Source organism: Sphingomonas sp. S2-65, assembly GCF_021513175.1.
GTDB lineage: Bacteria > Pseudomonadota > Alphaproteobacteria > Sphingomonadales > Sphingomonadaceae > Sphingomonas.
This window is the reverse complement of record NZ_CP090953.1, coordinates 1,656,728-1,750,000: the sequence shown is the minus strand read 5'-3', so window position 1 is coordinate 1,750,000 and position 93,273 is coordinate 1,656,728. Positions and strand designations below refer to the sequence as shown.

The window sequence follows — 93,273 nt, the reverse complement described above, 5'->3', positions numbered from 1 at the left end:
AAGCTTAAGCCGTTAGGTGTAGGCGCAGCGAAAGCGAGTCTGAATAGGGCGACTGAGTTTGATGGATTAGACCCGAAACCCGGCGATCTAGGCATGACCAGGATGAAGGTGCGGTAACACGCACTGGAGGTCCGAACCGATTAACGTTGAAAAGTTACCGGATGAGTTGTGTTTAGGGGTGAAAGGCCAATCAAGCCGGGAAATAGCTGGTTCTCCGCGAAAACTATTGAGGTAGTGCCTCGGATGGACACCCTAGGGGGTAGAGCACTGGATGGATGCGGGGGTCGCGAGATCTACCAACTCTAACCAAACTCCGAATACCTAGGAGTGATATCCGGGAGACAGACGGCGGGTGCTAAGGTCCGTCGTCAAAAGGGAAACAGCCCTGACCTACAGCTAAGGTCCCCAAGTCGTGTCTAAGTGGGAAAGCATGTGGGAATCCCAAAACAACCAGGAGGTTGGCTTAGAAGCAGCCATCCTTTAAAGAAAGCGTAACAGCTCACTGGTCTAAATAAGGGTTCCTGCGGCGAAGATGTAACGGGGCTCAAGACACGCACCGAAGCTTAGGGTGTGCTCGTTTACGAGTACGCGGTAGCGGAGCGTTCCGTACGCCTGTGAAGCAGACTGGTAATGGTCTGTGGAGGTATCGGAAGTGCGAATGCAGACATGAGTAGCGATAAAGAGGGTGAGATGCCCTCTCGCCGAAAGACCAAGGGTTCCTGCGCAAGGCTAATCCGCGCAGGGTGAGCCGGCCCCTAAGACGAGCCCGAAGGGGGTAGTCGATGGGAACCACGTTAATATTCGTGGGCCTGGTGGTGTGTGACGGATGACGTGTGTTGTATGCTCTTATTGGATTGAGCATGCTTCGAAGTTGTCCCGGGAAATAGCCCCACCGTATAGACCGTACCCGAAACCGACACAGGTGGTCAGGTAGAGTATACCAAGGCGCTTGAGAGAAGTGTCCTGAAGGAACTCGGCAAATTGCCTCCGTACCTTCGGAAGAAGGAGGCCCTCACAGAGCGCAAGCTTTATGAGGGGGCACAGGCCAGGGGGTAGCGACTGTTTAGCAAAAACACAGGGCTCTGCTAAGTCGGCTTCAAGACGACGTATAGGGCCTGACGCCTGCCCGGTGCCTGAAGGTTAAGTGGAGGGGTGCAAGCTCCGAAATGAAGCCCAGGTAAACGGCGGCCGTAACTATAACGGTCCTAAGGTAGCGAAATTCCTTGTCGGGTAAGTTCCGACCTGCACGAATGGCGTAACGACTTCCCCACTGTCTCCAGGACATGCTCAGCGAAATTGAATTCTCCGTGAAGATGCGGAGTACCCGCGGTTAGACGGAAAGACCCCGTGCACCTTTACTGCAGCTTCAGAGTGGCAGTGGAGAACAACTGTGTAGAATAGGTGGGAGGCTTTGAAGCCATGGCGCCAGCCGTGGTGGAGCCACAATGTGAAATACCACCCTGTTGTTCTCTACTGTCTAACCACGCACCGTTATCCGGTGCTGGGACCCTCTGTGGCGGGTAGTTTGACTGGGGCGGTCGCCTCCTAAAGAGTAACGGAGGCGCGCGAAGGTTGGCTCAGGCCGGTTGGAAACCGGCTGTTAGAGTGCAATGGCATAAGCCAGCCTGACTGCGAGACTGACAAGTCGAGCAGAGACGAAAGTCGGTCATAGTGATCCGGTGGTCCCTCGTGGAAGGGCCATCGCTCAACGGATAAAAGGTACGCCGGGGATAACAGGCTGATAACCCCCAAGAGCTCATATCGACGGGGTTGTTTGGCACCTCGATGTCGGCTCATCACATCCTGGGGCTGGAGCAGGTCCCAAGGGTTTGGCTGTTCGCCAATTAAAGTGGTACGTGAGCTGGGTTCAGAACGTCGCGAGACAGTTTGGTCCCTATCTGCCGTGGGCGTCGAAATTTGAGAGGAGTTGACCCTAGTACGAGAGGACCGGGTTGAACATACCTCTGGTGTACCAGTCGTTCTGCCAAGAGCGCAGCTGGGTAGCTATGTATGGACGGGATAACCGCTGAAAGCATCTAAGCGGGAAGCCTCCCTCGAGATAAGATTTCTTAGGACGGTCGGAGACCACGACCTTGATAGGCCGGATGTGGAAGTGCGGTAACGCATGGAGCTAACCGGTCCTAATTGTCCTATTCGCGCTTGAGAGTTCCACCATCAACAACAGCCCTGGATAACTTCCAGAGCGCTTGTTCGAAGCGTGATGATTACACACAGCCTGCACGGGCATCGATCGAAACCCCCTGTTCACGGGTCCCCACAAGGGACCCGTTCTGGGCACACCGGCTTCATTGCTTGGTGGCCATAGCGTCTGTGACCCACCCGATCCCATCCCGAACTCGGACGTGAAACCAGACAGCGCCGATGGTACTATCGCTCAAGCGATGGAAGAGTAGGTCGCCGCCAGGCATTGCAGCCGGTGTCCCCCAGAAAAACAGCACGGAAAAAACCCATCCACTTTGTTCGTTGGCCTCAGGCGCCGGCAGCCGCATCCGCGGCTTTAGGCTACCGCGCCAATAAGGCGCGACGGCCAGTCGGCCTTGCGGAAGGCTCGCCTTCCGTTCGTATCCTGAACCGATATCGCAATTGTCGCGGGGTGGAGCAGCCCGGTAGCTCGTCAGGCTCATAACCTGAAGGTCACAGGTTCAAATCCTGTCCCCGCAACCAACACACAAGCCGCCTCGGGACCCCCGCGGCGGCTTTTTTGTGCCCAGCGCATGCCAACCCACCGCAGCCAATTGACGCCGAGCTTCTCTCCAACGGGCGGTGTCTTGATCGCGCGGTAGCCTCGACACCGCTGAATGGACTACGCGTTCCACTCCGGCTGCGCACGAGGCGCGGCTTACTCCTGCATCGCTCTGGTGGAACGATATGGATTTGCTTGCCCTGGCCGACTTCACCTTGGTCGCCCGCCATGGCGGTTTCGGCAAGGCGTCGCGCGCCGCCCGCCGGCCCAAGGCCACCCTGTCGCGTCGGGTGGCGGAGCTTGAGGCAAGCCTGAACCTGCGGCTTTTCGAACGAGGCCGCCGCGACCTCAAACTGACCGAGGAGGGACGCGCGCTGTTCGAGCGTGCCGGCGCGCTCCTGACCGAGCTGGAAGAGACGGCCGCGGCGATCGCTTCGGGCAGCGAGCAGGTGCGGGGCCGGCTGCGGATCAGTGCGCCCCTGCTGTTCTCGCAAACCGCGATGGGGCGCCTGGCTGCGGAGTTTGCACGCCGGCACCCCGAGGTGCGTCTGGAAGTGACCACCGAGGACAGGCCGGTGGACATGATCGAAGAAGGATATGACATTGTCATTCGCGTGGACCCCGCGCCGGATGAGACGCTGGTCGGCCGTCCTTTCCTCCACGATCGCCTGGTTGTGGTGGCGGCTCCTGGAATGCCACAGACAACCGACGCCCTTGTGCCGGCAATAGTGCGTGGTGCCGCCGCAGCGAACAGCTGGAGCGTGGTGACGCCGCAGGGACGATCGGAGTTGGAGGTCGACCCGGTGCTTCGCTTGTCATCGCTCGTCATGATCCGCGATGCAGTGCGCGCCGGAGCAGGAGCAGCACGCCTGCCGTTGTCGCTCGTCAGCGGCGACATCGCTCGCGGGCGCCTGGCGCATTGGGGAGACGTAGCGGACTCGCAGATTGCGCTCTGGGCGCTGTATCCGTCGCGCAGGCTGCTCAACATCAGGGTTGCCGCCTTTCTGGACTTGCTGCGGCAATCCTTCCCGCGGGCAGCACCGGAGGAACTTGCCGCTTACGTCGACGGATAAAGGGCAGCGCGCGCCACAGGCCCGGGGCAATGCTCCGGCGTAGGCGACGCATTGGAGAAGGCCCAACTGGTATGCCAATGCAGCGGCCGCGCAGGGGTCACCGCGGTGCTTGGAAAATGCCTGAACCACGGGCTGTCCGGGAAGCCCATCGCCTCCAATGCTATTCCTGCGTGCCGGACGATCGGGCGACCGCGCTGATCCAGCATGCTGCCATCGAAGCCGTTTCCGGTGAACAACTGCACCCCCGGCTGGTTCGTGGTCATCGTCATCGTGCGCCCGCTTGCCGGGTCGCGCAGGCGCACCGCGCCTCCGGATTGCAGCACGATCATGTCGTCCAGCCCGCCGCTCTGGAGAAGCGGGGCGAGCGGCCGCGGACGTGTGAAATCGAACCGGGTCCTGCGCACGCCCGGCAGGACGCCTGTCGGAAGCTTGCGCGCATCGATCGCGACATATCTGCGCGCGGCGGCGCTCAGGGTGTGGCATCCGATCGTGCCTTCGCCTGCAAGATTGAAGAAGACGTGGTTGGTCAGGTTCGCGACCGAAGGGCGGTCGCTTAGCCCCTGTATATCGAGCGTGAGGGTGTTCGACGTCCGCGCGAGGAAGTAGCGCGCGGTAAGTTTGAGCCTTCCCGGGAAGCCCTGCTCTCCATCCGGGCTGATCAGCGCGAAGGTAACGCCGCTGCCTCCGGCGTTCGAGAATGGAGTGCCGCGCCAGAGTGCGCGGTCATAGCCAGGATCTCCGCCATGCACCGTGACCCCTGAAGCGTTCGTCGCCAGGGGGTAGCGCACGCCGTCGATGACGATCTCGCCCCGCAGCCGCCCAGCATAGCGGCCGACGATCTGCCCGAAGCGCCGCTTGGTGAACGTGGCCAAGTCGCCGGGGCCGACTACAACCTCCACTGGCGGGCCGGAGGGGCGGGCCAGGCGTATGCTGGCGATCGCGGCGCCGTAGGGGATCAGCTCGACTTGCATCCCCCGGGCATTGACAAGGCGAAACCGCTCCACCGCGCGGCCATCCGGCAGCTGGCCGAAGACCTCCCCGTTCCCGCGCTGTGTTCCTGCGGTTGTGGAAGCGGGAAGGGCAAGCAGCGCGAGGACTGCCGCAATCCCAGCCGCGGCACCTCGTAACGATTCAATCATGAAGTTGTATGACATATATTGACACCGCTGGCCAGCAGCTTCTAGGAAGCGGTTCCCGGATGCGAAAGCGTCTGGCCGCGATAGTCATTTTTCCCAAGGGGTAGCAGTTTGCATCCACGCAATGGCCTCCTCCTCGTCCTGGTTGCGTCACTTGTGCCGCAGCCTGCGCTCCACGCCCGGCCTTTCACCTCCCCGGGGCAGGTGCCGCAGTCCGTCTGTCGGGAAGCTGACGGCTATGCCGCCAGCTTCGGCGGGCGCAGGACCTTTTTATTGATGCCCGAAGTGCTGGCGCGCCTCAAGGCTGCGACGGCAAGCGACCCGGCGGCCAAATCGGCCTATGCCGCGTTGCTTCGCGCTGCCGACGCGGCGGCTCGCGGACCACTCTATACGGTCACCGACAAGACCGCCGTCCCGCCTTCCGGCGATCGGCACGATTATCTCAGCCTGGCGCCCTATTGGTGGCCCAATCCCTCGAAGCCCGACGGCAAGCCGTATCTTCGGCGCGACGGCGAGATCAATCCCGAACGTTCGACCGACAGATACGACGTTACCGACCTCGACCGGATGAGCAGGGACGTCGAAGTCCTCAGCCTTGCTTATTATTTCTCCGGCGAAGCACGATATGCCGATCGCGCCGCGAAACTGATGCGCACCTGGTTCATCGATCCCCGCACTCGAATGAACCCGAACATGAACTTCGCCCAGGCGGTGCCAGGGCGAGAGGATGGGCGCAAGGAAGGTGTGATCGACACCACGCGCCTCCAGCGGGTAGTCGAGGGAATCGGCCTCATCGCGCCGTCGGGCATGTTGACCAAGGCTGAGCAGGCGGGGCTGGAAAAGTGGTTCGGCGACTATGTCGACTGGATGATGACCAGCAAGAACGGCAAGGCCGAGGATGCCGCACGAAACAACCACGCGCTATGGTATGATGCGCAGCTGGTACATTTTTCCTTGTTCGCGCGGCGGCCGGACATCGCGCGCAAGGTGATCCATGCCTTCCCCGAGCGCCGCATCGCGCCGCAGTTGACTCCGGAAGGTGCGCTGCCCGAGGAGTTGGCCAGAACCCGGAGCCTGCATTACTCGATCTACGCGCTGCTTGCGGCGTATGACGTGGCCGAACTTGGCCGCTGCGTCGGAAGCGACCTGTGGAATTATGAAGCGGGCGGCAAGAGTCTGAAGCGTGCGACTGATTTCGTCGCTGCCTATCGCGGTCGCATCGGTGATTGGCCGTACCGTGAGATCCGGCCCGAGGAGGAAGAACTGGACGAACTTCTCCGCAGGGCGAGCGCCGCGTGGCCGTCGGCGGTGTATCCGGTACAGGTATCCGCGGAGATGCGTCGCTTCTTCGGCCATGGTCCCGCCCTTGGCGAGGGTAGGGAACGCGCCGCGGACTGAGTTCGCCGGCGCGAACTCGGGTTTCTCGAGCCGTCGGAGCGGCCGCGATGCGGCCGCTCCCCGTTCTCAAATCCGCAATTCGGTCCATTCCGCCGTCGAGTCACCGCCGCGGTTCGTCTGGTTGCTCGACGTATGGTACGCGCCCATCTTGGCGTAGAAGTTGCGGCCGCTCTTCAGGCTGCCATCATAGACCGTGCCTGCCTTGTCACCGTCGGGGTTGGACTTTTTGCACGTGACGCCGTTGATCGTATATTCCGGCGTCTGGCCTGCGCTCGCGGTCACGCTGACAGTGTAAGAGCTGCCGATGCTCACTTCGGGTGCCCCGCTGCATAGCTGGCCACCTTGCACGATGTAGAACTCGTACCGGCTCGTCCCCGACTTCGGCCGCACGGCAAGCTGGGTGATCGGCTCCGACGGGCCGGAGGTCTGCCCGGCTGCCACGACGTTCAAGACCTGCATTACGCTGAGCCAGCGCCCGCCGCTGATCAGCTTGAATCGCCCGCTGGCCGAAACCCCCGATGTGCTGGAACTGCCCCGAAGCTCGGCGCGCCCGGGCACGGAATCGGTTCGCTGCTTGACGATGAAGCGCTTTCCACCGCTGATGTTTTCGATGCGGCCCCCAGCATCAACGTCCGTGGTATAGGCATAGGCGGTTCCTGCCGCAAACAGGACGGCGCAGACGGCGATCATCGACATCTTTGGTAATAATGCGGCTTTTTGCTTGTTCCTTGTCATGCTTCCATCTCCTGATTTGGCCTTCATATTGCGGTTACCACGCGATTTACTAATCGCGACTCGCTTTATTGGCAAAACGTAGACTGGAATATGACCTGATAATTATCAAGATAAAGGATCTAATCAGTTAGAAACTGTGACTCAACTGGTGAAGTGCGGCGTGATTACTCAACAGGACATGCCTCTGCCATTCAGCGGAATGGCAGAGGCCCCGCTATGGTAGTTCTTGCGCGTAGGACGGGCGCTACATCCTCACGCGAACGCCGAAGAAGTATTGCGGGCCGCTGTTCGAAACCTCGGCGATGCTGTCATAGCCGCCCTTGTACATCACGTCCTGCGTGCCGGTGATGTTGAGCGCCTGCGCCTTCAGCTGCACGTTCGAGCTGACATTATATTGTGCCGACAAGTTCACATAGTCGGCGCCGCGAACCTCGCGGTTGGTGCCGCCATTGGGCTTGTAGTAGGACGAGCGGTAGCGATAGTTCGCCCGGAGCGAGAGCCCCCATTTCTCGAAATACACCGATCCGCTGGCCGTCCATTTGGACAGGCCGATCAGGTTGGCAGGATCGATATAGTTCGAGATCGCGTTGCCCGACGTGTCGGGATACTCGAAATTGGCGAACGCGCGATTGACCGAGGCCTGCACGCCGAAGCCGTCCAGGGGCTGGGGCAGCCAGGTGAAGGCATGGCTGCCGGTGAACTCCAGCCCGTAGAGATTGCGCGTCTCGGTATCGTTCGCCGGCGCGACCGGGTTGATGATCAGGTCGACCGTCTGGCGAGGGCTGGGAGCGCCGGGATTGAGCGTGACCGTCGTCACGGTGATGGGAGTTGGAATGGCGACGTCACGGCCGATCACCGTGCCGACGACCCATTTGTAATAGCCCGCCAGCGCGAACAACGTGTCCTTGGACGCGTATAGCTCCAGGCTGGCATCGGCGTTCCAGGCGCGGAGCGGCTTGAGGTTCGGGTTGCCGGTGGTCGCGTTGAAGATGATGTTACCCAGCCCGCCGGTACCCGTCGACGGATTGAGGTTGATGCCGGCGCCGAAGCTTTCGATGCCGGAGCGGGCGATCGCGCGGTAGCCGGCCAGGCGCAGCTTGAACTTGTCCGAAAGGTCGAACGCCACGTTCGCGCTCGGCAACAAATAGCGGTAATGGCCGCGGCCGGTGTTGCTGGTCAGCTGTCCGGTGGGATCCACGGCCACGGTGTAGGTGTCGCTGCCGGGATCGATGGTGATCAGATACGACTGCCGATACCCGACCGAGGTGATCCGGGTGTCCAGCCAGCGCAAGCCCACATTGCCCGAGAACGGCGTTTGGCCCAGGTCCGAGCGGAAGCTCGCCATCGCATAAGCGGTGTAGATCCGCTCGGTGACGTCGATGTCGCTCGGATCGCGCCCGTCGGTGGGCAGGGGAAGCGCATCGTCGCTGCCGGTGAACGTGCGGAACAGGCAGTCATTGTCGAACGTCGCCCAGCGGTTCAGGTTCGTTCCCGTTCCCTCCATAAAGGACCGGGTGGTGAACGGCGCCCGGCAGTTCTGGTTGGCCGCGGTGATCAGCTGCGCCGGGGTCTGGCCGTTTACGGGCACAATGGTGTTCAGGTCGCTGTTGCGCGCATTGTCGTTGGTACGATGATGGTCCGAATAGCGCGCACCGAACTTGAAGGCGGTGAGGAAGCTGTTGTCGAACAACCGCTCGACGTCGATCCGGCCTGCCCAGATCTCATCGCGGCGGTCGGTCGCGAAGCGGTTGCGGGCATACACCGCGGTGTTGGACGTCGCCAGGAAGCTGGCGGGGTTCGTGACGTCGAAATTGTTGCCGAAGGTGATGGTCGGAACGATGTTGTCGTCTTCATAGGTCAGCTGATACGGCACGCGCGTGGTGGAGCGCATGCGCGTCGCCTTCTGCGTTTCCGTACGGTGCGACCCCGAATAGCTGCCGTCTGCGGTGAAGTTCCACCCGTCGGGCCGCCAGGCCAGGGTGATGCCGCCACCCTTATAGTCCTCGACACGTTGCCGGCGCTCGAGCTGGTTCTCGATGTTGGAATTGCCGCGATAGCTGATCAGCGCGCCTTCGCTATAGCCGTTGTCGCCGGTGCCGATCAGCAGCGGCTGCACACCGCGCAGGCCCTCGGCGATCGCCAGGACATTGCGCTTCTCCAGGCTGTTGCGTTTCGAATACTGCCCGTCGACGGCGATCTCGAAGTCCGGTGTCGGGCGCCACTGCAGCGTGCCCATCACCGCGTCGCGAACCTCGGCGGTCTGCTGGGTGCGGAAGCTGCGTGAGGAGTTGGCGAAATAATAGTCGCCGATCGTCTCGCCGACCGTGACCGGGGTCGCCCCGGTGGAAGGTGCCACCGCGCGAGGCCCTGTCGCGAACGTGCAGTTGGCGCCCGCACCCGAAGCGACGAGTGCCGGGGCGGTTCCGGTCACCTGCGAGGGATTGTTGGCCACGGTGTTGCACAGCTGGAACGTGGCGTTGGCGTTGTAATAATCTTCCGGCGCGGACGTGTCCTGCCGCTGGTAGCCGATCGACACGCCGATATCGCCGATGCCGGTCGAATAGCTGTCGGTATAGGAGATGTTGGCACGGTAGCCGAGCCCGTCCTCCTGATAGACGTCATCGGCCTTGGGCTGATAATCAGCGCGGAACTCGGCCTGCAGGCGGCGCTTGCCGTAATCGAGCGGCTTGAGGGAGCGAAGCTCGATGATCCCGCCGACGCCGCCCTCCAGGAAGTCGGCTTGCTGCGACTTGTAGACCAGCACGCCGTTGACCAGTTCGGACGGGAACTGCTGGAACGCGACCGACCGGTCGGGACCCGCCGTGGACACCTCGCGTCCGTTGAACGTCGAAAAGCTGAGCGTCGGCCCAAGCCCGCGTACGGAGAGCTCGTTGGCGTTGCCCTTGAAGCGATCGGCAGAGACGCCGGTGATCCGCTCGAGCGTGTCGCCGACCGAATTGTCGGGCGTGGCGCCGATCTCGTCGGAGACGAGGCCATCGACGATCACGCTCGAATTCCGCTTCAGCTCGATCGAGGTGCGCTGCGTCGCCCGCGCCCCCGTGACGATGATCTCTCCCTGCGCGTCGGCATCGGCTTCTGCCGCGGCTTGCGCGATCGGGTCGGTGCGTGCCGTGCGTGTGTCCGGAGTACCGGTCTGCGTCGGATCGGTCGGTGCGCCCTCCGGCTCGACCGGATTGGGCTGAACGGTGGGAGAGGTGAGGCTTTCGGCCTGCGCCTGATCGGTGCTTGGCTGCTGCTGGGCGAGCGCTGCGGGAATGAAAAGGAACGAAGCACTGACGAGTAGCGCAGCCCGGTGTCGGCCAACCATGTTTGCTCTCCTGAGATCCGCCTTCTTCGAGAGGCGATGACGACTCGGGATACCGGTGTCACATGCGGAAATCAAGGGTTGTAGGACAACTCCCAGCGAAGATTGAACGGCGCGTTGGGTAGAGCCGATCGCGTGCACCCGACGACGCTGTTCATCGGCCCCGTGGTCGCGGCATAGGCCGGTGTCGTAGTACGCGGCGTACACGCGCCATAGCCCTGCGTGGCGAAGCGCGTGACCGCCCCCTTTGCGAACGTCGTTTCCCCGTCTCCCACCGAAGTCGCTCCCGTGGAGAAGCTGCCGAATTCCACATCCAGCTTCACCGCTCCGATATTACCGTTCGGAACGACGCGATCCTCGCGCACGATGTGGCCGGGCGTGAAAATGTACCTCGTCTCGACGCTCAGTCGCGGATCGGCGACAGCATCCTTCCCGCCCATCCGGTCCCAGACATCCTGACGCCAGGTGACGGTCGTCTTGCCGCCCTGGCGATTGACGCGAACGTCCTTGAAGAAGGCGAGCGGCATCAACACGCTGCCATCCTTCAGCGTGATGCGCGGCAGGAGTTGTGGCCAGGTCGCGTCTGGCGAGCCCTGGAGCATCCCCGGTGCGAACGGCACGGGAAAATAGGGGCTGTGCATGTGCTGCCCCTCGGCGCCGTTGATGATCGGCAGCGAGAGGACTTGCCCGCGGTCGCGCAGCGTGAGTACGCCACGGTCATATTGCCCGCGCGCGAACCAGGTGAAGCGGTGCGCCGGCAATGTCGACAGCCAGCGCGCATAGCCCGGATCCGGCGCACGGCCGCGGTAGCCGAGATCGCTCCAGATCGCGTCGGTGTAGATATATTGCCGCGCCAGGCTGAGATTCTCGCCGAAGATGCGGTGCTTGCCCCGATAGGCGTCGGTGCGGCGGCCCTCGTTCCACAAGTCCACCGACCCGGTGGCCGGGTCGATCCAGAAATCGGTGTAGCGCGCCGCGATCCTCGCCGAAAAGGCGTAGGCCATGCGCTCTTCCTGCGGAGTCAGTACCTTCAGCGTCGCCGCTGCCGTCAGCGTTTCGAGGAACGCGGTCTCGCCATAGGCGCCGATCGAGCGCCCATATTCCCAGCCTTCGCCGCGCAGGTTGAAGCGCGGCAGCATGAGGTCGACCGACCGGCGAAGCCATTGCCGAACCTCGGGCGGCGGCGTCATGCCCGTCTCGATCATCCGCTGCGCGATTTCGCCGACCAGAAGCACGCTGTAGCGGTCGAACCGGCCCTTGCCCTCGGTCTCGTCGGCAAAGCCATATTCGCCCGAATATTTGCGGTAATGCTCGAGCGTGCGTGCGAGCAACTGCTCCGACGCGGAAGCATCCTCCCAGCCCAGCAGATGGCGCAGCCGCGCAACTGGAAAGGCGACTCCGTAATAGTTGTTCGGCAGGTCGATCAGGGTCAGGTCCGGCCGCACGAACCGCCGCCAGTCCAGCTTCGTCCGCAATGCCGCAAGCGTAGCCGGCCGGAGCGCCCGGTCGAGCAACCCGGCTTTGCGCAGCGAATGCAGCGCCGAGATGTAGTAATAGATGCCCCAACTGTCGTTGGTGTCCTGCAGCGTGATTTCGGCCATGTCGGCGAAGTCCTGCAACCGGCGGTCGAGGCGAGCGTCCGCCTTGGGCAGCGCCAGCACGCGATAGGCCATGATCGCGGCGATCTTCCCCGGCAGGAACTTGTCGCCGCTCTCGAACACCCGCACCCCGTCGATCGTCATCCCGCGCTTCTCGCGCAGCAATTGAAGGACGAGCGTCTCCACCTGCGGCATCAGTCGCGTCGATACGGTGGCGTGCATCGGCGGCGGAGCCAGATAGATCTGGCCGCGCGGATCGGGTGCCGGCGCGTTCACCGCCAGCAGCATGGGCGCAAGGGCGAGCATCGGCGTCATCGGCGGCGCTCCTGCTCGGCACGGGCCAGATCGTGGATCGCGGTTCCGGCCAGCACATAAGCGCCCGCCCCATAGAATTGCGTATCGGCGGCGGCGACCACGTCGGGCCGGTCGCTCACTTGCTGGACCCAGCCCAGCATGCCCGACGGCTGCACCGCACGTTCGAGCGCGCGCCAGCCGCGGATAGCCGGCGCGCGGTATCGCACCGGGTCGAGGATGCCGGCGCGGATGCCCCAGGCAAAGGCATAGGTGAAGAACCCCGTCCCGCTGGATTCGGGGGGCGTATCCGCGCCATTGTCCAGCAGCGAGGGCGCCCAATAGCCGTCGGGCTTCTGCAGGGTGACGATCCGCCCCGCCATGTCGCGGAACAGCCCGACATACCAGCTCCGCCGCGGATCATCCTTGGGCAGCCCCTGGATCACACGCGCCAGCCCGGCAAGCACCCAGCCATTGCCGCGGCTCCAGAAGAGCTTGTTGCCCTTGCCGTCGCGCCGATCGAAGAAGCGGCTGTCGCGGAAGAACAGCTTCTCGCCGGGGTCGTACAGATAGTCGGTGGTCGCCTTGAACTCGTCATGGACGAAGGCCGCATATCGCGGATCGCGTAGCGCCTGGCCGAGACGCAACAGGGTAGGGGGCGCCATGAACAGCGCGTCGCACCAGCACCAGCGGTCGGTGCACGCGCTGTCGCCGCTTCCCGGACCGCGGGGAACGAACGCCAGGCTGCCGGTGCGGCGGTCCGCGAGGATCCGGTCGAAATAGGCACGGGCCGGCGCGAGTGCCGCGGGTCCGGCCCCGTTGCGCGACGCCCATTCCCACGCCTGCGCGATCAGTTGGTCGTCAGCATGATAGGGGTTGCGGCCCAACTGCCATTGCTCGCGCGCCCCCAGTGCCAGGATCGGCTTGCGGTACGTCGCGTCGCGGTCGGCTAACTCGGTCAGTGCAACCCAGAAGGTTGCCTGTTGCCAATCGCGCGGGTTGCGCACGCTGGCACGCGCCGCCGGCATGTAGTCGAACCGGTCGGCATGCGCCAACTGCCAGTCCGCCACGCGCCGAGTGGACCGAAGCACGTCGGCCGCCCTGGGCATCTCCACAGCTGCCGGCGCAGTTGCGAGCAACAAGGCGGGGAGCAGGCTCAACATGCGTGCTCCTCCCGCTGCGGGCATTCGAAGCCGGCGAGTGGCCATCCAGCCAAAGCATTGATGCCGAACCGTTGTTTCACTGTCGACCTCTCCCTGGACCCGGCATTGTCACCGGTGTCGCAAAACGCTGTTCCCTTTTCTCGTCTAACCTGTCAACAGTTGTCATACAACGGGAGGGCGCATGTCTGGTTCGGGTAAACGCTACGCGCTGCGGGTGAAGGCCCCAATCGCCCCGCTCTTGCTGCTGCTCACCCTGGCGGCGGCTCCGGGCCAGGACAGCGCCCCGTTCCGACCGGCTTCCCCGGCCGAGCGGCAGGCGCGGGCCGCAGTGGTGCTCGGCGACTATCGCTATGACGATCTGTTGTGGGAAAACGACCGCACCGCCCACCGCATCTACGGCCATCGGCTCGAGGCAGTGGAGCCTCCTTCGGGCTCGGGGATCGATGCGTGGGGCAAGTCGGTTTCGTGGCCGTTCATGGATCGCCAGCTGCGCACCGGCGACCAGCATGCCGATCATGGCGAAGGCGTGGATTTCTACAATGTCGGCGCGGCCAGGGGCACGGGCGGGCTCGGCATCTGGTACGACAACAAGCTGTGGACATCGCGCAACTATGTCCGTCACCGCATCCTGAACGCCGGCCCCGACGTCGCCGACTTTTCGGTGGGCTATGCGCCATGGCCGGTCGGCGTGAACCGCCAGGTTTCGGAGACGCGCCGGTTCACCTTGCCCGCCGGAACACACTTCACCCGCATGATCTCGACGCTGTCCTCCAACCGGTCCGAACCACTCGTCGTTGGCATCGGCATATCGCGCCGGCCCACGGATCCCACGGCCGCCGGCACTTTCACGGCGGACCGCGCGACGGGGCGCTTCGCATGGTGGGGACCGACCGATCAACGTCATGGCACGATGGCTGCGGCGCTGCTCGTCGACCCCGCGATGATCGTGGATGTGAAGAATGACAGCGACAACCACCTCGTCCTCCTGCGCGTCCCCCCAGGCAAGCCCTTCGTCTACTATGCCGGTGCAGCATGGGATCGTGGCGCGGACATCCACACGCAAGCCGAGTGGATCACTTATGTTCGTGCGGCACGCGCAGATTTCACGGCGGATCATGACTGACCTCGGGCAATCAACTAGGCTAGACCGAACGACATGACGTCTACCAAAGCCGCTTCGCTCGCCGATGATCTTGTCGCGCGCTTCAGGAACGACATCGAGTCAGGCGTCCTTGCCCCCGGCGATCGTTTCCCCACCGAAAAGGCCGTGACCGAGGATTTCGGCGTGAGCCGCACGGTGGTGCGTGAGGCGTTCGCCCGGCTAGCGGCACAAGGGCTGCTCGAGTCGCGGCGCGGATCGGGCGCTTATGTCGCCGAGAACGCGCGCTACCGGGCGTTCCAGGTGATGCCCGAGGATCTCGCCGCGATCGAAGACGTGTTGAAACTGCTGGAGATGCGGACGGGGCTGGAGACGGAGATGGCCGCGCTGGCTGCCGAGCGGCGGGACAACACCGACCTCGACGCGCTCGAACGCCTGCTGGCGGAGATGGAAGTGAGCGACGACGGCGCGCAGTCGATGGTGATCGACCGCGCCTTTCACGCCACGATCGCCAATGCCACGCGCAACGACTATTATGTCCGCTTCGCCGATTTCCTCGGTCTTCGCCTGATCCCGTCGCGGGCGCTGTATCTCGTGGGCGAAGGGGCGATGAAGCCGCAGGAATATGCCCGCGTCATCAATGCCGATCACCGGGCGATCTACCATGCCATCGCGGCGGGCGATCCCGTCGGCGCACGCGAAGCCGCGCGGCTGCACATGCGCTCCAGCTATGAACGCTACGCAGCGCTTCAATTGCGAGTGCCCCGCGCGGACGCCTGAGGCGATCAGCGCGAGCGGGGAGAGGTTCCTCGTCGTAGTTGCAACGGTCTATGGGGCGACGGCAGGCATCCTGGTCCCGCCGAGCTTCGCCAGCACGCAATCGACCGCGATATAGCGCGATCCAGCCGCTCGGCACGAAGGCGCCAGGCCCGCCAGCAAAGGCGGGCGCTCCGCCAGCCGCTTCGATGCTTCCATCGCCTCGGCGGGTAGCGTGCGGCGATAGGATCGCGGAAGCTCCCGGCCCAGCAGCACGGCGTCGTCCACCAGCAGGTAATCCGCCCGCGAACGCACCAATGCCGCCTTCAATATGCGCGCATCGCTCGTGGAGGCGATACGCAGGTCATCTGCCATACCCGCAGCGATATGGCGGTAATATCCCGTTTCCCACGGCACCGCGTGCTCGGTCGACGCCGTGATCGCGCGTCCCGCCAGTGCCGGCAAAAAGGTCAGGTCTTCGGACACTCCGCCGATGCGCACATTGGCGGGCATCGCCCTGGCCTGGTCGATCACCTTGCGGTCCGATGGCGTCTCCAGCTTGGCCAGCGGCGTCACGAAGCAGCCCGCCAGGCACAAAGCAGTGAAACCCGCCGCGACGCGCGAGCGCGTGGTCCAGGGCCGACGAACGAGCCAGCCGCCGATGATCTGCCCGAGCGCCAGCCATTCGAGCAGCGACAGCACCCGCTGGCTGTAGCGGCTGGGCAGATGGAGACGAAAGGCGACCAGCCACGCCACCACGAACCACAGCAATGCCGCCGCCACTGCCAGCGCGTAGATCCGCTCGCGTCCCCCCGACTTCAGCCCGCGCCAGCCGAGCCAGAGCAGCGGCGCCAGCAGCACCAGGTTCGCCGCCCAGGCCATCGGCACATGCCCGCACCGGACCAGCTCCGGCAGGAACCCGGTGCGCATCGAACAGAGATAATCGATCTCGCCATTCTGATTGACGATCGTGCTGCGCGCATTGGGCGTCATCAACGCCGGCATCCGGCGCGCCTCGTCGAGGCTCAGCACCGGGCCCCAGGCCTCGGTCTGCTCGCGAAAGAGCAGCGCCAGCGCGATGATGAGAAGCCCCACTGCCGAAAGCCGGGCGACGTCGCGCCAGCCATTCGCGAACGGCGGAAACTGCTTCAGGCTCAGCCGCGAAAGCCCCAGCATCGTGAACAGCGTTACCGCCGGCGCCGGATAGACCAGGGTCAATGCGGCCGCCGAGGCCGCGAGCGCGATCCAGCGCTGCCGCACCAGCGCGTCCAGGAAGAACAGGATCGCAGGCACCGCAACGCCGCGCGGCGTCGCGGAGAAGATCGAATCCTCCTTGGTCAGATAGGCGATCACGAACGCCGCGGCGACGAACGCCACGCGTGGATCGGGGCTCATCGCGCGCGCCAGGCGCCACGCGCCGGCGCCCGACAGCGCCATCAGCGCGACGGACAGCAACCGCGCTATGTCGGTAGGCACCACGCCCAGCGCGGCACCGGCGCGGTAGATCGCCTGATAGGCCGCTGGCGACATCGCCGTCCAGAAATCGGCCATCCAGTCGCCGGCAAGCGCGTGTGGGTCGATCAGGCGCGGCGTCCAGGTCAGGAACTGGCGCGCATCGTCCTGAATGACGAGGTCGCCGATCCCCGCCAGCCAGGGCCGTACGAAGATGTCGGCGACGTGCACCGCGAGCATGACCAGCATCGGCGCGACGAACCATCGGCGCCAGCCCGCGACATCGTCCTGTGCAGGTACCGGAAGCCTCATTGCGCGGGCGCGGCCCGCCCCTTCCAGTAGTCGCCGACGAAGGGCAGCCCGGCGATAGCGGGCAGAACGTAGCGCAGGGTCGCGAACAGGCCGAGCAATGCCGCCTCGCCTCCGTTCAGCCACGGCGCGAACAGCAGCACCAGCGCGGCATCGCGCGTACCGACCCCGGCAAAGGTGAACGGCAAAAGGCCCGCAAGGATCGCCAGCGTCCCGAAGGTTGCGGTCTCGGCGAACGGGATCGTCGGCGCGATCGCGCGCGCAAACAGCCAGATCTGGAACAGATGCCCTACCCAGATCAGCAGCGATCCTGCCAGGATCGCGAACGCTTTGCCCCGGTCGGCCCAGAAGCCGCGGGTAAGTTCGTTCCAGGCGCCGCTCACGGCCGCCACCTTGGCGGGAAGCTGTCGGTCACCGAGCAACCGGCGCAGCGGAAGGCGCTCCATCAGCCCCGGGATCATGACGCAGAACAATGCCGCCGCACCGCCCGCCACTACCAGCAGCGCCAGCCCGGCGCCGGGAAAGTGTAGCCCCGCGACCAGCAGCGCCACCGTTCCCATCGCCAGCAAGCTCATCATGTCGAGCATCTTCTCGAACACGACCAGGCTCAGCGCCCGCGCATCGCCCATGCCGTCGCGCTGGCGCAGCACCCAAGCCTTGGCGATGTCGCCCATCTTGGAAGGCAGCACCAGGTTGAGGGTCGAGGCCGAGAGGATCAGCCGGATAGAGGTGCCCAGGCCGATACTGCCATCGGCCAGCACTCGGAACCGCTCGGACGTGCCGAGCGTCAGCGGCACGACCATCGCGATCGCCGCCCAGAACCAGGTCGGGTCGGCGCGGTGTGCGGCATCGACGATCGCCTTGAAGTCGACGGTCGACCACAGGACCGCGATCAGCCCCAGGCTGACGACGATTCCAATCAGGCGCTTCTTCACGCGCCGGGCTCGTAGCGGCGGGTGATGGTAAGCGGCGCGGCGCCCGACAGCGCCCGCACCTGCGCGGTCACGTCGTCGAAGGGCTGCAACTGTGCCGGCTCCCACACCCGCGCCATGATCGTGGTGATAGAAACCTGAAAGCCGCCGATCCCCGCGCGGCGGACGTTGGCCCAGCCGGACCGTGGCGTGATCCGGTCGGTGACGACCAGGGCGCCACTCTCCCAGACGATGCGGCGGCTGGCATGGAACGGAGCATCCTTGCGCCCCGTCACCAGGATCGCCTGCAGCATGCGACGCACCAGGTCGGGAAACCAGCGCCCGATGCTGAGCATCATCAGCCGCAGCACGATCGACTTTGCCGGCGTCAGCCGCGCGGTCTTGGCATAGGCCATCGGACCCTCGACTTCTATCGCGTCTGCCGTACGCTCGACCACGCGCATGCCGGGCAGGTGCGACACCGCCACCTTGCCATCGACCAGCGCCAGCGTCGGCCCGGTATCGGCGCGCAACAGCCGCTCGCCGTCGAACAGCCGGAACGCCGCCCCGCGTCCCCAGCCGACGAAGAGCCGCAATGTGCCCTTGGCCTGCACTCGGATCTGCGCGCCTTCGTGATCGGTCAGCCCGTCGGCGAGTGCCAGCGGGGCAGGGCGCTCCGCCTGCCAGTCGCGCCACGCCAGCATCCGGCTCCAGGCGTGATGCCCGACGATCCGGTCGTCGGCATGGCTGGGGCCGACATCGGCTTCGAACCGCCGATAGCCACGCTCGGCAATGGCAAGCGCCTGCCGGTTGCGCGCGCCGATCCTCTCCAGGCCATGGGGGAAGAAGTTCACCGTCGCGCGGCTGGTATACTCCCCGCCCAGCGTCCCGTCGGGGTGGATCACCGTGGCGAGAAAGGCGACCGCGCGGTCGATCATGGGTTGCAGGTTCAGGTCAGGCCGGATCGCGTCCGCGTCGGCGAGCATGCCGATCGTCAGCGTCAGATATCCCGGGTCGGCGCCGCCATATTCGTCGAACCAGCCTTCTGCCGACTGCCACGACGCGATCCGCGCCACCCGCTGCGCCAGCGCCTCGTTCCAGCGCGCCGCGTCACGCTGGCTCATCCGCGCCAAGCAGGCGATGATCAGCGCCTCGTGATTGGAAAGCCGTCCGCTCTCCTGATGATGCGCCAGCCACTCGGCCCGCTTGGCGAAGAACGCCTCGATCTCGGCATCGCCTTCCAGCCCGACGATCTTCGCGGCCTCCAGGCAGGCGAACAGCGAGAACGCCGCCGCGCCCGCCGCGCGCTCATGCGGGTAATAATCGTCGCACGACCCGTCGGCATGCGCCGAGCGCGCGGCATAGCGGATTCCCGCCTCCACCCAGTCGCGCATCGCCGGCTCGCCATGCCAGCGATTGCCCGGCATCGGCAGCGCCCAGGCGAGCGCGAGCGGCAGCACGAATTCCTGGCTCATCCCGCACGGGAAATCGAGGATGCGGTAATGCCAATAGGCCCGGTCGAAGCACCCATAGGTCGCGCTGACGGGGTTGCGATCCTGCTGCATCAGGATCTGGGGCAGGCTCGCCAGCGCGGCCTGGGCGAGCCGGTCGCGGCCCGTAAGACTGTCCGGCATCAGCGGCTCTCGTCGTCCGTCTGGCGCAACTGCGCGTCGAACTTGCGCAGCCGGTACTGGATGTCCTGCAACAGCCGCCGATTGATCGACAGCAGCTTGCCGAGCACCGCGGCGATCAGCAGGAACACCGCGCTCAGCAGCAGCCCCGCGGAGGCGAGCAGGCTCGGCACATGCGCGCGCGGGCTTCCGCCGAGATACAGCCACAGCCAGCGCAGCGCCAGGATGCCGCCGACGATGGCGAGCGGAAGGCTCATCGCCACAAAGGTCCGTGCCGGCTGATAGACCAGGGTGGTACGCAGGATCGACTTCGCCGAGCGCATCACATAGTCGGGAATGGAGCGCACTAGCCGCGACGGCCGCGTCTCGCCATTGACGCCGATCGGTACCGATACGATGCGCACGTCGGACAGCCCGGCATGGACGATCGTTTCCAGCGTATAGGTATAGCTGTCGAAGGTGTTGATCCGCAGCGCCGCCTCGCGCGACAATGCGCGGAAGCCGCTTGGCGCGTCGCCCACCTTGGTGCCCGACGCCAGTCGTACCACCCAGCTTCCCAGATGCTGGAGCGCGCGCTTCTGCCTCGAGAAGTGCTCGATGTCGGGAATGGGACGATCGCCCACCACGAACTCGGCCTCGCGGTCCAGGATTGGGCGCACCAGCTTGCCGATGTCGGCGGCCCGATACTGATTGTCGGCGTCGGTGTTGACGATGATGTCGGCACCTTCGCGCAACGCCCGGTCGAGCCCGGCCATGAAGGCGGTGGCCAGTCCCTTGTTGATCGGCAGGTCGACGATATGGTCGACGCCGCACGCCTTGGCGACCGCCACCGTGGCGTCGCGGCTGCCGTCGCTGATCACCAGCGTCTCGATGATGTCCACGCCCGGGATCGAGCGCGGCAGGTCGGCCAGGGTCGGCCCCAGATGCTCGGCTTCGTTGAAGCAGGGGATCTGGATGATCAGCTTGATCGGCCTGGGCGCCGCTTGCGGGCGGCTTTCGGCGTCACCCAAATTCAACAAAGCCGTTTGCGGCTGAACCATTACGTCGTCGCTCCACCAAAGGCCGCGGGGCGGCCCGGTACGGATCGGGTGGTGCGCCACCCGATCCCTTCGCTATCCTCTCTGACGTCCGGGATGGCCAGAAATAAGGCACGGTACGAAAGTCGGCCGGCGACGCACACGCCGCGCCGGCATTTTGTAGGTATCACTGCGAAGATAGAGCAGACACGCGGCGGACCGCAATCCACCTATGTTGGTGGACTGCGGCCGCTGCGGCAGGCTTAGCGCTTGTCGATGCTGAGCCGCCCGGGGCCAAAGGCAACCACCTGAAGCAGGCCGCCCGCGATCGCCACGTTCTTGAAGAAGTGGATGAACTGGTTCTGGTCGCTCAGCGCGGCGTGGAAGGCGATCGCCGTGACGATCGAAAACGCCGCCAGCACTGCCGCCACCAGCCGGGTGCGATAGCCGAGCACCAGCAGCAGCCCGCCGCCGAGCTCCACCAGAATGGCCAGTCCCAGCGCCACCTGGGGCAACGGCAAGCCGGCCGAGGAAATATAGCCGATGGTTGCGGCGGGCGCGGTCAGTTTGGCGAAGCCGCTGAGCAGGAAGATCGCGGCGATGCCGATCCGGCCGATCAGCGGAAGATACGAAGCGGCCTGGCCGTCGGCGGCATGGACGTGGGTCGTGGTAGGCATGAGCATTCTCCTCGAAAGGAAGGGGGGTGCCGCCGCGTCGGTCTGGCGCGGCGGCAGGGTAGGTCAGGCGGCGTCGACCAGGACGATCTCGCTGTCCTCGAGCGCAGTGACCGTCAGCACCGCGACATCGCTGATCGCGGCACCGTCCCGGGCATTCACGGTCACGCCGTCGATTTCGATCTTGCCGGTCGCGGGCACCAGATACGCCTTGCGGTCGCTGCCGAGCGGATATTCGGCGGTCTCGCCGGCCTTCAGCGTCGCGGCGACCACCCGTGCATCGGTGCGGATCGGCAATGCGTCGTTGTCGTTGTCATATCCGCTGGCGAGCACCACGAACTGCCCGGCACGATCGCCCTTGGGGAAGGGCTTGGCGCCCCAGCCAGGCTTCTCGCCGCTGCGGGTCGGCAGCAGCCAGATCTGGAAGATCTGCGTGACCTCGTCCTCCAGGTTGAATTCCGAGTGGGTGATCCCGGTGCCGGCGCTCATCACCTGGACGTCGCCGGCCGGGGTGCGGCCCTTGTTGCCCAGATTGTCCTGATGGGTGATCGCGCCGGAACGGACATAGGTGATGATCTCCATGTCGCGGTGCGGGTGCGCCGGAAAGCCGGTCTGCGGCTGGATCGTGTCGTCGTTCCACACGCGCAGATTGCCCCAGTGCATGCGCTTCGGGTCATGATAGTTGGCGAACGAGAAATGATGCTTGGCATCGAGCCAGCCATGATTGTCGCCGCCAAGGGTTGCGAAGGGCCGAAGTTCGATCATCGTTGGTCTCCCATTGGGTTGTTGGAGCCTATGTACGGCTTGCCTGCCCTGCTGCTCAGTGGGATAAAGTCGACCCAATCGTTCTAGGAAGTTGAATGGCCAGCCCCGGTACGCCCACCTTCGACCAGCTTCGCCTGTTCCTTGCCATTGTCGAGACCGGCAGCTTTGGCGCTGCCGCGCGAAAGCTCAACCGCGCGGTGTCGGTGGTGAGCTACGGCATCGCCAATCTCGAGGCGCAGCTCGGCGTCACGCTGTTCGACCGCGAGGGTAGCCGCAAGCCGCAGCTGAGCATCGCGGGCAGGGCAGTGCTGGCCGAGGCGCGCACCGTCGCGCACGGCATGGATGGCCTGCGCGCCAAGGTGAAGGGACTTCTGGAGGGGCTGGAAGCCGAAGTCAGCCTCGCCGTCGACGTGATGCTGCCCACGGCGCGTCTCGGCGCGGTGCTGCGTGCCTTCCGCGCCGAGTTCCCCACCGTCACCCTGCGCCTCCATGTCGAGGCGCTGGGCGCCGTCACTGCGCTGGTGCTGGACGGCAAGGCCGGGGTGGCGATCAGCGGCCCGCTCGCCACCTCCGTCGACGGCGTCGAACTGCGCGCGGCCGGATCGGTCGAGATGGTGCCCGTGGCCGCGCCCGACCACCCGCTCGCCCGGCTGCACCCGATCCCGCCGGGCGCCGCGCGAGACCATGTCCAGCTGGTGCTGACCGACCGCTCGCCGATCACCGCCGGGCGTGACTTCGCGGTGCAGAGCCCGCGCACCTGGCGGCTGGCCGATCTCGGCGCCAAGCACGCGCTGCTGCGCGAGGGGATTGGCTGGGGCAACATGCCGCTGCCGATGATCCAACCCGATTTGGATGCCGGCACGCTGCTGCGCCTCGCCATGCCCGAGCAGCCGGGCGGCGCCTATCGCTTCTGCGGCATCTATCGCCGCGACACGCCGCCGGGGCCTGCGGCGTCTTGGTTGCTCGACCGCTTCGTCGACAGCGCCGCGGATGAAGCCGGCGAACTGCCCGACGCCTGACCGGCTTCGATCGGCGGAAACGCGAAACCGCTTGTTCGGCAGCGCCCGTCTCGTCCACACTCCCCGCGACATCTTCTAGGGGGCTTACATGGATCGTCGGACGTTTCTCGGCTGCTCGGGCAGCGCGCTGGCCATGGCGAGCGTGGCGAGCCCCCAGGCGGTGGCAGCCGCGCTGCAAGATGGCGGTGACGCCGCGCTCAACACGCTGTTCGACCGCATCGTCGCGGATCGGCTGAACCGCTCGCCCCAGTCCGCCACCGCACTGGGATTCGACAAAGGTCCGCAGGCCGCTGCGAAGCGCCGCCTCGACGACGTCTCCGCCGCCAATCGCCAGCAGACGCTCGCCGCGAACAAGCGGTTCCTTGGCGAACTCGAAGGCTTTCCCACCGCCGGCTTGACGCCCGCCGCCGCGCTCAACCGCGACATCGTCCTCTATTCGCTGCGCCAGCAGACCGCCGCGCCCGAGCGTTTCGGCATCGACACCGCGATCCGGCCGTACCGCATCTTCCAGCAGGGCGGCGCCTATTACAGCGTTCCCGATTTCCTCAACGACACCCATGTCGTCGAAACCCGCGATGACGCCGACGCCTATCTCGCCCGGCTCGGCGCCTTTTCCACTGCGCTCGACCAGGACGTGGCGGTCCAGCGCGAACAGGCGGCGCGCGGCTTCATCGCCCCCGATTTCGCGCTCGATCTCACCCTGGGCCAGCTGCGTACGCTGCGCGGCGCCGCACCCGCGAGCAGCAGCCTGGTCCGCTCGCTCGCCGAGCGTGCCGGGCGCAAGGGGATCGCCGGCGACTGGTCGGCACAGGCAGCGAAGATCGTCGAGGCTCAGGTCTACCCCGCGCTCGATCGCCAGATCGCGCTCGTCACGCAGCTTCGCGGCCAGACCAAGCCCGGCGCCGGCATCTGGCGCCTGAAGGGCGGCGACGCCCTCTACGCGACGGCCTTGGAGCAGGCGACCACCACCAATTTTACGCCCGACGAGGTGCATCGCATGGGCCTGTCGCAGGTCGCGGAGATCAGCGCCGAGCTCAACAAGATCCTCAACGCCAACGGCATGACCAGCGGCACCGTCAGCCAGCGCCTGACTGCGCTCAACCGCGACCCATCCCAGCTCTACCCCGACACCCCAGCCGGCCGCGAAGCGCTGATTGCCTCGCTCAACGACGGCGTCCGGCAGATGCACGCGAAGCTGCCCCAGGCCTTCGCCACCATTCCCGACGCGTCGCTGGAGATCCGCGCGGTGCCGGTCGAGATCCAGGACGGCGCCTCCAACGGCTATTACAAGCGTGCCGCGCTCGATGGCTCGCGTCCGGCGATCTACTTCATCAACCTCAAGGATCCTGGCGACTGGCCGAAGTACAGCCTGCCGGCGCTGACGTATCATGAGGGTGTTCCCGGGCACCATCTTCAGATCAGCATCTCGCAGCAGTCGAAGGAAATTCCGCTGCTCCGCAAGATCGGCTTCTTCGGCGCGTATACGGAGGGTTGGGCGCTCTACGCCGAACAGCTCGCCGACGAACTCGGCGCCTATGGCACGCCGTTGGAACGCGCCGGCTATCTCCAGTCCTTCCTGTTCCGCGCCGCCCGGCTGGTGGTCGACACCGGCATCCACACCAAGCGCTGGACCCGCGAACAGGCGACGCAATATCTGGTCGACACCACCGGCCTGGCCGCCCCACGCTCGCAGCGCGAGGTCGAGCGCTACAGCACCCAGCCCGGGCAGGCCTGCTCGTACAAGGTCGGCCACATGGCATGGGTCCGCGCGCGCAAGACTGCCGAACAGGCGCTTGGCGACCGCTTCGACTTGAAGTGGTTCCACGAAGTGCTGCTGAGCGGGGCGATGCCGCTCAGCCTCATGGAAACGCTCGTCGCCGATCGCACCCGCGCCCGCCGCGCGTGAGCCGAGGCGCCGTGTTCAAGCATCTCCCGCTCGCCTGCGCCTTGCTGGTGTCCGGCCCCGCCACCGCGCAGACCAGCGCCAACGCGCAGCTGCGCACGCTCTACGACGCCGAGTGGCGCTGGCGGCAGAAGGAGTTCGGTCGGCTCGAAGAGGATGAAAACTGGACTGCGGGCGCCGACTATCTGCCGCGCGTCGACCCCGTCAGCCAGCAGCGCAGGCTCGCTTATTGGCAAACCGCGCTGGCGGCGCTGAACCGTCTGCCCGCCGCGCAGTTCTCCGAGCCCGAGCGGATCAACGCCGCCGTGTTTCGAACGACCCTCGAGGCAGCCGTCGCCGAACAGCGCTTCCGCTTGTGGGAGATGCCGTTCAACGCCGACAGCAACTTCTGGTCGGGCATCGCCGCGCGCCAGCCATTTCGCAAGGCGGTGGAATATGACCGCTATCTCGGCCGCATGCGCGACGTGCCGCGCTATTTCGACGAACAGATCGCCAACATGCGCGCCGGCCTTGCCCGCGGCTTCAGCGTGCCGCGCGCGACGCTCGCCGGCCGCGACAGCTCGATCGAGGCCTTTGCCGTCACCGATCCGCGCAAGAACCCGTTCTACGCGCCGTTCGAGGCGCTGCCCGACAGCATCCCCGCCGCGCAGCAGGAGCGCCTGCGCGCCGCCGCCCGCGCCGTCATTACCAGCCGGATCGCGCCTGCTTATGCCAAGCTGCTGACCTTCTTCCGCGGCGAATATCTGCCGCGCGCCCGCACTACCCTGGCCGCCGAAGCGATGCCCGACGGCAAGGCCTTCTACCAGGCGCAGATCCGCGAATACACGACCACCGACCTCACCGCCGAGCAGATCCACGCCATCGGCCTGAAGGAAGTAGCGCGCATCCAGGCCGACATGGAGAAGACCAAGGCGGCGGCTGGCTTCACCGGCGACATGGCCGCGTTCCTCCGGTTCCTGCGGACCGATCAGCGCTTCTACGCCAGGACGCCCGACGAACTGCTCGGCGTCTCGGCCTATGTCGCCAAGCGCGTCGACGGCGAGCTCAAGAACACCATCGGCTTCCTGCCGCGCTACCGCTTCACCATCCGGCCCGTGCCCGATGCCATCGCGCCCTTCTACACCGCCGGACGCGGCGGTTTGGAATCGTGCATGATGAACACCTACGACCTGCCGTCGCGCCCGCTCTACCAGATCCCGGCGCTGACGCTGCACGAATGCAGCCCCGGCCACAGCCTCCAGGCGGCGATCGCCCGCGAAGGACCCAACCAGCCGGCCTTTCGCCGCCAGACCTATTTCTCCGGCTTCGGCGAAGGGTGGGGGCTCTACACCGAATGGCTCGGCACCAAGATGGGCATCTACCGCACGCCTTATGAGGAGTTCGGCCGGCAATCCTACGAGATGTGGCGCGCCGCCCGGCTGGTGATCGACACCGGCATCCATCACCAGGGCTGGAGCCGTCAGCAGGCGATCGACTATCTCACCGGCCACACCGCGCTGTCGCAGCGCGAGGTCGAAACGGAGGTCGACCGGTACATCAGCTGGCCCGGCCAGGCGCTCGCCTACAAGCTGGGCGAGCTGACCTTCCGCCGCAAGCGCGCCGATGCCGAGCGCCGGCTTGGCGACAAGTTCGACCAGCGCTGGTTCCACGATCTGGTGCTGGGCCTCGGCTCGGTTCCGCTGCCGCTCCTGGAGGAGCAGGTCGATCGCTGGATTGACGCGGGCGGCCCCAATCCACATGCCGATACCAAGAACTAAACGGGGGACTTCATGAAACTTCGTATCGCACTCGTCTCGCTGGCGGCGCTCGCCACGCATCAGGCCCAGGCCCAGGTCGCCGCAACCCCGCCCCAGCCGCCGGTGCAGGAGACCCAGGCGCCCGAGGATCAGGTGGTCCGCCCAGATGCGCAGCCCCAGCCGCTTCCCAATGCTGCTCCTGCGCCTGCCGCAACCGCGCAGACGATTGCCGCGCCCAAGGCCGAAAAGCGCAAATGGGACGTCAACGCGCCCGAAGGCGCGGTCATCCGCCAGATCCCGATCCGCGTCAGCGAAGGCAGCTGGATGGATCTTGACGTCAGCCCCGACGGCCAGACGCTCGCTTTCACGTTGCTCGGCGACATCTACACCATGCCGATCGCCGGCGGCCCCGCGACCCGCATCGCCGAAGGACTCGCCTGGGAAGTCCAGCCGCGCTTCTCGCCCGACGGCCGGCGCATCGCCTTTACGTCAGACCGCGGCGGCGGCGACAATATCTGGGTGATGAACCGCGACGGTTCGGACAAGCGCCAGGTTACCAAGGAGGATTTCCGCCTCCTCAACCAGCCGAGCTGGAGCCCCGACGGCCGCTACATCGCAGCCAAGAAGCATTTCACCACCGGCCGCTCGCTCGGCACCGGCGAAGTCTGGCTCTACCACGTCTCGGGCGGCGCCGGGGTCATGCTGGTCAAGCGCCCCAACGAAACCCACCAGAAGGAACTCGGCGAGCCGATCTACGCCCCCGATGGCAAGTCGCTCTATTACACCCGCAACGTCACGCCCGGCCCGATCTTCGAATATGCCCAGGATTCGAACACCGAGCTTTTCGACATCGAGCGCTATGAACTGGCGACCGGCGAGATCAGCAAGGCGGTGACCGGCGCCGGCGGCGCGGTCCGCCCGACGCCTTCGCCCGATGGCCGCTACATCGCCTTCGTCCGCCGCGAAGCCACGCGCTCCAAGCTCTACATCAAGGACCTCGTCTCGGGCGAAGAGCGCAAGATCTACGACGATCTCGACCAGGACGTGCAGGAGACCTGGGCGGTCACCGGCGTCTACCCGAACATGGCCTGGCTGCCCGGCGGCAAGTCGCTCGTGTTCTGGGCCAAGGGCAAGATCCGCCGCATCGACGCCGATGGCAGCAACATGCGCGAGATCCCGTTCCGGATCGATGACACCCGCGGCGTGATCGACGCGCCGCACCCGCAGATCGCCGTCGCGCCCGACCGCTTCACGACATCGATGCCGCGCTTCGCCGCCGTCTCCCCTGATGGCCGCCAGGTCGTGTTCGAAAGCCTCGGCAAGCTCTGGCTCAAGCCGATGGGCGGCGCCGCCGCCCGCCGCCTCACCAGCGGCGACGACGGCTTCGAACTCTTCCCCAGCTGGTCGCGCGACGGCCGCTCGCTCGTCTTCGTCAACTGGACCGATGAGGGCCTCGGCCATATCCGCACGGTTGCGGCAACCGGCGGTCGTCCCCGCGACGTGACCGCACAGCCCGGCCACTTCGCCCGCCCGCGCTTCTCGCCCGACGGCAAGACCATCGTGTTCGAGCGCGTCTCGGCAGGCAGCCTGACCAGCCCCAACTGGGCGCAGGACCCCGGCGTCTACCGCCTCGCCGCCACCGGCGGCGACATCACTCGCATCGCCGCCGGCATGGCCGCGCCCCAGTTCGGCGCCACCAACGACCGCATCTACATGCTCGGCGACGCCAATGAAGGCGGCAAGTCGCAGCGCCAGCTGGTCAGCACCGATCTTTCGGGTCAGGACAAGCGCGTCCACGCCAATGGCGAGCTGGTCACCGACTTCTCGGTCGCGCCCAATGGCGAGTTCGTCGCCTTCCGCCAGAACTATGCCGCCTATGTCGTCCCGCTGATGCCGGGCAACCAGTCGGTCGCGCTCGCCGCCGATACCAAGGCGCTGCCGGTCACCAAGGTCAGCGCCGGCGGTGCCGACTACATCCACTGGTCGAACGACGGCGCACAGCTGCACTGGAGCCTCGGCCCGGTCGTCTACACTGCCCAGACCGCGCAGCTCTTCCCCAGCGCGCCGCGGCCAGAAGGCGCGCCCGCCTTCGTACCGCCGGCCACCGGCGTGTCGCTCGCCCGCGAAGTCGCGGCGGTGAAGCCCACCGGGACGGTGGCGATCACCGGCGCGCGCCTCGTCACCATGGCGGACGCGTCGGGCGGGATCATCGACGACGGCGTGGTGGTGATCCGCGGCGACCGCATCGTCGCGGTCGGCCCGCGCGCCTCCACCGCGATCCCGCAGGGGGCGACTTTGGTCGATGCCGCCGGCAAGACCATCATCCCCGGCCTGATCGACGCGCACGCCCACGGCCCCGCCGGGCTCGACGAGCTGATACCGCAGCGCAACTGGTCGATGCTCCAGAACCTCGCGCTCGGCACCACGACGATCCACGATCCGTCCAACCGCTCGAGCGAGATCTTCGCCGCCTCGGAGATGCAGCGCGCCGGCCTGATCCTCGCCCCGCGCATCTTCTCCACCGGCGAAGTCGTCTACGGCGCCAAGGCCGCCGACGTGTACGCCCAGATCGACAGCCTGGACGATGCGCTGGCCCATGTCCGCCGCCTCAAGTCGCAGGGCGGCCACTCGGTGAAGAACTACAACCAGCCGCGCCGCGAGCAGCGCCAGCAGGTGGTCGAGGCCGCCCGGCGCGAGAACATGCAGGTCGTGGCCGAGGGCGGCTCGCTGTTCGGCATGGACATGAACCTGGTCGCCGACGGCAATTCGACGCTCGAGCACAACGTGCCGCTGGAGACCTTCTACGAAGACGTGCTGCAGTTCTTCTCGGAAACCAAGACCAACTACACGCCCACGCTGGTGGTCTCCTATGGCGGCTTGGCCGGCGATCCGTACTGGCGGCAAGCGACCGACGTCTTCGCCCACCCGCTCCTCCAGGCGCACACCCCGCCGACGGTGCTGCTCGAAGGCAATGCCCGCCGCATCAAGGCGCCCGAAAGCAACTTCGTCGACGACGACAATGCGCGTGAGGCGCACAAGCTCGCGAAGCGCGGCGTGCTCGTCTCGATCGGCGCGCACGGGCAACAGGCCGGCATCGGCGCGCATTGGGAGCTATGGTCGTTCGTCCGCGGCGGCATGACGCCGCTCGAAGCGCTGCGCGCGGGCACCATCGTCCCCGCCCAGTCGCTGGGCATGGCGCGCGACATCGGCTCGCTCGAACCCGGCAAGTTGGCCGACCTGGTGGTGCTCGACGCCGATCCGACCGCCGACATCCGCAACAGCGACAAGGTCTCGCGCGTCATGCTCGGCGGCCGCCTGTACGACGCAAAGACGCTGAACGAAGTGTCCACCGGCACCGCCAAGCGCGGCAGCTATTGGTGGGAAACCAAGGGACGGTGAGGGGAAACTCCCATCATCTGCCGCAACGCTGAGGTTTTTGCCTCCTATCTTCTTCCTCCGTCACCCCGGCCTTGAGCCGGGGTCCCGCTGCCTTGCCCCACAGAAGAAGAAGCGGGATCCCGGCTCAAGGCCGGGATGACGGGGAATGAGCTGCGGTCTTCACCAAGGAACCGCTTCAGGGCGAACCAAACCCTGCCAACCGCTCCCGCACCCAGTCCCGGCTCCGCGCCAGCACCTTCGCCGCCACCGGCGTCGGAAACCGAACAAACCCATGGGGCGCCTCGGGCACCCGGTGCAGCTCCACCGACGCCACTTCGCCCCAGCGTCCCGCCATCGCCAGCGTATCGTCGAGCAGCGGATCCAACGCGCCCACCACCATCAACGCCGACGGCATCCCCGCCAGATCCCCGAACAGCGGCGACAGCGGCGCCCGCCGCCGCGCGGCATCGCTCATCCCCGGCGTCAGCAGCCGCATCGCGTCCAGCATGCCCGGCCCGTCCAGCACCAGCGTGTCCCGCCCCGCCGCACGCACGCTCGCTGATCCCGCCAGATCATATACCCCGTAATAGAGCAGCGCCCCGGCGAACCGCGCCAGCCCGCCCGTCTCGTCCCGCACGCGCTGCAAGGTCGCCGCGCCCAAATGCCCGCCGGCCGACTCCCCCACCAGCACGATCGGCAGCCCGGCGAAGTCATGCTCACCGCGCACCAGCCACATCGCCGCGGCAAAGCAGTCGTCCATCGCCGCCTGAAGCGGAGACCCCGCCCGCACCAGCCGATACTCCACCGACACCACCGCCACGTCGCACGCCGCGATCAGCCCCAGGTTGAGTTGGTCGTCCATCGCCGCATTGCCGATCGCCCAGCCGCCGCCATGGATGTCGAGCACCACCCCGCGCACCGGTCCATCGGGCCGAAGGATACGCAGCATGACCTGATGCCCGCCCCAGCCGACCCGACGGGTCTCGACCGCCACGCCGTGCCGCCGGGATCGCCGGTCCGCGCCGATCTGAGACACGCGCAGCAGTCCCTGGTAGAGCAGCGGGGTGAAGCGATTGCGGATGCGGAACCGCGGCATCCGCGCCAGCTTCGCGTTGAAGGCGCGCGCCCCCGCCAGTTCGGCCTGGGTGAAGTGCAGCGCATGCGTGTCCGTCGGGTCCATCGCTGTGCGAACCACCGGCTGTCGCGAATGGTTCAGCGCCCAGCCATGCTGCGCTATGCATCCACGCCCCCGTTCGCCGGCAAGGAGTTTTCCGCGCATGATCCACACCCGCTTCGTCACCATCGCCCTTGCGGCCACTGTCTTCCTGGCCGGCCCGGCCGCCGCGCAGAGCGCCGGCGACTTCATGACCAACCCGGCCTTTCAGGATCCCGCGCCCAAATCGTGCATCACCACCTTCGACATGCAGCACTGCAACGCGCACGAGCTCCGCGTCGCCGACAAGGCGATGAGCGCGCGCTATTCGGCGCTGCGGGCAAGGCTGAAGCCCGCCGCCCGCCAGAAGCTTCTCACCGAACAGCGCGCCTGGCTGAAATCGCGCGACCGCACCTGCCTGGCCAAGGGGGACCGTTACCGTGGCGGCACCATGTCCGGCGTCGTAACCACGCAATGCTGGGTCGACATGACCAAGGCCCGCAGCAAAGCCCTGGCCACCCGCCGCTGATCCCTCCTTCCCCCTCTCCTGCTCGCGGGAGAGGGCAGGGGTGAGGGTTGGGTGCCACCAACTCTCGGCTTCACCCCCGGCAAGCCAGGAACAGAGGAGAAGCGGGACCCCGGCTCAAGGCCGGGGTGACGGAGAGGATGGTCCCACAACCGGTATTCGCAACACGAACCCCGCCGCCGCCAGCCTCTCGGGCGCCTCGATTTCGACGTGCAACCCGCACCCGCCCAGCGCATCCGCAACCCGCGCCAAAGCTCTGGCCATCCGCCGCTAATCCCCTCCTTCCCCCTCTCCCGCTCGCGGGAGAGGGCCGGGGTGAGGGTTAGGCGCCACCAACTCTCGGCTTCATCCCTGGTAAGCAAAGAACAGAGGGGAAGCGGGACCCCGGCTCAAGGCCGGGGTGACGGAGAGGGTGGTCCCGCAACCGGTATCCGCAACACGAACCCCGCCGCCACCAGCCTCTCGGGCGCCTCGATTTCGACGCGCAACCCGCACTCGCCCAGCGCGTCCGCAACCCGCGCCAAAGCTCTGGCCACCCGCCGCTAATCCCCTCCTTCCCCCTCTCCCGCCCGCGGGAGAGGGCAGGGGTGAGGGTTAGGCGCCACCAACTCTCGGCGTCATCCCTGGTAAGCAAGGAGCAGAGGAGAAGCGGGACCCCGGCTCAAGGCCGGGGTGACGGAGAGGGTGGTCCCGCAACCGGTATCCGCAACACGAACCGCGTTCCCGGCCCATCCTCCGCCAGCGCGATGCTGCCCCCCTGCGCTTCCAGCAGCGACCGCGCGATCGGCAGCCCCAACCCCGTCCCCCCGGACGCCCTCCGGCTGGTGAAGAACGGCTCGAACACGCGCGCCCGATCCGCCGCCGGTATCCCCGATCCGTCGTCCGCCACCTCCAGCACCACGAACCCGGCCTCCTTGCGCGCAACCAGCCGCACCTGCCCAGCCCCAGCCTGGCGGCCATTCTCCACCAGACCGGTCAGGATCGCCTCCAGGCTCGCCGCCTGCACTGCCGCCGCCACCAACCCCTCGGGCGCCTCGATTTCGACGCGCAACCCGCGCCCGCCCAGCGCGTCCGCAACCCGCGCGAGGATCAGCCGCACGTCGCTGATCGCGCCCGCGTCGCGCCCCGCCACATCGGCCCGCGCCAGTTCCAGCAGCCGCTGCACCAGCAGCGTCAGCCGTCCGGCGTCGGCATCGATGTTCGCCAGGAACCGCCGCCGATCCGCCGGCGCCATGCCCTCGTGATGATCCTCCAGGATCTCGATCGCCCCGCGGATGCCCGCCAATGGCGTCTTGAACTCGTGGCTCACCGCATGGGCGAAGTCGCGCAGGTAGCGGGAACGCTGCTCGATCGCCGCCGCCATGGTCGCAAAGTCGGCATAGAGCGCCTGGATCTCGGTCGCGGCGGTGCGCGGCACGTCGGGCACCTGGCCACCGCCGCGCGCCACCGCCCGCGTCGCCTCGCTCAGCGCCTCGATCGGCCGGACGATGCCGCGCGACAACAATCCGCTCAGCACCACCAGCGCGGCAAAGATCGCCGCGATCCCGAACAGGATCTTGCCGCGATCCTCGTACAACCCGCGAAACAGCGCGCGCGGCGAGCGCGACAGCAGCAGCACCGCGACCGTCCGCCCGTTCACCACCACCGGTGCGGCATGGTGGATGCGCAGGTCCGATGCCCGGCTCAGCCATTCCAGCCGATAGCGCGGGCGATAATCGCCATTGCGCCGCAGCACCGTGGCCGGCGCGCCGGCGCGCGCCGCGTCGATCTCCGCGACACCCGAATAGACCTTTCCGGCCTCGGGCCCGAGCAGCACCCGCCCACCGGCGTCGAGCAGCCGGATCGACGCCAGCGTCGTCCCCGCCGTCACCCGCAGCACCGGCGCCGCCCGCACCGCCGCCGCCCGTGCCTCGGCACTCGCGCCGCCGGCAACCGCAAGCGGGGCAGGGCGCTCCGGCAGCACCTTAGTCGAGCGCAAATCGATCGTCGACAGGGCCCCGCCGGCCATGTCTGGATCGCCATAGCCACGCGCCGGCGGCACCACCCGGATCTCGCGCGCGCCCGGCCAGGCCGCGCCGACTGCCGCCGACAGTGCCGCGCTCTGCGCGATCAGCTCGGCCTCGGTCTGGCGCACCAGCGTGTTCTCATACACCCGCAGGAACAGCGCGCCGATGCCGGGCAGCGCCGCGACGAACACGAACGTCACCAGCAGCAGCGTGCGCAGCCGCAGCCGTGGCCAGTGCCGGCGCACAGGCGCTTTGAGCGCCTCGACAAGCGTCCCCGCCTTCAGCGCCTCGATCAGCCCGCGCATGCGCCGATGCGATAGCCGATGCCCGCGCGCGTCTCGACGATGTCCTGGCACCCGACCTGCCCGAACTTGGCGCGCAGGTTGCGCACATGGCTGTCGATCGTCCGGTCGGTCACTGCGAAGCCGGGCCCGCGCAGCCGATCGATGATCGCGTCGCGGCTGAACACCTTGGCCGGCATCACCGCCAGCGTGCGCAAGATGCCGAACTCGGTCGCGGTGAGCGTCACCGGCGTACCCGCCCAGCTCGCCTGCCAACCCTCTGGGTCGAGCGCCAATTGCCCGTGGCGGATGGTGGAGGTGGCCTGCTCCACCTGCGGCGGCCGTCCCGCGACGCGGCGCAGGATCGCCATCACCCGCGCCACCACTTCGCGCGGGGAAAACGGCTTGGTGACGTAATCGTCGGCGCCCAGCTCGATACCCAGGATGCGATCGATCTCGTCGTCGCGCGACGACAGGAACAGGATCGGCACTTCGCCCTGCGCGCGCAGCCGCCGGCACACCTCCAGCCCGTCCATCCGCGGCATGTTGATGTCGAGCACGATCAGGTCGGGCGCCTGCGCCTCGGCAACCGCCAGCGCTTCCTCGCCATCCGCCGCCTCCAGCGTGCCGAGCCCGGCCTTGGCCAGCGCGAACACCAGCAGCTGGCGGATATGCGGATCGTCGTCGGCGACAAGGATGGTGCGCGGCATGGGGCACAGGATCACTGCCGTGGCTCCGGGGTCAAGGGCGCAGGTGCCGCTTGCGGCAGCACGACGGCGCCGTCGCAGCCGCGATGGGCGCCGGCGGGCAGCGAAGCCGGTCCGACGGGGGCGGCTCCGATCAGCGTGCGCGCCCGCGCCAGCCGCTGCTGCCCGCGCATCGTCCAGCTATGCCAGTCCGCCTGCTCGCGCTCCAGGTTCGGCAGGATTTCCTGGCGTACTGCCTGCACGCGCGCGCGGAACTCGGGCGCCAGGGGCCGTGCCTCCAGATCGATCAGCGGCACCAGCGCGGCGCTGCCCATCCACCGCATCTGGCACAGGTCGAGCGGCACGGCCTTGCCGCCCACCTCGCGGGCATGCCGCACGTTCCACTTGGCGGAAACGGCATCCAGGTCGACGATCGTCGCCGCGCTCAGCACCAGCACGGCCGCCAGCGCATTGGCGTTGATCAGCCATGCTGCGCTCTTGGCCCTGAGCATCCGCCAGCAGATCAGCACCAGCCCCAGCGCGACCAGCGCCATCCACGCCAGCGCCGCGATCCGCCACGCGGTGAGCATGTATATTTCGATATAGTCGACCGTGCGCAGCGCGCTCGATGCCACCAGCAACAGGTTCTGCGCGACCCACAGCACCACCAGCCGGCGGATCAGCGGGTTCTCCGCGGTCGCCGATCCGGGCTTCAGCGTTCCCAGCACGAACACGCCGGCCAGCAGCGCAGTGACGATCAGGGGATAGGCGCCACGATGCGCATAGGCGGCCAGCGTCATGCCCTCGGGCAGCGGCGCGCCGCTCCACAAAAACGCGAGGTCGAGCCCGTTCTGCACCGCGAACACCAGGTTGAACAACGCCAGCGACACCAGCACCGACGCCGCCGACGTCCCCGGCAGCGTCACCGTCATCTTGGGGAGCACGTGCGCGATCCGCGTCGCGAACGCGCGCGGCCGCAAGCTCGGCCATACCAGCACCGCCACGAACCCCCACAGCACGATCCGCTCGACGGAAGGAATGGTGATCCCGTGCAGCGCCCTCTCGATCAGCGGATTGGCATTGGCGAACAGCGCCACGAACAGCGCCGTCATCGCCAGCGGCAGCACCAGCGTCGCCACCAGCTTCACCGGCCGCCCGCGTCCGCGCAACCGCAACAGCCGCCCCAGGTCGAGTACCGGCGCGAACGGCCCGCTCGCGCCCTGCGCCGCCAGCCGCACACCCCAGCGCCACGCATCGTCGAAGCCGCCCGCCCGCGGCATCAGCGCCGCCATCGACAGGCTCGCCCAGAACATCAGCCAGGCCAGCGGCCCGGGATCATAGGCCAGCACCAGCGCGAACCCGCCCGCCGCCGCCAGCGCCCACACCGCCGCCCCGCGCCGCACCGCCGGCCGCACCACGAACAGCGCCACCGCCCAGGCGAGCATCGCGCCGCCCAGCCACGATCCCACTTCACCCACCAGCAGGTCGGCGGCCACCATCGCCGCCACCAGCACCAGCACCTTGACCCAGAAACTGAACCGCACGCCCATTCGAAACCTCCCGATCATCGGCAAGCCTTCTGCACTCCGCCCATCCAGCCCGATGCGCGCCCGCCAAGGAGAGGTCGTGCAGAAACCGTGCAGGCCCCGGCTTTACGCCCGCCACTCCGCTGGCCTAAGCCGCTGGCATGAAGCGCATCCTCCTCGTGCTCGCCGCTCTCGTGCTCCTCGGCGCAGGCTGGTTCCTGTTCGCCCGCACCCCCGGCGGCGTTCCCGTCTACGGCGTCGAGACCGTCGCCACCTTCAAGCACGATCCGCAGGCCTTCACCGAAGGCCTCTTCTTCCACAACGGCTTGCTCTACGAGGGCACCGGCGAGGAAGGCAGCTCGGGCATTCGCAAGGTGAAGTTAGAAACCGGCGAGGTCCTGCAGGAAGACCAGCTTCCCTCGCCTTATTTCGGCGAAGGCATCGTCGCCTGGAAGGATCGGCTCTACCAGGTCACCTGGAAGGACCAGGCCGGCTTCATCTACGGCCTCGACGATCTCGCCCCGCGCGGCAACTTCTCCTACACCGGCGAGGGCTGGGGCATGACTCAGAATGGCGAGTCGATCATCCTGAGCGACGGCACCTCGACCCTGCGCTTCCTCGATCCCGAGACGCTGGCGCCCAAGAGCACGCTCGCCGTCACTGCCAATGGCTGCCCGGTCGCCAAGCTCAACGAGCTCGAATGGATCGACGGCCAGATCTACGCCAATATCTGGCAGACCAACCTCGTCGCGCGCATCGATCCCAAGACCGGCCACGTCCAGAGCTTCCTCGACGTCGGCGCGCTCGGCCCCCAGACCCGCGGCATCGACGACGTCGCCAACGGCATCGCCTATGACGCCAAGGCCAAGCGCCTGTTCGTCACCGGCAAGCGCTGGCCCCAACTCTACCAGGTGAAGCAGGGGAGCAAGGTCGACTCGCAGGACGCCCAGACCCTGATGTCCTGCACGCGCTGATTCGGTTCACGCGAAGGCGCGAAGCTCGCGAAGAAGAGGTTCGCGCAGAGGCGCAGAGGCGCAGAGAGCAGAAGAAGCCGCGCAGCGGCAGAAATCTTGGCGCGTCTCCAAAGCCGAGTGTGTGCGATAGTCTCCCGACCGCACCGCAAGCCCTTCTCTCTGCGCCTCCGCGCCTCTGCGCGAACCTCTACCTTCTTCTACCCTTCGCGCACTTCGCGCCTTCGCGTGAATCAAACTACCCGCTTGATCCAACGGGAAAACCAAGGCAGCTTGGCACCGGTGTCAGCGTCCACAGAGGCGCGTCACAGGAGAGCGGGATGCACAAGGACATGGATCGAAGAACCGCGCTGCTCGCCGGCCTGGCAGTCGCGGGCGTCGCGCCGCACGCACTCGCCCAGACCGCGCCGCCAGCCGCAGGGCAGGGCGCCCGCCCGCTGACCCTCGCCGATTCCACCGAGACGATCGACCTCTGGCCCACGCCCCCGGTCCCCAACTCGCCCCAGAGCGAAGTCACTACCGAGCGCAGCAAGGACCCGGCCTATAACGACCGCTTCGTCACCGGCATCACCCGCCCGCGCATGGCCGTGTTCCGCCCGAAGAGCCCCAATGGCGCCGCGGTCCTGATCACGCCGGGCGGCGGCTATAGCTGGGTCGTCGTCGACAAGGAGGGCTATGAAATGGCCCGCCTGCTCGCCGCGCAGGGCATCACCGCCTTCGTCCTTTTCTATCGCCTGCCACATCAGGGCTGGGCGAACGGCGCCGACGTGCCGCTCGCCGACGCGCAGCGCGCGCTCCGCCTCATCCGCCACCACGCCCCGCGCTACCACGTCGATCCGGCCCGCGTCGCGGCAACGGGCTTCTCCGCCGGCGGCCATGTCTGCGCCAGCCTGCTCACCCGCTTCGATGCGCAAGTCTATGCCCCGCGAGACGCCGCCGACCGGCTCTCCGCGCGTCCCGATGCCGCCGCGCCGATCTACCCGGTCATCGCGATGGCCGCCCCCGCCGCGCATATGGGCTCGCGGAAGAACCTGCTCGGCGAAAACCCGACGGCAGCGACCGAGCGCGCCTATTCGCCGCACCTCCATGTGCCGGCGAACGCGCCGCCCTGCTTCCTCCTCCATGCCGAGGACGACGCCTCGGTGCCCGTCGCCAACACCCTGATGCTCCGCGAGGGCCTGCGCGCGCAGAACATCGCCACCCAGACCCATCTCTACCCCGATGGCGGGCACGGCTTCGGCCTGCGCCTCGCCCGGGGCAAAAGCGTCGAGCATTGGCCCGACCTCTTCCTCCACTGGCTCCGCCAAACCGGGATCACCACGTGAAATCCATCCTCCGCACCGCCGCCGCCGCGCTCCTGCTCCTTGCCGGCACCCCCGCCGCCCAGGCCCAGACCCGTCCCGAGATCGAGCGCACGATGCGCCGCGCCACCAGCTTCATGGTGGAAAAGCTCGCCACCAATGGCGGCTATGTCTGGGCCTATCTCCCGGACGGTTCGCGCCGCTGGGGCGAGATCGAGGCGCGCCCGTCGATGATCTGGATCCAGCCCCCCGGCACTGCGACGATGGGCAATGTCTATCTCGACGCGTATCACGCCACGGGCGACGATTATTATTACCAGGCCGCCGAAAAGGTCGCCGGCGCGCTGATCTGGGGCCAGCATCGTTCGGGCGGCTGGAACTATTTCGTCGATTTCGCCGGCGAGGAAGCGACCAAGGACTGGTACGAAACCGTCGGCAAGAACGCCTGGCGGATGGAGGAATTCCAGCATTATTCCGACAATGCGACCTTCGACGATGCCGGCTCGTCCGAAGCGATGCAGTTCCTGCTGCGCCTCTATGTCGAGAAGCGCGATCCCAAATACCGCCCCGCGCTCGACAAGGCGATCTCCTTCGTCCTCGACAGCCAATATCCGATCGGCGGCTGGCCGCAGCGCTGGCCCTATGACCCGCGCTATCCCGAATACCAAAGCTACATCACCTTCAACGACGATGTCGCCTCGGAGAATATCAAGTTCCTCGTGATGTGCTACCAGGCGCTCGGCGACCGCCGCGTGCTCGACGCGGTCAACCGCGCGATGAACGTCTTCCTGGTCACGCAGCAGGGTCAGCCCCAGCCCGGCTGGGCGCTGCAATATACCCCCGACCTCCAGCCCGCCGGCGCGCGGACCTACGAGCCCAAGGCGCTGGCGACGCACACCACGGCCGACAATCTTCGCGCGCTGATGAGCTTCTACCGGATGACCGGCGACACCAAGTTCCTCGCGCGCATCCCCGAAGCGCTCGACTGGCTCGAAAGCGTCCGCCTCCCCGCCGATCAGGTGAAGAACAACCGCGCCTTCCCGACCTTCATCGAACTGGGCACCAATCAGCCGCTCTACATCCACCGCCGCGGCTCGAACGTCGTCAACGGCGCGTATTATTGGGACCACGACCCGCAGGCGACGCTCGGCCATTATTCCAGCTTCCGCGCCATCGACGTGGCGAAGCTCCGCCGCGAATACGAAGCGCTGAAGGCCACCCCCGGCGCCCAGCTCGCCGCAAAATCGCCGCTCCACGCGCGCGAAGCCGTGCCGCTGCCGCGCTACTGGGTGACCGAACTCGACGCCGGCTCCGACCTCAACGCCTCGGGCCCGACCACCCCGCGCGACATCATCCGCACCCTCAACCGCGAAGGCTGGTGGCCCGCCAAGCTCACCGCCACCAGCAACCCCTATATCGGCCCCGGCTCGCCCACTCCGGCCCCCGGCGACTTCCGCACCACCCGCGTCGGCGACGCCAGCGACACCTCCCCCTACCTCGCCGAACACCCGGTCGAAGGCATCAGCCTGGCCCACTACATCGCCAACATGTCCGCCCTGATCAAAGCGCTGGAGGCAGAAAGGCGCTAACCCTTCTTCTCCCTCTCCCCGCTGGCGGGGAGAGGGCTGGGGAGAGGGGGAAGTGCAACGAACTCTCGACTCCGGCCCCTCCCATCTCACGCGAAGGCGCAAAGGCGCGAAGAAGGAAGAGGTTCGCGCAGAGGCGCAGAGACAAGTGCCTGGGGCGCCGCCTCCCGCCGCGTCAGCGGCCCATAAAGCTGCGCGGTCGAGTCTCCTGCCGCTGACGCGGCGGCCGAACCCCTCTGCGCCTCCGCGCCTCCGCGTGAACCCCTCTCTTCTTCTACAATCTCTTCGCGACCTTCGCGCCTTCGCGTGAACCAAAACCCCTTGATCCCAAATCAAAACCGAGACACCTTAGATACCGGTGTCACACGCAGCCACGAAGCCGCGGGACCCAAGCAGGAGAGCGATATGCACGAAGGCAACGGGATCGACCGTCGCGGCCTGATGGCCACAGTCGTCGCAGGCGCCGCCGCCATGGCCGCGCCCATCGGCGTCCAGGCCGCCGCCACCCGCAAGCGCTATGCCATCGTCGGCGTCGGCAGCCGCTCGCGCATGTACCAGGACGCGATCTGGGGCCCGCACAAGGATACCGCCGAACTCGTCGCGATCTGCGACACCAACCCGGGCCGCGCCGCCTATGTCGCCCGCCGCGCCCGCCAGGCCGGCGCCAAGGCCCCGGCAAGCTACCTCCACACCGACTTCGACAAGATGGTCCGCGAGGGCAATCTCGACGGCCTCATCGTCACCGTGCCCGATGCGCTCCACGACGACTATATCGTCCGCGGCCTCGAAGCCGGCCTCGACGTCATCACCGAAAAGCCGATGACCACCGACGCGTCCAAGGCGCAGCGTATCCTCGACGCCTGCCGCCGCAACGGCCGCCAGGTCCGCGTCACCTTCAACTATCGCTACTCGCCGTTCCGCACCCAGGTGAAGGAGCTGCTGATGGCCGGCGAGATCGGCGACGTGCTCTCGGTCGACTTCTCCTGGCTGCTCAACACCGTGCACGGCGCCGATTATTTCCGCCGCTGGCATTCGAACAAGGCGATGTCGGGCGGGCTGATGGTCCACAAGGCCACCCACCATTTCGACCTGGTCAACTGGTGGCTCTCGGCGATGCCGGTCAGCGTCACCGCGGTCGGCAAGCGCGAATTCTACACCCCCGCCATGGCCCGGCGCCTCGGCCTCCAGGGCCCGCACCAGCGCTGCCTGACCTGCCCCGAAAAGGCGAAGTGCAGCTTCTATCTCGACATCGCCGCCGACGCTGGGCTCAAGGCGCTCTACCTCGATAACGAGCGCTATGACGGCTACCACCGCGACCAGTGCGTGTGGCGCGAAGAGATCAGCATCGAGGACACGATGAACGTCGTCGTCGGCTACGATACCGGCGCGACGCTCAGCTATTCGCTCAACGCCTGCAATGCCTGGGAAGGCTATCACGTCGCCTTCAACGGTACGAAAGGCCGGCTGGAGCATTCGTTGGTCGAATCCGGCGGCACTGCCGGCGCCAACAACGCCGACGAAGCCCCTGACCGCGCCACCACCCGCATCATCCCGTTGCGCGGCCAGCCTGGCGAGATCACGCCGCGCACCGGCGCCGGCAGCCATTCGGGCGGTGACGCAGTGATGCTCAACGACATCTTCGGCACGCCCGCGCCCGATCCAACTATGCGCGCCGCCGATCAGCGCGGCGGCGCCGCATCGGCATTGATCGGCATCGCCGCCAACCAGTGCTTCCGCACCGGCATGCCGGTGAAGATCGCCGATCTCGTCACCGGGCTCGACCGCCCGAACCTGCCGGCAATGCCGACTCGCGCCGATCCCGTTCCCATGCCGCCGCGCATGACTCACGCCTGATCCGGGAAGAACCTGCCATGCTGATCCAGCCCTCCCGCCGCGACCTGCTGCGCTATGCCGGCCTCGGCACCGCCGCCGCCATCACGCCCGGCGCGCTCGCCGCACCCGCGGCCCCCTGGGCACGCGCCGCCGACATCGCCCGCAACGCGCGCGCCCCCAGCTTTCCGGCCCGGGACTTTGCCATCACGCAATTCGGCGCACGCGGCGATGGCACTACCCTCAACACCCAGGCGATCGCCCGCGCGATCGAGGCGTGCACCAAGGCGGGCGGGGGCAGGGTGGTCATCCCTGCCGGCCGCTTCCTCACCGGCGCGGTGCATTTGAAGTCGAACGTGAACCTCCATCTTTCCGAAGGCGCCACGCTCCTCTTCAGCACCAACCCCGCCGATTATCCCATCGTGTTCACGCGGTGGGAGGGGATCGAGCTCATGAACTATTCGCCCTTCGTCTATGCCTATCGCCAGCGGAATATCGCGATCACCGGCTCGGGCACGCTCGACGGCCAGGGCAGCGCGCAGCATTGGTGGGCGTGGAAGGGCCCTTGGGGCGGCACGGCGAACCATGGCTGGAAAGAGGGCATGCCCGACCAGCGCAAGAGCCGAGCGGTGCTGTTCCAGATGGCCGAGGATCGCGTGCCGGTCGAAAAGCGCGTCTTCGGCGACGGCCACTTCCTCCGCCCCGCTTTCGTCCAGCCCTATGACTGCGACAATGTCCTGATCGAAGGCGTCAAGCTGCGCGGCTCGCCTTTCTGGCAGATCCATCCCGTGCTGTGCCGCAATCTGATCGTCCGGGGCGTCGACGTGCTCGGCCATGGCCCGAACAATGACGGCTGCGATCCCGAATCGGTCGACGGCGCGCTGATCGAAGGCTGCACCTTCGATACCGGCGACGATTGCATCGCCGTCAATTCGGGCCGCAACGAGGATGGCCGCCGCCTCGCCAAGCCGGCGCAGAACATCCTGATCCGCGATTGCCGGATGAAGGAAGGCCATGGCGGCGTCGTCGTGGGCTCGCAGATCTCGGGCGGCGCGCGCTGGATATTCGCCGAACGCTGCGTGATGGACAGCCCCGATCTCTGGTATGCGATCCGCTTCAAGAACAACGCGCTGCGTGGCGGGCTGCTCGAGAATTTCTATTATCGCGACATCCAGGTCGGCCAGGTCAGCCGCGCTGCGATCACGTGCGACTTCAATTATGAAGAGGGCGCCAAGGGCCGCTTCGTGCCCAAGCTGCGCAACGTCGTGGTCGAGCGGCTGCGTGCCGCCAATGCGCTGCGCGTGATCGACAGCCAGGGGCTTCCCGGCGCGCCGGTCACCGGCATCACGCTTCGCGATTGCAGCTTCGACGGCGTCACCCAGCCGAGCATCGTCCGCCATACCCAGGGGCTCCGCCTCGACAATGTCCGCGTCAACGGCAAGCCCGTGGCAGGCGTTGACGCGCTAAGCTGACACCGGTAGCATGCAGGTCAGCCCACCATCCCGGCAAACAGGGAGGGGGTGTTTCGAGAGGAGGTCTGAAATGACGAAAGGGTTCCACACCAGCAGGGCAGGGGTTTCGGTACTGGCGCTGTCGCTTGCCGGGCTCTTCCCCGCCGCCGCATCCGCGCAGGACGTGCCGCCGGCCGCGGTCAACGATCCGCAGCCGCAGGACGCCACGCCCGTCGCCGGCGCGGCCGAGGGGGACGAGATCGTCGTCACCGGCTTCCGCGAAAGCATCAGCGCCGCGCTGACCGACAAGCGCCTGGCCTCGGGCGTGGTCGACGTCATCAAGGCCGATGACATCGCCAAATTCCCCGACAACAACCTGGCCGAATCGATCCAGCGCGTCCCCGGCGTCGCCATCGCCCGCGACGGTGGCGAGGGTCGCAGCATCTCGGTCCGCGGCCTCGGCCCCACTTTCACCCGCGTCCGCATCAACGGCATGGAAGCGATCGCGACCACCGGCAGCTCGGACGCCGGCGGCGGCGTCAACCGCGGCCGCGGCTTCGACTTCAACGTCTTCGCCTCCGAACTGTTCAACTCGATCACCGTGCGCAAGACCGCCTCGGCCGACATCGAGGAAGGCTCGCTCGGCGCCACCGTCGATCTCCAGACCGCGCGCCCGTTCGATTACAAGGACAATTTCGTCGTCGCGGCCTCGGCCCAGGCCGGCTGGAACGATCTGGCCAGGAAGGTCACGCCGCGCGTCGCCGGGCTGCTCAGCTGGCATAATGACGGCGAAACCGTCGGCGCCCTGCTTTCCGCCGCCTATTCGGAGCGCAAGGTCCGCGAAGAAGGCCACTCCACCGTCCGCTGGAACCCCACCGGCGTCAACGGCGGGTTCAACGCCGCCTCGACGCTGCCCGGCTACACGCTAGCGCAGATCAACCGCACGCCCGCCAACAACGGCAGCAACTGGGACGACCTGATCTACCACCCGCGCATCCCGCGCTACGACACCTGGCAGTATGATCTCAAGCGCCTCGGCGTCACCGGCTCGCTCCAGTTCCGCCCGAGCGAAACCACCTTGCTCACCTTCGACGGGCTCTATTCCAACTCCAAGACCACCCGCACCGAGAATTATCTCGAGGCGATCTCGTTCAGCCGCACCGGCGCCACCGGCAAGCCCCAGACGATCATCCGCGACGGCGAAGTCAACGACCAGAACGAACTCGTCTACGGCGTGTTCGACGATGTCGACATGCGGGTCGAATCGCGCATGGACAAGCTGGAGACCGAGTTCCAGCAATATACCGGCACGCTCACGCAGGAGTTCTCGGATCGCCTGCGCGGCACGCTCTATGGCGGCTATGCCAAGTCGGACTTCAAGAACCCGATCCAGACCACAATCACCCTCGATCGCCTGAACTCGGACGGCTTCTCCTGGGATTATCGCGACAACGACCGCGAGCCGGTGATGAACTGGGGCTTCGACGTCGCCAGCGCGGCAAGCTGGTCGATGATCAACGGCTCGTCGGACATCCGCATCCGCCCCCAGGCCGCCAGCAACAAATACCGCACCGGCAAGGCGATGCTCGACTGGGACGTCGTGCCGGATTCGCTCACCTTCAAGGGCGGCCTCGAGTGGCGCAAGTTCAGCTATAGCGGCAGCGAGCAGCGCCGCCTGGTCGCCGAGACCCAGGTGCCGACGCTCACCGCCACGCAGGTCGCCAGCCTCACTACCGTGCTCGACGGCGTCACCGGCGATCCTTCGCGCGGCGGCGGCTACATCATCCCGAACTTCGGCGCCTTCGTCGACACGCTCGGCATCTATTGCAACTGCGTCCAGAACATCAACGGCACCAATGTCGACTTCCGCTTGGGCGGGGTCGAGAACACCAACGCGCGCTCGTCCTTCGTCGATGTCGAGGAAACCGAAAAGGCCGCCTTCTTCCAGGCGAACTTCACCATTCCCCTGGGCAGCGGCATGACCCTGCGCGGCGACGCCGGCATGCGCTACGTCACCACCCACCAGAATTCGGGCGGATACGCCGCGGTCAATGGCGGGATCGAGCGGCTCGAGGTCGAGCGCGACTATGACTATTGGCTGCCCTCGTTCAATTTGGTCGGCGAAATCACCCCCGAGTTCCTGCTGCGCTTCGGCGTGGCCAAGGTGATCACCCGCCCGGGCCTCGGCACGCTGTCGCCCGGCGGCTCGTTCACTGCCCAGGCCTCGAACCGCGGCTATTCGACCGGCAACCCGTATCTCGACCCAACCGAGGCGACCAACATCGACGCGTCGGCCGAATGGTATTTCTCCAAGGGTTCGCTGATCTCGCTCGGCTATTTCGAAAAGCGGATCAGCACGCTGTCGGGCACCAGCGTCACCGTCCAGGTGCCCTTCACCGAGCTCGGCCTGCCCGCCGATCTGCTCACCGGCACCGGCGTCGCGCCCACCGACATCTTCAACTACACCCGCACGGTGAACGGGCAGGGCGGCACCCTGCGCGGCTTCGAAGTCAATTATCAGCACCAGCTGACCTTCCTGCCGGGCTTCCTCGCCAATATGGGCCTTCTCGCCAACTACACCCAGGTGAAGGCCGAGCTCAGCTATCCCGGCTATGGCGGCGGCAACGCGCCCCCTATCGTCGGCCCGCTGACCAATTTGTCCGAAAAGTCCGCCAACGGCACGCTGTTCTATGAGGACAAGGTGTTCAGCCTGCGCGGCTCGGTCACCTACCGCTCGGGCTATCTGACTGCCTTTGCCGGCGGCGCCCGCGAGCAGAGCACCGAGGAGGGCGTCAACGAAACGCTCAACTTCGACGCCTCGGCCTCGCTCAAGCTCACCGAGAACATCTCGCTCAGCGTCGAGGCGATCAACCTCACCGACGAGCCGCAGGACTTCTACATCGACCAGGACAACCAGGTCGTGCTTTACCACCGCACCGGCCGCCAGTTCTACGGCGGCGTCCGGTTCCGCTTCTAAGCATGGGCGGCACCCCTCGCCGCCGATGCTCGCCTCCGGGCTGGCCGGCATTCGTGCCGGCCGGCCTCACTTTCGCCACCGCCTGCGGTGGCTTGTACCGAGTTCACGACCCGTCATGACCAAGGCCGCCCACCGCATCGACCCTCGCGACCACGTCGCCACGGCCCTGCGCGCGCTGTCGGCCGGCGAATGCGTGTCGGTGGAAGGCGCCGAAATCGTCCTTCGCGACGACATCCCCCACGGCCACAAACTGGCGGTCGCGGCAGTGTCGGCAGGCGACCCGGTCCTGAAGTTCGGCTTCCCGATCGGCGTCGCTACGCAGGCCATCGCTCAAGGCGACCACGTCCACACCCACAATGTCGCCACTGCGCTGGGTGCCCACGGCAACTACACGTACAACCAATCTCCCTCTCCCCTTCAGGGGAGAGGGCCGGGGAGAGGGGAACTCTCCCCAAGCGATCCGGCTAAAGAAGAATCCCCCTCTCCCCAACCCTCTCCCCGCGAGCGGAGAGAGGGAGAAGAAGGTCTCACCTTCAACGGCTATCTCCGCGAAGACGGCCGCGCCGCCACTCGCAACGAGATCTGGGTCCTCCCCAGCGTCGGCTGCGTCGGCCGCACCGCGCACAAGATCGCTGCCGCCGCCCACGCGAAGCATGCCGGCAAGGTCGACGGCGTCTATGCCTTCACCCACCCGTTCGGCTGCTCGCAGCTCGGCGACGACCTCCACGCCACCCGCGACATGATCGCCGCGCTCGCCAGCCATCCCAATGCCGGCGGTGTGCTGCTGGTCGGGCTGGGCTGCGAGAACAACCAGCTCGACGGCCTGCTCGCGGCCATCCCGCCCGAGCGCCACGCGCGCATCCGCCACGTCGCCGCGCAGTTCGCGGACGACGAGATCGCCGCCGGCCTCGCCGCGATCGACGAACTCGTCGCGATCGCCGCCCAGGCGCGGCGCGAGCCGCTGCCGCTCTCGAAGCTGGTGGTAGGCGTCAAATGCGGCGGCTCGGACGGCTTCAGCGGCCTCACCGCCAACCCGCTGGTCGGCCGCATCGCCGACGCGGTCACGGAAGCCGGCGGCACCGCCGTGCTCACCGAGATCCCCGAGATCTTCGGCGCCGAGCAGATGCTGATGGACCGCGCCGCCGACGAAGCCGTGTTCACCGGCATCGTCGGGCTGGTGAACGGCTTCAAGGCCTATTTCACTGCGCATGGCGAGCCGGTCTCGGAGAACCCGTCCCCCGGCAACATCGCCGGCGGCATCACCACGCTCGAGGAAAAGTCGCTCGGCGCGGTGCAGAAGGGCGGCCACGCCACCGTCACCGACGTGCTCCATTATGGCGAGCGCCTGCGCCGCACCGGCCTGACCCTGCTCGAAGCCCCCGGCAACGACGCGGTGTCCTCGACCGCGCTGTCGGCCGCCGGCGCCACCGTGATCCTGTTCACCACCGGCCGCGGCACGCCGCTCGGCTTCCCGGTGCCAACCGTGAAGATCGCCTCCAACACGGCGCTCGCCGCGCGCAAGCCCGGCTGGATCGACTTCGACGCCGGCGCCGTGCTCGACCAGGGGCTCGACGCCACCACCGACGCGCTGCTCGCCCGCATCGCGCAGATCGCCTCGGGAACGCCGACCGCCGCCGAACGCAATGAAGAGCGCGAGATCGCGCTGTGGAAACGGGGCGTGACCCTGTGACCACGCCAAGGAACCATGAAGGGAACCAGACTGCATGACTGCCCAAGCTGCCGCGGATGGGATCGCCAAGGCATTCGTGGATGCGCGCCAGACCGGCGGCGCCCTGCCTGACTATCCCGGCGCGCTGCCGGAAACGCTCGACCAGGCGTACGGCATCCAGGAGCGCGCCATCGCCTTGTTCGGCGGCCGCGTCGCCGGGTGGAAGGTCGGCAAGATCCCGTCGCCGCTCGACGAGGCGCACGGCGCCAACCGTCTCGCCGGCCCGATCTTCGCAGACAGCGTTGTCGAGGCGGCAGGCCCGGGCGACGTGCCCATTATGCCGATCTTCGCCACCGGGTTCGGCGCGGCGGAGGCCGAGTTCCTGTTGCGCCTCGGCGACCTGCCCGAGAGTTTCGACCGCGCCTGGACCAACGAGGCCGCCGCCGCGCATGTCGACGTGATCCATGTCGGCATCGAAGTCGCCAGCTCGCCCTTTCCCGGGATCAACGATCACGGCCCGGCGGTCACCGTGTCCGACTTCGGCAACAATAACGGCCTGGTGATCGGGCCCGCGGTCCCGCGCGACGCTGACGTCCACGACTGGCCGATCACGCTCACCATCGATGGCGAGGTCGCCGGCACCGGCACGGCGCGCGGGATGCTCGACGGTCCGTTCGGCGCCGTACGCTTCCTGTTCGAGCTTGCCGCGCAACGGGGCTTGCCACTGGCCAAGGGACAGTGGATCTCAACGGGTGCCGTCACCGGCGTCCATCAGGTCGCAGTCGGTGCCGCGGTGGAGGCTCGGTTCGGCACCGACTACCAGGTACGCTGCAGCATCACCGGCAAAGCCGGGTCTGAAGCAAGATAGAAGGTTTGGAGAGGACATGGCGGGACCCGGAAATACGATCGTCGCGGATGCGGCCCAGCGGATAGGGCGCTATCGCTGGGTGATCGTCGCGCTGTTGTTCGCCGCGACGGCGATCAACTATATCGATCGGCAGATGATCGGGCTGCTGAAGCCCACGATGATGGACGACCCCGCATTGGGGCTCGACGAGCGCAGCTATGCCGACATCGTCGTGTGGTTCCAGGTCGCCTATGCGATCGGCTATCTCGGCTTCGGCAAGGTGGTCGACGCGATCGGCGCACGGCTGGGCTATGCCGCCGCCGTGGTCATCTGGACGATCGCCCACATGGCGCATGGCGGCGCGTACAGCGTCACGCAGTTCGCGCTCGCCCGCTTCTCGCTGGGCATCGGCGAATCCGGCAACTTCCCCGCCGGCGTGAAATCGGTGACCACCTGGTTCCCGCAAAAGGAACGCGCCTTCGCGGTCGGCATCTTCAACGCCGGCGCCAATGTCGGCGCGATCGCCGCGCCGCTCCTCTGCTTCGCGCTGGTCCCGGCGATCGGCTGGCGGATGACCTTCATCGTCACCGGCGTGTTCGGCGCGGCCTGGCTGGTCGCCTGGCTGGTCTTCTACCGCGACAATCCCGCCACCCATCACAAGGTAGGCTCGGCCGAGCTCGCCCACATCACCCAGGACCCCGCCGATCCCGAGGTCCGCACTCCCGGCCTCTGGCTGCGCCTCCTCGCCCAGCGTGAGACCTGGGCCTTCGCGCTCGGCAAGTTCTTCATCGATCCGATCTGGTGGTTCTACCTGTTCTGGCTGCCCGGCTATCTCGGCGCGCAATATGGCCTCGACCTCAAGACCTGGTCGACCCCCACCGCCGCGCTGGCGCTGGGCGGCATCTACCTGATCTCGGACGTGGGCAGCGTCGCCGGCGGCTGGCTCTCGGGCCGGCTGATGAAATCGGGCATGAGCGTCAACAAGGCGCGCAAGCTGACCATGCTGATCTGCGCCTTCTGCGTGCTGCCGGTGGTGTTCGCCACTTCGGTGCCCAACCTCTGGGCCAGCGTGCTGATCATCGGCATCGCTGCCGCCGCGCACCAGGGCTTCTCGGCCAATCTCTATACGCTGCCGTCGGACACCTTCCCGCGCTTCGCAGTGGGGGCGGTGATCGGCATCGGCGGGACGATGGGCGCCATCGGCGGCGCGCTGTTCTCCAAATATTCGGGCGACATTCTCGATCGGGTGGGCAGCTATGCGCCGATGTTCATCGCGGCGGGCGGCGCGTATTTCCTCGCCATCCTGTCGGTACACCTGCTCTCGCCACGGCTGGCGCGGGTCGAGCGGTTCCGCCGCTCCACGCCCTGGGCGGTGATCGTCGCTGTCCTCGCCGGTCTGGTCGGCGCGCTGATCTTCCTGGTCTCGGGCAAGAACACCGCGGGCTGCATCCCGGTGTGGATGGGGCCGACCACCCCGTGTTTCCAACCGCCCAGCTATTACGCGATGCTCGGCGTCTGTGCGGCGGTGGCCATTCTCGCCATCATTGTGAACACCCTCACGCGCGAACCCGCCGAGGCGTAAGGAACATCCATGTCCAAGCCCTTGACGCTAGATCCGGACCGTCTCTTCCCCGCCGAGGATCGCACGCGCGGCATCGCGCGCACGCTCTACGCGCAGGTGGCGGACCTGCCGATCATCAGCCCGCACGGGCACACTGATCCGCGCTGGTTCGCCACAAATGCCAATTGGTCGAACGCGACCGAGCTGCTGCTCGCGCCCGACCATTATATCTATCGCATGCTCTATTCGCAGGGGATCGCGCTCGACGATCTCCGCGTGCCCAGCAAGGCTGGCGTGCCGGCGACCGATCCGCGTGCGGCGTGGCGCATTTTCGCCGAGCATTATTACCTGTTCCGCGGCACGCCGTCGCGCATGTGGCTCGACCATGTCTTTGCCGAGGTGTTCGGCTTCGACATCGCGCTCGAAGGCGCCACGGCCGATCTCTATTATGACCGCATCAACGAAGCGCTGGCGACCGACGCCTATCGCCCGCGCGCGCTGTTCGACCGCTTCCGCCTCGATTTCCTCGCGACGACGGAGGGGCCGCAGGACGACCTCTCCCACCACCACGCGATCCAGGCGAGCGGCTGGCCGGGCAGGGTGGTCACCACCTACCGCCCCGATGCGGTGATCGACGTCGAGCATGAGCAGTTCGTCGGCGCGATGCGCACCTTCGCCGAACTGACCGGCGAGGACGTATATGGCTGGGACGGGTATCTCGCCGCCCACCGCAAGCGCCGCGCCGACTTTCGCGCCGCCGGCGCCACCGCCACCGATCACGGCCACCCCACCGCGCGCACCGCCAACCTGTCGCACGGCGAGGCCGAGGCCTTGTTCCGCAAGGTCACCGGCGGCGACTGGACCCCGGCCGATGCCGAGCTGTTCCGCGCCCAGATGCTGACCGAGATGGCGGCGATGAGCGTCGAGGACGGCATGGTCATGCAGATCCACCCGGGCTCCTTCCGCAACCACAATCAAGGCCTGTTCCACAGCCATGGCCGCGACAAGGGCGCCGACATCCCGATGCGCACCGACTATGTCGCCGCGCTCAAGCCCTTGCTCGACCGCTTCGGCACTTCGACCGAGCTGTCGATCATTCTCTTCACGCTGGACGAGAGCACCTATGCCCGCGAACTCGCGCCGCTGGCCGGGCATTATCCGTGCCTCAAGCTCGGCCCGGCCTGGTGGTTTCACGATTCACCTGAGGGAATGCGCCGTTTTCGCGAGAATACGACCGAAACCGCGGGTTTTTACAACACCGTCGGCTTCAACGACGACACCCGCGCCTTCCTCTCCATTCCTGCGCGCCACGACGTCGCCCGCCGGGTTGACGCCGCTTTCCTTGCCCGCCTGGTCGCCGAAGGGCGCCTGCTGGACTGGGAAGCCGCTGAATTGATTGAAGAACTTACCAGCGGCCTGGTCCGAAGGGCCTACCGCCTCTGACCCCCTCTTTCGCGTCAACCAGATAGTCATTTCAGGAGCCCCCATGTTCGACCGCACCTACTACGCCACCCACCCCGACATGATGGAATGCGTCTCCAACGAAGAGCTGCGCGACCGCTACCTCATCACCGACCTGTTCCGTGAAGGCGAATGCGTCCTCAACTACACCCATGCCGACCGCTTCGTGATCGGCGGCGTCCAGGTCGTCTCGGGAACCGTCAAGCTCCCCGACCAGACCGAGCCGCCCTCCGCCGCCGGCCACCCCTTCCTCGAGCGCCGCGAGCTCGCGATCGTCAATGTCGGCAAGGTCGACGGCACCGTGACGGTGGACGGCGAAAGCTTCACGCTCGGCAACAAGGACTGCCTCTACGTCACGATGGGCGCCAAGGACGTCCAGTTCTCCGGCGACGGCGCCAAATTCTACCTCGCCTCCTGCCCCGCGCATAAGGCGTTCCAGACCCGCAAACTCTCGATCGCCGACGCCAATGCGCTCGAGCGCGGCAGCCTCGAGGAATCGAACGAGCGCACGATCTTCCAGCTCGTCATCCCCGGCGTCTGCGACAGCGCCCAGCTCGTCATGGGCCTGACCGTGCTCAAGCCGGGCTCGGTGTGGAACACCATGCCCCCGCACATCCACGAGCGCCGCAGCGAGATCTATTTCTACTTCGAGCTCGACGATCTCGACAAGGATCGCGTCATGCACTTCATGGGTGAGGGCGACGCCACCCGCCACATCGTCATGCAGAACGACGAAGCGGTGATCTCGCCGCCCTGGTCGATCCATATGGGCTCGGGCACCAAATCCTATGCCTTCATCTGGGCGATGGCCGGCGAGAACCAGGACTATACCGACATGAACGTGCTGGATATCTGCCAGCTGGCGTAAGCCTTCTAGCTCCCCTCCCGCTTTGCGGGAGGGGCTGGGGGAGGGGAGTGCCGCAGGCGATCCCTTCCTGGAAATTCAGGCCCTCCCCCGACCCCTCCCGTGAAGCGAGAGGGGAGCGCAGGCGGCGAGGGCGGGGAGCGAGAAACAGAATGAACCCCTTCGATCTCACCGGCCGCGTCGCGGTCGTCACCGGCGCCAACACCGGCATCGGCCAAGGCGTCGCCCTCGCGCTCGCAGCCGCCGGCGCCGACATCGCCGCAGTCGGCCGCACCCCCGCGCGGGAGACCGTCGAAAAGGTCCGCGCGCTCGGCCGCCGCGCCGAGATCGTCTCGGCCGATCTGTCCAGCATCGAGCCTGTGGGCCGCGTTGTGGACGAAGCTGTGGATAAGCTCGGCGGGCTCGACATCCTGGTCAACAATGCCGGCATCATCCGCCGGGGCGACAGCCTCGATTTCACCGAAGAGGATTGGGATGCGGTGGTCGATACCAATCTCAAGTCGGTGTTCTTCCTCTGCCAGGCAGCGGGCCGCCACATGGTCGCGCAGGGTCGCGGCAAGATCATCAACATCGCCTCGATGCTCACCTTCCAGGGCGGCATCCGCGTGCCGAGCTACACGGCGTCGAAGTCGGGCATTGGCGGGCTGACTAAGCTGCTCGCCAACGAGTGGGCGGCGAAAGGCATCAACGTCAACGCGATCGCGCCGGGCTATATCGCCACCAACAACACCGCCGCGCTCCAGGCAGACGAGACCCGCAATCGCCAGATCATGGAGCGCATCCCGGCAGGCCGCTGGGGCAGCCCCGATGACATGGGCGGCGCCGCGGTCTTCCTCGCTTCCTCCGCGTCGGACTATATCCAGGGCCACATCCTCGCCGTCGACGGCGGCTGGCTCGCACGATGACCGATACCCGCCCGATCGCCTTTTTCGGGGAAGTGATGCTTCGCATCTCCCCGCCCGGCCGTGAGCTGCTGCTCCAGACCAACCAGTTCCAGGTCCATGTCGGCGGGGCCGAAGCCAATGTGGCGACCGGCCTCGCATCATTGGGCCACGCCACCCGCATGATCACTGCGGTCGCCGACAACCCGATGGGCGCGGCGATCACGCGTGAATTGCGGGGACGCGGCGTGGATACCTCCGGGATCGTCTCGGAAGCGGGCCGCGTCGGGCTCTACTTCCTGCAACCTGGCGCGGGCCTGCGCGCGTCGGAAGTGATCTACGACCGGTCGCATTCGGTATTCGCCGACCGGTCGCCGACCGCGTGGGATTGGGATACGGCGCTTGCCGGCTGTCAGCGGCTCCATCTTTCCGGTATCACGCCGGCGATCGGGCCGAACACGGCCGCCGCGGCGGTCGCGGCGGCAGAGGCTGCGGGCGCACGGGGTATCCCGGTCTCGTTCGACGGCAATTATCGTGCTCGGCTGTGGGAGGCATGGGACAGCGATCCCCGCTCGATCCTGACTCAGCTGATCGGCCATGCCGACATCCTGTTCGGCAACCACCGCGACGTGTCGCTGCTGCTCGGCAAGACCTTTTCCGGCGACGGATCGGACCGTCGGCGCGAAGCGGCGGAGGCGGCTTTCGCGGCTTTCCCCAAGCTCCAGCTCATCGCGTCGACAGCCCGGCATCTCGACGACGCCGACAGCCACCGCGTCTCCGCGCGCGTCGATACGCGTCGGGGCGGGTTCCAGACGCCTGAGGTGCTGATCTCCGGCATCGTCGACCGGCTTGGCGCCGGCGACGCTTTCGCTGCCGGCGTGCTGCACGGGCTTTTGGAGAGCGGCGATCCCGAACAGGCGGCGCATTCCGGGCTGGCGCTCACCGCGCTCAAGCATTCGCTGCCCGGCGATGCGAGCCTCTTCACCCGCGCCGATCTCGCCGCCTTCGAAAGTGGCGGCATGGACGTGCGGCGGTGACCGACCGGCGGACGATGCTCGCGTCCGGGCTGGCGGCGGCAGCGCTGCCCGGGCGAGCTTGGTCCGCTACCGCTCCTTTGGTGCGCGCACCGGCGGGCACGTTCGAGGGCGACCGGGTCGGCGGCGTCCAGCGCTTCCTCGGGATCCAGTACGGCCATGCCCCGCGATTTCAGGCGCCCGTGCCGATCGCCACACCTGGGGTTATCCGTCCTGCGCACGCCTTCGGCCCGGTCTGCCCGCAGCGCGGGCCCTATCGTCCGCAGGCCGAGGAGTGCCTGTTCCTCAACATTTGGACCCCCGATGCCAACTTAACCGCACGCCGCCCGGTGATGGTGTACATTCATGGCGGTGCTTATTCGAACGGAAGCGTCACCGACCCCCTCAACGACGGTGCCGTCCTCGCAGCGACCGAGGACGTGGTGGTGGTGACAATAAACCACCGTCTCAATGCCTTGGGCTATCTCTACCTCGCCCGTCTCGATCCCCGCTTCCCCGACAGCGGCAATGCCGGCCAGCTCGATCTGGTCCTCGCATTACACTGGCTCCGCGGCAACATCGCCAACTTCGGCGGCAACCCAAAAAAAATAATGCCATTCGGCCAATCCGGAGGCGGCGGAAAAATCGCGACGCTGATGGGCATGCCCGCCGCGAAAGGTCTGTTCCACGCCGCAGCAACGATGAGCGGCCAGCAGGTTACCGCGTCCGGACCGATCAACGCCACGCGCCGCGCCCAGGCCTATCTTGCAGGCCTGAGCGTGAAGGAGAGCGATCTCTCGCCCTTGTTGACCTTGCCTGTCGAGCGGTTGGTGGAGGGTCTGCAGACTCCCGACCCGATCATGAGCGGCGCGCTCTACTTCGGTCCAGTACTCGACATGCAATGGCTGCACCGCCATCCGTTCTGGCCCGATCCTAACCCCCAGTCCAACACGATTCCTATGATCCTCGGAAACACCCGGGACGAGACCAAGGCGTTCATTCCGCCGAATTCGGAGAAGGTGCGCGGGCTCGGCTGGGACAATCTGGCACAGCGGATCGCCCCGGAGATCAAGATAGATTTGCTGCCCGAGTGGATCGCCGCGCAATATCGAGCACACTTCCCCGACGACACTCCGACCGACATCTTCTACCGCGCGACGACGGCGGGCCGCAGCTGGCCGGGCCAGGTGATCGAAGCGGATGCCCGCGCCAATGCCGGAGCGCAGGCGACCTGGGTCTATCAGCTCGACTTCCAGTCGCCCGTCCAGCCGGAACGGGGGGCACCGCATACTGCCGACATTCCGTTGGTGTTCGGCACGCTGGGTGCTCAGGGTTCGATCAGCGGCACCGGCGCCGCGTCGCACAAGGTCAGCCGCCAGATGATGGCTGCCTTTGCCAATCTTGCACGCAGCGGCAATCCGAATGGCAGGGGCGTTCCAACCTGGTCGCGCTATGGGGTGCCGGAACGTGCTACGATGGTGTTCGACATCCACAGCCGCACCATCGACGATCCACGCAAATGGGAGCGGGAACTGTTCGCCCGAGCTCCGTATATCCAGCCAGGCAGCTAACACGGCCTGGAGCCGAGTTCTAAGCAAGCGGTTGTCCCCGGGACAAATTGCCTTGGCGGCGATCACCGATTAGCGTGCTGCCATGAACAGCCAGGGCAAGCCCACCATCAACGATGTCGCGCGGCTTGCCGGCGTTTCGAAAAAGACCGTCAGCCGCGTGATCAACCGATCGCCGTTGTTGAACGGAGCGACCCGCGCAAAGGTAGAGCAGGTTATCGCGGAGATCGGCTATGTGCCGAACGTCCAGGCCAGAGGCTTGGCATTGCGACACAACTTCCTGATTGGCCTGATCCACGACAATCCCAATGCTCAGATGGTGATGAACGTGCAGGCCGGCATGCTGGAGGCGATGCGCGATACTGAATTCGAGCTGATCGTGCGCCCGATCGATCGCGGATCTTCGACCATGCTCCAGGATATCCGCGCCTTTCTGGAACGGCAGCGGCTTTACGGGGTCATGTTCCTGCCGCCGGTTTCCGAAAACGAGATGGTGGCCGATCTCTGCCGCGAACTCGGAATCCGCTATGTCCGCATGGGATCCGCAACGCTCGACACGGCCGAGCACATGGTGGCATCCAACGATGCCGAGGTCGTTCGCGACGCGGTCGCTCACTTGGTGTCGCTCGGGCACCGCCGCATCGGGCTGATCGCGGGGCCACATGGGTTCCGCTCGGCACGCGAGCGACGCAAGGGCTTCGAGGAGGCACTGGTCGCGGCAGGCATCAAGCTGCCCCGTAGCCTGATCGCCGATGGCAACTACACGTTCGAAACAGGCCTTGCTGCAGCCGATCGTCTGCTCGACCTGTCGCCCCGCCCGACCGCCATTTTCGCGTCCAATGACGAGATGGCGGCAGCGACGCTTCATGCTGCCCGCAGGCGGGGGATGAACGTGCCCGAAGACCTGTCGATCATCGGCTTCGATGATACTGCGATCGCGAGCCACATCTGGCCGCCGATGACGACGGTACATTGGCCGATCATTTCGATGGCACGATCTGCGGCGTTGAAATTGTTGACGGATTTCTTCGGCGACGATCAGGCAGTCGAAGAGCCGTCGCTGTTTCCATCGACCCTGATCCATCGGGCGTCGGTGTCGCCACCCCGCGAAGGCTGACGCCGGACGGCCATCGTCGTTGCAGCCTTGTCGCAAGACAGGATAGCAACCAAAGTTGGAATGACACCGGTTGACATTGGTGCTCCGAATCGGAAAGATCAGCGTCAACAGGTGCGTAGTGATGCCTGCACTCAGCGGCCGATAGAGCCGCGGGTGGTTTAGGAGGTGGCTTGAAAGCGGGGCGTGGTCGTGCCTGCGTGGCCTGTTGGCCGCACCCATTTCCATTCCGCCAAGTGCAGCGTCCCGTGCCGAAAACCATCGGCTGGGAGGATCCATGTTTCACGAATTCAAAGGGCGGCGGCACGGCGGCATCGCCAGCTGCATGACCACGCACACCCTGCGGACGACGACGGCCTCCGGGGTGCTGAGCATGGCGATGGTGATGGCAGCCCCTGCCAGCGCGCAGGAAGTTGTGGCGCTCCTACAAACGGCAAGCGCGGCGCAGAGCAGCGGCCCAGCGGCCACGACCTCGCAAGATGCGCCGAGCCCGACGCAGAACGAATCGCAGGGCGAGATCGAAAGCGGCCCCGCGGCGGGCGACGAGATCGTCGTCACCGGCTTCCGCGCCTCATTGCAGGATGCGCTGAACGTTAAGCGGCGGTCGAACCAGATCGTCGATGCGATCACTGCCGAAGACATTGCCGACTTCCCCGACGCGAATTTGGCCGAATCGATTCAGCGCCTGCCAGGCGTCTCGATCGACCGCGACAATGGCGAGGGACGCTCGATCACCGTTCGCGGCCTTGGCGGCGACTTCCAGATGGTGCGCCTGAACGGCGCGGATGCCCAGAACGTCGCGGGCGGGAGCTCGTCCGATGCCGGTGCCAACCGCTCGCGCGGGTTCGACTTCAACACCTTCGCCTCCGAGCTTTTCGGCGGGATCAAGATCACCAAGTCGACTGCCGCGGAAAATGACGAAGGATCGCTGGGTGCGATCATCGATCTCACCACGGGTCGGCCGCTGGCGTACAAGACCAATCGCTTCGCGCTCGGTGCCGAAGCCGAATATCGTGAGAACGGCAAGAGCTGGAACCCGCGCTTCACGGGCTTGGCGTCGGTCCACGTCACTGACAATTTCGGTCTGTTGGTGTCGGGAGCCTATCAGAAGCAGGAGCAGCAGATTGACCGCTACAATCGCTCGATCGGCTCGTTCGAGTACACTTATCGGAATTCGCTGATCAACGGCGTTACGCCGAACACCTATGGCTTCGCACGGCCCGGCGGGACTGGCCCGACCTTCGGCTCGGATCCGGCGGCATATTCGCTGATCACGCCGACCACGATCATCCCGGCATTGGCGTCGGTCGGCCGCCAGTTCCTCTCTTATGAACGCGTCGGCGCTACGGCCACAGCCCAGTGGAAGCCGAGCGACCATACTGAGATCACGCTGGACGGCGTCTTTTCACGCTATGATCAGGGCAGCGAGACGACGGGCATCACCACGATCGGCCTCAACCGCAACGGCACCAATGTGCGGGCCCAGCAGACCGGAACCGCCGGCCTGCGCGCGCCAGGCACGACCAATGGCAATGCCGATCGCGTCGCACTGTATGGAAATTGCGTTCCCAGCGCCGCGATCGACTGCGACGGAACTGCCAGCGGCAACGTGGTGCTGCCCGGCTTCCTCAACTCGATGAACCCGAACAATCTCAATCCGTTCGATTATTATAATAATCCGCGATCGCCGGGCTATGTCGCCACGGCGAACCAGACGGGCTTCTACAACGAGCTGATCGGCCGCCCGAACACCAAGATCCGCGCCGCTAACGTGAACGGCGCGAACCAGGCCGATTATCTGGTACTCGACGATGTCGACTGGCGCAGCTCGACCGACGCGCAATACGGACGCACCGACTTCAAGCAAGTGACCCTGAACGTTCATCAGGACATTGCCGACGGCTTCTTCTACGACGCGACGCTCGGCTGGTCGAAATCCGAGTTCCGCGCCACAGGGCTGCTCGCGGAGTTCAACGCGATTGACCGCGATGGCTATACCTTCGACGATCGCGGCGGCGGCGAGATGCCGATCTTCAGCCCGGGCTTCGACGTGGCGAACCCGGGGAGCTGGTCGCTGGTCAAGGGCTTGTCGACCATCCGCTACTTCAACAACCAGGTGGACAATGAATTCCGCGTGGCCCGGATGAACTTCACGTTCGAAGCGCTGCCCGAAATGTCGATCAAGTTCGGTGGCACCTTCAAGCGCTTCAAATATGAGGCCGATCAGGGGCGGCGAAGCCAGGATATCGAGGCGATCAATCCGACGCTGCAGGAGGCTGGGCTGCAGATCACCGATCTCGGCCAGACCGTCGGCTTCGGCCAGGGGCTTCAGGTGTCGGAGGGTACGCCGACATCTTATTACGCGCCGGACCTCAACAAGTTCGTCAACCAGTTCGGCATCGACTGCAACTGCGTCAACAAATGGGGCGATTTCCGTGCCGTGGCGGACGGGCGCCAGCGCAACTCGGTTCAGGAGCGGGATGCGTCGGGCTATTTCCAGGTCGACTATAATGTCCGGCTGCTGGGGCGGCCGCTGCGCGGTAATGTCGGCATGCGCGTCGCGAACACCCAGGTGACGGGCCAGGGCAATGTCGGCGGAACCGACGGCGTGGCCGGGTTCCCGGTCACGGCACGCAATGAATATTGGGATTGGCTGCCGTCGATGAACGCGAATTGGGAAGTCGCCGACGACTTCCTGATCCGCTTCGCCGCTGCAGAGGTCATCTCGCGTCCACAGCTCGCCAGCCTGACGCCGGGCACCACATCCTTCGCAACCGGGCTCAACGCCGCGGGCGCGGCTCCGGCGGTGACGGTAGGCAATCCCTATCTGAACCCGTTCCGGGCGACCAACCTCGACCTGAGCTTCGAAAAGTATTTCCGGAACAACGGTCTGGTCGCAGTCACGCTGTTCAAGAAGGACATCGCATCCTTCCCGCAGCAGATTGCACTTGAGGCGCCTTTGTCTTCGGTGTTCGAGCCGGCGGTCTACGCGCAGGTCCTCAGCACGATCACCAGCCCGACGCTGCTGGCCTATACGCAGCGTGGTGGCACCTGGGCGGTGCGGCAGTTCCAGGATGCGCCGGGCGGCGACATCAAGGGCGTCGAAGTCAATGTGCAGACCGATTTCTGGTTCTTGCCGGCGCCGTTCGACAAGATGGGCATCACCGCCAACTACACGCATATCGAGTCGAGCCTCAACTATCTCACGGGCTCGGCGCTCGGAACGCGCCAGACGGGTGCCAACGGGACCGCGCTGAACACCTTCGCGGAGGGGCCGTTCCTCAACACCTCGCCGGACTCGTTCAACGCGACGCTCTATTACGAGAACAGCCTGTGGTCGGCGCGCGTGTCGGGCGCGTATCGCACGCGCTATGTGAACCGCTTCCCGCTCTCCAGCGGGACCTGCTCGGTGGGGATCGACACCAATGCAGGGGCGGCGTGCAACTCGCCGGTGATCAGCGACTTCGGCTACAATGAGAACCAGCTCAACGTCGACGTGGCCTTGGCGTTCAACGTCACCAAGTTTGCCAAGCTGACGATCGAAGGCCGCAACCTGACCAACGAGACTCAGTATCGCACGATGTATGCCGACAGTCCGGTGACGCAGACTTATGCCAGCACTGGCCGCATCATCACCGGCGGGCTTCGCCTGATCTTCTGAGAAACTTGCGGGCGGCGGCAGCCGTCGCCGCCCGCGCTACCTGATCGAGAATGGCCGATGCTGACGCTTGCCTTGCTTGCCCTTGCCGGACCGACCCAGCTTGCCTTTCCAGCTGCGGAGGGCGCTGGGCGCTTCTCTCAAGGCGGACGTGGCGGACAGGTGATCTACGTCACGAATTTGGAGGATAGCGGGCCGGGAAGCCTGCGCGCCGCGGTCGAGGCGAAGGGGCCGCGCACCATCCTGTTTCGCGTCTCGGGCACGATCAAGTTGGCGAAGCCGCTGCGTATCCGTGAAGGGCGCGTGACGATTGCGGGCCAATCGGCACCCGGCGACGGCATCACCCTTCGCGATCACACCCTGGAGATCGATGCCGACGACGTCGTGATCCGCTATCTTCGCTCGCGGCTGGGCGACGAGTCCAAGAGCGAGGCCGATGCGATCTGGATCCAGGGCGGCCGCCGCATCATCCTCGACCATGTCTCGGCGAGCTGGTCGGTCGACGAGACGCTGTCGGCATCCGCCAACTACACCAAGCCCGATCAGGGTTTCTACGACCTTACCGTGCAATGGTCGGTGATCGCCGATTCACTCACCCATTCGCTCCACGCCAAGGGCGAGCATGGCTATGGCAGTCTGATCCGGGGCGGGCGGGGCGCCCGCGTCAGCTTCCACCACAATCTATGGGCCAACCATGCTGCGCGGATGCCGCGGCCCGGCAATTACAGCGGACCCGATGTCGATCCTGAGGGTGCGTTCTTCGACTTCCGTTCGAACGTCTTCTACAATTGGGGCGGCAGCCGGTCGGGCTACAATGCCGACAAGGCGACGCTGGCCCGCTACAATTTCGTCGACAACAGCTACATCGCCGGACCGCAATCGAAGAAGAATATGGCGTTCGAGGAATCGAACGTGCTGGCCAAGGCCTATTTCGCGGGCAACAGCATGAACGGCACGGTCCCCTCCGATCCATGGAGCCTGGTGACCGGCGTGCAGCCCGAGGGCTATCGGCTTAGTGCGCCGATCGACGTGGCACCCGTGCGGCCCGAAGCGGCTGCTGCATCCTATGCCAAGGTGCTGAGCGGCGCGGGGGCATCTAGGCCGCGCGACAGCGTCGACCTGGCAATCGTTCGCGGCGTGCGGGACCGCACCGGAAGGCAGATCGACAGCCAGCGCGAGGTGGGGGGCTGGCCGGTGCTCAAGAGCAGCGCGGCACCGCGAGACAATGACGGCGACGGCATTCCCGATGCGTGGGAGCGCCGGCATGGGTTGAACCCTGGCAACGCCAGCGATGGCGCTGCGGACCGGAACGGCGACGGCTATACCAATCTTGAGGAATGGCTCGCGGAGCTGGCGGGAGAAAAGCTGTGATGCGACTGGGCCTCACCCTGCTGGCACTGGCGGCACTGCCGAATAATGCTGCCGCCCAAGCTACGCTCAAGCCCGCGGCGCGGACCTGCATCGTCACCGACTATGGCGTCAAGGGCACGCGGGTGTTCCTGGATACGCAGGCGTTTCAACGCGCCATCGACGATTGCGCGGCCAAGGGCGGCGGGCGAGTCGAAGTGCCGCGCGGCGAATATCTGATCGGACCCATCTTCCTGAAATCGAACATCGACCTGCATCTCGCCGCCAATTCCGAGCTGGTCGGGATCACCGACGAGGCATCGTACAAGGTCACGGCGGCTACCAGGGCCTATGTCACCAATGTCGACTGGATCGCGCTGATCAACATTGCCGATGCCGAGAATGTCGCGATCACGGGCAAGGGGCGGATCGACGGACAGGGCTCGGCATGGTGGGATCGCTGGCGGGCGCAGGCACGCCAGAACCGCAAGGGGGGCGGCACCAATCGGCCGCGGCTGGTGCATGCCGTGCGCAGCCGCAATCTCGTGTTCGAAGGCGTGGGCCTCTACAATTCGCCGAGCTTCCACCTGGTGCTGAAGGACAGCGAGGACATCGCAGTGCGCGGCATGGCCTTCGTGGCGATGGCGCATTCGCCGAACACCGACGCAATCGATCCGATCGACGTGCGCAACGTGCTGATCGAAGAGAATTGGTTCGACACCGGCGACGACGTGGTGGCGATCAAATCGCTCAAGGCCAACCCGGCGCGGCCCGACGCGGCAGTGGAGAACATCGTGATCCGCGGTAATCGCGGCAAGGCCGGGCGCGGCATCTGCATCGGCAGCGAGACGGTGGGCGGCGTCCGCAACGTGCTGATCGAGGACAATGAACTGGACGGCGCGATGTATGGCATCCGGATCAAGACGCCGCGGGGGCGTGGCGGGGTGGTGCAGGATATCGTGTTCCGCAACAACCGCATGACCGATGTCGAGACGCCGATCGTCTTCTCCAGCTATTACGAGGGCGCGGGCTATGACGAGGAAGCCGTCGCCGCGACGCTCAAGGCCAAGGGCGGATTCGTTCTCGGCCACCAGATCTATCGGCCGACAGCGATCCGGCGCAGCCCTATAAGCGAAACAGCACGCCGTGGATCCGCAACGTCACCGTGGACGGACTGACTGCCACCGGCGCCGAGCGGGCGGGCATCGTCGTCGGCCTGCCCGAACGGGGGATCGAGGCCGTGACCTTCAAGAATGTCCGCATCCAATCGAAGCGCGGCATGCTGTTCCGCCATGCCGAAGTGGATGCGCGCGGCCTGGAAGTGACCGCGTCCGAGGGCGCGGCGGTGACCAGCGAGCGAGGAGCGAAGCTGCGCCGTTGATCGACTGTCACGACCGGGCGGATTGCGCCTAGCGGGCTTCGCGCTATCACCAATCCCAACAAGAGGGGATTGTGGATGGCCAGCCTGTTTCGTTTGAAGCCGATCGTCGCGGATCATGAGCGGCCGCCCGAACATCGGCTCCAGCGCACCTTGTCGTGGCCGCATCTCGTCGCACTGGGCGTCGGCGCGATCGTCGGCACGGGCATCCTGACGCTGATCGGCGTCGGCGCGGACCGCGCGGGGCCGGCGGTGATCCTGTCCTTCGCGATCGCCGGGGCGATCTGCGCCTGCGCGGCGCTGGCTTATGCCGAGATGGCGACGATGATCCCGGCATCGGGCAGCGCCTATACCTATAGCTATTCGGTGCTCGGCGAAGTCGTCGCCTGGGTGGTGGGGTGGAGCCTGCTGGCCGAATATACGCTGGTGGTGGCGACCGTGGCAGTGGGCTGGTCGGGCTATACCACCGGCTTCCTGCACGGGCTGGGCATCCATTTGCCGGCGGCACTGACGCACGGACCGGTGATGCTGAACGGCGCGATCGCCGAGTGGGGCGTGAACGTCCCCGCGCTGGCGATCGTCGCCATCGTCGCAGGGCTGCTGATCGTCGGCACCCGGGAGAGCGCGACGCTCAACGCGATCCTGGTGGTGGTGAAGCTGATCGCGCTCGCGATCTTCGTGGCGGTGGCGCTGCCCTATTTCGACGCGGCCAATCTGGAGCCGTTCGCCCCCTTCGGCTTTTCCAAGCATTTGAGCGGCGACGGCGTCGAGCGCGGGGTGATGGCGGCGGCGGCGATCATCTTCTTCGCTTTCTATGGCTTCGACGCGATCTCGACCGCGGCGGAGGAAGCCAAGAACCCGAGCCGCGATCTCGCCATCGGCATTGTCGGATCGATGCTCGTCTGCGTCGTCATCTACATGGTCGTGGCGGTCACCGCGGTCGGCGCGCTGAGCTATACGCGCTTCGCCGACAGCCCCGAGCCGCTGGCGCTGATACTGCGCCAGATCGGCCAGCCCTTCACTGCGACCGTGCTCGCCGCCTCGGCCGTGATCGCGCTGCCGACGGTGATCCTGGCCTTCCTTTATGGTCAGAGCCGCATCTTCTTCGTGATGGCCCGCGACCGCATGCTGCCCGAGAGCCTGGCGCGGGTGTCGCGGCGGGGGACGCCGGTGCGGATCACGATCTTCACCGCCTGCGTGGTGACCTTTTTCGCGGCCTTCTTCCCGATCGACGAGATCGCGGCACTGGCCAATGCCGGTACGCTGACGGCCTTTGCGGCGGTGGGGCTTTGCATGCTGGTGATGCGGCGGCGGGCACCGAACGCAGTGCGGCCGTTCCGCGCGCCGGCAGCGTGGCTGGTCGGCCTCGGCGCGATCTTCGGCTGCCTGTATCTGTTCGTCAGCCTGCCGGGCCAAACCCAGCTGCTGTTCGGGATCTGGAACGTGATCGGGCTGGGCGTCTATTTCGCCTATTCGCGCCGCAACGTGGACAAGGCGGCAGCGTGAGCGGCTGGACGATCGGGATCATCGGCGGCTCGGGCCTGTACGATGTCGAGGGTATCGAGGATGGCGAATGGGTCGAGGTGGCGAGCCCCTGGGGCGCGCCGTCCGACGCGCTGTTTCGCGGCCGGATAGGCCCTGTTCGCGTCGTCTTCCTGCCGCGGCACGGCCGGGGGCACCGGATCAGCCCGTCCGAACTGAACGCACGCGCCAATATCGACGCGCTGAAGCGAGTCGGCGTGACCGATGTGCTCGCCATCTCCTCGGTCGGGAGCCTGGCCGAGGATCGGCCGCCGGGCAGCTTCACGATCGTCGACCAGTTCATCGACCGGACCAAAGGGCGGCCCTCGAGCTTTTTCGGGAGCGGTATGGTCGCGCACGTATCGATGGCCGATCCGGTGTGTCCGCGGCTTTCGGGACTCGCGGCCGGCGCGGCGCGCGCTGCCGGTGCGCAGGTGCATGAGGGCGGGACATATCTGGCGATGGAGGGGCCGCAATTCTCCACGCGCGCCGAGAGCAACCTGTATCGCAGGTGGGGCTGCGACCTGATCGGCATGACGGCGATGCCCGAGGCCAAGCTCGCGCGCGAGGCCGAGCTGCCTTATGCGCTGGTGGGCATGGTCACCGATTATGACTGCTGGCGCGAGGACGAGGCGGCGGTCGACGTGGCGCAGGTGATCGCGCAGCTTTCGGCAAACGCAGCCAAGGCGCGCGGGCTGGTGAGGCATCTGCTGCGCGGGCTTCCGGAAGTGCGGCCCGAGTCGCCGATCGATACGTGCCTGGATACGGCGCTGATTACGGCGCCCAAAGCGCGCGACCCGGCGCTGCTGGCGAAGCTGGATGCCGTTGCCGGGCGGGTTCTCCGCTAGCGGCAATATTGGTTCGCAGGGCTTCCGAGGCCCTGGTGAAGTTGAGAAAGTTGCGGTCTGGCGAGGGTATCGCCGCACTGAAAACAAAGGCAATTCGATTCCGCCAACCAACCTCTTGGTTGGTTGACGGTTTCGACGTGAAAATCGGCCTTGGGGCGTGGTGCCCCTATGGCTTCCGACGCAGTGAACCATAAGGCATCGCGGGCCTCGTCCCGGCTTGGGCGAGCCGCGGCTGGCGGGGGTCTTCGACGGTGAGAAAGAGCGCTTCCAAAGCGAAGCACTGCAAATCCTACATTGCAAGCCGGCGGCTTTCCGGGGATGTCGCCTGCACGTGAGATGAGAGGAAGCAAGACGTGAAGAAGACGTGGCTGGTGGTGATCGGTGCCCTGGGGCTGGGCGCGGCAGGGTTTGCAGTGGCGCAGACCGGGCAGGATCGTTCGCAGGATGCGGCGTGGCACAATCGCCAGTCGCTGGCACTGGCGCAGCTCAAGGCGAGCGACGGCTGGCAGCCGCTGCAGGGCGGGCTGCGCTGGCGGCGGATCAAGGGGACCGGCACCGGCGCGCACCCGACCGTCGAGGACACGGTGACGCTCCATTATGCCGGCACGCTGATCGACGGCACCGAATTCGACAGCTCCTATGCCCGCGGCGAGCCGGCGACCTTCCCGTTGGGAGCGCTGATCCCGGCCTGGCAGCTGGCCGTGCCGATGATGGGCGTGGGCGACACGATCGAAATCGCCTCGCCTTCGGACCTGGCTTATGGGCCCGAGGGCAAGGGCCCCATCCCGGGCGGGTCCACGCTGCTGTTCAAGATCGAATTGCTGGGGATCGAGGGGAAGTAAGCGGCCGCTGGGGCAGGCGCCGCGGATTTGCGGCACTGCCCCTCTCCCCGGCCCTCTCCCCGGAGGGGAGAGGGAGAAGTGGGCGGCTGCGTGCGGTGAATCCGCGGCACTGCCCCTCTTCCCGGCCCTCTCCCCGGAGGGGAGAGGGTAAGTGGTTGGCTGTCTGCCGCTGTCCGGCATCGTAACCCGTAGAACTCAGCCGCCGCCGGGGGCCTTCGAGCCGCGGGGCTTTTCCTCGGGCGGGCCGAGATCGCGGGGGGCGCTGCGGTTCCAATCGATTCGGTAGAGGTCGAAACGTCGGTCTGCCAGGTTGCGGACCGTGCCTTCCGCGCGCGCCCAGGTCAGGTCGGCGAGGTTGACGTCTGCGATCGTCAGCGTCTCGATATTCTCGCTGGCTTCCGCGGCGATGCCGTCGCGGGCGAAGGGGAAGTCGCAGGGCGTGAGGATGCAGGACTGCGCATATTGGATGTCCATATTGTCGACGCCGGGAAGGTTGCCGACATTTCCGGAGAGCACGACGAAGCACTGGTTCTCGATCGCGCGCGCCTGGGCGCAATAGCGCACCCGCATATACCCCTGGCGATTGTCGGTGCAGAACGGCACGAAGATGATGCGTGCCCCCTCGTCGACCAGCCGGCGCGCAAGCTCGGGGAACTCGCTGTCGTAGCAGATGAGGACGCCGATTGGGCCGATGTCGGTCTGGATCACGTCCACCGAACTGCCGCCCTTGATCTTCCACCAATAGGCTTCGTTGGGCGTCGGGTGGATCTTTTCCTGCGCGTGGACCGATCCGTCGCGCAGGCAGACATAAGCGACATTCTGGATGCTGCCGTCTTCGGTCCGCGTCGGGTGCGATCCGCCGATGATGTTGATGTTGTAGCGCAGCGCCATGCGGGAGAGTTCCTGGACGATCGGCTCGCGATGCTCGGTCATCCGGTCGATCGCCTCCATCGGCGACAGGTCCTCCTTCTCGAACGACAGAAGCGACATGGTGAAGAGCTCGGGAAACACCACGAAGTCCGAGCGGTAGTCGGCGGCGACGTCGACGAAATATTCTACGTTCTGGACGAACTCGGCGAAATCCTTCACGGCGCGGGCCTGAAGCTGCACCGTGGCCAGGCGGACGCTTTCGACGTCCCGGGGCACGCGGAAAGCAACGGGCTCGTTCGGGTCGACATACGGATTGCGCCAGACCATGTGCGCGGCGAAGCCCTCCGAAGCCTTGTCCGACGGCAGGTATCGCGGGAGCACGCCGATCGGCTTGAAGCCGTTGCCGAGTTGGAAGCTGATGACCTGGTCCCGGAACTCGCCGGCAGCGACGCGGGCCAGATAGTCATCCGGGCCGTCCACCTTGGCCTTGACCTTGGCGTAGCCGGGCATGCGTCCGCCAAAGACGATCCCGCGTAGTTCCAGCCGCTCGGCCAGCACGCGGCGTGCCTCATACAAGCGCTTGCCGATGCGCATGCCGCGCTGCCGCTGGTCGACGGCCATTTCGATGCCGTACAACCAGTCTCCGGTGGCATCGTGGCGACTTCCGAAGCCGTTGCCGGTAATCGTCGCCCAATCATGGGACGACAGCGCGATCGCCTCGTCGATGCGCGACGACGCGCAATATCCGACGATCTCGCCTGCAAGGACCGCGACGAACTGGCCTTCGGGAAAGTTGTTGATCTGGCCGCTGACCTGACCGGCGCTGTAATTGCCGAATCCGGGATAGGCCTGGCCGATCAGCGTCAGGATCCCCGGAACGTCGTCGGGGACAGCCGTTCGAACCTCGAGGGTCGCAGGGCTCTTCTTGAACATCTTGATGCTCCACATGGGGTGCGAGGCGAGCCGAGGTGCGGGGACGCTGCAGCTGCGGCCTCCTTACCATCTGAATCCACACAACAAAGCCGTTAAAAGCCGGGAGTGCCGATCTTTGCGCCGGAGCGGACGGACGGTTAGCGGGCTATCCGGCCGCCGCAGCGGCAATGCAAAAAGGCCGCGGTGGAGGTCCACCGCGGCCTTTTTCGGTACGCTTCGCGCTCGCTTAGGCGGCGAGCTTGCGCAGGACGTAATGGAGGATGCCGCCGTTGAGGAAATATTCCAGCTCGTTGACGGTGTCGATCCGGCAGCGGGTCTGGAAGGTCTCGGTGGTGCCGTCCTTGCGGGTGAGCGTGACCTGGACGTCCTGGCGGGGGCGCAGCGATGCCACGCCGGTGATCGTGAAGGTCTCCGACCCGTCGAGCCGCAGCGTCTGGCGCGTGACGCCTTCGGCGAACTGGAGCGGGAGCACGCCCATGCCGACCAGGTTCGAGCGGTGGATACGCTCGAAGCTTTCGGTGATCACTGCGCGGACGCCGAGCAGGTTGGTGCCCTTCGCCGCCCAGTCACGCGACGAGCCGGTGCCATATTCCTTGCCGGCGACGACGACGAGCGGGGTGCCGTCGGTCTTGTGGCGCATCGCGGCGTCGTAGATCGGCATGACCTGGTCGTGATATTTGGTCATCCCGCCTTCGATCCCGGGGACCATTTCGTTCTTGATCCGGATGTTGGCGAAGGTGCCGCGGACCATGACTTCGTCATTGCCGCGACGGGCGCCGTAGCTGTTGAAGTCCTTGCGGTTAACCTGATGATCCTGAAGGAATTTCCCCGCAGGGCTGTCCGCCTTGATCGAGCCGGCGGGCGAGATGTGATCGGTGGTGATGCTGTCACCCAGGATCGCCAGCGGCTTGGCGTCGACGATGTCCTGCACCGCCGCCGGGGTCATCGACATGCCCTCGAAGTACGGGGGATTGTGGATGTAGGTCGAGCTCGTCGGCCAGCTATAGGTGTCCGAACCGGTCACGGTGATGCCCTGCCAGTGACGGTCGCCCAGATACACGTTGCCGTAGCGCGCGCGGAACATCGCGTCGTCGATATTGGCGGTGATGAGGCCCTGGACCTCCTCGTTGCTCGGCCAGATGTCCTTGAGGAACACCGGACCGTTGGTGCCCTGACCGATCGGCGTCTCGTACATGTCCTCGGTGACGGTGCCCTTCAATGCATAGGCGACGACCAAAGGCGGCGAGGCGAGGAAGTTGGCGCGCACGTCGGGCGACACGCGGCCCTCGAAGTTGCGGTTGCCCGACAGGACCGACGCCGCGACGATGTCGTTGCCGTTGATCGCCGCCGAAATCGGCTCGGCCAGCGGTCCGGAATTGCCGATGCAGGTGGTGCAGCCATAGCCCACCAGGTTGAAGCCGATCGCGTCGAGATCCTCGGACAGGCCGGCCTTGTTGAGATAATCGGTCACGACCTGCGAGCCCGGCGCCAGCGAGGTCTTCACCCACGGCTTGCGGGTGAGGCCGAGCGCGCGTGCCTTGCGCGCCACCAGGCCCGCGGCGATCAGCACCGAGGGGTTCGAGGTGTTGGTGCACGAAGTGATCGCGGCGATCACCACGTCGCCGTCGCGGATGCCGTGATCGGCGCCCTCGACCGCGACTTCCGCCGCGCGCTCCTTCTTGTAGACCTTGGTCAAATCGCCGTTGAACACCTCGTCGACGCTGTCGAGGCTGACGCGGTCCTGCGGACGCTTCGGGCCGGCGAGCGACGGACGCACGCTGCTCATGTCGAGCTCGAGCGTGTCGGTGAAGATCGGCTCGGGGCTGTCGACGTCGTGCCACATGCCCTGCGCCTTGGCATAAGCCTCGACCAGCGCGATCGTCTCGTCCGGGCGGCCAGTGAGACGCATGTAATCCATGGTCTTCTCGTCGATCGGGAAGAAACCGCAGGTGGCGCCATATTCGGGCGCCATGTTGGCGATGGTCGCGCGATCGGCGAGCGTCATCGCGTGGAGGCCCGGGCCGTAAAACTCGACGAAGCGGCCGACCACGCCGCGGGCGCGCAGCATCTGGGTGACGGTGAGCACCAGATCGGTGGCGGTGATGCCTTCGCCCAGCGCGCCGGTCAGCTTGAAGCCGACGACTTCGGGGATCAGCATCGACACCGGCTGGCCGAGCATCGCGGCCTCCGCCTCGATCCCGCCGACGCCCCAGCCGAGCACGCCCAGGCCATTGACCATCGTGGTGTGGCTGTCGGTGCCGACCAGCGTATCCGGGTAGGCGATCGTCGCGCCGTCGGTCGCCTGCGACGACCAGACCGACTGCGAGATATATTCGAGGTTCACCTGGTGGCAGATGCCGGTGCCGGGGGGCACGACCTTGAAATTGTCGAGCGCCTTGGAGCCCCATTTCAGGAACTCGTAGCGTTCGTTGTTGCGCTCATATTCCAGCGCGACATTCTCTTCGAACGCCTTGGGCGTGCCGAATTCGTCGACCATCACCGAGTGATCGATGACGAGGTGGACGGGCACCTGCGGATTGATCTTGGCCGGGTTGCCGCCAAGCTTGGTGATCGCGTCGCGCATCGCGGCGAGATCGACCACGCAGGGAACGCCGGTGAAATCCTGCATCAGCACGCGGGCCGGGCGATACTGGATCTCGCGGTTCGAGCGGGCGTCCTTCTGCCAATCGACCAGCGCCTGAGCATCGTCCCTGGTGACGGTGACGCCGTCCTCGAAGCGGAGCATGTTCTCCAGCAGCACCTTCATCGAGAAGGGCAGGCGGGAGATGTCGCCCAGCTTCTTCGCGGCCTTGGGCAGCGAGTAGAAGGCATAGGTCTTGCCGGCGACATCCAGCGTGTCGCGAGTGCCGAGCGTGTCGTTGCCGATGGCGGTCATGGGGCTACGGGTTCCTTCCCTAAATCGTTCCGGCGAGGAACGCCTGGGGTCCGCAGAAGGGGCCGCGCGGGCGCGCCGGATGGCAGCTGAATACGAAGATTCGGGAGGGCCTTAGCGCGGGATGGGGTGCGGGGGAAGGGGAGGGGAGGGATGCGAGCAACGTTGGGCGCATCGCTCCGTTGTCTGCACGTCCATTTTATTGCCAAGTAGAAGCGTGAGGGGCTGCAAACGAACCATCAGCCACTTACGCTCGGAAATGATGTGCACGCAAAGCGGTCTACTGTTCATCTTCGACGGACGCGCCACTTGCGGTTTTGAGGTAGCTCCAAGGTTAACCGAAGAAGAAAAATTCTCGCGCAACCTGAGCGGCAAGAGAACCAAGCGGCAGCCACCTTCTCGGCTCCCGTACACTCTTCCCCGACCGGAGCGGCGCGTATATCGATGCGGTATGTTTGGGATCGGCCGCCCCCCCCTGGAGTCCAATGCAATGGATGCGGCGCCCGCTGCTACCCCGGGGCAGCAGCACATTGGCCATAGACGCCGCGATTGCTGGTGGGAGCCCATCTTCGACCCGGAGTTCGTTCTCGATCAGGAGCCTTACGACTGGGATCTCCAGCGCGATGCCGGCCCTTATCGACGGTTCGTACCAGCGTCCACGCTCGCCGCCCGGATCAAAGCCGGCGAAACTCTAGAAGTCCGAGGGATACTGTTCCGCGAATGTGACTTTCAAGGCGCCTTCGAAGGCGACCCAATTATCATGTTCGATCAGTGCCGCTTCATAGCCTGCGACCTAGCCTACTCGACTTGGCGGCGCTGTCACTTCAAGGACTGCACCTTCCAAGATTGTTCGATTTCCCTCGCCAGTTTTCACGCTTGTGAATTGCGTGGATGTTCGTGGAGCAACATTGGCATCGCTAGTCGCACCGAAATGAACAAAACATTTCTAAGCAACCCCGGTCAGCTGATAGCTGCGTCGGTTAGTGGACGGGATCCGCGCCGAAAAACGTGGGAGCATCGCATGCACCAGTGGTTCAGACTGCGCGGCACGCGCGCGCATTTCCTAAGAACGGTCATGCTCTCGCACGCCACCACGGGGGACGAGCATACCTACTACGAGACGGTAAGGCTTCACGAACTTGAGCGGTCTTCTGCCCGTGTGGCGCAAGACATTTACGAGACGATCTTCGGCCCCGGTTGGCGACGTCTCGTTGCCATACCCGCGACGGTGCTGCACTCATTTAACTACGCGATAATGCGCGCTCTCGGTTCGCTAAACGGCTGGGGAGAGTCGGCAAGTCGTCCGTTCATGGCGCTGCTGGCCTGCTGGATTGTGTTCGGTGCGATTTATTCCAAAGTGAAGTTCGCTTCGCGGATTTCAGCCCCGTTCCAGAAGAGCTTCGACCTAACATTTATCATCGGTTACGGTAATCAAGTGGCTCCGTCCGATCCGATGCTGACGTTTGTCCAAGACATTCACGCACTGGCGGCAATCGTGATATATTCAGTTTTCTTCGCCACAGTTATCTCGAAGCTTTCTCGCGCAAGATGAATAACGAGGTCCTTATCCTCTATGGCAGCAGGGCACGAGGTGACGCTGGCTCTGAAGCTGACGTGGACCTAATGTTAGCGACAGACGTTCCCCGCCCTCAATCGCCCGTTGAGCGCATGGGTGTAAGTCTCCACAACTACCCGCGTGCCTGGCTGCTCGAGCAGGCGAAACGTGGCGACCTTTTTGCCTACCACGTTGGTCATGAGGGCATTGCCCTTCGGGATGGCGATGGTTTTCTACTAGACCTGAGGAAGGCCTTCAGCCGACGAGCCTCGTATACGGCGGACGTGCGCGTCGGCCTTTTTGTCGCGCGCCTTCTGGCGGAAACCGACTGGGGTGCGGATGCGAGTCTCAGGCGCAGGTTCTTCTGGGGGGTAAGAACCTGCCTGATCTCCTGGACAGCAGAAGAGGGATCACCGATCTTCTCTGCGCGGATGCTGGAATCCTCCACGGCGATAGACGGACTGGCAGACTTGATCGGCCGGCGCGCCACTGCTTCATTTGAGGAATGTCGGACGCTGTCGGAGCGACTGGAGCGAGCACTTCCCGACTTAGCCTTGCCCCGCCTCACGGGTGACGCGCTGAGAGGCTTCTTGACCAAGGTCGGCGGCTACGCCGCAGAGTGTGCTTACGCTTCCGATAAGCGGGTGTGGGAGGACCAAGCCGAAGTTGCGGTCTACGCCTGACGAGAGTCTTTGTGGAGGTCGATCTAGCGGCGTACTCCACCTTCCGTAGGAGCGATCAAAGACCGGCGCTTAGGCACATGCGATCTATTGCTTCGAATACCCGCTTCGAGGCGCTATCCGATCCGAGGGAGTAATGCACCATATCAACGGGCTCGCTCGTGGAGACTACCCCTCCACCGGCTTCGCCGGTTCCCTTCCCCCTCCGGGGGAGGATTGAAGAAGCGTGGAGGGTGCGTTCTCTGCCATGCGAAGGTTGGCGGTTGTTGCACAGGGGTAGTGCTGGCGGCATGCTTGATCCTCCCCCGGAGGGGAAGGGGGACCAGCCGCAGGCTGGTGGAGGGGTAGGTCGCCACATGCTGCACGGCCCGAAGCGAACCCAGAAACGCGCCACAGGGCTTCGCCGGGCGATGAGCCTGCCTGAGGTGCTGTTGTGGCAGGAATTGCGGAAGCGGCCTGGGGGCATGCGCTTTCGGCACCAGCATCCTGCCGGGCCTTACGTGCTGGATTTCTTCTGTCCCAAGCATCGGTTGGCGGTTGAGGTGGATGGCGCGGCGCATGGGTGCGGGGATCGGCCGGAGCGGGATGGGGTTCGGGATGCCTGGCTTGCGGCGCAGGGTGTGCGGGTGGTTCGGGTTTCGGCTTCTGAAGTGCTGGGCAACCTTGAGGGAGTGGTGCGCTACATCGCCGGGTTCGCTTGTGGACACTACCCCTCCACCGCCTTCGGCGGTCCCCTTCCCCCTCCGGGGGAGGATTGAGTAGGTCCGCATCCGACCTGTCACTCCTTCCAGGGGAGGATTGAGGTTCGTCCGCGGAACCTGCGTGAGTTCGCATCATTCCTGCTGAGGAGGCGCCTTGCCGCGCCGCTGAGGAGCAACGACCATGGCCACCGTCCCGCCGTTCGATGCCAACCCTGCCAATCCCCGCACTTCCGCATTGCTCCACCGCAACTGGGGCTGGCTGGTGGTGCGCGGCGTGCTGGCGCTGGGGCTGGCGGTCATCGCCTTTCTGTTTCCGCTCAATGCGGTGTTCGCCTTTACCATGGTGTTCGCGGCTTATGCCGGGGCCGATGGCATCCTGTCGCTGATCGCGGGGGTGCGGGGGGCTGCGCATCATGGCGAGCGCTGGGGGTCGCTGATCCTGCGCGGGGTGGCGGGGATTGCGGTTGCCGTGCTGTTCCTGGTGATGCCGGGGGTGGCGACTTTGAGCTGGGCCTATGTCGCGGCGGGGATGGTGGTCGCCTGGGCGATCCTGACCGGATTGTTCGAGATCGTCGCGGCGGTGCGGCTGCGGCGCGAGATCCGCGGCGAGTGGCTGCTGGGGCTGTCGGGGCTGTTGTCGGTGCTGCTGGGGCTGTGGATCGCCTGGGTGCTGTGGACCGATCCGCTGGTGAGCCTGTTGTCGGTCGGGTGGGCGATCGGGGCTTGGGCGGCGGTGGTTGGCGTGGCGCTGGTGGCGCTGGGGTTGCGGTTGCGGGGGTTGGCTGGTTCTTCGTCGCCGCGGCCTTGAGCCGGATTGCCGCTGCCTTGATCCGTCAGAAGAAGAAGCGGGATCCCGGCTCTAGGCCGGGATGACGAGGGGAGTGGGGGGGTGGCTCGGCCTTGTGCGTTCTTCTTATGTTCTTGTCTTGTAGGATTTCGAGGCATAACTGGTGGGCTCCTTTGGCACGGGAGCGAGTCGGATGGGACAGGAGAAGAAGACCGGCGTGGCGCGCGAGCATCGGGTGCGCAGCGACGGGTGGACGCCGCTGCGGCAGCGGGCGTTCCTGCGGGCGCTGACCGAGATGGGCTGCGTGTCGGACGCGTGCAAGAAAGTGCAGGTGTCGACCACGTCGGCCTATCGGCTGCGCGCCAAGTCGGGCGAGTTCGCCGCCGCCTGGGCCAAAGCGCAGAAGAAGGGGCGCGCGGTGCTGGAAGAGGCGGCGTATACCCGCGCGGTCGAGGGCTGGGACGAAGTGGTCGAGAAGGGCGGGGAGGTGGTGTCGCGCAAGCGGCGCTATTCGGACTCGCTGCTGCGGCTGCTGGTGCAGCGCGGCGACCTGCAGAGCGGGTTCGGCGGCATGAGCCAGGAGGAGCGCGAGGCGGCGGCGGAGAAGGCGGCGGAGGCGGCCGGGGGCATGTTCTCGACGCCGCAGCGCGAGGGTAGCGCGCGCGAGCGGCTGGAGAAGAAGCTGACCGAGATGGCGGCGCGGCTGGAGAAGGGCAGGATCCCGTGCCCGGACCATCATCCCTGCCCGACCTGCAACGACACCGGGCGGATCGACGATATCGGCCAGTTCGGGCCGCGAGGACGCGGCGGCGCGCCCGATTGAGCGCGGCCGAGAACCGAGGGCTTGGAACCGGACGCGGGCGGGTCCATTACGGTCGGGCAATCTTTGGGGAGTCGGGATATGGTGCGCATCGGGCTTATGGCGGCGCTGGCCGCGAGTGCAGTGGCGGTGGCGGGCTGTGCCACGCCCGAGCAGAATGCGCGCTACATGGCCGGGCATTTCCGCGCCCAGGCCGACCTGCGCAACGCCGCGGGCGAGCCGGTGGGCACCGCGGTGGCCGAGGAAGTCGACGGCGCGATCCGCGTGATGGTGGAAGCGCGCGGGCTCCCCGCCGGGGTGCACGGGACGCATGTCCATACCACCGGCAAGTGCGACGCGCCGGACTTTGCCAGCGCCGGGTCGCACTGGAACCCGACCACTCACCAGCATGGCAAGGAAAACCCGGCCGGGCCGCATGCCGGCGACATGCCGAACCTGAGCGTCGGCGCGGACGGCGCGGACCGGACGATCTTCACGCTGCCCGCCGGCACCTTTGCCCAGTTGATGGACGAGGATGGCGCGGCGCTGGTGATCCATGCCGGCGCGGACGACTACAAGACCGATCCGTCGGGCAATTCGGGCGGGCGGATCGCCTGCGGGGTGTTCCAGAGCGTTTGATTGGCGGTGCCGTACTCCCGTTAAAGCGGTTCGCCTGCTTGCCGGGCGCGGGCCTCGCGGCTCGCTTCGGCGGCGGGGACCAGGCGATAGGCGGCGAGCGCGGCGGCGAGCGCCAGCGGCACGCTGACCAGCAGCGAGAGGATGCCGGTGGCGAGACTCCCGGTCAGGTCGGCGATGCGGCCGGCGAGATAGGGGCCCAGCGCCAGGCCGATCAGCGTGGTGCCGATGAAGAAGGCCGCGGTGGCGGTGCCGCGCATGCGGGGCAGCACCAGGTCCTGCGTCGCAGCGGCCGAGGCGCCAAGCGCCGTGCAGGCGAGCAGCTGGGTGAGCGGCAACATCGCGTAGAAGAGCGGCTTGGACGTGGTGGTGAAGGCGATCGCCAGCGGGAGCACCGGGGCGAGCGCGCCGAACAGGATCACCAGGACGCGGCCGGTGGCGAAGCGCGCGCGCAGGCGGTCGGCGGCGATCCCGCCTCCAGTGACGCCAAGGAACCCCGCGAGGATCGCCGGCCCGCCGATCCACAACCCGGCCTCGCGCGCGCTGACCGCGAAGACCTGCGCGGCGTAGCTGGGGGCGAGGCCAGCTACGGCATAAGCGAGGAAGGCGTTGAGGCCATAGGCGACCACGACGCAGAGGAACGCCGGGGTGCCGACGATCAGGGCGAAGGTGGCCGCGTCGCGGTGGCGCAGCGCCGAGGCCCAGGAGAACACCGCGTAGGCGCCGATCCCGACCGCGAGCCACTGCGGCAGCGGCTCGCCGAGCGCGACCAGCCCAGCGACCGCGGCGGCGACGAGCGCCAGGGCGAGCAGGTTGGCTGGCAGCGCGCGGTTGCGGGCGGCGCCGAGCAGCGTGAAGGGCGGGATGATCGTCAGCAGCTCTGCCGCGAAACTGCGGAACGGGGCGGGGTGCGGCGGCGTGGCGATGCCTTCGCTCAGGCCGCGGACCGGCTCGCGCAGCGTGGCGACCCACAAAGCGAGCGGGATGCCGGGCAGGCCGACCGCGAGGAACGCCGCCTGCCAGCCGACCAGCCCGGCGGGGCCGCCGTGCGGGAATGCGGCGTTCCAGCCATCGGCGATCGACCCGCCGATGAACAACGAGAACCCGCCGCCGAAGAAGATGCCCGAGGAGTAGATGGCCAGCGCAGTGGCGCGCTGGCGCTTGGGAAACCAGTCGGACAGCAGCGAATAGGCCGCGGGGCTGGCGGTCGCCTCTCCCACGCCAACGCCGATCCGCGCCCCGGCGAGTTGCGCACCCGAGCGCGCGAAGCCCGACACCGCGGTCATCGCCGACCAGAGCGCAAGACCGAGGGTCATGAGGCGGACGCGGTGCCAATTGTCCGCCAGCCGCCCGAGCGGAATGCCGAACAGCGCATAGAACACGCCGAACGCAGTGCCGTAGAGGAAGCCGATATCGGCATGGCCGAGGCCGAGATCGCGGCGGATATGCGGCGCGAGGATCGTCAGGATCTGGCGGTCGATGAAGTTGAGCGCGTAGACCAGGAACAGGACGCACAGGACATACCAGGCATAGGGGCTGGCGCGGTCGGGAGCGGGGGTGGGCATGGTCCTCTCCGTGCTGTTTGGTGTTGCGGAGGGTAGCGGGCGTACCGGCTTTACGAAAGGGGGGGCTCATCGGCGGCATCGCGCCGAACCCTCACCCCGGCCCTCTCCCGCAGGCGGGAGAGGGAGATTGTTGTGCTTGTGTCGAAGGGTTGGCCTGATAGGCTGGGTTGGAGGGGGATCATCGATGTTCGCTTATTTCGTCGAGACGTTGCCGCATTTCCTGGCATATTTCGCGGCCGCGGTGGTGTTGGCCGTCGCGTTCCTGGCAGTGTACGTCCTGATCACGCCGCACCGTGAGTTCGCGCTGATCCGGGCCGGCAATACCGCCGCGGCGGTGCAGGTGACGGGTACTTTCCTGGGCTTCGCGCTGCCGGTGGCGATGGTGATCGGGCATTCGGTGAGCATTCCCGACATGCTGATGTGGGGCGCAGTGGCGGCGGTGGTGCAGCTGGTGGTGTTCTTCGTGATCGCGCGGCTGTTGTTCCGGGCGGTGTCGCAGAAGATCGTCGAGGATTGCCTGGCGTCGGGCGTGTTCGTGGGCGGCATGGGCGTGGGCTTCGGCGTGCTCCAGGCCGCGTGCATGGTCCCTTGAGCGAGAAGGCCGCACCATGCGCAAGCAACTGACGATGACCACGGCGATGGCCGCCGCGCTGCTCGCGCTGCCGGCCTGTTCGTCGCGCAACGACGAGTGGGAAGGCGTGACCGCCGACCGCGACACCGCGGTGTGCGTCGACAAGGACGGCAAGCGCGTCGACGACCGCCAATGCAACCCGCAGGCGCGCGGCGCCTATGGCGGCGGGGGTGGCGGCATGTCGAGCGCGTTCCTTTGGTATTATCTCGGGCGCAATTCGGCGGTGCCCTATTATGGCGATTCGATCCGCGACCCGCGCTATGCCGGGCGGGGATCGTTCAGCCCGGCGCAGGGCGTGCGCTATGCCGACGCGCCGCGCGCCAGCCGGGTGACGCGATCGCAGGCGGTGTCGCGCGGCGGGCTGGGCTCGCGCGGGCGCAGCTTCGGCTCCGGCCGCTCCTGAGGTGCAGCGCCACAGCATCGCGCCGCGCCCCGACTGGCAGAAGACGGTCGAGGAACAGGGGCTGATCTGGCACGGCGCCGGCGACGCGGACGGCGAAGAACGCTATTGGGACGAGAGCGCCTATTATTCCTTCACGCTGGAGGAGGTCGAGCGGATCGAGGCGGCCAGCGAGGCCGTGTACCAGCTGTTCCTCGAGGCCGGCGAACGCATCGTTTCCGATCCCGAGGTCATGGCGCTGTTCGGTATACCCGACTGGTGTCACGGCGCAGTGAAGGCGGCGTGGAAGAACGAGCCGCCGGCACTCAATTATGGCCGGTTCGACTTCGGCTATGACGGGACCGGCGAGCCCAAGCTGTTCGAGTTCAACTGCGACACGCCGACCTCGATGCTGGAAGCCGGGGTGATCCAGTGGGAGTGGAAGGAAGACGTCTTTCCCGAGCTCGACCAATATAACAGCCTGCACGAGAAGCTGATCGGGCGCTGGGCCGACATCCGCGCGCGGTTGCCGGGGCAGCGACTGTGGGTCACCCATGCCGCCGATCCGTCGCACGAGGACACGATCACCGCGACCTATATGCGCGACCTCGCCTCGCAGGCGGGGCTGGAGACGCTGGGGGTGGTGATCGACGATATCGGGCTCGACGCCACCGGGCGGGCGGTCGACGCGGACGACCAGCGGATCACCGCGATCTTCAAGCTGTATCCCTGGGAATGGATCGTCAGCGAGGAATATGGCCGCGAGATCGTCCGGCATCTGCCCGAGACCGCCTGGATCGAGCCGATCTGGAAGATGCTGTGGAGCAACAAGGCGGTGCTGCAGGTGCTGTGGGCGATGTTCCCCGGGCATCCCAATTTGCTGGCGGCGTCGGTGATCCGCGAGAAGGTGGGGGCGGATTACGTCGCCAAGCCGTTCCTGGCGCGCGAAGGGGCCAACATCGAAGTGGTCGCGGGTGGGGCGACGCTGGCGCGGAGCGGCGGCGGGTATCGCGAGGGGCTGACCATGTACCAGGAGCTGTACCGCCTGCGCGACTTCGGGGCCGGCTATCCGGTGCTGGGGTGCTGGGTGGTGGATGGCGCCGCGGCGGGGATGGGGATCCGCGAGGACGGGCTGATTACCGGCAATGGTGCGCGGTTCGTGCCGCATGTGATCCGGGGGTAGGGCCGGGCTTCTAGTCCTCCCCTGTAAGGGGAGGTGGCAGCGCGTGAGCGCTGACGGAGGGGTGTCGGCCTGTCGAGGGCGGGGATACCCCTCCACCACGCCCTTCGGGCGCGGTCCCCCTCCCCCTCCGGGGGAGGATGTGGGGGAGGGTAGGGATACCCGTCCGCCATTCGCCTGCGGGGAGGTTCCTGGGACGGTGCAGCGGTGGGTGTGGGCTGGCTTATTCCTCCCCGGCACGGGGAGGGGGACCGCGCACGTTAGTGCGTGGTGGAGGGGGGCTGCCGCGGGCGGTCGGCTTGTGGAGAGCCCCCTCCACCATGCTTGCGCATGGTCCCCCTCCCCGTGCCGGGGAGGATTTTAGGGGTGCTGCAGGAGGGTGGCTCGTCGAGGGCCTGGCGCGCATCGAGGGGCGGCTGGCGCGAAGGATGATCCTCCCCTTGCCGGGGAGGTATTAGGGGTTACCCCCTTAGCGGATAGCGCTCGACGGCTTCGTAGCTGGCGGCGTCGTGGCCGAGATGGCTTTCGAACAGGAGGAAATGGTCGAGCGCGAAGGGGGCGCTCGACAGGGCGGCGTGGTCTTGGAGGAAGCCGTCGGTGATCGCGGTGCCGGGCTTCATCCGGGCGAGCGTGATGTGGGGGCGATAGGCGCGGCGTTCGGGGTCGAGGCCGCAGCGGACCAGGGCCTGGTCGACCTTGCGGTGGAGGTCGGCGAGCGGGGCGTGCGGCGTGAGCCCGGCCCAGAGCGCGTGGGCGCGGCCGCGGGTGTCGAACTGGCCGACGCCGGACAGCGCCACTTCGATCGGCTGGGCGTGGAGGCTGGCGAGCGCGACCGCCACGTCCTCGGCGACCGGGCGCTCGACCGCGCCGATGAAGCGTAGCGTCACGTGCAGTTGCTCGTCGCTCTGCCAGCGCGCGCCGGGAACCCCGCCCATCAGATCGAGGAGCAGCGCGCGAATGGCCGGGGGTGGCCGAAGGCCGACAAACAGACGGTGCATGGTCAGCAACATTAACTCACAAAACTGGCAGGCGCTCCCGCACCGGTTTCGCTTGAAAAGGATCGTTGCAGGGCCGATATTCGACGGTATCCGGACGCTTGTCCGGTTAAAGGAGTTCAGAATGGCTAATTGGTCGGATCCCCGGACCGGCGCCGCGCCGTTTGCGACCGCAGGTGCACGCACCGAAGCGCGCGACGCGGGGCTCAGGTCCTACATGCTTTCGGTGTATAACTACATGCTTTCGGGCGTGTTGCTGACGGCGATCATCGCGCTGGTGTTCGCGAAGACGAGCCTGATCACCCTGTTGTTCCAGGTGCAGGAAACCGCGCGCGGCACGTCGGTCGCGCCGTCGCTGCTCGGCTGGGTGGTCATGCTGTCGCCGCTGGCGGTGGTGATGGCGATGAGCTTTGGCCAGAACCGCCTGTCGGAAGGCACGCTAAAGACGCTGTTCTTCGTCTATGCCGGTCTGCTCGGCGCGTCGCTGTCGACGATCTTCCTGAGCTATACCGACACCTCGATCGCGCAGGTGTTCTTCGGCACCGCCGCCGGCTTTGGCGCGCTGAGCCTGTATGGCTATACTACCAAGAAGGATCTGTCGGGCCTCGGCACGTTCCTGATCATGGGTCTGGTCGGGCTGATCGTGGCGTCGATCGTCAACCTGTTCCTGCAGTCGGGCACGATGAGCCTGGTGATCAGCGTGCTTGGCGTGCTGATCTTCGCGGGCCTGACCGCGTACGACACGCAGAAGATCAAGAGCATGTATGCCTATGTCGGCGGGACCGACATGCAGGGCAAGGCCGTGATCATGGGCGCGCTGACGCTCTATCTCGACTTCATCAACATGTTCCTGTTCCTGCTGCGCCTGTTCGGCAGCTCGCGCGACTAAGCCTCGCGTCAGGATCAAGGGTTCGCGGCCCGGCGGGGAAACTCGCCGGGCCGTTTCTTTTGCGTCCGGCGCCTGTCCGGGGCGGAACGCCAGCGCGGCAAGGTTCGTTACAGGATGGCAACGCTCAGGAGAGTGACCATGAATTCGAACCCGAACGAACCGGCGTCGATCGCCAATGCGATGGACAAGATGTCGGTAGCGCCGGGACCCGAGAGCGACGGCGCCACGAAGGCGCCGGTGGGCTCGGCGGACGCCGGAACCGACAAGTCGATCACCGAACGGCTGGAGCGCAACCCGCTCAGCAAGGATGCGCATCTCGACCGGGCGCTGGACGAATCGATGGATGCGTCCGATCCGCCCTCGACCACGCAGCCGGGCCACAGCCAGGATCTGCCGGAAAGCTCGGGCTATGACCCCAAGGCCGAGAAGAAGCTGGCCGGCGGCCAGGAACCGAGCATCGTCGGCAAGATCCTGTCCAAGATCGGCCTGGGCTAAACCCCGGTGAGCGCGTCCCCGGCGTCGGGCTGGCGCGCGAACCTGGTTCTCTACGCGGCATTCACTGCCAATATCGGGATCGCCGTCGCCAAGTTCGTGGCGGCGGCGATCACCGGTTCTTCCTCGATGCTGACCGAGGGCGTGCACAGCCTGGTCGACAGCGGCAACCAATTGCTGCTGCTCTATGGCAAGCATCGCGCCAAGCGGCCGCCCGATGCCGTCCATCCGTTCGGCTATGGCCGTGAGCTGTATTTCTGGGCGTTCGTCGTCGCGATCCTGATCTTCGGACTAGGGGCGGGGGTGTCGATCTACGAAGGCTGGAAGCACATCCAGGCGCCCGAGCCGCTCCGCGACCCGCTGGTCAATTATATCGTGCTGGGCGTTGCGGTGCTGCTCGAGGGTACGTCGTGGATCGTCGCGGTGCGCGAGTTCGGCCGCGCGAAGGGCGACCATGGCTGGTGGCGGGCAGTGCGGGTCTCGAAAGACCCGGCGACCTTCATCGTGCTGTTCGAGGATTCGGCGGCGTTGCTGGGGCTGGTGGTGGCGGGCGTCGGCATCTGGGCGAGCCATGCCTGGGGTGATCCGCGCATCGACGGCGCCGCGTCGATCGTCATCGGGGTGATCCTGGCGTGCGTCGCGGCGCTGCTGGCGCGCGAGTCCAAGGGGCTGCTGATCGGCGAACGGGCCGATCCCGCGCTGGTCGAGACGATCCGGACGATGGTGGCGGCCGAAGCGCAAGTGACGGCGGTGAACCATGTCCGCACGATCCATACCGCGCCCGACCGGGTGTTCGTGGCGATCAGCGCGGATTTCGAGGACAAGCTGGCGATGGGCGAGGCCGAGACGCTGATCGAAGGCATCGAGCACCGCCTGCGCGCGACTTTGCCGCAGCTGACATCGATCTACATTCGCCCGGAAAAGCAGGAGGATGCGCCGCCGATCGGTTGAGGCCGGTCGGGCTCAGGCGGCCGCCTGCGCCGTGATCCAGTCGCGGAACGCCGCCATTGCCGGGGTCGTGCTGCGCGACTTGAGCCACGTCAGCCAATAGCGTCCGCTGGCGACCTGATGCGCGAAGGGGCGGACGAGGCGGCCCTCCTCCAGGTGGCGGGGGAGCATCGCGGGCGGGGCCAGCGCGACGCCGAGCCCCTGGACCGCGGCCTCGGCCATGACGAGCGAGCTGTCGAACACGGCGCCTCTGAGCGGCGGTGCGGGGATGCTGGCGGCCTCGAACCAGCGCGGCCATTCGTCGGCGCGGTACGAGCGCAGCAGCGGCAGCGCGCGCAGGTCGGCGGGGGTGCGCAGCCGTTCGGCGAGCGCCGGGGTGCAGAGCGGCGTGAGCGGCGCCTCCATCAGCGGCACGCTTTCGGTCGCGTGCCAGGCGCCTTCGCCGAAGCGGATGGCGAAATCCAGGCCTTCGCCGGCCAGATCGACGCGGTTGTTGTTGGTGAACAGGCGCAAGTCGATGCGCGGATGCGCGGCGTGGAACGCGGGCAGGCGCGGCAGCAGCCAGGCGGTGGCGAAGGTGCCGACCGCGGCGACCGACAGCAGCTGGGTGGCGGTGCCGCCGGCGATGCCCTCCACGAGTTCGGCAATGCGGTCGAAGCTTTCGGCAAGCGCGGGAAGCAGGGCGATGCCTTCGTCGGTGAGCGCCAGCCCGCGCGGCAGGCGGCGGAACAGCCGGGCGCCGAGCCGCGCCTCCAGCCCCTTCACCTGGTGGCTGACCGCGGCTTGGGTGACACACAGCTCGATCGCGGCGCGGGTGAAGGACAGATGGCGCGCCGAGGCTTCGAAGGCGCGGAGTGCGTTCAAGGGCAGATGCGGGCGGACCATTGCCGATCCATAAGAAAAGCTAATGGCTTCTACCAGCTTTGATCCTTTGTCGTGCGCGGCTCGGCCGGCCTAGCCTTGGTGCAAGATCATGGGAGCCAAGGGCAGATGAAGATGGATCGCAGACAGTTCGCCGGCGCGCTGGCGCTGGGCACAGGCGCGGCGCTGTCGGGGATCGCGCGCGCGGCGCCGGCGCGAGTGGTACGCGCGATGGTGGTGCAGGATTGGGCCAGCGGGCGGGTGCTGCATCGCTCGGGCGCCTGCGCGACGCGGTTCTCGCCATGCTCGACCTTCAAGATTCCCTTGGGGCTGATGGGGTTCGATGCGGCGATCCTCCGCGACGCGCATCACCCGGCCTGGGACTATGATCCGGCGGTGCACCGGGCGAACCGCGCGGTCGACAAGCAGCGGACCAATCCGGCGCAGTGGCAGGCGAATTCGGTGGTGTGGTTTTCGCAGGCGCTGACCCGCCGGCTCGGCGAGGCGCGGTTCAAGGGGTATGTCGATCGCTTCGGCTATGGCAATCGCGACGTGCGCGGCAACCCGGGCAAGCGCGACGGGCTGACCGAGAGCTGGCTGATGTCGTCGCTGGCGATCTCTCCCGACGAGCAGGTCGCGTTCCTGCGGCGGATGCTGGCGCACCGGCTGGTGTCAGCGCAGGCACATGCGCTGACCGAAGCGATCGTACCGGCGTTCGAGGGGGCCGGCGGCTGGCATGTGCGGGGCAAGACCGGCAGCGGCTGGCTGCGCCCGGACCGGGCCGAACCGCTCGGCTGGTTTGTCGGCTGGGCCGACAAGGGCGGGCGGCGGGTGCTGTTCGCGCGGGTCGAAGCCGGGGCGGCGGTTCCGCGCGGCACGGCCGGCGGACCCGCGACCCGCGAGGCGATGCTGCGCGAGATCGGCAGGCTAGCGCGGTGAGGCGGGTTCGCTGCCCCTGGAGTCCGTGATCCGCCGCTCGTAATGCGCCGCCATGTCGAGATGGGCCTGGCGCGCGGCGATGTTGGGCTGGCGTGTCGCCAGCTCGCGTTCGCGGTCGGCTCGGATACGGTAATAGTGGACCTCGTCCATGGGCCATTCCCCTTCCCTGGACGACCCAGGCTGCCAGAAAATCGTAAAAGATCAAGCAGCTGGTACTTGCTCTAGATCAGGCTGGCGGCATGTCTTCTCCGTCGAGACGGATGTGCCGCAGGCCGGAGGCCGCGTCGGCCTCGTCGATCGCCCGCAGCAGATCCTCGAACTTTTCATCATCGGAGACGGGAAAGCAGCGCCTGAAGCCGCTTCCCAGCCTTTCCAGGTCGCGGGTGGTCAATAGACCAACGGCGACGATCCGGTCCTGCACCAATATATCAACTCCGGCGAAATCTGTTGGCTGACCAACGTGAGTTAGCGGTGTTTGTGCCAATCGTTTCGCTTGGTTGACGTGAATCGCGCGCAATAGCCGGCTCAGCGCTTGAGGATGTCGAGCGCGGCTGCGGTCATCGCCTCGGTGGCGGTGGCGACCACAGCCTCGGCATCGGGCGCCCAATAGGCGCTGTGCAGCGAGGGGAGCTGCGCCTTGCTGGCCTGCGCCGCGTCCCATTTGGCCTTGGGCACGCCGCCCACCCAGAAGATCGTGCTCTGGATCGACTTGTCGGCCAGCCAGTAGCGGCTGAAATCCTCGCCGCCCATCACCGGCGGCGTGGCCGCGACGCGGTCCTTGCCGAAGCGGGTGGTCCAGAGCTGGCTGAGACGTCCGGAAAGCGGCTGGGTGTTGAAGGTGGAGGGCGTGAACTCGTTCATCACCGTCACCACCGGCATGCGGTCCTCCGGCATGCCGGCGGCGATCGCCTCCCCCTTGGCGATGCGGGCGATACCGTCGAGCAGTTGCTGGCGTACCGCCGGGGCGAAGGAGCGGACGGTGAGCTGCATCGCCACTTCGCTGCCGATGATGTTGTGCTTGGATCCGCCATGGATCGAGCCGACGGTGACGACCGCGGGCTGCTGCGGATCGACTTCGCGCGACACCAAAGTCTGGAGCGCGCCGACGATGCGCGCGGCGAGCACGACCGGGTCCTTGGTGGTCTGCGGATAGGCGCCGTGACCGCCGACGCCCTTCACGAGGATGTCCACCGAATCGACATTGGCGAGCGCATAACCGTCGGTGACGCCGATCTGGCCGGCGGGCAGGCTGGCGCTGTCATGGAAGGCGATCGCGAACTGCGGCTTGGGAAAGCGCGTGTAGAGCCCGTCCTCCAGCATCATCCGCGCGCCCATGCCGCGTTCCTCGGCAGGCTGGCCGATCATGACCAGCGTGCCTTTCCACTGACTCTTCAACGCGGCCAGGTTGCGCAGCGTGCCGATCCAAGTGGCCATGTGGGTGTCGTGGCCGCAGGCGTGCATCACGCCGGTCTCCTGCCCCTCGTCGGTGGTGGCGCGCACCTTGGAGGCGAAAGGAAGGCCGGTATCCTCGATCACCGGCAGGCCGTCCATGTCGGCGCGGATCAGGAGGACAGGACCAGGGCCGTTCCTGAGCACCGCGACGATGCCGGTGCCACCGACCTTTTCGGTGACTTCGAAGCCGGCCTTGCGGGCTTCGGCGGCGAGCTTGGCGGCGGATTTGACTTCGTGGAGGCTGAGTTCGGGGTTGGCGTGGAAGTCGCGGTAGAAGGTCATCAGCTCGGGAAGCGCCTTTGCGGTGGCGTCGTGGACCGGATCGGCGAGCGCCGGCGCGGCGAGGATGGCCGCGGTGGCGAGGAGTAGCGAACGAAGCATGATGGGTCCCCCGAGTTGTTGCCGCGAGTGTTGCGGCGGCGGGGAGGGGAGTCAAATGGTTGAGCCGTGCCGCGCAGTGCATGGCGATCGGCGCAAGCCGCTTCTACCCGCGTCCCGGGGTGACGACGATGATCTAGTCCGGCGGACTTGGGCCGAACGCTTTACCCAGCCGGGACGAGCTCCACGACGTCCAGCTGGGACTCGAACCTGGGATAAGGGAGCACCAGCCGCCAGCGCTTGTCGGCGATGCGCTCGACATAGCCGATCATGTCGCGGTTGGCGTCGACGCCGTAGCGCAGCGGCGAGGTCTCGTCGCCCAGCACCAGCGTGCCGAGGAACACCGCGCGGGTGTCGGTTTCGGCGAACAGGAGGCCGGTGGGACGCTGCGATCCGGTGACCTTGTGGAGGCTCTTCACTTCGCCTTCGTCGGCGATCCGGCACTCGAACCAGGGATAGGCAGTGAAGTCGCGCATCGCGGTGCCCTGGCCGCCGAGCTTGAACGCGCGGCAGCGATAGCTGCCCTGCGGCGGCAGCGCGCCAGCGAGCGCGCGGTCGGGATCGAACAGCAGCGGTTCGGCGGCGATGGCGCGGGCGTCGGCGGCGCGCGCCTTGGGAATGGCGGTGGTCCAGGCGCGGCGCCAATGGCGTAGGCGATCGCGATCGCTCGGGGTCGCGACGGTTTGCCAGCGCACGCCGCTGGGCAGGCGCGGCGACGTCGCCTCGCGGTACACGCTGCAGCCGGTGAGGCCGAGCCCCAAGGCCGCGGCAGACAGCATCCACTTGGTCGCCCCTGGCATCGCATATCCCCTCATGCCGCCGTCCAGCCGCCGTCCATCGAATAATTGGCGCCGGTGATCGCCGCGGCTTCGTCGCTGCACAGGAATAGCGCCAGCGCGGCGACTTGTTCCGGCAGCACGAACTGCTTGGTCGGCTGGGCGGCGAGCAGCACGTCGTTCATCACCTGATCGCGGGTGAGGCCGCGCGCGTTCATCGTGTCGGGAATCTGGTTCTCGACCAGCGGCGTCCAGACATAGCCCGGCGAGATGCAGTTCACGGTGATGCCATGCTGCGCGACTTCGAGCGCGGCGGTCTTGGTCAGGCCGGCGATGCCGTGCTTGGCGGCGACATAGGCTGACTTGTTCGGGCTGGCGACCAGGCTGTGCGCGCTGGCGGTGGTGAGGATGCGGCCCCAGCCGCGGCGCTTCATGCCCGGGAGGACGGCGCGCATCAGGTGGAAGGTCGAGCTGAGGTTGATCGCGATGATCGCGTCCCACTTGTCGAGCGGGAACTCGTCGATGGGAGCGACATGCTGGATGCCGGCGTTGGAGATCGCGATGTCCACCGCGCCGAACTCAGCCTCGGCTCGCGCGACCATCGCGGCGATCTGGTCCGGCTGCGTCATGTCGGCGGGATCGTAGAGCGCGCGGGCGCCGCCAGCCGACTCCAATTCCGACCGTGCCTGCTCGATCACGGCGGTGTCGCCGAAGCCGTTGATCATCACGTTGACGCCCTGGGCGGCCAGCGCGCGGGCATAAGCGAGGCCGATCCCCGAAGTGGAGCCGGTGACGACGGCGGACTTGCCTTTGAGGAACATGCGACCCCGCTTGTGGTGGTGGCGCAAGGTCTAGGCCGATCGGTGCGCACTGTGCAACGCTTCGCCGTCTCGGGCATTGTTGCGGACAGCCAACAAAGGGGATTGCGATGCGGCTCGACGACCTGGATCCGACCAACAACGCACGCGACCTGGGTTCGGGCGGCGGAGGCGGCGGGTTCGGGCTGCTCGGCTTCCTGCCGCTGTTGCTCGGGCGCGGCATGGGGTGCGGCGGTATCGGCATCGTGCTGGTGATCGGGCTGATCTATCTGGCGATGAGCGGCGGCGGCGGATTGCTGGGCGGCGGCGGCGCGCCGACGACGCAGCAGGGCAGCCGCAGCGGCGGATCGGGCGCTGCGGTGTGCCAGGCCTCGCCCGAGCGGCTCGAGGCGTGCCGGGTGATGACGAGCGCGGACCAGACCTGGGCGCAGATCTTCCAGGCCTCCGGGCAGCAATATAAGCCGGCGACGATCAACTTCTTCCAGGGCGGCGCGCAGACCGGCTGCGGCGCGGCGACGTCCGCCGTGGGCCCCTTTTATTGCCCGAGCGACGACGGCGTGTACCTCGACACCGCGTTCTTCAACGAGCTGGAGAGCCGGTTCGGCGCCAAGGGCGACTTCGCCCGCATCTATGTGATCGCGCACGAGATGGGGCACCATATCCAGGACTTGCTCGGCACGTCGGGCGAAGTGTCGCAGGCTCAGGCACGCGCGTCGAAGACCGAGGGTAACCGGCTGTCGGTGCAGCTGGAATTGCAGGCGGACTGCTTCGCTGGGGTGTGGGCGGCGCGCAACCGCAGCCGGCTGGAGCCCGGCGACATCGAGGAAGGCATGACCGCGGCGAACGCGATCGGCGACGACACGCTGCAGAAGCAGGCGCAGGGCCAGGTGGTGCCGGACAGCTTCACGCACGGCACCTCGGCACAGCGCATGCAGTGGCTGCGGCGCGGGCTGGAAACGGGGGATCCGGCGCAGTGCAACACCTTCGAGACGGCGCGGTAAGGGCGCAGGGCTGAGGCCCCTCCTGCTTCGTCACCCCGGCCTTGAGCCGGGGTCCCGCTGCCTTGCCCGACAGAAGAAGAAGCGGGATCCCGGCTCGAGGCCGGGATGACGAGGAAGGGGGCGATGGGGGTAGGAGGCTGGGCCGTGGGCGGCTACACCCCTGGCTATGACTGACTTCCTCAAAACTGCCGGCCGACCCGCGCTCGCTTATCATCACACGCCCGGCGAAGGCCCCACGATCGTGTTCCTGTGCGGCTATGCGTCGGACATGAACGGGACCAAGGCGCTGGCGCTGGAGGAGTGGGCGCGGGGCGCGGGGCGGGGGTTTTTGCGCTTCGACTATGCCGGGTGCGGCGCGAGCGAAGGCGCGTTTGAGGACCAGACGCTCGCCGATTGGCGCGACGACGCGCTGCGGATCATCGATGAAGTCGTGGGCGGGCCGGTGGTGCTAGTCGGATCCTCGATGGGCGGCTGGGTGATGCTGCTGGTCGCCAAGGCGCGGGCCGAGCAGGTCAAGGGGATGGTCGGGATCGCCGCGGCGCCGGACTTCACCGACTGGGGCTTCAGCGAGGCGCAGAAGCTGCGGATGCTGCAGGACGGCCGGCTGGAGGAGCCTTCGCTCTATTCGGACGCGCCGACGGTGACGACGCGTGGTTTTTGGGCGTCGGGCGAGGCCAATCGCGTGATGATCGGGCCGATCGCGTTCGACGGTCCGGTGCGGCTGCTTCAGGGCCAGCGCGACGCCGAAGTGCCATGGGAGCGGGCCCCGGCGCTGGCGAAGCTGATCCGTTCAGACGCGGTGCAGACGGTGCTGGTCAAGGACGGCGATCACCGACTGTCGCGCGACGGCGACATCGCGCTGATCCTTCGTGCCGTTCAGGATGTGCTTGCGCTATGTTCTTCCTCCTTCTGAGCCTGCAGGCCGCGGGCGCGGCCACTGCGGAGCCGCCGCGCTATGCCGAGTGCATGGATCTGGCGAGCGCCGACCCGGCGGCCGGCGTGCTGAACGCGTCGCGCTGGCGAATCGACGGCGGCGGCATGCTGGCGCGGCAATGCCTGGGTGTCGCTTATACCAACCAGCAGAAATGGGCGGCGGCGGCGGGCGCGTTCGAAGAGGCGGCGCGCGATGCCGAGGCGGCGAAGGACGCGCGGGCGGCGAATTACTGGGCGCAGTCGGGCAATGCCTGGCTGGCGGCGGGCGACGCGGCCAAGGCGCGGCGTGCGCTGGACGCGGCGCTGGCGGGAGGGTCGCTGAGCGGGCTGGCGCTGGGCGAGGCGCATCTCGACCGGGCACGCGCGCAGGTGACGGCGGGCGAACTGGAAAGCGCGCGCGAGGACATCGACAAGGCGCTGGTCGAGGCGAGGGACGATCCGCTCGGCTGGCTGTTGTCGGCGACGCTGGCGCGGCGCCAGGGCGATCTGCCGCGCGCGCATCGGGACATCGCCGAGGCGCTGAAGCGAGCGGGGAACGATGCGTCGGTACAGCTGGAGGCGGGCAACATCGCCGCGTCCGAGCGCGACGAGGCGGGGGCACGGGCGGCCTGGGGCCGCGCGGTAGAGCTTGGCCAGGATGGCCCGGTGGCCGAAGCGGCGCGCAAGGCGTTGGCGCAGTTTTCGGGGAGTTGAGGCTCCCCTGAATGGGGGGGATCAGCTTTGGTCCTTCTTCGTCACCCCGGCCTTGAGCCGGGGTCCCGCTGGAAGGATCCGCGAGAATGGAAGGATCCGCGAGAAGAAGAAGCGGGATCCCGGCTCAAGGCCGGGATGACGGTGGAGGAGGTCAGGTTAGGATCTCAGCCGTCCGCCCGCGGCGAGGTGGCGCAGGGCGGGATTGGGTTGCCCTTGGCTTCGGGGTGCTTATCTCCGGCTCACACCCATTTCACGGAGCTCCTATGCGCTACCTCCACACCATGATCCGCGTCAGCGATCCCGACGCCACGATCCGCTTCTTCAATCTGCTGGGCTTGCAGGAAGTGCGGCGGCTGGAGAACCGGGCGGGGCGGTTCACGCTGATCTTCCTGGCGACGCAGGCCGACATGAACGCGCCGGGCGAGCGCGCGAAGGCCGAGGTGGAGCTGACCTATAACTGGCCGGCCGAGGACGGCAGCGCGCCCGAGGTTTATACCGGCGGGCGCAATTTCGGGCATTTGGCCTATTATGTCGACGACATCTACGCGACTTGCCAGCGGCTGATGGACGGCGGCGTGACGATCAACCGCCCGCCGCGCGACGGCAACATGGCATTCGTGAAGACCCCCGACGACATTTCGATCGAGTTGCTGCAGGACGGACCCGCGCTGCCGCCGGCCGAGCCCTGGGCGTCGATGCCCAATAGCGGGACCTGGTAAGATGCTCGAGATCGTCCGCATCCCGGTGCTCAGCGACAATTATGTCTGGCTTGTCCATGACACCGTCTCGGACGAGACGATGGTCGTGGACCCCGGCGAGGCGGCGCCGGTGCTGGCCGCGGCCGAGGCGCGCGGGTGGACGATCTCGGCGATCTGGAACACGCATTGGCATCCCGACCACACCGGCGGCAATGCCGAGGTCAAGGCGGCTACCGGCGCGCGCGTGATCGCGCCGGCGGCCGAGGCCGCGAAGATCCCGACCGCCGATACGCTGGTGGGCGAGGGCGACGTGGTGCGGCTGGGCGACCATGCCGCGAGCGTGCTGGAAGTGCCCGGGCATACCGCCGGGCACATCGCCTTTCACTTCGCCGAGGACCGCGTGATCTTCACCGGCGACACGCTGTTCGCGATGGGCAGCGGGCGGCTGTTCGAAGGCACGGCCGAGCAGATGTTCGGCAACATGGCCAGGCTGAAGCAGTTGCCGCCGGAAACCACGGTCTACTGCGCGCACGAATATACCCAGTCGAACGGGCGCTATGCGCGGGTGGCCGAGCCGGACAATCAGGCGATCGCCGAGCGGATGGCCGACGTGGACCGGGCACGCGCAGCGGGCGAGGCGACGGTGCCGACCAGCATCGGGCTGGAACTGGCGACGAACCCGTTCCTGCGCGCGGAGACTGCGGAAATCTTGGCGGCACGCCGCGCGGCGAAGGATGCTTTTCGCGGCTGAAGGGTTATAGCGGACGGGCGGGGGCTGAAGCGAGGTTCGAATGATCCGTCTTGCCGTGCCTGCCGCCTTGATGCTCACTGCCCTGTCGACGGGCGCCGCGA

74 protein-coding genes, 1 tRNA gene, 2 rRNA genes and 2 pseudogenes (2 of these 79 only partly in view) are annotated in these 93,273 nt (G+C 66.6%); 54 read left to right on the top strand and 25 right to left on the bottom strand.

Translation table 11 applies throughout. The features are described from left to right. The 4 genes from LZ586_RS08215 to LZ586_RS08200 form a co-directional block, all read left to right on the top strand. Positions 1-2,165, top strand: a 23S ribosomal RNA gene (locus LZ586_RS08215); it begins 630 nt to the left of the window's first position. Positions 2,166-2,312: 147 nt separating this feature from the next. After that, positions 2,313-2,427 (top strand): 5S ribosomal RNA (gene rrf, locus LZ586_RS08210). 181 nt (positions 2,428-2,608) lie between these two features. After that, positions 2,609-2,685: transfer RNA gene (locus LZ586_RS08205), tRNA-Met, on the top strand. A gap of 204 nt (positions 2,686-2,889) precedes the next feature. Further along, on the top strand, positions 2,890-3,777 hold the full coding sequence (locus LZ586_RS08200; protein ID WP_235079422.1) for a LysR family transcriptional regulator: 888 nt from the start codon (positions 2,890-2,892) through the stop codon (positions 3,775-3,777). On the opposite strand, the gene LZ586_RS08195 is transcribed toward LZ586_RS08200, so the two are convergent. Next, on the bottom strand, positions 3,762-4,931 hold the full coding sequence (locus LZ586_RS08195) for an aldose epimerase family protein (protein ID WP_235079420.1): 1,170 nt from the start codon (positions 4,929-4,931) through the stop codon (positions 3,762-3,764). The two genes, LZ586_RS08200 and LZ586_RS08195, sit on opposite strands and share 16 nt — an antisense overlap. 258 nt (positions 4,932-5,189) lie before the next feature. On the opposite strand from LZ586_RS08195, the gene LZ586_RS08190 reads away from it, so the two are divergent. Continuing rightward, on the top strand, positions 5,190-6,311 hold the full coding sequence (locus LZ586_RS08190) for an alginate lyase family protein (RefSeq protein WP_235079419.1): 1,122 nt from the start codon (positions 5,190-5,192) through the stop codon (positions 6,309-6,311). Between the two features lie 66 nt (positions 6,312-6,377). Here the strand turns inward: LZ586_RS08190 and LZ586_RS08185 are convergent, their stop codons facing one another. The 4 genes from LZ586_RS08185 to LZ586_RS08170 all read right to left on the bottom strand — a co-directional run bounded on the left by LZ586_RS08185 (position 6,378) and on the right by LZ586_RS08170 (position 13,423). Then, complete coding sequence (locus tag LZ586_RS08185; protein ID WP_235079418.1) at positions 6,378-7,046, bottom strand: hypothetical protein; 669 nt, start codon at positions 7,044-7,046, stop codon at positions 6,378-6,380. Positions 7,047-7,290: 244 nt separating this feature from the next. Beyond that, complete coding sequence (locus tag LZ586_RS08180) at positions 7,291-10,374, bottom strand: TonB-dependent receptor (protein ID WP_235079416.1); 3,084 nt, start codon at positions 10,372-10,374, stop codon at positions 7,291-7,293. A 71-nt stretch (positions 10,375-10,445) separates the two neighbouring features. Beyond that, entirely contained in the window at positions 10,446-12,284 is a 1,839-nt protein-coding gene (locus LZ586_RS08175) for a hypothetical protein (protein WP_235079414.1), read from the bottom strand. Beyond that, entirely contained in the window at positions 12,281-13,423 is a 1,143-nt protein-coding gene (locus LZ586_RS08170) for a glycoside hydrolase family 105 protein (protein WP_235079412.1), read from the bottom strand. The genes LZ586_RS08175 and LZ586_RS08170 overlap by 4 nt, the downstream gene beginning before the upstream one ends. A gap of 181 nt (positions 13,424-13,604) precedes the next feature. On the opposite strand from LZ586_RS08170, the gene LZ586_RS08165 reads away from it, so the two are divergent. Next, complete coding sequence (locus tag LZ586_RS08165; protein ID WP_235079410.1) at positions 13,605-14,546, top strand: DUF4861 family protein; 942 nt, start codon at positions 13,605-13,607, stop codon at positions 14,544-14,546. A 33-nt stretch (positions 14,547-14,579) separates the two neighbouring features. Then, positions 14,580-15,302 (top strand): FadR/GntR family transcriptional regulator, encoded by a 723-nt coding sequence (locus LZ586_RS08160; RefSeq protein ID WP_235079409.1) that lies wholly within the window; start codon positions 14,580-14,582, stop codon positions 15,300-15,302. 48 nt (positions 15,303-15,350) lie between these two features. On the opposite strand, the gene LZ586_RS08155 is transcribed toward LZ586_RS08160, so the two are convergent. The 6 genes from LZ586_RS08155 to LZ586_RS08130 form a co-directional block, all read right to left on the bottom strand. Continuing rightward, complete coding sequence (locus LZ586_RS08155; protein ID WP_235079404.1) at positions 15,351-17,042, bottom strand: hypothetical protein; 1,692 nt, start codon at positions 17,040-17,042, stop codon at positions 15,351-15,353. Then, on the bottom strand, positions 17,039-17,974 hold the full coding sequence (locus LZ586_RS08150; protein WP_235079402.1) for a lysylphosphatidylglycerol synthase transmembrane domain-containing protein: 936 nt from the start codon (positions 17,972-17,974) through the stop codon (positions 17,039-17,041). Before LZ586_RS08150 ends, LZ586_RS08155 begins: the two co-directional genes overlap by 4 nt. Further along, entirely contained in the window at positions 17,971-19,584 is a 1,614-nt protein-coding gene (locus LZ586_RS08145) for a hypothetical protein (RefSeq protein WP_235079400.1), read from the bottom strand. The genes LZ586_RS08150 and LZ586_RS08145 overlap by 4 nt, the downstream gene beginning before the upstream one ends. Continuing rightward, entirely contained in the window at positions 19,584-20,621 is a 1,038-nt protein-coding gene (locus LZ586_RS08140) for a glycosyltransferase family 2 protein (RefSeq protein WP_235079399.1), read from the bottom strand. Before LZ586_RS08140 ends, LZ586_RS08145 begins: the two co-directional genes overlap by 1 nt. A gap of 239 nt (positions 20,622-20,860) precedes the next feature. Beyond that, complete coding sequence (locus LZ586_RS08135; RefSeq protein WP_235079397.1) at positions 20,861-21,274, bottom strand: DoxX family protein; 414 nt, start codon at positions 21,272-21,274, stop codon at positions 20,861-20,863. 63 nt (positions 21,275-21,337) lie between these two features. Next, on the bottom strand, positions 21,338-22,036 hold the full coding sequence (locus LZ586_RS08130; protein ID WP_235079395.1) for a pirin family protein: 699 nt from the start codon (positions 22,034-22,036) through the stop codon (positions 21,338-21,340). Positions 22,037-22,131: 95 nt separating this feature from the next. Between LZ586_RS08130 and LZ586_RS08125 the strand changes: the two genes are divergently transcribed. The 4 genes from LZ586_RS08125 to LZ586_RS08110 all read left to right on the top strand — a co-directional run bounded on the left by LZ586_RS08125 (position 22,132) and on the right by LZ586_RS08110 (position 30,093). Next, on the top strand, positions 22,132-23,055 hold the full coding sequence (locus LZ586_RS08125) for a LysR family transcriptional regulator (RefSeq protein ID WP_235079394.1): 924 nt from the start codon (positions 22,132-22,134) through the stop codon (positions 23,053-23,055). An 88-nt stretch (positions 23,056-23,143) separates the two neighbouring features. Further along, entirely contained in the window at positions 23,144-24,961 is a 1,818-nt protein-coding gene (locus tag LZ586_RS08120; protein ID WP_235079393.1) for a DUF885 domain-containing protein, read from the top strand. Between the two features lie 11 nt (positions 24,962-24,972). Then, positions 24,973-26,715 carry a DUF885 domain-containing protein gene (locus LZ586_RS08115; RefSeq protein ID WP_235079390.1) on the top strand — a complete coding sequence of 581 codons (1,743 nt, stop codon included), beginning with the start codon at positions 24,973-24,975 and terminating at the stop codon, positions 26,713-26,715. A 12-nt stretch (positions 26,716-26,727) separates the two neighbouring features. Next, a complete protein-coding gene (locus LZ586_RS08110; protein WP_235079389.1) occupies positions 26,728-30,093 on the top strand; it encodes an amidohydrolase family protein in 3,366 nt (1,121 codons plus the stop codon). A gap of 175 nt (positions 30,094-30,268) precedes the next feature. Here the strand turns inward: LZ586_RS08110 and LZ586_RS08105 are convergent, their stop codons facing one another. Further along, entirely contained in the window at positions 30,269-31,252 is a 984-nt protein-coding gene (locus tag LZ586_RS08105; RefSeq protein ID WP_235079387.1) for an alpha/beta hydrolase fold domain-containing protein, read from the bottom strand. Between the two features lie 97 nt (positions 31,253-31,349). Between LZ586_RS08105 and LZ586_RS08100 the strand changes: the two genes are divergently transcribed. Further along, the gene (locus tag LZ586_RS08100) at positions 31,350-31,754 is read left to right on the top strand and encodes a lysozyme inhibitor LprI family protein (RefSeq protein WP_235079385.1); all 405 of its coding nucleotides are present in this window, start codon (positions 31,350-31,352) and stop codon (positions 31,752-31,754) included. Between the two features lie 658 nt (positions 31,755-32,412). Here the strand turns inward: LZ586_RS08100 and LZ586_RS08095 are convergent. Genes LZ586_RS08095 through LZ586_RS08085 form a run of 3 tightly spaced genes read right to left on the bottom strand, consistent with a single transcriptional unit; the run spans position 32,413 to position 36,274 of the window. Further along, positions 32,413-34,062 carry a sensor histidine kinase gene (locus tag LZ586_RS08095; RefSeq protein WP_235079383.1) on the bottom strand — a complete coding sequence of 550 codons (1,650 nt, stop codon included), beginning with the start codon at positions 34,060-34,062 and terminating at the stop codon, positions 32,413-32,415. Continuing rightward, complete coding sequence (locus tag LZ586_RS08090) at positions 34,050-34,748, bottom strand: response regulator transcription factor (protein WP_235079382.1); 699 nt, start codon at positions 34,746-34,748, stop codon at positions 34,050-34,052. Before LZ586_RS08090 ends, LZ586_RS08095 begins: the two co-directional genes overlap by 13 nt. Before the next feature lie 11 nt (positions 34,749-34,759). Then, positions 34,760-36,274 carry a DUF4173 domain-containing protein gene (locus LZ586_RS08085; RefSeq protein ID WP_235079380.1) on the bottom strand — a complete coding sequence of 505 codons (1,515 nt, stop codon included), beginning with the start codon at positions 36,272-36,274 and terminating at the stop codon, positions 34,760-34,762. Positions 36,275-36,411: 137 nt separating this feature from the next. On the opposite strand from LZ586_RS08085, the gene LZ586_RS08080 reads away from it, so the two are divergent. The 22 genes and pseudogenes from LZ586_RS08080 to LZ586_RS07975 all read left to right on the top strand — a co-directional run bounded on the left by LZ586_RS08080 (position 36,412) and on the right by LZ586_RS07975 (position 66,939). Continuing rightward, entirely contained in the window at positions 36,412-37,224 is an 813-nt protein-coding gene (locus LZ586_RS08080; RefSeq protein WP_235079377.1) for a glutaminyl-peptide cyclotransferase, read from the top strand. Between the two features lie 317 nt (positions 37,225-37,541). After that, on the top strand, positions 37,542-38,546 hold the full coding sequence (locus LZ586_RS08075; RefSeq protein ID WP_235079376.1) for an alpha/beta hydrolase: 1,005 nt from the start codon (positions 37,542-37,544) through the stop codon (positions 38,544-38,546). Then, a complete protein-coding gene (locus LZ586_RS08070) occupies positions 38,543-40,111 on the top strand; it encodes a pectate lyase (RefSeq protein WP_235079374.1) in 1,569 nt (522 codons plus the stop codon). Before LZ586_RS08075 ends, LZ586_RS08070 begins: the two co-directional genes overlap by 4 nt. Positions 40,112-40,513: 402 nt before the next feature. Further along, positions 40,514-41,962: a Gfo/Idh/MocA family protein gene (locus LZ586_RS08065; protein WP_235079372.1), complete on the top strand. Its 1,449-nt coding sequence runs from the start codon at positions 40,514-40,516 to the stop codon at positions 41,960-41,962. A 17-nt stretch (positions 41,963-41,979) separates the two neighbouring features. Beyond that, entirely contained in the window at positions 41,980-43,410 is a 1,431-nt protein-coding gene (locus LZ586_RS08060) for a glycoside hydrolase family 28 protein (protein ID WP_235079371.1), read from the top strand. A 70-nt stretch (positions 43,411-43,480) separates the two neighbouring features. Then, entirely contained in the window at positions 43,481-46,366 is a 2,886-nt protein-coding gene (locus LZ586_RS08055; protein ID WP_235079369.1) for a TonB-dependent receptor, read from the top strand. Between the two features lie 115 nt (positions 46,367-46,481). Beyond that, complete coding sequence (locus LZ586_RS08050; protein ID WP_235079368.1) at positions 46,482-48,056, top strand: UxaA family hydrolase; 1,575 nt, start codon at positions 46,482-46,484, stop codon at positions 48,054-48,056. Positions 48,057-48,090: 34 nt separating this feature from the next. Next, positions 48,091-48,903 (top strand): 2-keto-4-pentenoate hydratase, encoded by an 813-nt coding sequence (locus LZ586_RS08045; protein ID WP_235079367.1) that lies wholly within the window; start codon positions 48,091-48,093, stop codon positions 48,901-48,903. Positions 48,904-48,919: 16 nt separating this feature from the next. Next, positions 48,920-50,227, top strand: a pseudogene (locus LZ586_RS08040) (MFS transporter); the annotation flags it as partial. Between the two features lie 246 nt (positions 50,228-50,473). Next, positions 50,474-51,886, top strand: coding sequence for a glucuronate isomerase (uxaC, locus tag LZ586_RS08035; protein WP_235079366.1), 1,413 nt, complete (start codon positions 50,474-50,476; stop codon positions 51,884-51,886). A gap of 43 nt (positions 51,887-51,929) precedes the next feature. Then, the gene (gene kduI, locus LZ586_RS08030; protein WP_235079364.1) at positions 51,930-52,772 is read left to right on the top strand and encodes a 5-dehydro-4-deoxy-D-glucuronate isomerase; all 843 of its coding nucleotides are present in this window, start codon (positions 51,930-51,932) and stop codon (positions 52,770-52,772) included. A gap of 149 nt (positions 52,773-52,921) precedes the next feature. Next, complete coding sequence (kduD, locus tag LZ586_RS08025) at positions 52,922-53,674, top strand: 2-dehydro-3-deoxy-D-gluconate 5-dehydrogenase KduD (protein WP_235079363.1); 753 nt, start codon at positions 52,922-52,924, stop codon at positions 53,672-53,674. Beyond that, positions 53,671-54,687 carry a sugar kinase gene (locus tag LZ586_RS08020; protein WP_235079361.1) on the top strand — a complete coding sequence of 339 codons (1,017 nt, stop codon included), beginning with the start codon at positions 53,671-53,673 and terminating at the stop codon, positions 54,685-54,687. The genes kduD and LZ586_RS08020 overlap by 4 nt, the downstream gene beginning before the upstream one ends. Positions 54,688-54,701: 14 nt before the next feature. Next, positions 54,702-56,234 carry a carboxylesterase/lipase family protein gene (locus tag LZ586_RS08015; RefSeq protein WP_235079758.1) on the top strand — a complete coding sequence of 511 codons (1,533 nt, stop codon included), beginning with the start codon at positions 54,702-54,704 and terminating at the stop codon, positions 56,232-56,234. A gap of 82 nt (positions 56,235-56,316) precedes the next feature. Further along, positions 56,317-57,348, top strand: a complete 1,032-nt coding sequence (locus LZ586_RS08010) for a LacI family DNA-binding transcriptional regulator (protein ID WP_235079359.1) — start codon at positions 56,317-56,319, stop codon at positions 57,346-57,348. Positions 57,349-57,622: 274 nt separating this feature from the next. Beyond that, positions 57,623-61,006 (top strand): TonB-dependent receptor domain-containing protein, encoded by a 3,384-nt coding sequence (locus tag LZ586_RS08005; RefSeq protein ID WP_235079358.1) that lies wholly within the window; start codon positions 57,623-57,625, stop codon positions 61,004-61,006. Between the two features lie 57 nt (positions 61,007-61,063). Next, entirely contained in the window at positions 61,064-62,374 is a 1,311-nt protein-coding gene (locus tag LZ586_RS08000; RefSeq protein WP_235079356.1) for a polysaccharide lyase family 1 protein, read from the top strand. Then, positions 62,374-63,528: a glycoside hydrolase family 28 protein gene (locus LZ586_RS07995; protein WP_235079757.1), complete on the top strand. Its 1,155-nt coding sequence runs from the start codon at positions 62,374-62,376 to the stop codon at positions 63,526-63,528. Before LZ586_RS08000 ends, LZ586_RS07995 begins: the two co-directional genes overlap by 1 nt. Continuing rightward, entirely contained in the window at positions 63,516-63,731 is a 216-nt protein-coding gene (locus LZ586_RS07990; RefSeq protein WP_235079354.1) for a hypothetical protein, read from the top strand. Before LZ586_RS07995 ends, LZ586_RS07990 begins: the two co-directional genes overlap by 13 nt. A 75-nt stretch (positions 63,732-63,806) precedes the next feature. Continuing rightward, positions 63,807-65,234, top strand: a complete 1,428-nt coding sequence (locus LZ586_RS07985) for an amino acid permease (protein WP_235079352.1) — start codon at positions 63,807-63,809, stop codon at positions 65,232-65,234. Further along, entirely contained in the window at positions 65,231-66,097 is an 867-nt protein-coding gene (locus tag LZ586_RS07980) for an S-methyl-5'-thioadenosine phosphorylase (RefSeq protein WP_235079350.1), read from the top strand. Before LZ586_RS07985 ends, LZ586_RS07980 begins: the two co-directional genes overlap by 4 nt. 353 nt (positions 66,098-66,450) lie before the next feature. Continuing rightward, positions 66,451-66,939: an FKBP-type peptidyl-prolyl cis-trans isomerase gene (locus LZ586_RS07975; RefSeq protein WP_235079349.1), complete on the top strand. Its 489-nt coding sequence runs from the start codon at positions 66,451-66,453 to the stop codon at positions 66,937-66,939. Positions 66,940-67,134: 195 nt separating this feature from the next. Here the strand turns inward: LZ586_RS07975 and LZ586_RS07970 are convergent, their stop codons facing one another. Both LZ586_RS07970 and acnA read right to left on the bottom strand, forming a co-directional pair. Next, positions 67,135-68,742 carry a bifunctional GNAT family N-acetyltransferase/carbon-nitrogen hydrolase family protein gene (locus LZ586_RS07970; protein WP_235079347.1) on the bottom strand — a complete coding sequence of 536 codons (1,608 nt, stop codon included), beginning with the start codon at positions 68,740-68,742 and terminating at the stop codon, positions 67,135-67,137. A 226-nt stretch (positions 68,743-68,968) separates the two neighbouring features. Then, a complete protein-coding gene (gene acnA, locus LZ586_RS07965; protein ID WP_235079346.1) occupies positions 68,969-71,638 on the bottom strand; it encodes an aconitate hydratase AcnA in 2,670 nt (889 codons plus the stop codon). 487 nt (positions 71,639-72,125) lie between these two features. Here acnA and LZ586_RS07960 point away from each other — a divergent pair, with 487 nt between their 5' ends. The 7 genes and pseudogenes from LZ586_RS07960 to LZ586_RS07935 all read left to right on the top strand — a co-directional run bounded on the left by LZ586_RS07960 (position 72,126) and on the right by LZ586_RS07935 (position 76,796). Continuing rightward, a complete protein-coding gene (locus LZ586_RS07960; protein ID WP_235079345.1) occupies positions 72,126-73,187 on the top strand; it encodes a pentapeptide repeat-containing protein in 1,062 nt (353 codons plus the stop codon). After that, positions 73,184-73,228, top strand: a pseudogene (locus LZ586_RS18270) (hypothetical protein); the annotation flags it as partial. The gene LZ586_RS07960 and the pseudogene LZ586_RS18270, both read left to right, overlap by 4 nt. Before the next feature lie 75 nt (positions 73,229-73,303). Next, entirely contained in the window at positions 73,304-73,873 is a 570-nt protein-coding gene (locus LZ586_RS07955) for a hypothetical protein (RefSeq protein WP_235079344.1), read from the top strand. Between the two features lie 287 nt (positions 73,874-74,160). Next, the gene (locus LZ586_RS07950) at positions 74,161-74,628 is read left to right on the top strand and encodes an endonuclease domain-containing protein (RefSeq protein WP_319938051.1); all 468 of its coding nucleotides are present in this window, start codon (positions 74,161-74,163) and stop codon (positions 74,626-74,628) included. 124 nt (positions 74,629-74,752) lie between these two features. Continuing rightward, positions 74,753-75,379, top strand: a complete 627-nt coding sequence (locus LZ586_RS07945) for an HdeD family acid-resistance protein (protein ID WP_235079342.1) — start codon at positions 74,753-74,755, stop codon at positions 75,377-75,379. Between the two features lie 172 nt (positions 75,380-75,551). After that, positions 75,552-76,181 (top strand): hypothetical protein, encoded by a 630-nt coding sequence (locus LZ586_RS07940; RefSeq protein ID WP_235079341.1) that lies wholly within the window; start codon positions 75,552-75,554, stop codon positions 76,179-76,181. Positions 76,182-76,259: 78 nt separating this feature from the next. Then, positions 76,260-76,796 carry a superoxide dismutase family protein gene (locus tag LZ586_RS07935; protein WP_235079340.1) on the top strand — a complete coding sequence of 179 codons (537 nt, stop codon included), beginning with the start codon at positions 76,260-76,262 and terminating at the stop codon, positions 76,794-76,796. 20 nt (positions 76,797-76,816) lie between these two features. Here LZ586_RS07935 and LZ586_RS07930 read toward each other — a convergent pair whose 3' ends face one another. Further along, complete coding sequence (locus LZ586_RS07930; RefSeq protein ID WP_235079339.1) at positions 76,817-78,358, bottom strand: spinster family MFS transporter; 1,542 nt, start codon at positions 78,356-78,358, stop codon at positions 76,817-76,819. Positions 78,359-78,542: 184 nt separating this feature from the next. Between LZ586_RS07930 and LZ586_RS07925 the strand changes: the two genes are divergently transcribed. The 3 genes from LZ586_RS07925 to LZ586_RS07915 are packed head-to-tail and all read left to right on the top strand — an operon-like array spanning position 78,543 to position 80,551. Beyond that, positions 78,543-78,950, top strand: a complete 408-nt coding sequence (locus tag LZ586_RS07925; RefSeq protein WP_235079338.1) for a DUF350 domain-containing protein — start codon at positions 78,543-78,545, stop codon at positions 78,948-78,950. A gap of 16 nt (positions 78,951-78,966) precedes the next feature. After that, a complete protein-coding gene (locus LZ586_RS07920) occupies positions 78,967-79,392 on the top strand; it encodes a hypothetical protein (protein ID WP_235079337.1) in 426 nt (141 codons plus the stop codon). A gap of 1 nt (position 79,393) precedes the next feature. Then, positions 79,394-80,551 (top strand): glutathionylspermidine synthase family protein, encoded by a 1,158-nt coding sequence (locus LZ586_RS07915; RefSeq protein WP_235079336.1) that lies wholly within the window; start codon positions 79,394-79,396, stop codon positions 80,549-80,551. Positions 80,552-81,009: 458 nt separating this feature from the next. On the opposite strand, the gene thpR is transcribed toward LZ586_RS07915, so the two are convergent. Beyond that, positions 81,010-81,546: an RNA 2',3'-cyclic phosphodiesterase gene (thpR, locus tag LZ586_RS07910; RefSeq protein WP_235079335.1), complete on the bottom strand. Its 537-nt coding sequence runs from the start codon at positions 81,544-81,546 to the stop codon at positions 81,010-81,012. A 121-nt stretch (positions 81,547-81,667) separates the two neighbouring features. On the opposite strand from thpR, the gene LZ586_RS07905 reads away from it, so the two are divergent. The 3 genes from LZ586_RS07905 to LZ586_RS07895 all read left to right on the top strand — a co-directional run bounded on the left by LZ586_RS07905 (position 81,668) and on the right by LZ586_RS07895 (position 83,875). Beyond that, the gene (locus tag LZ586_RS07905; RefSeq protein ID WP_235079328.1) at positions 81,668-82,432 is read left to right on the top strand and encodes a Bax inhibitor-1 family protein; all 765 of its coding nucleotides are present in this window, start codon (positions 81,668-81,670) and stop codon (positions 82,430-82,432) included. A gap of 138 nt (positions 82,433-82,570) precedes the next feature. Continuing rightward, positions 82,571-82,927 carry a hypothetical protein gene (locus LZ586_RS07900; protein WP_235079327.1) on the top strand — a complete coding sequence of 119 codons (357 nt, stop codon included), beginning with the start codon at positions 82,571-82,573 and terminating at the stop codon, positions 82,925-82,927. A gap of 6 nt (positions 82,928-82,933) precedes the next feature. After that, positions 82,934-83,875 (top strand): cation diffusion facilitator family transporter, encoded by a 942-nt coding sequence (locus LZ586_RS07895; protein ID WP_235079326.1) that lies wholly within the window; start codon positions 82,934-82,936, stop codon positions 83,873-83,875. Between the two features lie 12 nt (positions 83,876-83,887). Here LZ586_RS07895 and gcvA read toward each other — a convergent pair whose 3' ends face one another. Continuing rightward, positions 83,888-84,757 carry a LysR family transcriptional regulator gene (gene gcvA / locus LZ586_RS07890; protein ID WP_235079324.1) on the bottom strand — a complete coding sequence of 290 codons (870 nt, stop codon included), beginning with the start codon at positions 84,755-84,757 and terminating at the stop codon, positions 83,888-83,890. A gap of 111 nt (positions 84,758-84,868) precedes the next feature. Here gcvA and blaOXA point away from each other — a divergent pair, with 111 nt between their 5' ends. Further along, positions 84,869-85,672, top strand: coding sequence for a class D beta-lactamase (gene blaOXA, locus LZ586_RS07885; protein ID WP_235079322.1), 804 nt, complete (start codon positions 84,869-84,871; stop codon positions 85,670-85,672). On the opposite strand, the gene LZ586_RS07880 is transcribed toward blaOXA, so the two are convergent. The 5 genes from LZ586_RS07880 to LZ586_RS07860 form a co-directional block, all read right to left on the bottom strand. Continuing rightward, complete coding sequence (locus LZ586_RS07880) at positions 85,661-85,822, bottom strand: hypothetical protein (protein WP_235079321.1); 162 nt, start codon at positions 85,820-85,822, stop codon at positions 85,661-85,663. The two genes, blaOXA and LZ586_RS07880, sit on opposite strands and share 12 nt — an antisense overlap. 76 nt (positions 85,823-85,898) lie before the next feature. Then, a complete protein-coding gene (locus LZ586_RS07875; RefSeq protein ID WP_235079320.1) occupies positions 85,899-86,093 on the bottom strand; it encodes a hypothetical protein in 195 nt (64 codons plus the stop codon). A gap of 104 nt (positions 86,094-86,197) precedes the next feature. Next, complete coding sequence (locus tag LZ586_RS07870) at positions 86,198-87,505, bottom strand: amidohydrolase (RefSeq protein WP_235079318.1); 1,308 nt, start codon at positions 87,503-87,505, stop codon at positions 86,198-86,200. Between the two features lie 161 nt (positions 87,506-87,666). Then, positions 87,667-88,317, bottom strand: coding sequence for a DUF4893 domain-containing protein (locus LZ586_RS07865; protein WP_235079315.1), 651 nt, complete (start codon positions 88,315-88,317; stop codon positions 87,667-87,669). Further along, positions 88,314-89,099 (bottom strand): 3-hydroxybutyrate dehydrogenase, encoded by a 786-nt coding sequence (locus tag LZ586_RS07860; RefSeq protein WP_235079314.1) that lies wholly within the window; start codon positions 89,097-89,099, stop codon positions 88,314-88,316. The genes LZ586_RS07865 and LZ586_RS07860 overlap by 4 nt, the downstream gene beginning before the upstream one ends. Before the next feature lie 107 nt (positions 89,100-89,206). Between LZ586_RS07860 and LZ586_RS07855 the strand changes: the two genes are divergently transcribed. The 6 genes from LZ586_RS07855 to LZ586_RS07830 form a co-directional block, all read left to right on the top strand. Further along, the gene (locus LZ586_RS07855) at positions 89,207-90,097 is read left to right on the top strand and encodes a neutral zinc metallopeptidase (protein WP_235079313.1); all 891 of its coding nucleotides are present in this window, start codon (positions 89,207-89,209) and stop codon (positions 90,095-90,097) included. 166 nt (positions 90,098-90,263) lie between these two features. Next, entirely contained in the window at positions 90,264-91,010 is a 747-nt protein-coding gene (locus LZ586_RS07850; RefSeq protein ID WP_235079312.1) for an alpha/beta hydrolase, read from the top strand. Continuing rightward, positions 90,992-91,723: a hypothetical protein gene (locus LZ586_RS07845; RefSeq protein WP_235079310.1), complete on the top strand. Its 732-nt coding sequence runs from the start codon at positions 90,992-90,994 to the stop codon at positions 91,721-91,723. The genes LZ586_RS07850 and LZ586_RS07845 overlap by 19 nt, the downstream gene beginning before the upstream one ends. Before the next feature lie 263 nt (positions 91,724-91,986). Then, the gene (locus LZ586_RS07840; RefSeq protein WP_235079308.1) at positions 91,987-92,442 is read left to right on the top strand and encodes a VOC family protein; all 456 of its coding nucleotides are present in this window, start codon (positions 91,987-91,989) and stop codon (positions 92,440-92,442) included. A 1-nt stretch (position 92,443) separates the two neighbouring features. Then, positions 92,444-93,172, top strand: a complete 729-nt coding sequence (gene gloB / locus LZ586_RS07835) for a hydroxyacylglutathione hydrolase (protein WP_235079307.1) — start codon at positions 92,444-92,446, stop codon at positions 93,170-93,172. 40 nt (positions 93,173-93,212) lie between these two features. After that, positions 93,213-93,273, top strand: partial view of a hypothetical protein gene (locus tag LZ586_RS07830; protein WP_235079304.1) — the beginning only. Its footprint extends 344 nt past the window's final position; 61 of the gene's 405 nt are visible here — the first part of the coding sequence; the start codon lies at positions 93,213-93,215; its stop codon lies off the right edge, out of view.

Coding starts and splice junctions, on each gene's coding strand:
- LZ586_RS07985 (WP_235079352.1), top strand. CDS start 63,807: ATGGCCAGCCTGTTTCGTTTGAAGCCGATCGTCGCGGATCATGAGCGG.
- LZ586_RS07905 (WP_235079328.1), top strand. CDS start 81,668: ATGGCTAATTGGTCGGATCCCCGGACCGGCGCCGCGCCGTTTGCGACC.
- LZ586_RS08080 (WP_235079377.1), top strand. CDS start 36,412: ATGAAGCGCATCCTCCTCGTGCTCGCCGCTCTCGTGCTCCTCGGCGCA.
- blaOXA (WP_235079322.1), top strand. CDS start 84,869: ATGGATCGCAGACAGTTCGCCGGCGCGCTGGCGCTGGGCACAGGCGCG.
- LZ586_RS08010 (WP_235079359.1), top strand. CDS start 56,317: ATGAACAGCCAGGGCAAGCCCACCATCAACGATGTCGCGCGGCTTGCC.
- LZ586_RS08155 (WP_235079404.1), bottom strand. CDS start 17,042: ATGAGGCTTCCGGTACCTGCACAGGACGATGTCGCGGGCTGGCGCCGA.
- gloB (WP_235079307.1), top strand. CDS start 92,444: ATGCTCGAGATCGTCCGCATCCCGGTGCTCAGCGACAATTATGTCTGG.
- LZ586_RS07925 (WP_235079338.1), top strand. CDS start 78,543: ATGTTCGCTTATTTCGTCGAGACGTTGCCGCATTTCCTGGCATATTTC.
- LZ586_RS07840 (WP_235079308.1), top strand. CDS start 91,987: ATGCGCTACCTCCACACCATGATCCGCGTCAGCGATCCCGACGCCACG.
- LZ586_RS08185 (WP_235079418.1), bottom strand. CDS start 7,046: ATGACAAGGAACAAGCAAAAAGCCGCATTATTACCAAAGATGTCGATG.
- LZ586_RS07880 (WP_235079321.1), bottom strand. CDS start 85,822: ATGGACGAGGTCCACTATTACCGTATCCGAGCCGACCGCGAACGCGAG.
- LZ586_RS07935 (WP_235079340.1), top strand. CDS start 76,260: ATGGTGCGCATCGGGCTTATGGCGGCGCTGGCCGCGAGTGCAGTGGCG.
- LZ586_RS08135 (WP_235079397.1), bottom strand. CDS start 21,274: ATGCCTACCACGACCCACGTCCATGCCGCCGACGGCCAGGCCGCTTCG.
- LZ586_RS08165 (WP_235079410.1), top strand. CDS start 13,605: ATGTCTGGTTCGGGTAAACGCTACGCGCTGCGGGTGAAGGCCCCAATC.
- LZ586_RS08020 (WP_235079361.1), top strand. CDS start 53,671: ATGACCGATACCCGCCCGATCGCCTTTTTCGGGGAAGTGATGCTTCGC.
- LZ586_RS08175 (WP_235079414.1), bottom strand. CDS start 12,284: ATGACGCCGATGCTCGCCCTTGCGCCCATGCTGCTGGCGGTGAACGCG.
- LZ586_RS08100 (WP_235079385.1), top strand. CDS start 31,350: ATGATCCACACCCGCTTCGTCACCATCGCCCTTGCGGCCACTGTCTTC.
- LZ586_RS08085 (WP_235079380.1), bottom strand. CDS start 36,274: ATGGGCGTGCGGTTCAGTTTCTGGGTCAAGGTGCTGGTGCTGGTGGCG.
- LZ586_RS08060 (WP_235079371.1), top strand. CDS start 41,980: ATGCTGATCCAGCCCTCCCGCCGCGACCTGCTGCGCTATGCCGGCCTC.
- LZ586_RS08000 (WP_235079356.1), top strand. CDS start 61,064: ATGCTGACGCTTGCCTTGCTTGCCCTTGCCGGACCGACCCAGCTTGCC.
- uxaC (WP_235079366.1), top strand. CDS start 50,474: ATGTCCAAGCCCTTGACGCTAGATCCGGACCGTCTCTTCCCCGCCGAG.
- LZ586_RS07850 (WP_235079312.1), top strand. CDS start 90,264: ATGACTGACTTCCTCAAAACTGCCGGCCGACCCGCGCTCGCTTATCAT.
- LZ586_RS07945 (WP_235079342.1), top strand. CDS start 74,753: ATGGCCACCGTCCCGCCGTTCGATGCCAACCCTGCCAATCCCCGCACT.
- LZ586_RS07930 (WP_235079339.1), bottom strand. CDS start 78,358: ATGCCCACCCCCGCTCCCGACCGCGCCAGCCCCTATGCCTGGTATGTC.
- LZ586_RS07960 (WP_235079345.1), top strand. CDS start 72,126: ATGGATGCGGCGCCCGCTGCTACCCCGGGGCAGCAGCACATTGGCCAT.
- LZ586_RS07845 (WP_235079310.1), top strand. CDS start 90,992: ATGTTCTTCCTCCTTCTGAGCCTGCAGGCCGCGGGCGCGGCCACTGCG.
- LZ586_RS08045 (WP_235079367.1), top strand. CDS start 48,091: ATGACTGCCCAAGCTGCCGCGGATGGGATCGCCAAGGCATTCGTGGAT.
- LZ586_RS07865 (WP_235079315.1), bottom strand. CDS start 88,317: ATGAGGGGATATGCGATGCCAGGGGCGACCAAGTGGATGCTGTCTGCC.
- kduI (WP_235079364.1), top strand. CDS start 51,930: ATGTTCGACCGCACCTACTACGCCACCCACCCCGACATGATGGAATGC.
- LZ586_RS07900 (WP_235079327.1), top strand. CDS start 82,571: ATGAATTCGAACCCGAACGAACCGGCGTCGATCGCCAATGCGATGGAC.
- LZ586_RS08140 (WP_235079399.1), bottom strand. CDS start 20,621: ATGGTTCAGCCGCAAACGGCTTTGTTGAATTTGGGTGACGCCGAAAGC.
- LZ586_RS08190 (WP_235079419.1), top strand. CDS start 5,190: ATGCCCGAAGTGCTGGCGCGCCTCAAGGCTGCGACGGCAAGCGACCCG.
- LZ586_RS08130 (WP_235079395.1), bottom strand. CDS start 22,036: ATGATCGAACTTCGGCCCTTCGCAACCCTTGGCGGCGACAATCATGGC.
- LZ586_RS07860 (WP_235079314.1), bottom strand. CDS start 89,099: ATGTTCCTCAAAGGCAAGTCCGCCGTCGTCACCGGCTCCACTTCGGGG.
- kduD (WP_235079363.1), top strand. CDS start 52,922: ATGAACCCCTTCGATCTCACCGGCCGCGTCGCGGTCGTCACCGGCGCC.
- LZ586_RS08125 (WP_235079394.1), top strand. CDS start 22,132: ATGGCCAGCCCCGGTACGCCCACCTTCGACCAGCTTCGCCTGTTCCTT.
- LZ586_RS08160 (WP_235079409.1), top strand. CDS start 14,580: ATGACGTCTACCAAAGCCGCTTCGCTCGCCGATGATCTTGTCGCGCGC.
- acnA (WP_235079346.1), bottom strand. CDS start 71,638: ATGACCGCCATCGGCAACGACACGCTCGGCACTCGCGACACGCTGGAT.
- LZ586_RS08075 (WP_235079376.1), top strand. CDS start 37,542: ATGCACAAGGACATGGATCGAAGAACCGCGCTGCTCGCCGGCCTGGCA.
- LZ586_RS08180 (WP_235079416.1), bottom strand. CDS start 10,374: ATGGTTGGCCGACACCGGGCTGCGCTACTCGTCAGTGCTTCGTTCCTT.
- LZ586_RS07955 (WP_235079344.1), top strand. CDS start 73,304: ATGGGTGTAAGTCTCCACAACTACCCGCGTGCCTGGCTGCTCGAGCAG.
- LZ586_RS08090 (WP_235079382.1), bottom strand. CDS start 34,748: ATGCCGCGCACCATCCTTGTCGCCGACGACGATCCGCATATCCGCCAG.
- LZ586_RS08110 (WP_235079389.1), top strand. CDS start 26,728: ATGAAACTTCGTATCGCACTCGTCTCGCTGGCGGCGCTCGCCACGCAT.
- LZ586_RS08050 (WP_235079368.1), top strand. CDS start 46,482: ATGACCAAGGCCGCCCACCGCATCGACCCTCGCGACCACGTCGCCACG.
- LZ586_RS07920 (WP_235079337.1), top strand. CDS start 78,967: ATGCGCAAGCAACTGACGATGACCACGGCGATGGCCGCCGCGCTGCTC.
- LZ586_RS08145 (WP_235079400.1), bottom strand. CDS start 19,584: ATGCCGGACAGTCTTACGGGCCGCGACCGGCTCGCCCAGGCCGCGCTG.
- LZ586_RS08005 (WP_235079358.1), top strand. CDS start 57,623: ATGTTTCACGAATTCAAAGGGCGGCGGCACGGCGGCATCGCCAGCTGC.
- LZ586_RS08120 (WP_235079393.1), top strand. CDS start 23,144: ATGGATCGTCGGACGTTTCTCGGCTGCTCGGGCAGCGCGCTGGCCATG.
- LZ586_RS07855 (WP_235079313.1), top strand. CDS start 89,207: ATGCGGCTCGACGACCTGGATCCGACCAACAACGCACGCGACCTGGGT.
- gcvA (WP_235079324.1), bottom strand. CDS start 84,757: ATGGTCCGCCCGCATCTGCCCTTGAACGCACTCCGCGCCTTCGAAGCC.
- LZ586_RS08170 (WP_235079412.1), bottom strand. CDS start 13,423: ATGTTGAGCCTGCTCCCCGCCTTGTTGCTCGCAACTGCGCCGGCAGCT.
- LZ586_RS08095 (WP_235079383.1), bottom strand. CDS start 34,062: ATGCGCGGGCTGATCGAGGCGCTGAAGGCGGGGACGCTTGTCGAGGCG.
- thpR (WP_235079335.1), bottom strand. CDS start 81,546: ATGCACCGTCTGTTTGTCGGCCTTCGGCCACCCCCGGCCATTCGCGCG.
- LZ586_RS08055 (WP_235079369.1), top strand. CDS start 43,481: ATGACGAAAGGGTTCCACACCAGCAGGGCAGGGGTTTCGGTACTGGCG.
- LZ586_RS08065 (WP_235079372.1), top strand. CDS start 40,514: ATGCACGAAGGCAACGGGATCGACCGTCGCGGCCTGATGGCCACAGTC.
- LZ586_RS07950 (WP_319938051.1), top strand. CDS start 74,161: ATGCTTGATCCTCCCCCGGAGGGGAAGGGGGACCAGCCGCAGGCTGGT.
- LZ586_RS07870 (WP_235079318.1), bottom strand. CDS start 87,505: ATGCTTCGTTCGCTACTCCTCGCCACCGCGGCCATCCTCGCCGCGCCG.
- LZ586_RS07995 (WP_235079757.1), top strand. CDS start 62,374: ATGCGACTGGGCCTCACCCTGCTGGCACTGGCGGCACTGCCGAATAAT.
- LZ586_RS08200 (WP_235079422.1), top strand. CDS start 2,890: ATGGATTTGCTTGCCCTGGCCGACTTCACCTTGGTCGCCCGCCATGGC.
- LZ586_RS08015 (WP_235079758.1), top strand. CDS start 54,702: ATGCTCGCGTCCGGGCTGGCGGCGGCAGCGCTGCCCGGGCGAGCTTGG.
- LZ586_RS07970 (WP_235079347.1), bottom strand. CDS start 68,742: ATGTTCAAGAAGAGCCCTGCGACCCTCGAGGTTCGAACGGCTGTCCCC.
- LZ586_RS08195 (WP_235079420.1), bottom strand. CDS start 4,931: ATGTCATACAACTTCATGATTGAATCGTTACGAGGTGCCGCGGCTGGG.
- LZ586_RS07940 (WP_235079341.1), top strand. CDS start 75,552: ATGGGACAGGAGAAGAAGACCGGCGTGGCGCGCGAGCATCGGGTGCGC.
- LZ586_RS08105 (WP_235079387.1), bottom strand. CDS start 31,252: ATGGACCCGACGGACACGCATGCGCTGCACTTCACCCAGGCCGAACTG.